78 protein-coding genes, 1 tRNA gene and 2 rRNA genes (1 of these 81 cut by a window edge) are annotated in these 105369 nt (G+C 40.7%); 43 read left to right on the top strand and 38 right to left on the bottom strand.

Going from position 1 to position 105369, the window contains the following annotated elements; genetic code table 11:
- The 16 genes from OCV82_RS07935 to OCV82_RS08010 form a co-directional block, all read left to right on the top strand.
- Positions 1–353: the 3' portion of a DUF6452 family protein gene (locus tag OCV82_RS07935; RefSeq protein WP_154043911.1), read on the top strand. It extends 196 nt beyond the left edge of the window; 353 of the gene's 549 nt are visible here — the last part of the coding sequence; its start codon lies beyond the left edge, outside the window; it ends in the stop codon at positions 351–353.
- Positions 304–1005, top strand: coding sequence for a DUF6048 family protein (locus OCV82_RS07940; RefSeq protein ID WP_204392091.1), 702 nt, complete (start codon positions 304–306; stop codon positions 1003–1005). Before OCV82_RS07935 ends, OCV82_RS07940 begins: the two co-directional genes overlap by 50 nt.
- A gap of 57 nt (positions 1006–1062) precedes the next feature.
- Complete coding sequence (locus tag OCV82_RS07945; protein WP_154043912.1) at positions 1063–1629, top strand: manganese efflux pump MntP; 567 nt, start codon at positions 1063–1065, stop codon at positions 1627–1629.
- 16 nt (positions 1630–1645) lie between these two features.
- Positions 1646–2659 carry an FAD:protein FMN transferase gene (locus OCV82_RS07950; RefSeq protein ID WP_154043913.1) on the top strand — a complete coding sequence of 338 codons (1014 nt, stop codon included), beginning with the start codon at positions 1646–1648 and terminating at the stop codon, positions 2657–2659.
- A gap of 309 nt (positions 2660–2968) precedes the next feature.
- Complete coding sequence (gene gdhA / locus OCV82_RS07955) at positions 2969–4306, top strand: NADP-specific glutamate dehydrogenase (protein ID WP_154043914.1); 1338 nt, start codon at positions 2969–2971, stop codon at positions 4304–4306.
- Between the two features lie 161 nt (positions 4307–4467).
- Entirely contained in the window at positions 4468–6168 is a 1701-nt protein-coding gene (locus OCV82_RS07960) for a fimbrillin family protein (RefSeq protein ID WP_154043915.1), read from the top strand.
- 89 nt (positions 6169–6257) lie between these two features.
- Positions 6258–7127: a hypothetical protein gene (locus OCV82_RS07965; protein ID WP_154043916.1), complete on the top strand. Its 870-nt coding sequence runs from the start codon at positions 6258–6260 to the stop codon at positions 7125–7127.
- Positions 7128–7146: 19 nt separating this feature from the next.
- Positions 7147–8499: a S41 family peptidase gene (locus OCV82_RS07970; RefSeq protein ID WP_262543269.1), complete on the top strand. Its 1353-nt coding sequence runs from the start codon at positions 7147–7149 to the stop codon at positions 8497–8499.
- A gap of 102 nt (positions 8500–8601) precedes the next feature.
- A complete protein-coding gene (locus OCV82_RS07975) occupies positions 8602–10065 on the top strand; it encodes a TolC family protein (protein WP_154043918.1) in 1464 nt (487 codons plus the stop codon).
- A 9-nt stretch (positions 10066–10074) separates the two neighbouring features.
- Complete coding sequence (locus tag OCV82_RS07980) at positions 10075–11061, top strand: HlyD family secretion protein (RefSeq protein WP_154043919.1); 987 nt, start codon at positions 10075–10077, stop codon at positions 11059–11061.
- A 9-nt stretch (positions 11062–11070) separates the two neighbouring features.
- A complete protein-coding gene (locus OCV82_RS07985; protein ID WP_154043920.1) occupies positions 11071–12243 on the top strand; it encodes an ABC transporter permease in 1173 nt (390 codons plus the stop codon).
- A gap of 14 nt (positions 12244–12257) precedes the next feature.
- The gene (locus tag OCV82_RS07990) at positions 12258–13523 is read left to right on the top strand and encodes an ABC transporter permease (protein WP_154043921.1); all 1266 of its coding nucleotides are present in this window, start codon (positions 12258–12260) and stop codon (positions 13521–13523) included.
- A gap of 116 nt (positions 13524–13639) precedes the next feature.
- Positions 13640–15010, top strand: coding sequence for a TonB family protein (locus OCV82_RS07995; protein ID WP_262543271.1), 1371 nt, complete (start codon positions 13640–13642; stop codon positions 15008–15010).
- Between the two features lie 45 nt (positions 15011–15055).
- Complete coding sequence (locus OCV82_RS08000; protein WP_394802654.1) at positions 15056–17230, top strand: S9 family peptidase; 2175 nt, start codon at positions 15056–15058, stop codon at positions 17228–17230.
- An 81-nt stretch (positions 17231–17311) separates the two neighbouring features.
- Entirely contained in the window at positions 17312–18163 is an 852-nt protein-coding gene (gene lipA, locus OCV82_RS08005; protein ID WP_154043924.1) for a lipoyl synthase, read from the top strand.
- A 39-nt stretch (positions 18164–18202) separates the two neighbouring features.
- Positions 18203–19186, top strand: coding sequence for a hypothetical protein (locus tag OCV82_RS08010; RefSeq protein ID WP_154043925.1), 984 nt, complete (start codon positions 18203–18205; stop codon positions 19184–19186).
- Here OCV82_RS08010 and OCV82_RS08015 read toward each other — a convergent pair.
- From OCV82_RS08015 to OCV82_RS08040, 6 genes are all read right to left on the bottom strand, one after another.
- Entirely contained in the window at positions 19177–19881 is a 705-nt protein-coding gene (locus tag OCV82_RS08015) for an SAM-dependent methyltransferase (RefSeq protein WP_154043926.1), read from the bottom strand. The genes OCV82_RS08010 and OCV82_RS08015 overlap by 10 nt on opposite strands.
- Before the next feature lie 16 nt (positions 19882–19897).
- Positions 19898–20893, bottom strand: coding sequence for a gliding motility protein GldB-related protein (locus tag OCV82_RS08020; RefSeq protein ID WP_154043927.1), 996 nt, complete (start codon positions 20891–20893; stop codon positions 19898–19900).
- 10 nt (positions 20894–20903) lie between these two features.
- Positions 20904–21761 carry an enoyl-ACP reductase FabI gene (locus OCV82_RS08025; protein ID WP_154043928.1) on the bottom strand — a complete coding sequence of 286 codons (858 nt, stop codon included), beginning with the start codon at positions 21759–21761 and terminating at the stop codon, positions 20904–20906.
- A gap of 130 nt (positions 21762–21891) precedes the next feature.
- A complete protein-coding gene (locus OCV82_RS08030) occupies positions 21892–23127 on the bottom strand; it encodes a sodium ion-translocating decarboxylase subunit beta (RefSeq protein ID WP_154043929.1) in 1236 nt (411 codons plus the stop codon).
- Between the two features lie 7 nt (positions 23128–23134).
- On the bottom strand, positions 23135–24979 hold the full coding sequence (locus OCV82_RS08035; protein ID WP_154043930.1) for a biotin/lipoyl-containing protein: 1845 nt from the start codon (positions 24977–24979) through the stop codon (positions 23135–23137).
- Positions 24980–25006: 27 nt separating this feature from the next.
- Positions 25007–25267, bottom strand: a complete 261-nt coding sequence (locus OCV82_RS08040; RefSeq protein ID WP_154043931.1) for an OadG family protein — start codon at positions 25265–25267, stop codon at positions 25007–25009.
- Between the two features lie 336 nt (positions 25268–25603).
- Here OCV82_RS08040 and OCV82_RS08045 point away from each other — a divergent pair, with 336 nt between their 5' ends.
- The 9 genes from OCV82_RS08045 to OCV82_RS08085 all read left to right on the top strand — a co-directional run bounded on the left by OCV82_RS08045 (position 25604) and on the right by OCV82_RS08085 (position 41534).
- The gene (locus OCV82_RS08045; RefSeq protein WP_154043932.1) at positions 25604–26980 is read left to right on the top strand and encodes a TolC family protein; all 1377 of its coding nucleotides are present in this window, start codon (positions 25604–25606) and stop codon (positions 26978–26980) included.
- 16 nt (positions 26981–26996) lie between these two features.
- Positions 26997–28256 carry an efflux RND transporter periplasmic adaptor subunit gene (locus OCV82_RS08050; protein ID WP_154043933.1) on the top strand — a complete coding sequence of 420 codons (1260 nt, stop codon included), beginning with the start codon at positions 26997–26999 and terminating at the stop codon, positions 28254–28256.
- A gap of 38 nt (positions 28257–28294) precedes the next feature.
- On the top strand, positions 28295–28975 hold the full coding sequence (locus OCV82_RS08055; RefSeq protein WP_154043934.1) for an ABC transporter ATP-binding protein: 681 nt from the start codon (positions 28295–28297) through the stop codon (positions 28973–28975).
- 80 nt (positions 28976–29055) lie between these two features.
- The gene (locus tag OCV82_RS08060) at positions 29056–31407 is read left to right on the top strand and encodes an ABC transporter permease (protein ID WP_154043935.1); all 2352 of its coding nucleotides are present in this window, start codon (positions 29056–29058) and stop codon (positions 31405–31407) included.
- A gap of 49 nt (positions 31408–31456) precedes the next feature.
- The gene (locus tag OCV82_RS08065) at positions 31457–33847 is read left to right on the top strand and encodes an ABC transporter permease (RefSeq protein ID WP_154043936.1); all 2391 of its coding nucleotides are present in this window, start codon (positions 31457–31459) and stop codon (positions 33845–33847) included.
- A 123-nt stretch (positions 33848–33970) separates the two neighbouring features.
- Positions 33971–36307, top strand: coding sequence for an ABC transporter permease (locus tag OCV82_RS08070; RefSeq protein WP_154043937.1), 2337 nt, complete (start codon positions 33971–33973; stop codon positions 36305–36307).
- 141 nt (positions 36308–36448) lie between these two features.
- Positions 36449–38788 carry an ABC transporter permease gene (locus tag OCV82_RS08075; RefSeq protein ID WP_154043938.1) on the top strand — a complete coding sequence of 780 codons (2340 nt, stop codon included), beginning with the start codon at positions 36449–36451 and terminating at the stop codon, positions 38786–38788.
- Positions 38789–38928: 140 nt separating this feature from the next.
- Complete coding sequence (locus tag OCV82_RS08080; protein WP_154043939.1) at positions 38929–40290, top strand: sigma-54-dependent transcriptional regulator; 1362 nt, start codon at positions 38929–38931, stop codon at positions 40288–40290.
- Positions 40287–41534, top strand: coding sequence for a sensor histidine kinase (locus OCV82_RS08085; protein ID WP_154043940.1), 1248 nt, complete (start codon positions 40287–40289; stop codon positions 41532–41534). Before OCV82_RS08080 ends, OCV82_RS08085 begins: the two co-directional genes overlap by 4 nt.
- Positions 41535–41570: 36 nt before the next feature.
- Here the strand turns inward: OCV82_RS08085 and OCV82_RS08090 are convergent, their stop codons facing one another.
- The 3 genes from OCV82_RS08090 to OCV82_RS08100 all read right to left on the bottom strand — a co-directional run bounded on the left by OCV82_RS08090 (position 41571) and on the right by OCV82_RS08100 (position 44229).
- On the bottom strand, positions 41571–42380 hold the full coding sequence (locus OCV82_RS08090; protein ID WP_154043941.1) for a glycoside hydrolase family 16 protein: 810 nt from the start codon (positions 42378–42380) through the stop codon (positions 41571–41573).
- Between the two features lie 80 nt (positions 42381–42460).
- Positions 42461–44077: a RagB/SusD family nutrient uptake outer membrane protein gene (locus OCV82_RS08095; RefSeq protein ID WP_239469126.1), complete on the bottom strand. Its 1617-nt coding sequence runs from the start codon at positions 44075–44077 to the stop codon at positions 42461–42463.
- The gene (locus tag OCV82_RS08100) at positions 44074–44229 is read right to left on the bottom strand and encodes a hypothetical protein (protein WP_262543281.1); all 156 of its coding nucleotides are present in this window, start codon (positions 44227–44229) and stop codon (positions 44074–44076) included. Before OCV82_RS08100 ends, OCV82_RS08095 begins: the two co-directional genes overlap by 4 nt.
- A gap of 308 nt (positions 44230–44537) precedes the next feature.
- Between OCV82_RS08100 and OCV82_RS08105 the strand changes: the two genes are divergently transcribed.
- A complete protein-coding gene (locus tag OCV82_RS08105) occupies positions 44538–48476 on the top strand; it encodes a hybrid sensor histidine kinase/response regulator transcription factor (protein ID WP_154043943.1) in 3939 nt (1312 codons plus the stop codon).
- A gap of 73 nt (positions 48477–48549) precedes the next feature.
- On the opposite strand, the gene OCV82_RS08110 is transcribed toward OCV82_RS08105, so the two are convergent.
- The 6 genes from OCV82_RS08110 to OCV82_RS08135 are packed head-to-tail and all read right to left on the bottom strand — an operon-like array spanning position 48550 to position 54659.
- Positions 48550–48966, bottom strand: a complete 417-nt coding sequence (locus OCV82_RS08110; protein WP_154043944.1) for an ACT domain-containing protein — start codon at positions 48964–48966, stop codon at positions 48550–48552.
- Between the two features lie 42 nt (positions 48967–49008).
- Positions 49009–50310 carry a phenylacetate--CoA ligase family protein gene (locus OCV82_RS08115; protein WP_154043945.1) on the bottom strand — a complete coding sequence of 434 codons (1302 nt, stop codon included), beginning with the start codon at positions 50308–50310 and terminating at the stop codon, positions 49009–49011.
- A 42-nt stretch (positions 50311–50352) separates the two neighbouring features.
- Positions 50353–51666: a pyridoxal phosphate-dependent aminotransferase gene (locus tag OCV82_RS08120; protein WP_262543286.1), complete on the bottom strand. Its 1314-nt coding sequence runs from the start codon at positions 51664–51666 to the stop codon at positions 50353–50355.
- 22 nt (positions 51667–51688) lie between these two features.
- The gene (locus OCV82_RS08125) at positions 51689–52270 is read right to left on the bottom strand and encodes an indolepyruvate oxidoreductase subunit beta (protein ID WP_154043947.1); all 582 of its coding nucleotides are present in this window, start codon (positions 52268–52270) and stop codon (positions 51689–51691) included.
- Positions 52267–53889, bottom strand: a complete 1623-nt coding sequence (locus tag OCV82_RS08130) for a thiamine pyrophosphate-dependent enzyme (RefSeq protein ID WP_154043948.1) — start codon at positions 53887–53889, stop codon at positions 52267–52269. The genes OCV82_RS08125 and OCV82_RS08130 overlap by 4 nt, the downstream gene beginning before the upstream one ends.
- An 8-nt stretch (positions 53890–53897) precedes the next feature.
- Positions 53898–54659: an amidohydrolase gene (locus OCV82_RS08135; protein WP_154043949.1), complete on the bottom strand. Its 762-nt coding sequence runs from the start codon at positions 54657–54659 to the stop codon at positions 53898–53900.
- A 245-nt stretch (positions 54660–54904) separates the two neighbouring features.
- On the opposite strand from OCV82_RS08135, the gene lysS reads away from it, so the two are divergent.
- The 4 genes from lysS (at position 54905) to OCV82_RS08155 (ending at position 59904) form a co-directional block, all read left to right on the top strand.
- Positions 54905–56635 (top strand): lysine--tRNA ligase, encoded by a 1731-nt coding sequence (lysS, locus tag OCV82_RS08140; RefSeq protein ID WP_154043950.1) that lies wholly within the window; start codon positions 54905–54907, stop codon positions 56633–56635.
- Positions 56636–56732: 97 nt separating this feature from the next.
- The gene (locus OCV82_RS08145; RefSeq protein WP_154043951.1) at positions 56733–57728 is read left to right on the top strand and encodes an NAD(P)H-dependent glycerol-3-phosphate dehydrogenase; all 996 of its coding nucleotides are present in this window, start codon (positions 56733–56735) and stop codon (positions 57726–57728) included.
- 10 nt (positions 57729–57738) lie between these two features.
- Positions 57739–59088: a glucose-6-phosphate isomerase gene (locus tag OCV82_RS08150; protein WP_154043952.1), complete on the top strand. Its 1350-nt coding sequence runs from the start codon at positions 57739–57741 to the stop codon at positions 59086–59088.
- 84 nt (positions 59089–59172) lie between these two features.
- Positions 59173–59904: an HAD-IA family hydrolase gene (locus tag OCV82_RS08155; RefSeq protein ID WP_154043953.1), complete on the top strand. Its 732-nt coding sequence runs from the start codon at positions 59173–59175 to the stop codon at positions 59902–59904.
- 70 nt (positions 59905–59974) lie between these two features.
- Here the strand turns inward: OCV82_RS08155 and OCV82_RS08160 are convergent, their stop codons facing one another.
- The gene (locus tag OCV82_RS08160) at positions 59975–61177 is read right to left on the bottom strand and encodes an ROK family transcriptional regulator (protein ID WP_154043954.1); all 1203 of its coding nucleotides are present in this window, start codon (positions 61175–61177) and stop codon (positions 59975–59977) included.
- Positions 61178–61360: 183 nt separating this feature from the next.
- Here OCV82_RS08160 and nagB point away from each other — a divergent pair, with 183 nt between their 5' ends.
- The 3 genes from nagB (at position 61361) to OCV82_RS08175 (ending at position 67066) form a co-directional block, all read left to right on the top strand.
- Positions 61361–62152, top strand: a complete 792-nt coding sequence (gene nagB, locus OCV82_RS08165; protein ID WP_154043955.1) for a glucosamine-6-phosphate deaminase — start codon at positions 61361–61363, stop codon at positions 62150–62152.
- 172 nt (positions 62153–62324) lie between these two features.
- Entirely contained in the window at positions 62325–64310 is a 1986-nt protein-coding gene (locus tag OCV82_RS08170) for a glucosamine-6-phosphate deaminase (protein WP_154043956.1), read from the top strand.
- Between the two features lie 125 nt (positions 64311–64435).
- Complete coding sequence (locus OCV82_RS08175) at positions 64436–67066, top strand: transglutaminase-like domain-containing protein (RefSeq protein WP_154043957.1); 2631 nt, start codon at positions 64436–64438, stop codon at positions 67064–67066.
- Here the strand turns inward: OCV82_RS08175 and OCV82_RS08180 are convergent.
- Together OCV82_RS08180 and OCV82_RS08185 are read right to left on the bottom strand one after the other, a co-directional pair.
- Entirely contained in the window at positions 67053–67799 is a 747-nt protein-coding gene (locus tag OCV82_RS08180; protein WP_154043958.1) for a copper homeostasis protein CutC, read from the bottom strand. The two genes, OCV82_RS08175 and OCV82_RS08180, sit on opposite strands and share 14 nt — an antisense overlap.
- A gap of 89 nt (positions 67800–67888) precedes the next feature.
- Positions 67889–67960: transfer RNA gene (locus OCV82_RS08185), tRNA-Arg, on the bottom strand.
- Positions 67961–68190: 230 nt separating this feature from the next.
- Between OCV82_RS08185 and asnA the strand changes: the two genes are divergently transcribed.
- Both asnA and ung read left to right on the top strand, forming a co-directional pair.
- Complete coding sequence (gene asnA / locus OCV82_RS08190; RefSeq protein WP_154043959.1) at positions 68191–69231, top strand: aspartate--ammonia ligase; 1041 nt, start codon at positions 68191–68193, stop codon at positions 69229–69231.
- 138 nt (positions 69232–69369) lie between these two features.
- The gene (gene ung / locus OCV82_RS08195; RefSeq protein ID WP_154043960.1) at positions 69370–70032 is read left to right on the top strand and encodes a uracil-DNA glycosylase; all 663 of its coding nucleotides are present in this window, start codon (positions 69370–69372) and stop codon (positions 70030–70032) included.
- 7 nt (positions 70033–70039) lie between these two features.
- Here ung and OCV82_RS08200 read toward each other — a convergent pair whose 3' ends face one another.
- Positions 70040–72796, bottom strand: coding sequence for a putative LPS assembly protein LptD (locus OCV82_RS08200; protein ID WP_154043961.1), 2757 nt, complete (start codon positions 72794–72796; stop codon positions 70040–70042).
- A 101-nt stretch (positions 72797–72897) separates the two neighbouring features.
- A complete protein-coding gene (locus tag OCV82_RS08205) occupies positions 72898–73434 on the bottom strand; it encodes an HD domain-containing protein (protein WP_154043962.1) in 537 nt (178 codons plus the stop codon).
- A gap of 70 nt (positions 73435–73504) precedes the next feature.
- On the opposite strand from OCV82_RS08205, the gene OCV82_RS08210 reads away from it, so the two are divergent.
- Positions 73505–74668 carry an exo-beta-N-acetylmuramidase NamZ family protein gene (locus OCV82_RS08210; RefSeq protein WP_154043963.1) on the top strand — a complete coding sequence of 388 codons (1164 nt, stop codon included), beginning with the start codon at positions 73505–73507 and terminating at the stop codon, positions 74666–74668.
- Positions 74669–74878: 210 nt separating this feature from the next.
- Here OCV82_RS08210 and ffh read toward each other — a convergent pair whose 3' ends face one another.
- Positions 74879–76204, bottom strand: coding sequence for a signal recognition particle protein (ffh, locus tag OCV82_RS08215; RefSeq protein ID WP_154043964.1), 1326 nt, complete (start codon positions 76202–76204; stop codon positions 74879–74881).
- 256 nt (positions 76205–76460) lie between these two features.
- Positions 76461–77783, bottom strand: coding sequence for an MATE family efflux transporter (locus tag OCV82_RS08220; RefSeq protein ID WP_154043986.1), 1323 nt, complete (start codon positions 77781–77783; stop codon positions 76461–76463).
- 235 nt (positions 77784–78018) lie between these two features.
- Here OCV82_RS08220 and OCV82_RS08225 point away from each other — a divergent pair, with 235 nt between their 5' ends.
- Positions 78019–79368 (top strand): OmpP1/FadL family transporter, encoded by a 1350-nt coding sequence (locus OCV82_RS08225; protein WP_154043965.1) that lies wholly within the window; start codon positions 78019–78021, stop codon positions 79366–79368.
- Positions 79369–79456: 88 nt separating this feature from the next.
- Here OCV82_RS08225 and OCV82_RS08230 read toward each other — a convergent pair whose 3' ends face one another.
- The 7 genes from OCV82_RS08230 to OCV82_RS08260 form a co-directional block, all read right to left on the bottom strand.
- On the bottom strand, positions 79457–81493 hold the full coding sequence (locus OCV82_RS08230; RefSeq protein ID WP_154043966.1) for a M13 family metallopeptidase: 2037 nt from the start codon (positions 81491–81493) through the stop codon (positions 79457–79459).
- A 14-nt stretch (positions 81494–81507) separates the two neighbouring features.
- Positions 81508–83457, bottom strand: coding sequence for an ABC-F family ATP-binding cassette domain-containing protein (locus OCV82_RS08235; protein WP_154043967.1), 1950 nt, complete (start codon positions 83455–83457; stop codon positions 81508–81510).
- 368 nt (positions 83458–83825) lie between these two features.
- Positions 83826–85097, bottom strand: coding sequence for an adenylosuccinate synthase (locus OCV82_RS08240; RefSeq protein WP_154043968.1), 1272 nt, complete (start codon positions 85095–85097; stop codon positions 83826–83828).
- Between the two features lie 26 nt (positions 85098–85123).
- Positions 85124–85582 carry a Fur family transcriptional regulator gene (locus OCV82_RS08245; RefSeq protein WP_154043969.1) on the bottom strand — a complete coding sequence of 153 codons (459 nt, stop codon included), beginning with the start codon at positions 85580–85582 and terminating at the stop codon, positions 85124–85126.
- 52 nt (positions 85583–85634) lie between these two features.
- Positions 85635–86306 (bottom strand): DNA alkylation repair protein, encoded by a 672-nt coding sequence (locus OCV82_RS08250; protein ID WP_154043970.1) that lies wholly within the window; start codon positions 86304–86306, stop codon positions 85635–85637.
- A gap of 9 nt (positions 86307–86315) precedes the next feature.
- Positions 86316–88280, bottom strand: coding sequence for a dipeptidyl-peptidase 3 family protein (locus tag OCV82_RS08255; protein ID WP_154043971.1), 1965 nt, complete (start codon positions 88278–88280; stop codon positions 86316–86318).
- On the bottom strand, positions 88267–88731 hold the full coding sequence (locus tag OCV82_RS08260) for a helix-turn-helix domain-containing protein (RefSeq protein WP_235340630.1): 465 nt from the start codon (positions 88729–88731) through the stop codon (positions 88267–88269). The genes OCV82_RS08255 and OCV82_RS08260 overlap by 14 nt, the downstream gene beginning before the upstream one ends.
- A gap of 146 nt (positions 88732–88877) precedes the next feature.
- Here OCV82_RS08260 and recQ point away from each other — a divergent pair, with 146 nt between their 5' ends.
- On the top strand, positions 88878–90698 hold the full coding sequence (recQ, locus tag OCV82_RS08265; protein ID WP_154043972.1) for a DNA helicase RecQ: 1821 nt from the start codon (positions 88878–88880) through the stop codon (positions 90696–90698).
- Positions 90699–90731: 33 nt separating this feature from the next.
- On the opposite strand, the gene OCV82_RS08270 is transcribed toward recQ, so the two are convergent.
- Entirely contained in the window at positions 90732–91556 is an 825-nt protein-coding gene (locus tag OCV82_RS08270; protein WP_154043973.1) for a tetratricopeptide repeat protein, read from the bottom strand.
- Between the two features lie 115 nt (positions 91557–91671).
- Here OCV82_RS08270 and msrA point away from each other — a divergent pair, with 115 nt between their 5' ends.
- From msrA to OCV82_RS08295, 5 genes are all read left to right on the top strand, one after another.
- Complete coding sequence (gene msrA, locus OCV82_RS08275) at positions 91672–92157, top strand: peptide-methionine (S)-S-oxide reductase MsrA (RefSeq protein WP_154043974.1); 486 nt, start codon at positions 91672–91674, stop codon at positions 92155–92157.
- A gap of 226 nt (positions 92158–92383) precedes the next feature.
- Positions 92384–92749: a BlaI/MecI/CopY family transcriptional regulator gene (locus OCV82_RS08280; protein ID WP_154043975.1), complete on the top strand. Its 366-nt coding sequence runs from the start codon at positions 92384–92386 to the stop codon at positions 92747–92749.
- Between the two features lie 50 nt (positions 92750–92799).
- The gene (locus OCV82_RS08285) at positions 92800–94077 is read left to right on the top strand and encodes a M56 family metallopeptidase (protein ID WP_154043976.1); all 1278 of its coding nucleotides are present in this window, start codon (positions 92800–92802) and stop codon (positions 94075–94077) included.
- Between the two features lie 82 nt (positions 94078–94159).
- A complete protein-coding gene (locus OCV82_RS08290) occupies positions 94160–95374 on the top strand; it encodes a TlpA family protein disulfide reductase (protein ID WP_154043977.1) in 1215 nt (404 codons plus the stop codon).
- 15 nt (positions 95375–95389) lie between these two features.
- Positions 95390–96694 (top strand): tetratricopeptide repeat protein, encoded by a 1305-nt coding sequence (locus OCV82_RS08295; protein WP_154043978.1) that lies wholly within the window; start codon positions 95390–95392, stop codon positions 96692–96694.
- 93 nt (positions 96695–96787) lie between these two features.
- Here the strand turns inward: OCV82_RS08295 and leuB are convergent, their stop codons facing one another.
- From leuB to OCV82_RS08335, 8 genes are all read right to left on the bottom strand, one after another.
- Positions 96788–97849, bottom strand: a complete 1062-nt coding sequence (leuB, locus tag OCV82_RS08300) for a 3-isopropylmalate dehydrogenase (RefSeq protein ID WP_154043979.1) — start codon at positions 97847–97849, stop codon at positions 96788–96790.
- A gap of 204 nt (positions 97850–98053) precedes the next feature.
- Positions 98054–99577: an alpha-isopropylmalate synthase regulatory domain-containing protein gene (locus OCV82_RS08305; RefSeq protein WP_154043980.1), complete on the bottom strand. Its 1524-nt coding sequence runs from the start codon at positions 99575–99577 to the stop codon at positions 98054–98056.
- Positions 99578–99594: 17 nt separating this feature from the next.
- Positions 99595–100197 carry a 3-isopropylmalate dehydratase small subunit gene (leuD, locus tag OCV82_RS08310; protein WP_154043981.1) on the bottom strand — a complete coding sequence of 201 codons (603 nt, stop codon included), beginning with the start codon at positions 100195–100197 and terminating at the stop codon, positions 99595–99597.
- A 21-nt stretch (positions 100198–100218) separates the two neighbouring features.
- Complete coding sequence (leuC, locus tag OCV82_RS08315) at positions 100219–101613, bottom strand: 3-isopropylmalate dehydratase large subunit (RefSeq protein WP_154043982.1); 1395 nt, start codon at positions 101611–101613, stop codon at positions 100219–100221.
- 78 nt (positions 101614–101691) lie between these two features.
- Positions 101692–103188 carry a 2-isopropylmalate synthase gene (locus OCV82_RS08320; RefSeq protein ID WP_154043983.1) on the bottom strand — a complete coding sequence of 499 codons (1497 nt, stop codon included), beginning with the start codon at positions 103186–103188 and terminating at the stop codon, positions 101692–101694.
- Between the two features lie 312 nt (positions 103189–103500).
- Complete coding sequence (gene pncB, locus OCV82_RS08325; protein ID WP_154043984.1) at positions 103501–104667, bottom strand: nicotinate phosphoribosyltransferase; 1167 nt, start codon at positions 104665–104667, stop codon at positions 103501–103503.
- 175 nt (positions 104668–104842) lie between these two features.
- A 5S ribosomal RNA gene (rrf, locus tag OCV82_RS08330) occupies positions 104843–104952 on the bottom strand.
- 110 nt (positions 104953–105062) lie between these two features.
- Positions 105063–105369: ribosomal RNA gene (locus OCV82_RS08335) — 23S ribosomal RNA — on the bottom strand; the annotation flags it as partial.

The following is a 105369-nucleotide window of genomic DNA, read 5'->3' on the forward strand; positions in this document are numbered from 1 at the left end:
ATGACACTCTTGAAAATGGTGAAATCATAGAAAGAATAGTGAAAGACTCCGTAATAAACGATACACTGATAAACAAAGAAAGCAACCTCAGCACATTCAAAGTGCCTTTGAGCTATGATGACCAAACCACTTTCATTATAAATTACAACGGTGAACAGCAGGACTATATCACAATAAAACATCGCAATATACCATATTTTATGAGTGTCGATTGCGGTACAATGATGTTTCACGAAGCAACAGAAGTGACACACAGCAACGGGATAGACTCCATAGTAACAATAAATGCAAACATTGACAATTATGAGAAAGAAAACTTCAGGATATATTTTACAGTTTCTGATACTCAGTAGTCTGCTGATATGTCCGATGTATGCTTTCGCACAAAATAAAAAGGACAAGGAAAAGACAGAAAACGTAAAACTGTATCAGGGAACCACCATAGGTGTAGAAGTAGCCGGTCTGGGCAACTATGTATTGGGCAGCGACATCCTTAGCAGCGAAGTAATGCTTCAAGCTAATCTCCTGAACCGTTTTCTGCCTGTTTTAGAGGTGGGATACGGTAAAGTGAACACAATAAGCGATGCCACCGACATACGATACAAGACGGCTGCTCCATTTTTCAAGATAGGAGCCGACTATAACTTCTTTTACAACAAGCCTCATCTGCCCGGATTTCTATACGGTGGAATCAGATACGGATTTTCATCATTCGTTTACGATGTGGACGGACCGACAATGACCGACCCTAATTATGGCGGACAAATACAAGTGCCGTTCTCATATCATGGTGTAAACACCACAGCCCACTGGCTGGAACTGGTAGGCGGAATGAAAGTCAGAATTTACAAAGGTTTCTGTATGGGGTGGAGCGTCAGATACAAAAAACGCCTCAGCTACACCAAATACCCTAACACGGAACCCTGGTACATACCTGGATACGGTGAAAATGCAGGAACAGGATTTACACTATCCTATCATCTGATGTATAATCTTCCGTTTTAATATAAGGACATAACAAAACCTTTATGTCCTTTTGTTATTTTGTCAAATATAAAATATATGAGCGTAATTGAAATATGGCTTCTGGCGATAAGCCTCGCCATCGACTGTTTCACCGTTTCAGTGGCAAGCGGTATAATACTACATAAGGTTGAGTGGAAAACATTTCTCAAAATGGGCTTCTTCTTCGGCTTCTTTCAGGCTATGATGCCATTCTTTGGATGGTTGGGAGCAAAAGGCTTTCATCACTACATAGAGGCATACGACCATTGGATAGCATTCGGACTCCTGACATTTCTTGGCGTAAGAATGATAAAGGAATACTTCAGTGATGAAGAATCCGAAAGTTTCAACCCAAGCAAACTAAAAGTTATCCTCACATTGGCTGTTGCCACAAGTATAGACGCACTGGCAGTAGGCATATCATTCGCCTTTACCGGATTCAGCACACTAAGCTCATTGGCATATCCGCTAGCAGCCATAGGCGTAGCATCTTTCGTGATATCAGTAATAGGCAGCCTCATCGGTGTGTTCTTCGGCAAAAGATTCAATCTCAGAATGGAGATATTCGGAGGACTGGTACTGATATGCATAGGAGTAAAAATACTTATCGAACATTTATCATAAAAAACAAATAAAAGACATGAACAATAAATCATTGAAATGGCAGATACCATTCCTCGTTCTGCTAATAGTGGGAACAGTACTCATATTGAAGAAACAGCCACCGTTCCACACCGACCAGGGACTAGTGTTCGGCACAGTATATAAGATAACATACCAGCATGCCGACAACCTGAAACCGGAGATTGAAGCTGCATTGAAAGAAGTTGACAACTCACTATCACCATTCAACAAGTCTTCTGTCATAACAAAAATAAACAATAATACTGATATGACTGCCGACAGTCTTCTGACAGACGTCTATACGCTGGCAAAAAGAATATCAGAAGAAACAGACGGAGCTTTTGACATAACTGTAGCTCCTCTGGTCAACGCATGGGGATTTGGGTTCGACAGTTCAACGAACGTAAGCCGCGAGACGATAGACTCACTGCGCCAGTTTGTCGGTTTCGAAAAGATTTCACTGAAAGACGGAAAGATAATAAAGCAGGACAGCAGGACTATGCTTGACTGCAGCGCCATAGCAAAAGGCTATGGAGTGGATCATGTGGCACGCCTGCTCGACAGCAAAGGAGTGGAAAACTACATGATAGACATAGGCGGCGAACTTGTCCTGAAAGGCAAGAATCCGAAAATGAATCCGTGGAGAATAGGAATAAACAAACCGATAGACGATTCTCTGTCAGTAAACCAGGAACTTCAGACAGTGATTGAAATCACAAATGCCGGACTTGCCACATCTGGAAACTATCGCAACTTCTACTATAAGGACGGAAAGAAATATGCCCACACCATCAACCCTCGTACGGGATACCCAGTACAGCACAATATTCTGTCATCGACTGTAGTAGCAAAGAACTGTGCTACAGCAGACGCCTATGCTACAGCATTCATGGTTCTTGGTTTGGACTCCGCTGTTGCCATCTGCAACGCACACCCGGAAATTGACGCATATTTCATATACTCGGATGATAAGGACTCTACACGTGTGTTCTACACTGAGGGAATGAAGAGATTTATCAGAAAAAAATAATATTTCAATAAAAAAAGTTTAGTTTCAATTAGCGTTACACGTACGTGTAACGAGCGGAACACGAACGTGTAACGCGTGTAACACCTACGTGTCGCGGGCGTAACACGAACGTGTTCCGCTTTCTGCGTGCTTAAATTTTTCCTAACACTCTCTAAAATCAATTCATCACTAGACCGACTTTTTAAAGCATACTTACTTTTTATCATTATTTCACACAAAAACACGCCGGAAGATTTTGCCAATACATATAATTTCATAACTTTGCATATACAAAACATTTCATTTTGTCAGACCTTAATATTTTGAATTATGAATATCAACCAAATCATGGCTTCACTGGAAGCTAAGCATCCCGGTGAATTGGAGTATTTGCAAGCAGTAAAAGAAGTATTACTCTCTATCGAAGATGTTTATAACCAACATCCTGAATTCGAAAAAGTATCATTGATAGAACGTTTGGTTGAACCGGACAGAATAATAACTTTCCGTGTACCTTGGGTTGACGACAAAGGCAAGGTACAGGTTAACATCGGTTATAGAGTACAGTTCAACAACGCCATAGGCCCTTATAAAGGCGGTATCCGTTTCCACGCATCAGTAAATCTTTCAATCCTTAAATTCCTTGGATTCGAACAAACTTTCAAGAATGCCCTCACAACATTGCCAATGGGTGGCGGCAAAGGCGGTTCCGACTTCTCACCTCGCGGAAAGAGTGATGCGGAAATAATGCGTTTCTGTCAGGCGTTCATGCTTGAATTATGGCGTCATGTAGGTCCTGATATGGATGTGCCTGCAGGTGATATAGGTGTAGGAGGCAGAGAGGTTGGCTATATGTTTGGTATGTACAAGAAACTGACCCACGAATTCACAGGTACTTTCACAGGCAAGGGACTCGAATTCGGAGGTTCACTAATCCGCCCGGAAGCAACAGGTTTCGGTGGTCTGTACTTCGTAAAACATATGCTTGACAAGAAAGGTATAGACATTAAAGGCAAGACTGTAGCCATCTCAGGTTTTGGAAACGTGGCATGGGGAGCAGCGACCAAAGCCACACAGTTGGGAGCAAAGGTTGTGACTATTTCAGGACCTGACGGTTATATATACGATCCAGACGGAATAAGTGGCGAAAAGATTGACTATATGCTTGAACTTCGTGCTTCGGGCAACGATATAGTTGAACCTTATGCTGAAAAATTCCCTGGTTCAAAATTCGTTCCGGGACGTCGTCCATGGGAAGTTAAGGTAGATATTGCACTTCCTTGCGCAACTCAGAACGAATTAAATGGCGAAGATGCTGGAAATTTGATAAAAAATTCCGTACTTTGCGTCGGAGAAATTTCAAACATGGGTTGTACGCCTGAAGCAATAGATGCATTCATCGAAAATAAGATAATGTATGCACCTGGTAAAGCAGTAAATGCAGGTGGTGTTGCAACATCAGGTCTTGAAATGAGCCAGAACGCAATGCATCTGAGCTGGAGCGCACAAGAAGTTGACGAAAAGCTTCATCATATAATGCATAATATCCACGAACAGTGCGTCAAGTACGGAACTGAACCTGATGGATATATAAATTATGTGAAGGGTGCTAACATTGCAGGCTTCATGAAAGTAGCTCATGCAATGATGGCTCAAGGAATAGTTTAGAATTAAATCTTTATGATTTAAGATATCTCGTTTAGTTGTATTTGTATTTTGTATTGTAGCTTGCGCTGCCCGCCTGAGAAGGTATGGCAGCGTTTTTTTTATTCCATATAATGGACCATTGTTATAACCTGACTGTTATATATACATCTAATTTTATAACAATGAAAACAAGCACTTTACTATCGGCCATTACAATATTAATATTGGCAGCATGTACAAAAGAAAACTTCACAGAGAACAATCTTAAAGGAACTCAACTAGTTACAATTACCGGAAATTCCATGTCCGGTTTCAAAGACATTAATTCCAGAGCATCAACTGTCAGCTATATACCCGAAGACGGTTCCATACTATTCTTCAGTGAAGGAGGGGTTAAAGCCAACGGAGACACACTATATTATACTGATGGAAAATGGAGCGGCTTAAAAGACGACAATTGGTATATTGATGACGGAGACGCCAACATTACAGCATATTATCCGATAATTCACAGCAGCGAAGATCTTTATTACGAGAATGGTGAGCTGAAAGATGTAGTATGCTACAGAAACAGTGTTAAAGCCGGAGAACAAATAAGTTTAAGTTTCAATCATATTTTTGCAAAATTCATTATAAACATTGAGAAGGGACTAAACGATACGATTAAAAAAGTTCACGTAAACATACCTCAAAGAGTAAACAGTATCAATCTTAAGACATGTGAATACACAACGACAGAGAATAACAGCGGAAGTTTTACTTTCGATAAAAACGATAATTGTAAATATGAATTCTTCATACCTGCTATGAATGGAATGAGCCTGTCGTTTAAGATAGAGAGTAACAACATAATGTCCAAAGAAGTGATTATAAATGAGGACATTTTCGAAAGAGGGTATGAATACATATGTAATGTAAGCAAAAACAAAGGAAACGGCATTTATACTACAAAAGACTTCATAGCGTTCACTCATCTTATAAATGGTGAAACAGAATATGAAGGGAAAAAACTTGAAGATTTCTATACAGAGATAAACGGCAAAAAAATATTCAATTTATACAATGACTTGAGTTTCACGGATGAGGAGGCGGGAAAAATTTCCATTATAAAAGAATTCAATTATACATTCAACGGGAACAATCACACATTATCAAATCTGAAAATAAATCAAGAAGACATTGTAAACCTTGGTCTATTTGGAGAAAATAAAAAAAACGGATACATAAAAGATTTAACCATAAACAACTGTAAATTTAGTTTACCTGAATATAATTCTTACAGTACAGGATGCTTGTTCGTGGGAATGAATGCCGGAACTATAGACAACTGCCACGTTACTAATGGAATCATAAATATGTATCAGGAAAAACAAAAAAGCTATGCAGGCTTCTCAGTTATCAATACAGGTTCGATTATAAACAGTAGCATATCAAATTTGCAATTAGAATACAACAATGGCTTACTAGGTATTTTTGTATATCAAAACAATGGGAATATCTTAAACTGCAAAATAAACAATAACATAAACAAAAATGCAATAACAAGTAATGCCTCTACGATTTGTGTTAACAATGAAATGAGATTATATAACATATTTGTGTCTAAATATAAAAAAGGATATTATGGCATTTGCTACAAAAACAATCCAGGACATTATTATAACTGTATTCTACCTATTGACTACATAGAAAAAACAATACATGAAGATTTCAAAAGTGAAACAGCATTAAAAAAAGCCGTATTTTATTCAGACACTCAAGAAGAATATAATAATATTGTAGATAGTTTAAACCTATGGATTGAAGATAACAAATCAAAATATTCGCAATTCACCTTCCGCAAATGGAAAACAGACCCTTCAGAGAAGGTAATATTCGAATAGAGACTATATTATGTTTTTTTTGGAGACCAAAACCATACATCTTGACATAATTATTGTATTTTTGCGGCATATTACCAATAAATAAAATTATGAATAAGAATAAGTCTCTAATAATCATAGTAATTCTAGCTATTATTGTAGCTGGTGTATCATTCTTTGCAATCCATCAGATGCAGCAAAACAAAGAAATGTCCGAACTGTTTGCCATAGAAAAAATGGAAATGGAAAACGAGTACAGCACTTTTGCCACACAGTATGACGAATTGCAAATACAGATAAACAATGACTCACTCAGAGAAAAGCTGGAAAGCGAAAAGCTAAAGACACAAAGGTTACTTGAAGAACTTCGCCAGGTAAAAACAAGCAATGCTGCTGAAATAATGAGGCTGAAAAAGGAACTTAAAACCGTAAGAGCCGTATTGAGAAGCTATGTTATGCAAATAGACTCTCTAAACAAAATCAATGCAGCCCTACAGGAAGAAAATAAAGAAGTAAAAAGTAAATATAGCGCAGCGACAAGACAGATTTCAAACCTGTCTAAAGAAAAAGAATCTCTGAACGAAAAAGTTACATTGGCATCACAGCTTGACGCCACAAACATAGTGACAGAGCCGCTTAACAAACGTAACCGTGAAGCAAGAAAAGCCAAGGACGTAAAAAAACTTGCAGTATCATTCACTATTGTAAAGAACATTACAGCTAAAACCGGAAATAAAACTGTATATGTAAGAATAGCCAAACCTGATAATGAAGTTCTGACTAAAAGCGATTCGAACACTTTTCCATACGAAGACAGAAACATTTCATATTCTATGAAGAAAATGATAGAATATACAGGTGAGGAACAGACTGTTACATTATATTGGGATGTAGAGGAATTCATGCCGTCGGGTACATATAAAGTATATGTCTTTGCAGATGGCAACATGATTGGACAAGGTTCGTTTACTCTTAAATAATCACGACAGAATGTATAAGATGAAAAATATTATATCTGGAATAATGGGCGGACTTGCTATATCCGCCCTTGTTTCTTCATGCGGTGAAGATCGTTCGGGAGAATATTACGCGCTTATTACAACTCAGACATGGATGTACGAAACCATGCAGCAGGAATACCTCTACTATCAGGACATACCAGACAAGAATTCACTCAATTTCTTTAAAAAGCCGAGTGAGTTCCTCAGTTCAATGGTTTCTTCAAAAGACAAAAAATCAGGAGCCACATTCTCACACATAGATTCTGTTTTCGTTACCACAAGAAGCACATCCACAACCCCTACTTTCGGTTTCGAAGGTACAATGGTAAGAGCCGAGAACGGTTCGTACGGTATAAGAGTGCTTTACACCCAAGAAAATTCACCTGCAGAGGAAGCCGGATTAAAAAGAGGAGACCTCATTATAGCTGCCAATAATAAGAAGATAAACAGTTCGGACCTTTTTTATATCACTTCGCCACAAGAAGCGTATCTGTTCACCATGGGAAAGCTGAACGAAAGAGGATTTGATACACTGCAGACAGTACAAATGCCGTCACCCAGAATTGTAGAATGCAATAATCTCTACAAGTCTGACATAATAGAAATTGCCGGCAAAAGAGTTGCATATATAATGTATAACGAATTCGGAAACAATGATGCCGAAAATCTGAAGCAACTGTTCAAAGATATAGCCGGCCAATCAGTAGATGATATTATCCTCGATTTGAGATACAATCCGGGAGGATATGTAAATATTGCACAATTGGTTTCCACCAATCTTGCACCTCAGGAAGCTATGGGAAATGTCTTCCTTAAAATGACACATAACGATAAGATTAACCAGACCGATATCTTGAACTTCGAACAGTCATTATTGGCTAACGGTTCACCAGTAAATTACAAAAACTTATATGTAATAACATCAAGCAACACTGCTTCAGCTTCGGAAATAGTGATTAACTGTCTAAGACCATATATGGCAGGAAGACTCATACAGGTTGGCACTGCAACTTTTGGAAAAAACGTAGCACAACAACTCTATACAGACGAAGCAAAAGCTCCTATGCTAGAATTCTGGATGACAAACAGCCTGCTGAGCAATGCAGAAGATTTCAGCGATTATTATACCAATGGACTGAATCCTGATTATGAAATAGCAGAAAATTTCAAGGGTGAATTAGGAGAGTTGGGAACAGCTCAGGACTCACTTATGATACCTATAATAAAACATATAGAAACCGGAAGCTTCCCAACAACAGAGACTCCGGATGCTGCATCAAGAAGTATTGATGAGAAACTTCGTTTTAATAATTCAATCGACCTGAAACCTAAATCGGCAATCATAAAATAAAAAATAGAAATCTTTTCAACAATATCCTTTGTTTATTTGTTATTAAGGCATATATTTGCAATGTTGCATAGACAACCAAACAATAAAAACATTTCATTTGGTATGAAAAGATTTCTTAGCATTATCCTATTGGCCGGAATTACTATAAACGGTTTCAGCCAACGCATCCTGTCACTGGACAGTTGCAGAAACCTTGCTATCCAGAATAACAAGGAACTGCGTATAGCACAGGAGAAAATAAATGCCGCCCACTATAACAAAAAGGCTGCATTTACGAACTATCTGCCCAAGTTCGACATCATGGCGACCTACATGCGTACGCAAAAAGAGATTTCATTGCTCAGCGACGAGCAGAAAAATTCAATCAGTAACATCGGTACTGCAACCGGAGCACAACTGCAACAACAATTCCAGCAGATTGCCGCATCAAATCCTATATTGGCTTCGCTATTGGAACCGCTTCAAGGCATGATACCAGGACTTACAGCCGGACTTAACGGAGTAGGTCAAGGACTTGTTGACGCTTTCCGCACAGATACACGAAACATGTTTGCAGGTGCTGCTACCCTAACCCAACCATTGTTCATGGGCGGAAAAATCATCGCTTATAACAAGATTACAAAATATGCAGAACAGCTTGCACAGATGCAACATGCTACCGGTATTGAAGACCTTATCCTGAATACAGACAAGGCTTATTGGCAGGTTGTATCTCTGGTCAACAAAAAGAAACTGGCCGAAAGCTATCTCAAACTGCTTGAAACTCTTGATTCGGATATAGACAAGATGATAGCCGAAGGTGTTGCAACAAAAGCAGACGGCCTTAGCGTTAAGGTTAAGAAGAACGAAGCTGAAGTGACTCTATTGAAAGTGGAAAACGGATTGAGCCTTTCGAAGATGGTTTTATGCCAGATATGCGGTTTGCCTCTTGATACAGATATTTCTCTGGAAGATGAAAATATGGACAACCTTACACTTCCTAATTTATATACTGAAAGCAATGTAAACACTGCTTTAGCCAACAGACATGAGCTTAAAAGCCTTGAACTGGCATCGCAGATATACAGACAGAAAGTTAACGTGGTACGTTCGGAATTCCTTCCTTCGCTTGCCCTTACAGCAAACTATGCAGTAACAAATCCTTCACTTGTTAACGGTTTCGAAAACAAATTCAGAGGTTTCTGGGCTGCAGGAGTAGTATTGAAAGTTCCTGTGTTCCACTGGGGAGAAGGTATCTATAAAGTCAGAGCTGCAAAAGCTGAAGCGAACATTGCAAGATACCAGCTTGAAGATGTGAAGGAAAAAGTGGAACTTCAGGTGACACAAAGCTCATATAAGGTGAACGAAGCTACAAAACAGCTTCACATGGCAGAACAGAACATGGACAAGGCTGAAGAAAACCTTCGTTTCGCGACTCTCGGCTTCAAGGAAGGCGTGATACCTACAAGCAATGTACTTGAGGCACAAACAGCATGGCTTTCTGCACAATCGGGCAAAATAGACGCTCAGATAGACATGAAAATGAGCGAACTGTATTTACTAAAATCAATGGGAACATTAAAATAATAAAAAGATATGGCTGATAAATCACAACACAGCAACGTTTTGCTGGCATTTTTCACATTGGTGGCTGCTATAGTCATCGTTAGCGTTATTGGATTCTTCACTCTTGGTAAAGGTCCTGAAATCATACAGGGACAGGCTGAAGCTACTGAATACAGGGTTTCAAGCAAGGTACCGGGACGTATTTTGAAATACTTCGTAACAGAAGGCGATCAGGTAAAAGCCGGCGACACACTTGCCATACTTGAAGCACCGGATGTGATGGCCAAACTGATGCAGGCTCAGGCTGCAGAACAGGCTGCACTGGCAATGAACCAGAAAGCAAACAGAGGTACTCGTGCCGAACAGCTTCAGGCTGCCTTCGAGATGTGGCAAAAAGCTAAAGCAGGTCTGGAAATAGCCGAGAAATCATATAAAAGAGTTAACAATCTGTATGAGCAGGGAGTTATCTCAGAACAGAAAAGAGACGAAGCTAAAGCTCAGTACGAAGCAATGAAAGCCACAGAAAAGGCTGCAAACGCACAATATACAATGGCAAAGAACGGAGCTCAGGCTGAAGATAAGGCGATGGCTGCCGCTCAGGTGGAACGTGCAAAAGGTGCCGTAGCAGAAGTATCTTCTTATATAAACGAGACTTATCTTGTAGCATCGGCAGACGGTGAAGTGACAGAAATTTTCCCTAAAGTGGGCGAACTGGTAGGTACTGGCGCTCCTATTATGAATGTGGCACAGCTTGACGATATGTGGCTTACATTCAACGTAAGAGAGGATTTGCTTAAAGACTTCACAGTAGGTGGAGAAATAAAGGCTTACATTCCTGCTCTTGAAAAAGATGCCGTACTAAAGGTTTACTATATGAAAGACCTGGGAAGCTACGCAGCATGGAAAGCTACAAAAACTACAGGACAGTTCGACCTCAAGACTTTTGAAGTTAGAGCAAAAGCTGTAGATACTGTAGAGAACTTGCGTCCCGGAATGTCTGCCATAATTGAAAAATAATAAAGGAATATGTCGAATACCGCCTATAAACTTATAAAAATAATGAGGCGCGAGGTGCTTCGTATCGCTACAAAACCGATGTATCTGTTTTGTATGATTATTGCACCTCTGCTCTGTTATGTGTTTTTCGCTACTCTGATGAGTAACGGACTGCCGACAGACTTGCCTGCCGGGGTGGTGGACCTCGACAACACATCTACCACAAGAAACATAATCAGAAATCTGGATGCATTCCAGCAGACAAAAATAGTGGCGCATTACACCAGTGTGGCTGAAGCTCGCAGAGCCGTACAAAAAGGCGATATATATGCTTTCTACTACATTCCTGAAGGAACAACAGAGGAAACACTAGCCAGCAGACAGCCTAAGGTTTCGTTCTATGCAAACTATTCATATCTCATTGCAGGATCACTGATTTACAGGGATATGAGGACAATGTCCGAGCTTGCAGGTGGAGCTGTAGGAAGAGCCACTCTCTATGCCAAAGGAGCAACAGAAGATCAGGCAATGGCATTTCTGCAACCCATTGTCATAGACACACATGCCATAAACAATCCGTGGCTGAATTATTCCATCTATCTGTGTAACACTCTTTTCCCGGGTGTGCTTATGCTGCTGATATTCATGACAACAGCATATACTTTAGGAACGGAGATAAAGGAAAATACAGGAAAAGAACTTATGGCACTGGCAGACAATTCCATAGTTATGGCGCTAATAGGAAAGATTCTTCCTCAGACACTGATATTCTTTATTATGGCAACATTCCATAATATTTATCTGTACGGATTTCTGCATTTCCCATGTCACGGAGGAATCTTCTCTATGATAATGGCAGGACTGCTGCTTGTATTGGCGTCGCAGTCTGTAGGCATTTTCTTCTACGGTTTGTTCGGTTCGATGCGTCTTGCCCTCAGTGCGGCATCACTGTGGGGAGTACTGTCATTCTCCATTTCAGGATTTACATTCCCTGTGATGGCAATGCACCCTACCCTCCAGGCTCTGAGCAACCTGTTCCCGTTGAGGCACTACTTTCTGCTATACGTTAACCAGGCACTGAACGGTTACCCTATAATCTATGCCTGGCATTCGGTAGTTGCACTAATGCTGTTCCTGCTATTGCCTTTCTTTGTACTGAAGAAACTAAGGCAGATTATGGAAACATACGTATATCTCCCTTAACACCCTATTGAATTATGAAACATCAACCGTTTAGAAATATTGTCCGTCAGGGTATTTCAAGTCTGTTCCATATTTGTGCCCGAGAGCTGAAGAATGTATTCAAGGATCAGGGGGTACTTATATTCTTCATTCTTGTCCCTCTGGCATACCCTCTGGTCTATGCATTTATATATACACAAGAAGTGGTAAGGGATGTTCCTGCTGCCGTGGTCGACAACAGCCGTTCGTCGCTGAGCAGGGAATTCATACGAATGGTAGATGCCACTCCTGACATCAAAGTGCAATCCTATTGTGCCGACATGGAGGAAGCACAGAATCTTATCGAAGAAGGAAGGGTATATGGAATAATATACATTCCCGAAGAATTTGCCCGCAATATCTCACAGGGAAAACAGGCTTCGGTAAGCATTTTCAGCGATATGAGTGGTTTGCTCTATTACAAATCTCTGCTGATGGCTACAACAAACGTATCGCTTGACATGAACAAGGATATAAAAATCGAACGAATGGGAAATACAACCGCACGCCAGGACGAAATAGGCACAGCTCCCATTGAATACGAAGATATATCACTGTTCAATCCACAGGACGGCTTTGCCAGTTTCCTTATTCCTGCCGTACTTATACTGGTTATACAGCAAACTTTATTGCTTGGTATAGGCCTGTCTGCGGGAACGGCAAGAGAAACGAACAAATTTCAGGATCTCGTACCTTTAAGCAGAAAGTACAACGGTACATTGCGAATTGTGCTTGGTAAATCTTTGGCTTACTTCCTTATTTATGCCATAGTATCGGCATACGTGCTGTGTGTAGTCCCCAGGATGTTCAGCCTTGTACAGATTCCGAATCCGACGACATTGCTTCTGTTCATCCTCCCGTATCTGTCGGCATGTATTTTCTTTGCAATGACATGCTCCATATTCATCCATCACAGAGAATCGTGTATGATGATATATGTATTTACGTCAGTACCTCTGTTGTTCATCTCCGGTATTTCATGGCCGGGAGCTGCAATACCTGATTTCTGGAAAGTAGTATCCTGGATATTCCCTTCTACATTCGGTATAAACGGATTCGTAAGAATCAACAGTATGGGAGCTACACTGCCCGACGTACTTACTGAATTCAGAGCATTGTGGCTACAAACAGGTATATATTTCATAACGACCTGTATCGTTTATCGCCGACAAATACAGATAAGCCACAGGCACGTGGAAGAGAAACTCAGAAAAGTGAGAAAATATTTCCGTCTGAAGAAAAAGACTGTTATTACACAATAACAGACAATAAGTTCATCATTATTAACAATTCATCTTATACTTATAAGAGAGAATACTATTAGCTTTGCAAATGGTTTTAAAAACGTTTGCAAAGCTTTTTTATTTAAATGAAATCAATGAGAAGAATTAACCTTTATATAACAAGCATAATATTATTGACAGTTATCAGGACAAATGCAAATCCTATTATAAGCAGTATCAATGATAACGGAAAAACTAAATTCAAGGTGGAGGTTAAGAACTCCATAGGTGAACCTCAGACAAAAATTTTTCTAAAAATAACAGGAAGAAGCGAAGTTTATAAAGTTGATTCATGCGGAATTATCAATTTCGAATATGAAATTCCAAAGAACTATAAACGAACAGCAAACATCTATCTGAACGAAGATACCAAGAACCCAGAGAAAACATTTACCCTGGATGAAGAAAATACAGTACTGAATTTCTGTATAGACACAAAGGAAGATATATTAAGATTCAAACAGGAAAACAGCACCTTCAATATTGAAGGAATAGTAACAACCGAGGACGGCGAACCTATTACGGGAGCAACTGTAAGCATACAGGGAACAGGAAGATATGCCACAACCGACGAGATAGGTCTGTTCTCCATTGATGCCGACTTCAATCATTACATAATAATCAGAGCCGACGGAATGGAAAACATTTCTATGACCGTAAGTCCGTTCCTCATGAATCAGAAAGATGCATATCCTATTGTGATGCGAAAGAAAAGCGGTGAAAAGATTTATTCCAGCGTAGAAACAATGCCTGAATATCCCGGAGGAATGAAATACTTCAAGAGATACATAGACCGTAATCTGAAATATCCTGAAGAAGCAAAAAGAAACAAGATTGAAGGTGTGGTAGTAATGCAGTTTGTCGTAGAGAAAAACGGTGATATTACAAGCCCCAAAGTAGTCAGAAGACTGGAAGCATCGCTTGACTCAGTTGCCATGAACCTGATTAAAGGCATGCCAAGATGGACACCTGCTTCTGACCATGGTGTAAAGGTAAGATGCAAATATTCAGTACCTATTGCATTCAAGATACCTGTACCTAAACCGGTAGTAATAGAGAATAATCCGATAAAGGAAATTTCCGGTGACAGTCTCATCACATTAAATGACAGTACAATATTGAGACCTGACACTTTGATTCAGGACAGTATTATAAACGACAGTATCATAAAAAACAAACTTTTAAGCGACAGTACTATCATTGCAAACGATTCTATAGGCAGTGATTCAATTATTTCTACGAAACTTCCGGATAAAGAGGAAACTACAATAGGAAATACTACAAAAGTTAAGAAAAGGAATGCCTTCGTCAGATTCTTCAGATGGCTGTTCGGCATAAAGGATAAGGAAGAAAAAAAGGATGAAGAGATAAAGGAAAACAAAGAAATAAAAAAATTACCGCAACAGAACTCTACGGAAATAGAGAATAAAGACAAAATAGGAATAGAACAAAAAGAAGAACTATAACATTAAATTTATTTACGCATGAAAAGATTATTCGCACTATTGCTAATGATTGTCGGATTGACATTCGGCATTCATGCAGAAAAGGTAACTCTAAAAGATGTTGCTAACGGAACATACCGTGCAAAGAATATTTACGGTCTCAGACCAATGCTTGACGGCGAACATTACACTCAGATCAGTGCCGACAAGAAAAGAATAGTAAAGTACTCATTCAAGACAGGAGAAGAAGTCGGAACAATTTTCGACATAACAACAGCCCGCGACTGTAGTCTTAAATCGTTCGACGACTATATTATGTCGCCCGATGAAAAGCTAATCCTGATACAGACAGAAACGAAGCCTATATACAGACGTTCGTTTACAGCCGAATATTATATCTACAACGTAAAGAACAACAAGATGGAACCTCTGTCAAAGAACGGTCCGCAACAGGTTCCTCTTTTCTCACCGGACGGTTTCCAGATAGCATTCGTAAGAAACAATAACATATATCTTGTGAAGCTTCTTTTCGGAAACAGTGAATCGCAGGTGACAAAGGACGGAGAGTACAACAAAGTTCTTAACGGTATCCCAGACTGGGTTTATGAAGAAGAATTCGGCTTCAACAGAGCATTCGAGTTCAGTGCCGACAGCAAAATGATTGCATACATCAGATTTGATGAGAGTCAGGTAAAACAGTTCTCTTTCCCTTGGTATAAAGGAATGGCACCTGAAAAAAGCGAATACGAATACTATCCGGGAGCTTACGAATACAAATACCCTAAAGCCGGAGAAGTAAACTCTAAAGTCACAGTACATACTTTTGACATCAAGAGCAAGGTTACAAGAAAAATGGACTTGCCGCTTGATGAAGACGGATATATTCCTCGCATCAAGTTTACATCCGATCCGGAAAAACTGGCTATAATGACTCTTAACCGCCATCAGAACAGATTCGACATGTATATGGCAAATCCTAGAAGCGGAATCTGCAAACTGACTATTCGTGACGAGGCAGAGCAATACATCAAGGAGCCTGCATATGCAAATATGGAGTTCTTTACAGACAATATAGTGATGATGAGCGAAAGAGACGGATTCAATCATCTGTATCTTTACACCATAGGCGGTAACCTTGTAAGACAGATTACAAAAGGAAAGTACGAAGTGACAGACTTCTTAGGATGGAATCAGAATACAAATGAATTCTACTATAGAGGATACGACAACAGCCCTCTTAGAACTGCCATATTCAAGGTCAACAAAAAAGGAGAAGTTACAAAGCTTTCGAAGAGAGAAGGTACAAACAATGCCATCTTCAGCAGCAATATGGAATATTTCATAAATACTTTCTCAAACATGACTACTCCTACCCTTATCACCATCAACAACAATAAGGGAAAAGAAATTGTAACTCTGCTCGATAATAAGGAGCTTAAAGAACAGACCAAATCGCTGAACTTGCCACAGAAAGAATTCTTTACTTTCAAGACAAGCAACGGAACTGAACTGAACGGCTGGATAATGAAACCTGTAAACTTCAACCCAAGCAAGAAATATCCGGTAATCATGCACCAGTACAGCGGTCCGGGTTCACAACAGGTACTAGACAAATGGGGCATCGGAAGTTTCAGCGACGGAGGTATGTTCGAAGCATATATGTGCGACAAAGGCTACATCATGGTATGTGTTGACGGACGCGGAACAGGCGGACGCGGAGCTGAATTCGAAAAATGTACATATATGTATCTCGGTGTAAAAGAGTCGGAAGACCAGGTTGAAACAGCCAAATATCTTAGTTCACTGCCATACGTTGACGGAAAGAGAATCGGTATCTGGGGATGGAGCTTCGGCGGCTATAACACACTTATGTCAATGAGCGACGGAAGCGGAGCTTTCAAAGCCGGAGTTGCTATAGCAGCACCTTCATGCTGGAAATACTACGACACTGTATATACGGAAAGATTCATGCGTACTCCTAAAGAAAACGGTGAAGGATACGAAGCAGGTTCGGCTATCAGCAGAGCCAAAAACCTGAAAGGTAACCTGTTGCTTATCCATGGCACCGCCGATGACAATGTCCACTATCAGAACTGTGCAGAATATGCGGAAGCACTTGTACAGGCCGGCAAACAGTTTGATATGCAGGTTTACACAAACCGTAATCACAGCATATTCGGTGGTAATACCAGACATCACCTTATGACCAGAGTAAGTGAATTCTTTATCAGAAATCTATAATATACTTGACGAGTTGGCACGAGCATAAACACGTTCTGTCAACTCGTCAACTTATTTACTTGTCACCTAAAAACATAATCTATGACACACATCAGAAAACCGGAATGGCTGAAGATAAGTATCGGAGCCAACGCCAGATATGCAGAAACAAAAAAAATTGTAGATACACATAAACTTCACACTATATGCAGCAGCGGCCGCTGTCCCAATATGGGCGAATGCTGGGGCAAAGGTACGGCTACATTCATGATTTGCGGAGCCATATGTACGCGTTCATGCAAATTCTGCAATACATGCACAGGAAAGCCTCTCCCACTCGATGAAAACGAACCGGCAAACGTGGCAGAATCAATAAAATTAATGAAACTCAACCACGCAGTTATCACATCAGTTGACAGAGACGACCTTGAAGACCTTGGAGCATCACACTGGGCAAAGACACTGCAGAAGATAAAAGAAGTCAATCCAGAAACTACTATCGAAGCTCTGATACCGGACTTCCAGGGTAAACCGGAACTGGTAAGTCAGGTAATAGAGGCAAGACCTGATATCCTGTCACACAACATGGAGACCGTAAGGAGAATCAGTCCGCTGGTAAGAAGCGTAGCAAAATATGACACAAGTCTCAACGTAATAAAACAAATTTCGGAAAGCGGAATTACAGCAAAATCAGGAATAATGGTAGGACTTGGAGAGACTAAGGAAGAAGTTCTGGAAACTATGGACGACTTGCTTGAAGCAGGATGCAAGATACTGACAATAGGCCAATACCTTCAGCCTTCGCATAAGCACTATCCTGTAGCGGAATATGTCACACCGGAACAGTTCGAAGAGTATAGAATAATAGGAGAAAACAAGGGATTCAAGACTGTAGAAAGCGGTCCACTGGTACGTTCATCATATCATGCGGAAAAACATATCATCCACAAGTGAACAATCACGGTATTTTGTTTGTTGAAACTTTGATATATAATGAAAGAGAACAAACAGAATATGGGCATGAATCTAAGAAACAAAATCGTATCAATAGGACTTTTACCAATCATAATCACATTAATAGGTCTGCATTTCTTTCCCAACACTGAAATGCTAGGTGTGGGACTGCTGTTAAGCCTGATAATGCTTACATACAACATTATCAGGATGAAAGACCTGAATTTCTTTCTCCTGCTTGGTACATTAGGTATAGGTACATGTTTTGTTCTCAGATTGTTTTGGGGATATAAATATGTACCTCTCAATACCATCACTCCTACTGTAGAGTTCTCGCTGATGGCATTTGCTTTCATTTATCACACTGCCCCCGAATTATATAAGGACATTGTCAGCAAACTAGGCATAAGGATATGCTTTTCATATAAGTTCGAGACAAAAATAATCATTGTTCTTTCATCGGTTCACCTCATAATTCTGTATATAATAAAGACACTGAATCACGACTGGAGTCCGGAAGGACGCTTTTTCATGATAAATGTCGTTCCTGTGTCGATATACATTATTTGCCTTATTATAAATACGTTAGGAATACATTTTGTGGCAAAAATCGATCTGTCAAAACAAAACATAATACGCATAGCACCAGTCTGTAACGGAAAGCTCCTGCTCTCGAACAAAAACATGCCATCACAAGTGTGGGACCTTCCTATTGAAAGAAACCTTGAAGGTACAGTAGAAGACTGCATAAAGTATGCCACCAAAACAGCCAAGAGATTTACTGGAAAAAACATTCAGCCACGACTTATATTACAATATAGCGAAGAATGCTCATGCGGAATATGCAATAACATTCTTTTATTCATACTGCCCTTAAAAGCTGAAAGCGACATAAGACTTGAAGGAAAGTTCTTCAAGTTCGAAGATATGGAAAACGGTCAGCACCAACTGAACAAATCCATAAAAAAAGAGCTGGAACATCTTAAAGACGCTGCCAGCTTATGGAAAGAATTTTATTTGTAAATAAGGAATATACACGGAATCTTTGACAAGTCAGGCAGTTTCCCGTGCCATTCCTTCAAAGTACGAGTCTTGATATATTCCCCTTCGCATGTAATATTAGCTGCTATACACAACTTTGTCTGCGGACGACAAGCTTTCATTATATCCTCCATCATCTTATTGTTTCTGTATGGAGTTTCTATAAACAATTGTGTCTGATTTTCCGAATATACTCTGTTTTCAAGTTCTTTAAGCCTTTTAATCCTCTCATTGGCATCAATAGGCAAATATCCATGAAACGCAAAACTCTGACCGTTAAATCCTGATGCCATAACCGAAAGTATTATGGAAGAAGGACCGACTAGCGGAACAACCTTATAGTTCTTGCGCTGTGCTATTGCCACCACATCAGCTCCCGGATCGGCAACTGCAGGGCAACCCGCCTCAGATATTACTCCCATGGAATTCCCTTCAGCCAAAGGTTTCAGAAAGCCTGAAATATCTTCGGGAGAAGTATGTTTGTTCAGTGTAAAGAATGTCAAATCATCAATAACGATAGAATGATCCACTTTCTTCAGAAATCTTCGTGCCGAACGAACGTCTTCGACTATAAAGTATTTTATTTCACTGATAATTTCCTTGTTATATACCGGCAGAACCTTCTCTACAGATGTATCTCCCAACGTTACCGGCAATAAATATAATGCTGTCTCCATATTTTCTATTTGAATACTAAATATCAATGTCCATCAACATTCCTTCATAATCAGTATCTTCCAGAAGCTTCTCTATCGTTACATCCGGATTTTTCTTCATATATGCATTTATATACTGCATTCCCATCCAGACACCTATCATCGGCGGTACTTCATCTTTAAGGATTTTATTTGGAGTTGGCTGTATATAGGCACGAATAATCATTGGGTCTGTACTTTCGAGGTGTCTTGATTTCTCCACCCACTCAATAAACGATTTTTTATTCTTCTCACACCATGCCAATTGTTCCTTATCATATCCCAATATACGGGCTCCGTAATCGCTCTCACCAAGCACTTTCTCAGTAATCCACGCAATCTTCCCCCTGTACATCATAATATCGAACAGCGAGCGGTGGTCTTTCTCCCATGGGAAAGGATATAGCCCCAACAGATAAAATGAAATACAGTCAGGCACTATTCTGTCGGGAGACATTGATTTACGCTGATAATTATAATAATACTTCTTATACATAGGATAATCCTCACCCATATACTTGTCAAGGCTTATTCCTATAAGACTGTCAGATACTACTATAGACTGGTTCAATGCCGATATTTGTGAATATACTGCCGGCACTGTCATAGACGGAAGTTCCTTCTTCAGATTAACAAAAGCTTTTGTCAGTTCTTTTTCAAAACTACCGAGGTCCTTATACTTATCTTCCACATCAAGCATCAGATTTACAAGAGAAGTATCGGAATAATATGCACATAACCGGTCGTTTATTTTCTCATCATTCACCGATCCCAGTGCCAGAACATCCTCGATAAGAATTTTTGTCGCATGAGGGAAATCCATATTCATTTTTTGCAGCGAAGTGAAGCTGTTCAGCGCAGAAGCTTCAAACTGCAATCTGTCGTATCTGTGGATTTTTATCTTTCCTTCAGATAAAAAAAAGTCTTCCTGCCTGTCATCGCGACAGGCAGAAAGCACTAATAAACTTAATATTATGATTAAAATGTTTCGCATTAAAAATCAATTATCCGTAGATAATGTTACCATTTTCATCTTTATATTCGTCAAGTCCCTTTTCGTATGTAGCCATTGCACGAAGACTCATACCTACACTTGAGAAACCACCATCGTGGTAAAGGTTCTGCATAGTAACCTTCTTAGTCAAGTCAGAGAACATCACGATACAGTAGTCTGCACATTCATCTGCAGAAGCATTACCAAGAGGAGACATACGGTTAGCAAAGTCGAACAATTTGTCCATTCCCTTAACACCCGATCCCGCAGTAGTCATAGTAGGCGACTGTGAAATAGTGTTGATACGAACATGATGTTCACGACCGTAAATATATCCGAAGCTACGTGCTATTGATTCAAGCAGAGCCTTAGCATCAGCCATATCGTTATATCCGTAGAATGTACGCTGAGCAGCAACATAACTCAATGCAAGGATTGAACCATATTCATTTATGGCATCAAGTTTTTTTGCACACTGAATCATTTTGTGGAATGAAACAGCTGAGATATCAAGAGTCTTGCTCAACATATCGTAATCCAAGTCATCGTATGTACGTTTTTTACGAACATTTGGAGACATACCGATAGAGTGCAATACAAAATCTATCTTTCCTCCTAATACTTCCATAGAACGCTTGAAGACATTTTCAAGATCTTCAACGCTTGTTGCGTCGGCAGGTATAACCTCACAGTTCAATTTTTCTGCCAAAGCAGAAACTTCACCCATACGTACTGCTACAGGAGTATTTGACAATGTGATTATTGCACCTTCTTCTACAGCTTTCTCTGCAACTTTCCATGCTATAGACTGTTCGTTAAGGGCACCGAAAATAATACCCCTTTTTCCTTTAAGCAAATTATAACTCATATATTTAAATTTGTTATTACGCCTGCAAATATACTGCTTTATTTACAATATATGCCACTTTTGCTCACTTTTCTTTAATATTGTGCAGTTTTGCTATAAAAAACTTTAACAATATATTAATCTCAAAGTTCTATCCAAGGAAAGAAATAAGCACTCCGGCAGCTACCGCAGAACCTATCACTCCGGAGATATTACTTGCCATACAATACTGTAATACGTGATTCTTCGGATCATATTTCAATGCAATTTCGTTTGCCACACGGCTCGCCATAGGCACGGCACTCAATCCAGTAGCACCGATAAGCGGATTGATTTTCTTCTTTGTAAACAGATTATAGATCTTGACAAAGAAAATACCGCCTGATATTGAAAGACCGAAAGCAAGGAAACCTCCAATCACGATACCTATTGTTGTCCAGTTCAGGAAAGCGTCAGTAGTCATTGTTGCACCAACCGAGATACCGAGGAAAATGGTTGCGGCATTCATTATGCTGTTTGATGCGGCATCGAACAGACGTGATGTGTTCGAACCAATCTCTTTCACCAAGTTACCGAACATTAGCATACCTACCAATGGAACAGCACTTGGCACGAACAATGCCACTATAGTAGTAACCGCAATCGGAAATACTATCTTCAATACACGCATGTTCTTTATTTCAATAGTAGGAGGATATTTCTTCTCCTGTTCTTTCATATTTATACTAAGTTCCTTCTTGGTACACCATAATTTTACTACTAATGGTATGATTACAGGAACAAGAGCCATATATGAATAAGCCGCAATAGCTATAGGGCCAAGCAAATGCGGAGCTAATTTAATAGTAGTAAATATAGCCGTCGGACCGTCAGCTCCACCTATTATACCCAATGAAGCGGCTTCCTGAGGAGTAAAGCCCACCATTATTGCTACTATAAGCACTGCAAAAATACCAAGTTGCGCTGCAGCTCCGAAAATAGACAGACGCAGATTACGCAGCATAGGGCCGAAGTCGGTCAGTGCACCCACACCCATAAATATTACCGGAGGAAGGAAACCTGTCTTGATGAGCATATAATAAATGAAGTTCATCAGTCCCAGTTCGTGAGCTATCTCATGCAGAGGCATTTCCCATATATTCTTCATCACGCCATTCACCATCACCATACCGTTCTCATCGGCCTGTATCACTCCCATCTCCCCTCCAGGGAAGTTGGCGAGCAACACACCGAAAGCTATCGGTACAAGCAACAGCGGTTCGTACTGTTTCTTTATACCCAGATAAAGCAGTACGAAAGCTATGGCATACATTATCAAGAACCGCGGATCGGCAATGATATTGCTGAACGCAGTCATATCGTATAATCGTTCAAAAATCTCTTCCATACATCTATCACTTTATCTTCATTAATACATCATCTTCAGAAACAGAGTCGCCTGAGTTCATGCAGATGGCAGTTACAGTACCGCCAAACTCGGCATTGACTGCTATATAAGTCTTCATTGCTTCAATATAGCAGAGAGTGTCGCCCGGATTAACCTTATCGCCAACCTTCAAAGGTGTTTCCTGAGCCGATTTAGTGAGATAGAATTTTCCTTCAAGCGGAGAAAGCACATCCTTGCCCTCGCCAGATGCAGCAGCCTGCTGAGCGCCATCAGCAGATGCAGACTGTGCTGGCAATGCAGTGTCACTGAAAGCTACAGTCACACGATAAGGCTTTCCATTCACATCTACAGTGAGCACCTGAGTACCTTCCTTAGGCATTGAACCGCTTTCAGCCTCAGCACGGCGTTTCTCCACGTCTGCCAGGAAGTCTGCCTTAGCCTTTCCGCTCTTGTATGCCTCATACTGAGCAGGATGCATAGCATATTCGAACAGTTCTTCATCATCCTGACCTGTCTCCCATCCTTTTTCAGCCATCATCTGACGGTATTTGTCAAGCTGATCCGGATAATTGTCCTGAGGATTGCCTGTAAAGAATGTTCTGCCTTCGCTCTTTGCCTTTTCAACAATCTCATCTGCCAACGGACCTGCCAGTGCTCCAGCCTTGCCGAGTATCATATCCCATACATCGTCTGCTATCATAGCCCAGCGTTCCTTGCCTTTTTCCATCTGAATGACATTCATCATTGCCAGATTCTTGACATACTGGCTGAAAGGAGTTACCAAACAAGGATATCCTACACGCGGCCATACATATGACACCTCATCGAACAACTTGATAAGCAATTCATCCTGAGTCATAAGCGGCAGATTATTCTTTGCCTTATATTTATTTATAGATTCAAGGTTTGTTTCAAGGTCAGCCATCAAGCTACCCATCATACCTCCCGGAAGTCCCGGACCTACGAGCAATGAGTTCATCATACGATTCTTAGGACTGATATACAATCCAAGGAAGTCGTCCATGAATTCTTGAATCATGGTTCTTGCCTTCATATAGGCATTAATATTGATTTCCTTAACCTTGAAACCTGCATCCTTCAACATTGCCTGCACACTGATAATGTCGGCATGACCTGTTCCCCATGACAAAGGATCCATACCACAGTCCACATAGTCGCATCCGGCCTTGCAAACCTCAAGAATTGAAGCCATATTGAAACCCGGACCTGCATGAGAGTGATACTGTATGGTTATATCCTTTATCTTCTTTATTCCGGCAACAAGTTTACCTAGGAATACAGGACGTCCGATACCGGCCATATCCTTGATGCAAATTTCATCGCATCCGGCATCGATAAGCTTCTTAGCCATATCGAGATAGTATTCCACTGTATGTATAGGAGAATAAGTGATACACAGACAGCACTGTGAAATCATTCCAGCATCGTGTGCATATCCTATTGACGGGATTATATTATGAACATCATTCAGTCCGCAGAAAGTACGTGTAATGTCAGTTCCCTGAGCCTTCTTTACCTTGTAGAACAGTTTTCTTACGTCTGCCGGAACAGGACTCATTCTCAGTCCGTTCAATGCGCGGTCAAGCATATGTGTCTGGATGCCAGCTTCGTGAAAAGGCTTTGTCCATTCTCTCACAGCCTTATTAGGATTTTCACCAAACAGCAGATTTACCTGTTCAAAACCGCCTCCGTTAGTCTCAACTCTGTCAAAGCATCCCATTTCCACTATCACAGGAGCTATCTTTACCAATTGGTCAACACGTGGTACATATTTTCCGGCACTCTGCCACATATCGCGGAAGACCAGACTGAATTTCACTTCTTTTTCCATTTTCTTAATGTGTTTTCATTTCTTTAATCAATTCAACTTCTCAATTTTCATTACCTTGCCCTTACCACCTGTAAGTTTTTCCACCGCAATGTTAATAGCCTTCACGGAATCCTCTTCCAATGAAACGGTTGCTACTGCAGGCTTACGTTTGACTTCCTCTTCGGGTGGAGCAAATTTGTTCACCGCCTTAATCAGAAGAGTACTAAGCCAGATAATAATTAGAAGGATTACGAATACCGTGCACATACCTACGAGCATCAGCATCAGACCTGTTCCAATATTTTCCATATATATCTAATTTTAATGTATTACCGACACCATTTAAAGCCATGCCGCTTAAAAGGCGCCCCAATATACCAATTAAATATATTGCATTGATACAAAAAACTTTAAAATTATCAACATTCATAACTTTGAAATACATTTTACATATTTAATCAGAATAAAATCCAAATATTGTCATTCATACATTATATTTTACACCTCAGTGTAATCCATCTTTACACTACTGTAAAGAAACCTTACAGTTGCCACAACAGACATTTTTATCAACTATCACAATATCAACGAATTACATTTTTGGCACGGTTATGGCATTATAGTTAGTGTAAAAACAACCGTAAAATGAAAAAAATATTTATACCCATAATTCTAATTTTGGCAGGAACGCAATGCATGGCTTACGGAAGCGACACAACATCCGCTGCCGATTCCTTACGTACAATGACACTGCGCGACTGTATGGAATATGCAATAGAATATTCCACCAAAAATGAAATACAAAAACTTGACAATGCCGACGCACGTACTGAGAGACGCGACGCGATACTCAAGACATTCACCCCGTCTGTTTCGGCAGGAACATACGCCTACAGTAATTTCGGACGTGCCGTGGACCCTGAAACAAACACCTATACCAATACCACATCTTTCAATAACGGTTACTCACTGAGCGCAAGCATCACACTGTTCAACGGATTTTCCGCCATCAACAATATCAGAATTTCGCAGACAGCCGTAAAGATGGGAATCTCGCAGGAAGACAAGCTGCGCGACGAACTGTGTCTGGCAGTTATGGAAGCCTACTTCAATGTACTGTACCACACTGAAATGACTGAAGTTCTCCGTAAACAAGTGGAAAACTCGAAAGCCAGCTTGCTGCTGATGCAGAAACAATATGAAACGGGACAGAAAAGCCGACCTGATGTGGCACAGATGGAGGCCGACCTTGCCGACAGGGAATATCAGCTGGAGACATCGTACAACAACAGCCAGGATGCACTGCTCACACTGAAATCCGTAATGATGTGGCCCGTTGAAGAAGAACTTGAAATAGACCGCACAATGATAGACGAAAAATATTCGGCACTGGTGGAAGAAGAGGACAAGGCAAACGAAATAATGGATTACGCGGTCAGTTCACAGCCATCAGCACTCATAGCAAAAGGCACAATAGACAAAGCCAAATTCGCTCTGAACACGGCTAAATGGCAGTTTCTTCCGAGCCTGTCGCTAAGTGGAGGATGGTCAACCAGCTACTACAGCTATCCAGGAAACAACTCTTACACTGTACCGTCATTCAATTCGCAATGGAAAAACAACTCCGGCGAGTACATACAGCTGAGTCTTTCAATTCCTATTTATGACAGACTTTCCAGATTTTCGAACCTTTCGAAAAAGAAAAACGAATACCGACGCGCCGAGGCACAATACCGACAGACAGTACACGACATAAAATCCGAAGTACAGCGTGCAATACAGGACAAGACTGGTGCCCGCAAGTCGCTTGTACTTGCCATGAAACGTTCAAAAGCACAGGAAGCCACCTATCTGCTGCACGAAAAGAAGATGCGTCAGGGCATGGTATCCCCTATCGACTATCAGACTATTACAAATTCTTTCCTGAACTCACAGGCTGAAGAGTTGAACGCATTGCTGCAATATTATCTGAAACGCAGCGTAGTGAAATATTATAAAGGAATAAGTTACATAGAACAATAAAAAAGTATAACATATCATGGACAGAGCAATAGAAAAGAAAAAAGGAATGGCACTGGTGTTCAGCAAAAAAGCCTTGCCTTACTGGGGTGGCGGACTGCTGTTGTGCCTTATAGGATACATCCTGATAAGAGACAATGTAAGCACACTGAGAGTGAATGCGGAAACCCTATCAATAAACAAAGTTATGAAAGGCGAATTCAATGACTACATCCGTATCTCAGGTCAGGTACAGCCGATGACAACCATACAGCTTAGTCCCCTTGAAACAGGAGTGGTGAAAGAGATATTCATGGAAGAAGGTTCGCACGTAAAAGCCGGCGACAAAATCCTGCGTCTTACAAACGAAAACCTTGATATGCAGATATTGAACTCGGAAGCCGACCTTGCCGAAAAGGAAAATATCCTCCGCAATACAATGATTTCGATGGAACAGCAACGTCTGAGCGTAAATCAGGAAATGCTGCAACTGGAAATGGAAGTAAGACGCTATCGCAGAACATACGAATCGCAAAAATCTCTTTACGCCGAAGACCTGATAGCCAAAGAGGACTATCTGAAAGCCGAAGAAGACTATCAGTTGGCAAAGGACAAACTGGAACTCGTAAAGGAACGTTCCATACAGGACAGCCTTTACCGCAGCGTACAGGTGGAACAGATGCAGGAAAGTCTGAGCAATATGCGAATCAATATGCAGATGATACGCAAGAGAAAAGACAACCTTGTGATTACTGCCCCTATAGATGGCGAACTGGGGTTGCTTGATGTTGTTCTCGGTCAGTCTGTACCGTCGGGCAGCAAAGTTGGACAGATAAATACCCTTGACAGCTACAAGATTGAAGCACAGATAGACGAACACTACATCGACCGTGTTACTTCCGGTCTGGAAGCCGATTTCGAAAGACAGGACGAATCGTTCCATGCCGTCATACGCAAGGTCTATCCTGAAGTACGCGACGGAAAGTTCAAGGCCGACTTCAAGTTCAGCGGAGCACAGCCTGAGAATATCCGTACAGGTCAGACATACTATCTGAACCTGCAATTGGGACAACCTGAAGAAGCCATTATGATTCCTCGCGGCACATTCTATCAGAAGACAGGCGGACGATGGATTTACGTAATTACCGAGGACGGTTCGAAAGCTTATAAAAGAGAAATACGTATAGGTCGTCAGAATCCTCAGTATTACGAAGTGCTTGAAGGTCTGCAACCGGGAGAAAAGGTCATCACATCTGGATATGACAATTTCGGTGACAATGACTGTCTGGTGTTGAATTAACAAACTTAAAAACTCACAAACTTAAAAACTCAAACAATATGATTAAAGTAACTAACCTCAGCAAAGTTTTCCGTACAGAAGAAATTGAAACTACAGCATTGAACGAAGTGTCTTTCGAAATAAACGAAGGTGAATTTGTAGCTATCATGGGGCCGTCAGGATGCGGCAAGTCAACATTGTTGAACATCCTCGGTCTGCTGGACAATCCCACAGGAGGCAGCTACGAACTGTTGGGACAAGAAGTGGCAAACCTGAAAGAACGCGAACGTACCAAATTCCGCAAGGGTAACCTTGGTTTTGTGTTCCAGAGCTTCAACCTTATAGACGAGCTGAATGTGTTTGAAAATGTGGAACTGCCTCTGAAATATCTCAACATCGGTGCGGCAGAACGCAAACAGCGCGTTACGGAAATTCTGAAAAGAATGAACATCAGCCACCGTTCACACCACTTCCCGCAGCAGTTGTCCGGCGGTCAGCAGCAGCGTGTGGCAATAGCCCGTGCCGTAGTGTCAAACCCTAAGCTGGTACTTGCCGATGAGCCTACCGGTAACCTCGACTCAAAGAACGGTAAGGAGGTAATGGATCTGCTTACAGAACTGAACTCGGAAGGCACAACTATAGTAATGGTGACTCACTCACAGAAAGACGCTTCAGTAGCACAAAGAATCATCAACCTCTTCGACGGACGTATTGTGGGTGATGTAAGAAATGAATTGTAAATGCAAGTCTGATAGTTTCAAGTTTTAGAGTTTGTTGAGAACAAACTCTAAAACTTGAAAACTCAAAAACTCAAGATGATATGAATGAATATAAGACATACTTTAAGTTCCTGAGCCGAAACAAGGTTTTCACGTTGGTAAATCTTGCAGGACTGAGCATCTCGCTCATGTTCATACTGCTGATATCGAACATGGTATTCAGGCAACTTACTGTAGATAAAGATATGAAGGATGCCGACAGGACGTATATAATGGCAAGCGAAGAAGATGCATCTGGACATTACAATTTAGGAGACAAACTGAAAAGCCGCTATCCCGAAATTGAGGAATGGTGTGCCATTTCCGGATGTGTTGAATATCCGGTAATGTCTGAAGATAAACAGATGACTTTGTATGTAGGTATGGCAAAGAAAAACTTCTTCAGCTTCTTCGGTTTTCCTCTTCTGTATGGAAATCCTGATGATGTATTGATTTCGAATGACAATGCAGTCATAAGCCAGTCGGCAGCTATTAAGATGTTCGGAACCACAGATTGTATAGGCAAGACTTTCAAGACTATACAGCCAATGGCAACAAACGAATACAAAGTTGCAGGTATTATGAAGGATATAGACAACTCTGTCATTCCTCATGAATGGGAAATAATTTTACCATTCGAAAATATAAAATACTATAATTATGGTTCTGCAATAGAGAATACACACATGAGTAATTCAGGTGGGGCAAATCTATTCTTCCGTCTATTACCGAACACAGATCTTAACACCAAGGCTGACGATATAGTTTCATATCTCAAGACATTTTACTGGATATACGAAGGCGGAACATACAAAACTGTAAAATTCATTCCTGTCCGTGAGTTTTATTTTTCAGACATACAGTCTTCAGTAGGCTTGAAACAGTACAATTATAAGGTTGTTGTGACCTTTATAATAATAGGAGTACTCGTCCTGCTGATGGCTATATTCAATTACGTGAGCATGAGTGTGGCACAGACCAGCTACAGGGCAAAGGAAATGGCGACAAGACGTATCTTAGGCTCTTCACGGAAAGATATTTTCTGGCGAATGATACTTGAATCGTTTATACTTACAGCAGCATCTTTCATTATATCCTTCATACTTGCATTGGCAGTGGAACCATACGCCATGGATTTGCTTAAAGTTAAACTTGATATACTGGGCGACGTATCATATATTACGGTCATATCATACATACTGCTTGTTGCTGTTCTAGCATTCGCGTCAGGCATTGTGCCGGCATCAATATTGTCAGGATATAATCCTATGGATGTGGTAAAGGGAACGTTCCGACGCAAGACCAAACTGGTGTATTTCCGCGGACTGAATATATTCCAAAGCTGTCTTACTATAGCATTGCTGACTTGTTCTTTCTATTTCAGCATGCAGATATACAGAGTTCTCAATGCTCCGCTTGGCTATGAATATGGCAGTATAATAAACTATCCGGTCATGGCAGGCAAAGAACAGATGAGACAGTTCCGCAGCGAGGCCCTGAAACTGCCTTTCGTAAAAAGAGTTTCTTTCGCTTGCGGAACACCAAACGATGGAGGAAACAACTATACAAACTATTTAAACAGTGCCGACACACTGAAATGTATGAGTTTTCAGACATTCATTGCTGATTCATCATTCTTGCAGATGTTTGACATCAAGATTACAGAAGACCGTAGAGTCGGGAACACCGACAATGGCTATTTCGTAAGCGAAAATGCCATGAAAGAATTAAGTTCAATAGGTCAGGGCCCTGATTATTACGTCAATAATTATGGAGATAAATTCAACATTATAGGTCAGTTCAAGGACTTCAAGATACGCTCATTGATGGATGAAGTTCATCCTCTTCAGATGAGAATTCTTCCGGTAGAAAAGGTTTCACCATGGAATGTGCTGGTAGAAACCACATCAGCGAATGAGGAGTACAAACGACAGCTTGATGACTTGTTTTACGAAATAATAGGCGGAATACCTTTCGACTCAAAATGGTATCATGACGAAGTGCTCAATACATACGACAATATAACACGTCTGAACAAGACTATCGTCATTTTCACATTTGCGGCACTCATCATATCATTATTGGGACTTACAGCCATGAGCCTCTACTTCGTATCACAACGCAAACGCGACATATCCATACGCAAGGTTTTCGGTTCAAATTCATGGATGGAACAATGCAACCTGATGAAGTTCTCAATGAAATCACTGCTCATAAGTTTGGTTATAGCTGTTCCGCTCATCTATTTTGGCATACGTCAGATAGACAAGTTTGTGGAATATGATCCTTACTTCCAGTGGTGGATACCGGTAACAGCTTTTGCCCTGGTGGTTGTCTTTTCGTTAGGTTCCGTCTGGCTTATCAGCCTGAAAACCACATCGGACAATCCGGTGAATAATCTTAAAAGTGAATAATAAAGAACTTGACTATAGTATCTATAATAACTTTTAAAAAATCAAAGTGATGAGAAACATTATCAGACTATTCAAAGGTGCAGGAATACTTAATCTGTTAGGTATGACAGTTGCCTTTGCTGCAATATACATTATAATGGTTCAGGTGAATTACGACTGGAACTATAACAGCAAAATCAAGGACCTGGACCGTATATTCGTTGTGACACATAAGGACTGGTTCGACGAAGGGAAATACAGTGTAAACATGAGCCGCCCTGTTATGGAATCATTGATAGAGCAATCGTCGATGGTTGAATCGTATGCTGTTCTACAAGGAAATATTCAGACAGAAGTTAAAATAGCAGACGGTAATGACAACAGGGCATTCGAACTCAACACCATGCAGGTGACAAGCGGCACATATGACGTATTCGGAATAGAAGCCGTTGCAGGTACTTTCCAGGGTATAGGTGAAGAAAATGTAGTGGCACTCAGCGAAAGAGCGTCACGCAGACTGAACCTGAAACTTGGAGATGCAATCCAGCTGGAAGGCGAAAAGGACAAGAGAACCGTTTCTGCCATCTTCAAGGATATGGCTATGAATTCCATATTCGGAGAAACAGATCTTCTGTACAGTAATATTTATGAGAAAGAGTCATTGGACAATTTCGGCGAATGGTCTTACAGATACTTTGTAAAACTTAATGACAAAAACAACGTAAATGCTTTCAGCGAAAATGCTACCAACTTTGCTAAAAATCTGGTCAACGAAATGATAAGTTCCAATCCGGATATGGAACTTCCTACTCAGGAAGAGATAGACGAATACGTAGGCAGAAACACTGTAAAAATATTCCCGCTGGAAGGATTTCAGTTCGAGTTAAAAATTACAGACAATACCATAGTTTACCAATGTAACATTATCACTACAATAACATTGTTCATAGTATCAGTGCTTATACTTGTCATCACACTGATAAACTATCTGAACTTCTTCATGGCACAGATTCCGGCAAAACTGCGTTCTGTAAATACAAGGAAAATTCTTGGCAGTTCCAGACTGTCGCTCGTAATGGGCTTTATGGCTGAATCGGCTATATTGGTGGTGGTTTCGCTTTTCTTTTCATATATTGTGATAAAGATTATAGGCAGTTCCACATACGCTGAACTTATAAGCTGTCCGCTGGATCTTGGATATAATGCCGCAGTGGCGATACTGACAGTTTTTGTCGCACTGATAATGACTGTAGCGTCAAGCATATATCCTGCAATGCACGTCACTTCATTCTCTCCTGCCCTTGCCATTAAGGGAACAATGGGCACAGTAAGCAGAGGCAAGTCATTCAGATATATACTTGTAGGATTCCAGTTCTTTATATCTATCCTGTTCGTGCTGTGTGCATTCTTCATCAAGATGCAATACGACTATATGATGAACTACGACATGGGATTCAACAAGGAATCGCTGTTCACGGCATACGTTCCGGTAAACTCAAATAACCGAGATTTATACACTACCGAACTTCAGAAGAAGACTGCCATCAAGGAAGTGGCATGGGGAGCATCATCTCTGGTCAGCGTATATAGAATGGGTTGGGGAAGAGAATTCAACGGTAAGAATATAAGCTTCATCAGCTATCCGGTCTCATACAACTTCCTGAAGTTTATGGGTATAGACATTGTTGAGGGACGCGACTTCACACAGGCAGACGAGAAATGCGAGAAAGGAATTTTCATATTCAACGAAATCGCCAAAGAAAAATTCGGATTCAGCCTTGAAAGTAAGGTACACGAACATATTAGTGAAACTGATATTGCCGGTTTCTGCGAGAACTTCAAGTTCAAGCCACTGCATTACAAGGAAGAACCATTCGCGTTCTACGTTTTCGGGAAAAAGCCATGGTGGCCTGTAAGTCATCTGTATATCCGAAGTAATCCTGGAGCTACTTACAGCGAAGTGCTTCAGGCTGTGAAAGAAGTGGTAGCCGATATTTCACCTAACTTCAATACCGAAGAAATAAACCTGAAGTTCTTCGACGAGGAACTTGGAACACAGTACCGTAAAGAACAGAAACTAATCAGCCTTATAACGCTGTTCACCATACTTGCAGTAATCATATCACTGATGGGAATAATAGGTCTGCTTATGTTCGAAACCAAGTTCCGCAGAAAGGAAATAGGTCTGCGAAGAGTTCACGGGGCAAGCATACGCGAGATACTGGAGATGTTCAACCGCAAATTCTTCTACATACTGCTTATAAGCTTCCTGATAGCTGCGCCTGTGGGATATATTGTAATGGACTATTACTATAGCACATTCGCATATCGTACTCCGTTGCACTGGTGGGTATTCCTGCTGGCGTTCGTCATGGTAGCAATAATTACTGTAGGAGTTGTCACACTGTGCAGTTATAAGGCAGCTTCGGAAAATCCGGCTGAAACGCTGAAAAATGAATAAAAGAGATGACGAGGCTTCAGTTACAAGTTGACAAGGTTTGGCCTCGCCGACCATTGGTTCCGTCCGGATGGCAACCTTGTCAACTCGTCAACTTGTCAACTCGTAACTTAAAAACGAAAAAATATGCTCAAGTTCAACAACATATTGAAAATATTGTCTCTAGGAATAGGTCTTGCCATAGGATGTATTCTTATAGCCAAGGTATGCTTTGAGTCGTCATACGACAATTTCTACAAAGGCCTTGACCGAATATATCTCATCAAGGCAGTGTATTCACTGAGAGGCGAAACAGACGAAAACAGTCAGGTAAGTGGTGGAGTAGCTCCCGGATTCAAGAAATATGTACCGGGAGTGGAAAGCGCCACACGTACAACCTTCCTTTTCGAAAGCGACAAATTCTATACGGAAGAAAAGGCTCTTGTAACCGGTACGCTGGTTTTGGCGGATACCGCATTCTTCGATGTCTTCGACCGTAAGATTCTGGCAGGAAACCCGAAGGAAGTATTGGCTCAGAGATTCAACATTATGGTAAGCCGTTCGTTTGCCGAAAAGATGGGAGGCATTGACAAGGCTGTAGGAAAAATTATTTACAACGAAGAGGCACCCAAACTAAAGTTTACCGTAGGAGGAGTGTATGAAGATTTCCCGGAAAACGGAAGTATGTATTACGACATCCTGCTTTCAATGGAAACTTATCCAAAGGTAAGTACAGAAAACTGGCTCGGGAATGACCGATACAAAGGATATGTAAAACTTGAAGAAGGTGTTACACCTGAATCCCTCGATCCTGCCATACGCAAGATGATGGACAAGAACCTGCCTATGGAAGAGCTTGAGAAAAGCGGATACGAAATTTGGTGTGTACTCAGTCCGTTTCATAAGCTTCATACATCCGAACCATACGTAAGGAATCTTATAATCATCCTTTCAGTAGTTTCGTTTGTACTGGTTCTGATATCACTGATGAACTATATGCTTATATCCATATCGGAAATGGTGAAACGCTCGAAGGAGATAGGTATCCACAAATGCTATGGCGCAGAAGGAACAAACATATACGGTATGCTGATTAAAGAGACATCAGTATATCTGTTCTTCTCACTGCTTCTGGCATTCCTGATGATATTGGCATTCAGACAGACAATAGAATATCTGCTTGGAGTCAGTCTGGAGGCTCTTTTCATAAAGGAGACTATGATTGTACTATGCGGAGTGATACTGGTATTGTTCCTGGTTTCGGCTTTGCTTCCGGGATATCTTTACAACAAAATTCCGGTAAGCGTGGCGTTCATGAACTACAAGGAGAACAAAAGGAAATGGAAACTATGTCTGCTGTTCATCCAGTTTATCATAAACGTGTTTCTTCTGAGTTTCGTTTTCATCATTGCCGCTCAATACGACAAGGCTCTGAACGATGATCCCGGATATAATTACGACAACGTGTTATACTATAATGTCAGAGGAGTAGATAAAGTACAGGCATCGAGAAGCGTGGAAGTAATATCATCCCTACCCGAAGTAATTGACGTGGAGAGGGCATACACTCTTCCATTCGATTATTGCTCAGGCAATGATGTCTATCTGCCAGGACATGACGCAGAACTTTTCAACATAGCCGACCAGTATGCCGGTACAGAAGGTTTCTTCGAGTTCTTTGACATTCCAATAATCGAAGGACGTGTGCCTGCCGCAGAAAACGAGATTGCAGTCAGTCGCAGTTTCGTGGAAAAGATGAAAGAGTTTACAGACTGGAATGACGGCCCGATAGGAAAAGGTATTTATCTGACCGAACATTCAGACTCTTCGGCTATGAATCTTGGAATTCTGACAATCTCGGGAGTTTACGAGGACTACCGTATCGGACTGCTGAACAGAATGGACGAACGTCCGAGCGTACGCTTTACAGGCAAAGTAGAGAAGGAATATATGCCGTTCATTCTTGTAAAGGTAAAAAACATCAATCCTGAAACAATAAACAAGATTCAGAAGAAGCTGGGTGAAGTGATTACCGAAAAGGATATGGAAGTTTTCTCATACGAACAGGTAATGAACAGTATGTATGACGACAACAAGAAGATGAAGAATACCATCCTTGCCGGAAGTATATTCTCCATAGCGATAGCCTTCCTAGGACTCGTGGGATACGTCCGCGATGAAGCACAACGAAGAAGCAAGGAGATTGCCATACGCAAGATAAACGGAGCCACCACGGCAGAAATCCTTTCGCTTTTCGTGGCCGGCATAATGAAATGGCTCGTTGTTGCCTTTATCATAGGCGATGCACTGGCATATTATGTGGCAGGACTCTGGCTGGAACAGTTTGCCGAGAAAGTCAGTCTGTCATTGCTATATTTCCTTGCAGCAGACCTGATAGTGGCTATAATAGTAGTAGCTACTGTGGTAATCTGCAGCCTGAAAATATCGAATGCCAATCCGGTATTGTCACTTAAAAACGAATAAAAGAGACGAGCCTCTTTTTAAAGTTGACAAGGCTCCAGTTACAAGTGAACAAGGTTCTCCATCCGGACGGCAACCTTGTCAACTCGTCAACTTGTCAACTCGTAACTTAAAAACTTAAAAACTCAAGAACTCAAATTTAATATGCAAGCACTGAGAAACATAAAATATACGTTGAGGAAATACTTCGTTCCAATGCTTATGAGCCTTGTCGGTCTGATTCTGGCATTCAGCGCCTTTATGCTCATATCCGTGCAGCTGGACTTCGAAAAGGGATTCGACAGATTCCATCCTGATGCCGGAAACATCTACAGGGTGGATCTCTCGGACAACAATACCATTTTCCGCTCGATTCTTCCTCCGGGATTTTCGGACGAAGTGATACGTTCGTCAAGCCATATCGTGGCTGGGACTGTGGTATGTCCGTTTCTGGGAGAGGTATATATCACCACTATGAAAGACGGAGTATCCGGCGGATTCATAGAAACCGCCAATGTGGTGAGTGAAGACTTTTTCAAGGTATTCGGAATAAAGATTGTAGAAGGCGATCCCGCCACTCTGTCGAAGAACGAGCAGCTTGCCATTCCGCAAAGTACGGCACGCAAAATTTTCGGCAACGAATCTCCTATAGGTAAACAGGTGAAGATTAAGTCCGGTACCGGATTTCTGCGTTCCGACAAATGGACTGTAGGTGCCGTTTACGAGGACTTGCCAGCAAACTCGCAGATACGGAACGAGATATACATGAAGATTCCGGATTTCTTCCTTCAGAACTTCGGGGCAAGCAACTTCGTATGCTATCTCCGTCTTGATGACAGCGGGAATGTTTCTCTGGTTGAGGATGAATTCAACAGCAAGTTCGAGTTTGATAAATACCGTGGTCTCACCCCTATTTATCTCACACCGCTGGTTGACGTATATTTTCAGGAAGAGAAGTCGGACGGACGTGTGTTCCGGAGCGGAAGCATCACACAATACAATGTACTGACCATTATCTCATTCCTCATAATCATTGTAGGTCTGCTGAACTTTACAAATTTCTACACCTCACTCATTCCGTCAAGGCTGAAAACCATCAACACCAGGATTATACTTGGTGAGGACACCCGCACGATACGTATGGAGATAATTCAGGAAACTGTCCTGCTGTCGCTCATAGCATTTGCCGGAGCGGTGATTGCAGTTGTTTTCCTCTCTCCTGCCGTCACGGAAATGGGAATCGTAAACACAGTGTTCAGCTTTGAGAAGAATTCTTCCATCGTAATCATAACACTGCTTCTGGCTCTGTCCGGCGGAATACTTTCAGGAATATATCCTGCATTCTTCGCCACATCATATACCGGAGAACTTGCTATGAGAGGCAACTTCAACCTCAGTTCTTCGGGAATGAAAATCAAGAAAACCCTTCTGTGCGTGCAGTATGCCATTTCGTGCTCATTGATTCTGTTCATAGCGGCAATCTATTTGCAGAACAGGATGATGCTTCAGTTCGACCCGAAGTTTGACAAGGACCGCATCGCCATTGTAGGGTTGACAAGCGATATAGTAAAGAACAAAGGCGCATGGATAAAGGAAGAACTTCAGAAATATCCTGAAATAGAGAATGTGGCATTCACGTCCGAAAGATTCGGGGCACAGGACACTTACTGCACTGAGGGAATAGAATATAACGGAACTGACATTCCAAGCTTCCTGATATATGTCACTCCTGATTTTCCTGACGTGATGGGAATAAAGATGACAGAAGGGAAAACATTCCCGAAAACGAGCCAAGGAGACATTATAGTAAACCGGTATATGAATGACAATTACGGTGTGGAACTTGGAAATATACCTTCCATGGAAGCGGAGGCAATAGGTATATGCGACAATGTAAACTTCACGTCCATGCGCAAAAGCCAGAGCGCTGTATGCTTCATTTCCCTACCGGCTGAAAGCGGATATCTGTCGGATATGTTTGTGAGACTTTCTTCCGGATACGACAGAACTGAGGTGGTATCCCACATAAAGGAGATAATCAGCAAAGTGGAACCCGAATATCCTACCGAAGTATTGTTCTACGACAATGTGGCTGCCGCACAATATCAGCGTGAGAATTCTTTCGCCAACACGATGCTGTGTTTTTCAATAATAGCCGTAGTATTGTCACTGGTCGGCGTCTTCTCTATGGTGATATTCGACATTCAGCATAAGAGAAAGGAAATAGCACTGCGCAAAGTGTTCGGAGCAGACTACACCGATGTACTCTGGCTGGGAAACAAGCCGTATTTCTTTATTGTTCTGGCTGGTTTCATCATATCTATACCCGTAGCGGTGATAGCAATAAACGAATATCTCCAGGGATTTGCAATGAAAGTAAATGTGTCATGGTGGATATTCCTGCTGGTGTTCCTGTTCATACAGGTGCTTACGGCAATACTTGTAGTTATGAGATATAATTCGCTGGCACTTGAATCTCCAAACATATCATTGGAGACCGAATAAATAAAAAAATCTCTCTCTAATTAAGCCGCAGGCTACAACTGTTCGTGACGAATGGATGTGTCTGCGGATAATTTTTCAATTAACTGGACAAAATAAACTCCAAAACTTATATTTTTGCACAACAAAGTATAAAAGTGAACATGAACAAAGCCAAAATATTAGTAGTAGATGATAATAGCGGAATAAGGGCAGCACTCCAACTGCTACTGCCTAAATACTTCAAGGAAGTAAAGGCTGTGGCATCACCAAACGTCATAAATTCACAGTTAAGAGAATTTATGCCTGACGTGATTTTGCTGGATATGAACTTCCAGTCGTCTGCCAATACCGGAAATGAGGGATTGTACTGGCTTTCGGAAATCAAAAAGACAAGCCCTACTACCGAAGTTGTACTCTTCACCGCTTATGCCGACATATCACTGGCTGTAGAGGGAATGAAACGCGGAGCATTCGACTTCATTGTAAAGCCTTGGGAAAACGAGAAACTGATTTCTGTGCTTGATGCCGCCTACAAGCACAGGGATGCAGGAACAAAAAAGAAAAGCATAAAACCTGCGGTAAGCCAGACTGCAACAATGCACTGGGGCAGCAGTCCTGCAATGAAAAATATATTCCGCACCGTAAACAAAATAGCCTCGACAGACGCAAGCATTCTCATTACGGGAGAAAACGGTACGGGAAAAGATGTGCTTGCGGCAGAAATCCATCGTCTGTCGGACAGAGGTATGAAGCCGATGGTTTGTGTGGATGCTGGAGCGATAACGGAAACATTGTTCGAAAGCGAACTGTTCGGACATGTAAAAGGAGCCTTTACGGACGCTCATACAGACCGTGTGGGAAAAATAGAACAGGCAAACGGCAGCACACTGTTTCTTGACGAAATAGGAAATATTCCTCTTAATCTGCAGGCCAAATTGCTCAGAGTTCTTCAGAACAGAACGGTAAGTAAGGTAGGAAGTTCGCAATCAACTCCTGTAGATATCCGCCTCATCTGTGCCACCAACCGCAATCTTGAGGAAATGATACGAAACGGCGAGTTCCGCGAGGACCTCTACTATCGTATCAACACCATGCATCTGCAACTTCCTCCCCTTAGAGAAAGGACTGATGAGATCATCCCTCTGGCAGAAATATTCATAAAGAGATATGCCGAGAAATATCATCGTGAGGTATCGGGAATCTCAAGTGAAGCGGAAAAGGCATTGGTTTCATGCAGATGGAACGGAAATATCCGCGAACTGCAAAACACGATAGAAAAGGCAGTAATCCTGACCGACGGTACGGAGCTTCAGCTTTCAGATTTCTGTCTGCCCGACAGGCAAAACACATATGAACTACAGCCGCAAGCATCAGCTTCAGGAGAAGAGACACTGGAAGAAGTGGAAGAAAGAACCATACGCGCCGCAATGGAAAGATATAACGGTAATCTTACTCATGTGGCAAAATCGCTTAACATAAGCCGCCCTACCCTATATACGAAACTGAAAAAATATAATATATGATTTCGTATGAAAATGTCATATTAATCATTATTGCTACTGCATTAATATCTGCAATAATTTCCGGTATGTACTATGCACGAAGGACACACCGCAAGGTTTCGTACATCCTTGACGCGCTGGAAGACAAGGAGACCAACTTCCGTTTTGACGAAAAGAAAGTACTGTACCGCAGATTAAACAAGACTCTGAACAGAATACGTCTGATATTCGAAAAGGAAAAACAGGAAATAAACGAACAGGAACGTTACTACGGTCAGATGCTGGACAGGGTAAAGACAGGTATAGTGGTAGTGGAACTGAACGAGAAATTCAGCGGAAAAGTTTCATACTGCAATGCGGCTGCACTGAATATACTTGGAGTGGCAACACTGAGCAATATACGCCAACTGGCAAATGTCAGCCATGAGATACAGGAATGCTTTGAAAACATTTCCGAAGCAAACAACGAGATGCGCGTTTCTTTCTACAACGAAAAGGGACAGACCACACTTGCAGTATCATCTTCCGAAACATCATTGCAGGGAAAGAATGTAAAGATTATCGTTATAAATGACATAAGCAACGAAATGTCGCGCAACGAAGAGATGTCGTGGAACAAACTTATACGTGTGCTTACGCATGAAATAATGAACACCGTAACTCCAATTGCTTCGCTGAGTCATACACTGTCGACGGACATAACTTCATCAGAAAACAAGTCTGTCAACAGAGAAGAACTCAAATTGGGCCTTGACACAATATCAGAATCAGCTCGCGGACTGATAAAATTTGTTGACACCTACCGTTCGCTGACACGTATATCAGTACCTGTAAAAAAGGCGTTCTATCTAAAAGAACTTATTGACAGGGTTACACAACTGACACGCGAACAGATCAGCGCATCAGGAGCGAAACTAAGCTACATAGAGAAATCGGACGACATTCTTCTTTATGCAGACGAAGACCAGATTTCGCAAGTACTGGTAAACCTTATTAAGAATGCTCTTCAAGCCAAAGCCACAAACATAGATATAACTGCCGAAATAGACTTTTCAGAAGCCGTTGTAGTGAATATTTCGAACAACGGAACTCCTATCAGCAAAGAGAATTATGAGGATATTTTCGTTCCGTTCTATACTACAAAACAGGAAGGAACAGGAGTAGGATTAAGTCTATCCCGGCAGATTATGCGTCTCCATAACGGAAGTATATCACTGGTGTGTAGCAATGAGAAAAATACGGTTTTCAAGTTGCAGTTCAAATAACAAATATCAGAATAAATATTGTAAATCACACGACGGTTAAATCTTTGTCACTTTAACCCAATCAATCCATAACTCACCTGGCAAATCATTATCATCAATTTCTCCCGGCCATGTAGGATTACCATTCAATTCTCCACCAAGAGAAAAATTCAATATTATGTCATAAAGATACTCACAAAACGGGAACTGCATTTCTTCGGAAGGCAGATTTTGATTTTCATATCTCCATGTTTCTACACCATCAATATAGAATATTACAGCCTCTTCTGTTCTGTCGGCAGCATATACATGATATTGTGTAACATCAAAATTTGTAGGACGATTAGGATTGGTTACACCGGACGAACCATAATCACCGTTTATATAATATGTATGTACTGTCTGATATATATCGTAAGGAGTCCCTTGTACCCATTCCATTAGGTCAACTTCTCCACCTCTAGGCCATACAGGTGCATTAATAGGCATCTGCCATATTGCAGGAAAACCACCTTTTACCAGTTTTGTCAATCTTGCACGTACTTCAAGACGCGTATTGCAAGGGAAACCTGTTTTTGTTCTGATACCACCATTTTTATATACTCCGTCTTCTTTTGAAGCTTTAAGTTTGAGCACACCGTCTTCTACCTTAACATTCTCATACCCTTTGACATATTTGAAATGTTGCCCCCAGGCATTATTCCCATATTTACACAGTTCCCATACGGAAGTATCTGGAATTGATGAATCACCTAAAAAATCATCAACAAATAATATATTGTCATCATTATGGCCGTCGCATGATGAAACAGACATACCAAGCAATATAAAGAAAGATGATATAAGAGTGTAAACTTTTTTATACATAATTCTAATATTAAAATCAAGAAGGTTAATAAAAATAGGGTTGCCTTTTGAGCAACCCTATTATTCAAACTCTTATTATATTATTTCCATTCATCATGTTGTACGAGTTGCTTATTGGTATCAATTTCACCCTGTGGTATTGGCCAAACTTCATCTTGCGGGCCTCTATAGCTGAAATCATAAACAGCAAAATCATCACCATAGAACTCTTTGTCATGTTTCATTCTTTCGACAGCATTTTTCCATTCACCCCATCTGTACAAATCGGCAAGCCTTAAATCCTCGAAAGCAAGTTCCACTCGTCTTTCGTGTCTGACTATATCTCTCAACTGATCTTGTGACAAATTTTTGCCTTCGACTTCTTCTACAGCAGGCATACCAACTCGTGCTCTGACTTCATTGACATACTGGGTTATTTCCGCTTGAGGCAAGCCTTTTTCCACTTTAGCCTCAGCCATGGAAAGCAATACTTCAGCGTATCTTATGATGTAATAATCCAAGCTTCCATCGTATTCATTTGCTGTATTTTCAGGAGTAAACCATTTTAGAATGCAAGCTGTTGATTTTGCCGGAAGATTATTGGTATATTCTTTTCCATTCCATGTCATTCCAGGCAACATTAATGTTGCTTTAAGTCGTGGATCACGGTTTTCGTATCTTGCATAGTCAGGATTCTCTCTGGTATGACCTCCCTTTTCCTTACTACCTTTAAATAATTGAGACTTCTCAATAGGCAATCCGTCAATACAATAAAAATCATCACTCAGGTTCATAGATGCTTCAATAGCATTAAGCGGGGCACTCCAACATACACCAAATGTACTACCTTCCTTTAATCCCGGACCAGTGAAATGAACACTCAAGAGGACTTCATCACAGCCTTCATTTTCTTCTTTAAACAGATTTCTAAAGTTTGCTTCGAAATCCGAGCCATCACCTGATTTAAATAAAGAAACTTTACCGATAACATTATTATAAGCTTCAATAGCATCATCCCATCTTGCATCAAATAAAGCAATACGTCCCATTATAGCATAAGCAGCTTCTTTTGACATTCTTCCTTTCTGTTCTGTACCTTTATCAGGAAGGCTAGGATTGTTTGTCTTCAAATCAGCCAAAATATTATCAACTATATTCTTTTTCAGTTCCTTTGGAGCTTCCGGATTTTCCAATGTCAAAGGTTCTGTAATATAAGGAACATCCCTGTATAGAGAAATTAGGTTGCAATATCCTAATGCTCTCAAAGCAATAGCTTCAGCCTTAATTGCATTTTTTGATGTATCTTCCATAGGAATGCCCTCCACTTTAGAAAGAAGGAGATTACAGCGCTTAATCAACTCATAGTTTGCATTCCAGTAGTTAGAGAAACATCCGTCTGTCGTAGCAGAAGTACCTTTAGACACTGTACTGCCCTGCATCCAGTCTCCCCATGTATGTTGTCCGTTATCAGTACTGGTTTCACGCATAAGGAATCCGAATCCTCCACCGTCAACATTATCATCATACAAATGATCAGACTGTAAAGCGTCATAACAAGCCGCTAGCCCCATTAAAGCATCACTTTCAGACTGCCAGAAAGTATTATCCGAAACCTGGTTTGGATTATTCAAATCCAGAAAACTGTCAGAACAAGAAGTTGCTGTAATAAGCAATCCAGACAACAACAATCCTCTGTATATATTTAATCTAAATTTCATAATAGTAAGTTTTTATAGTTTAAAAGGTTCTGGTTTGGACTTGTCTCTGCATAAACATTAGCAGCTACAAGCAAACCTACGGTTACCGGAATTGACTGTAATAAACATCTCCTCCATGGAGAATTCAGTCTGAAAAAAATGTCTTTTTTCATAGGTTTTTGTTTTAAGTTAACTATTCAATAAAATTGAGTTTTTAAAAATAAAATACTGTATTAATTAAGTTAGTCTTTGTATTTTTCATGCCGCAAAATTATATAATAGACAGTTTCATTACTTAAAAAAAATGACTTTAGATTTTTAAAAATCGACATAAATATATGATTTTCAATATTGTTATAGTATTTCTTGCATTTTTTGAAAATAAAGAATTGAAAAGTATATTTTAAGATTAAACATTAAAAGACATTATATATTGAAGTATTATTATTACATTTGTAAAAGTAAACCTCAAAAATCCAATATGAAAGTCTCACAGATTATATTATTTGTAATAATCATTTTAAGTTCATTACTCCATACCAACAAATTATATGCTGACTATTCATATAGCCAGATATATTTACCGTCTGATGTTCCTTCGGTAGTTCATTGCATTTTTAAAGACAAATATGGGTTTATATGGATGGGCACAAGAGCAGGTCTGTTCAGATATGACGGCCAGAATATCAAAGATTACAATAAGGATAAAAACTCACCGTTAGGAAGCTATATCTATAAAATATTCCAAGACAATAACGGACATTTATGGGTACTTACCAATAAAGGTATTTGTATATACGATTACTCAATAAATGGATTCAGCATAATAGAAAACGATGATAAATCTCCACTGATAGCTTCAAGTGCCATCGTCAATAAAGGAGAAATCATATTGGGAGGAAAAAATTTCATTTATACCTACGACATATATAAAAAGAAAATAAAAGATCTTATATCATTCAACCTGCCCAATGATTATAATGTATCAAATATGATTCTTTCCGGCACTGATACACTAATATGTAGCGACAGATGGTACGGAATGAGAATAGTTGACTTGAAATCAAAAAAATCATACGCTGCTTTTCCTGAATGTGGAAATGATATAATATGCACATATCAGGACAATGAAGGGAAAATCTGGATTTCTTCGTATAATAAAGGGGTACACTGCTATGATAAAAAACTCAGATTTCTTAATTACTATTCAAAAAAGAATTCAGGAATAAGCAGTGATATTGTCCTGAGTATTATTGAACACAAGGGCGAAATATGGTTTGGTTCTGATGGAGACGGAATTTCCGTGCTAAACCAAGAAAGTGGAATTTTTAAAGTTCTAAAACATATACCAAGCGAAAACAACTATTCTTTACCTTCAAATTCTATAATATGTCTGTATGAAGATTATTATGGAAATGTATGGATAGGCAGTATTTACTATGGAGCCATATGTATGCATGAAGTTTCGATGAGGACATATAAAGATGTCCTTCTTGGTGACAATAGCGGACTGACAAACTGTACCGCACTGTATTTATTTAAGGAAGGAAACGACAGGCTGTGGATTGGTACAAATGGCGGAGGATTAAATATGTACAATCTTAGTAATGGAAAATTTTCTCATTTCCCATCTACCATAGGTGATAAAGTAACTTCTATCTGCGATTTTGGAAAGAATAAGCTCCTTATATTTAATTTTGCCGAGGGAATTTTTGTTTTTGATACAGTCACAGGAACAAAAAAACCTTTTATACTTATAGATAAAAAAACTAACGAAGAACTTTGTAACCACGGTAATTCCGTTTTCATATACAGAAATACTCCTAAATCTATATTGTTCCTTGCGAATTTTGTATATTGGTATGACGAAGAGACCGGAAAATTTGATACTATTAAAGAAAAAAATAATGTTGACCTTGGTATCGGTTCTCTGGTTGCCATAGGAAATGACTCCATCTATACATACATTAACGATATAAATAATGTTTACAGACTGGATAACAGGACCAAAACATTGGAAATGATTTTCAAAGTTTCAAACGATGTTTCAATTACATCAGTAAGCATGGACAATTCAGGGATAATTTGGGTTGGAACAGATAAAGGATTAATCAGATACGACAACAAGAATCACACACACGAGTGGGTAAAAACAGAACTGTTCAATCGTGTATCTTCTGTAGTATGTGTAAACAATAAAGTATTGGTAGGAGCCGAATCCATGCTTTTCTGTTGGGATATAGATAAACAGAAGTTTTTGTTTTACGGAGAATCGGACGGCGTGATGCCTAATGAATATATGCCTAGCTCGAAATTCGTAAATTCTGACGGACGGATTTTTATGGGCGGAGTAAGAGGATTATTAAAAATAGACAAACTGCAGGATTATGAGAGTACGTCTGCACTTTCTCTGAATCTTTCTGAAATAGAGCTTAACGGCATGAAAACTTTTTTTTCTACCGATGGCCAAATACCGGAACTGAAGATGTCTGAATCAGGTAGCTTGATTATAAGGGTATTTGCTAACGGTGAAGATATTTTCAGAAAGAAAATGTATAAATTTCAAATATATGGACCTGATATAAAAAAGAATATCGAGACATACAGATCAGAGCTTGCTTTGCATTCATTATCGGCAGGTAAATACCGGATATTGGTATCATGCAATACAAAAGATGGTAATCAGACAAACGAAAAATGTATTCTGACACTTAAGGTCATTCCACCATGGTATAAGACCAAATGGTTTTTCCTGTCATGCATTCTGCTTTTGGTATTAGTATTCATTTACATAAACATTTTGATAGTCAGAAAAAAGACAGAAAAACACAATCTTATAATCAAAGAACGTGAAAAGCAAATGTATGAGGATAAAATTCGTTTCCTTATAAATATAAGCCATGAATTAAGAACCCCTCTTACGCTAATACATGCACCATTACAGAGAATATTGAAAACTCTGGATATGGAAAATCCATTATTGCTTCCTCTGAAGGGTATCTACAGGCAGACTCAACGCATGAAGAATCTTATAAATATGGTACTTGACGTGAGGAAAATGGAAGTTGGCAGCGGAAAACTCAATTTAAGTATAACTGATGTGAACGAATATGTAAAATACATAGGTCAGGATTTCATAGAGGAAGCAAAAGCCATTGGAGCCAATGTTGTGTTCAAGCTAGATAATTCTGCAGGTGAAATAGAAGTGGACAAACAGAAATTTGACAGCATACTTACAAATCTACTAATCAATGCTCTGAAACATTCTTTCAGTGGTGGGATTATAACTATATCTACAGAAAACATTGTTGAAAGTGATTCCGTAAAAATATCAGTATCCGATCAGGGACATGGACTTAAAGGAACAGATCCATCAATGCTCTTCAGACGGTTTTATCAAGGAGCCGGCGAAGAGACCGGAACAGGAATAGGATTGTCATACTCAAAAATCCTGGTTGAAATGCATGGAGGAAAGATTGGGGCATACAACAATGAGGATAAAGGTGCAACATTCTTTTTCGAGCTTCCAAGAAGACAGGATGACACTAAGGCTTACGAGCCTAAACAGTATATGAATGAACTGATATTCGACTTTAACGGAGATGATAAATCAGAAGGGACGAAACTTACTGACATGGATACATTGTCTTATACTGTTATGATAGTAGATGATAATGCCGACTTGAGAAGTTTCCTAAAATCGGTACTGAAAGAGTATTTCAAAAAAGTCATTACTGCTTCCGAAGGTGAAGAAGCCCTGTTACTTATAAAAAGCCATTTACCGGATATTGTAATAAGTGACGTTATGATGCCAGGCATGAACGGATATCAGTTATGCAAATCAATTAAACAGGACTTTTCAATAAGCCATTTGCCTGTAATTCTGTTGACTGCAAAGGACGATAACGAAAGCAGAATAAACGGTTATAAAAATGGAGCTGACGACTATATCCTGAAACCGTTTGATATTGATATGCTTCTGGAGGTCATTAAAAACAGGCTCAGAAACAGAGACATAGCACGTAAAGCATATTCAGATACAGGGAAACTGCCTACAGCAGAATCTACAACATTCAGCCAGGTAGATGAATCGTTTATCCTTAAAATGAATTCAGTTATCAATAATCATATGAGTGATCCGGAATTGGGAGTACACACCATTTGCAAAGAACTTGGAATGAGCCGCACTTCGGTATATAGCAAATTGAAAAATCTTACCAATATGGGAATAAACGATTATATTAGTAAGGTCAGGATGGAGAAAGCCATTGAACTACTTCTGGAAACCGACATGTCGTTTGTGGAAATCGCTGTAAGTGTAGGATTTACTTCGCAAAGCTATTTCAGCACAGCATTTAAGCAATATACAGGAAAAACGCCTACGGCATATAAAAAAGAGATGAAAAAACAATACCGATAATTCTTAAAAAAATAACTGGTCAGGTGAGTTTGATATTTTCACCTGACCAGTTGTCTTATTTAAATAAATTCTATTATAAATCCCCTTTCTTCAATACTGTGCAGCCTTTTGCTTCAAGCACTGCCAGGCATGCCTTGAGGTCGTTAGGCTTTATCACCACGTGTGCCTTGTCATTTTGGGCAAAAGCATACATATATTCTATAAAGATTTTCTCTTCTGCCAGATACTCCAGAATCACAGCTAGGGAACCGGGAGTATTGTCGCAACTGAGGCAGATAACTTCGGTTGACATAACGGCAAAGTTCTGTGCACGCAATACCTCAACAGCCTTATCTACATCAGATACTATAAGGCGTAGAATTCCGAAATCTGTTGTCTCTGCCATACTGAAGGCATGCATGTTTATGCCGTTCTGTCCCAATGTGCGGACTACATCGTTTATTCTTCCTGTCTTGTTTTCCAGGAATACAGATAATTGCTTTATAGTCATGTTACTTTAATTAAAAATGAAAAATTAAAAATTAAGAGCGTCTCACACCAACTTACGGTTATCTATCACCCTCTTCGATTTTCCCTGACTGCGGGCTATGCTGTTAGGTTCAACCAACTTGACATCGGCACTGATAGAAAGTACACTCTTCAGTTTGTCGGCAAGTGATTTCTTCAAGGCAAGCATTGCTCCTATATCATCGCTGAAGAAATCGCGACGCACTTCAACCTGTATTTCCAGAGTATCAAGATTGCCTTTGCGGTCAACTATCAACATATACTGAGGTTCGAATTCCTTCATCTCGAGGATGACACTTTCCACCTGTGAAGGGAACACATTGATACCGCGGATAATGAGCATATCATCACTTCGTCCCATGATAGGAGTCATACGCACTGATGTACGTCCGCACGGACACGGAGTGTCAATAAGAGATGTCAGGTCTTTAGTGCGGTAACGGAGCAATGGCATTCCTTCTTTGGTAAGTGTAGTAAAGACGAGTTCACCCTGCTGTCCGTAAGGCAATGGCTGAAGTGTGTTAGGGTCGATTATCTCCGGGAAGAAATGGTCTTCGTTGATATGCGATCCGTTCTGCTCCTGACACTCGTATGATACACCAGGTCCCATTATTTCGCTCAGACCATAGATATTGTAACCTTTCAGTCCGAGACGTTCTTCTATTTCCTTACGCATATTTTCTGTCCACGGTTCTGCACCGAAAGCACCGATACGAAGACCAAGATCATTCTTGGTAAGCCCCATCTTCTCCATCACTTCTGACAGATACATGGCATACGATGGTGTACATGCTATACCGGTAATCTTCAGATCGCGGATAAGACGGATGTGTTTTTCTGTGTTACCTGTAGATGCAGGTATAACCGTTGCTCCAAGATTTTCCACCCCGTAGTGTGCTCCCAAACCACCGGTGAAGAGTCCGTAACCGTAACTAACCGAGAATGTATCATCACGAGTAACTCCGTATGCCGTGAGACAGCGTGACATCACTTCCGACCAAATAGCAAGGTCTTTACGCGTATATCCCACAATAGTAGGATTACCTGTTGTACCTGAAGACGCGTGTACACGTACTATCTCCGATGCGGGTGCAGCCTGCAATCCATACGGATAGTTATCACGCAAGTCCTGTTTGGTAGTGAAAGGAAGTTTCACTATATCGTCAATACTACGGATATCATCGGGAGACAAGTCCATCTCCTGCATTTTCTTTCTGTAGAACGGGACATTATGATAAACATATGTCACCAGTTTCTGAAGTCTTTTCCCCTGCAGCTCGCGCATCTGTTCGCGAGGCATACATTCCTTATTCTCATTCCAAAACATGGGTATTATCTTTAATCGTTAATGTTATATTTGCAAATGTAATTATATAGGATGGTCTGCCTTAAAGGCTTTCATTCGTTCTTCAAGAACAGGATAAAGTTCTTCCCTCATGCGAGATGTGCATGCACGTACTCCCTGCTGATCGCTTCCTGTTGTGGAAAGTGAAATACTGCTGACTCCATAATACATAAGTTCCTCGAGCAACTCTCCTCCTGTCATGCCTGGATACCCCAAAGTGAAGAAGAAACCGTCACCAACCTTTTGGTGTACATCATAATCGTAAACAATACTGAATCCGTTGTCGGTAAATATCTGTTTCATTCTGCGTGCGCGACGTTCATACTCACGTGTATCCTCTACGAAGTCTATCACTCCTTCAACGGATTTATTCAGCATTTCCGCCATGGCATACTGTGTTGTGGCAGTACATCCGGAAGTTATCATATACATGATGGATGCAATGAATGTAGGCCCGAATATTCCAGAGTCCTCATATCTCTCTGCAAGTGCAGGATACTGTTTGTCGAAAAGCTTGTCAGAAATACATGCCAATGCAATACGCTGACCGGCATAACTGAAGATTTTCGAAGCAGAAAGCATAAGGATATAATTGTCGGTATATCTTGCTACTGTAGGCACGTACGGCTCCTGATACGGACGACCGAACGGACTGCGGAAGTCCATACAGAAATATGCCTGGTCTTCCATCACTATTGTATCATACTTAGTGGCAAGTTCGCCTATTATCTTCAGTTCATCCTCATCCAGACAGAACCATGCAGGATTATTCGGATTGGAATATACTATCGCGGCTATATCTCCGTCAACCATCATGCTTTCCAGTTTAGCACGAAGAGCCTCACCACGGTAATTATATATATCAAAAAGTTTCCATTTGATACCGAGAATACGCAACTGCGATTTCTGGATAGGAAAACCTGGATCTATGAACAGAACCTTGTCCTTTCCAGGAATGCGCTGTGTACATGCTATGAATGCTCCGAACGATGCAGCCACAGAACCTGTAGTTGGCAGACATGCATGCGGGGAAATGTCAATATTTATGAATGCCCTTACGAAACGAGATGCCGCATCCTTGAGTTCCTGAACTCCGGCTGCAGCGGGATACTGTGCCCCCAATCCTTTGTCGAGGGCAGCCTTTTCGGCTTCAATTCCTATTTTGTTGGCAGGCAGCCCCGGAGAACCCTGGTCCATACGGATGAAAGGTATGCCTGTAAGCTGCTCCAAACGTGATGCCACAAGCAGAACATCGCCTATAGTAGCATTGCGTAGGTCGGCAACCTTCATCTCTTTTACCACCTGCTCTACTAATTCTTTACTGAAGACTTTACTCATAATAGTTTTTGTCTTAAATTATTCATTTGGAAGCTGCAGCCTCATAACCTATATTAAAAGCACGATGGTTCATTTCTACTACAGCCTCACCCTTGGATCCGAAAATTCGTTCTATACTGTCATAAAGAGTTTTCTTGTCCAAAATCTTAAAACAGGCAGCTGCCGCACCTAAGAGAATCACGTTTCCGCATTTAGGCATATTGTTTTCCTTGGCTATAGCATCAATATCAAGCGAAACCACATTTGGAAGAGAATTAAGCTCTGCCATTACAGCATCAACATCCGGATAATTCGGAATATTCTTGAACGGAGTGGAAGATGTTATAATCCATCCGTCCTTGGCAAGATATGGCAGATAACGCAAAGCTTCCATCGGTTCAAGAGAAATAATCATATCTGCTCCTCCAAGAGGAATAAGGTCGGAAGCTATAGGTTTGTCCGACAGACGGAGGTTTGACTGAACATCACCGCCGCGCTGGCTCATACCGTGAACCTCAGCCTGTTTCAGATTAAGTCCGCTGCGTGTGGCAGCCTCGCCTATTATGGTTGCGATGGAGAGGATACCTTGTCCTCCCACACCGGAAAGAATTATATCTGTTTTCATTGTTTTTCGGCTCTTTTCTGTTTCAACTTACGGTTCAGTGTCTGCATACATTCTCTACGTGGGATAATCACTGATACACCGTTATACTCAATCTCTTCACGTATAATACGTGTAATTTCGTCCATGTTCTTAGGCAGCGGCACTACTACACGCACATGTTCCGGCTCAACCCCAAGACCAAGGCAGATAGCCTCGAACTTGTTTGTTCCTGCTGAATCCTGACCGCCTGTCATGGCAGTGGTTAGATTGTCAGAAATTACTACAACGATATTAGACTTATCATTCACAGCATCAAGAAGTCCTGTCATACCGGAATGAGTGAAAGTAGAATCGCCGATAATGGCTATTGAAGGGAACTGACCTGCATCGGCTGCACCTTTAGCCATGGTGATAGAAGCACCCATATCTACACAGCTGTGCAAAGCACGGAAAGGAGGAAGTGCTCCTAAAGTGTAACAACCTATATCACCGAAAATTTTTGTATCGGCATACTCGGCAGCCACTTTATTCAGAGCGTCATACACATCACGATGTCCGCATCCGTTACAAAGTGCAGGCGGACGTGGAACTACATTCTGAGCCGAAGGATATACTTCTGTGTCATCCATACCTAATCCGGATTTTACATAATCAGGATTGAGTTCACCTGTGCGAGGCAATGCTCCGCTCAATCGTCCTTTAACCACATACTGCGAAGGCAATACACCTCGAAGCTGTTCTTCCACGAAAGGCTGTCCGTCTTCAACCACCAATATTTCCTTACATGAATTTGCCAAAGCTATTATCTTATCTGTAGGAAGAGGATATTGTGATACCTTGACAACCGGATAAGGACATCCGTCAGGGTAATTTTCCATTACATAATTATATCCAATACCGCAAGCCACAATTCCCAAATCAGCCTTTTCGGAAGATATGTTCTCCGCTTTATTGAAAGGTGACTCTTCAGAAAGTTGGCGCAACACTGGCTGAAGTCCAATTACTTCCTTATTGCGACGACGTGCATTAGCCGGCAAAAGGACCCAATTGGCAGGAGAAGAAGCTCTACCTGTAGAAGTTACCTCGGAAGCCTCATCTTTAACAGCTACATTGGCACGCGAATGTGCCATGCGTGTGGTAATTCTCATAAGTACAGGAGTTCCCTCACGCTCTGACATTTCAAAAGCATACTGCATCATATCGTATGCCTCCTGCTGTGACGAAGGTTCAAGGATAGGAATCATGGCAAACTTGCCGTAGAATCTTGAATCCTGCTCATTCTGCGACGAATGCATTGAAGGATCATCAGCAGCTACTACCACTACTCCCCCATTTGTCCCTGTCATACCGGAATTGACAAAAGCATCGGCACATACATTCATACCTACGTGCTTCATACACACCAAAGCACGCTTGCCGACATAACTTACTCCAAGAGCTGCTTCCATAGCGGTCTTTTCGTTAGTACACCAGCTGCTGTGTAATTTCCGTTCTTTTGCCAAAGGATGTTCCTGTATATATTCTGTTATTTCTGTAGAAGGCGTACCCGGATAAGCATATACTCCGGAGATACCTGCATGAATGGCTCCCAAAGCTATAGCCTGGTCGCCCAAGAGTAATAATTTCTTATTGTTTTCCATATTTCGAGTTATACTATTTCAAAAGGATCGGCATCGTTCAATACCGGGAATTTCTTGCGGAATGCTTCCAATTCCGACATATCTATTTCTACAACAGCCTCGCAAGCCTTGCCGTCTTCACAAGCTTCGATTATTTTTCCGTATGGATCAATTACGGCACTTCCTCCTATGTAATCGCAGTTCGGATCTTTACCTACTCTATTAACCCCCACTACATAACACTGGTTTTCTATGGCTCTCGCCTTGAGAAGCATCTTCCAGGCTTCTACACGTGGAGTAGGCCAACTTGCAACATAGAAAGCAATATCATAATCATTCCTATTACGACTCCATACAGGGAAACGCAGGTCATAACAAATTTGCAGCAAGATCCTTACATCCTTATAATTGACTATAACACGTCGTGTTCCGGCTGTAAAGTGCTTGTGTTCTCCACCGTAAGTAAACAAATGTTTCTTGTCATACCATTCCACTGTTCCTCCTGGATGTACAAAATAGAATCTGTTATAATACTGACCTTTTTCCTCCAACGCTATACTGCCGGCAATAGCACATTTCTTGCGCTGCGCCGTATGTTTCATCCACTCTAAGGTTTTGGAATCGGATTTTTCCGCAATACCTTCCGGATTAGTACAAAAACCGGTAGAAAACATTTCAGGCAATACGAAAATATCAACACCTTCATATCTGTTTATAATTTCGTCTGCTTTTTCGATGTTGGCCGAAGGATTGGCCCAAACAATATCCGTTTGTAAAATAACTATTTTCATGCTTTTCACATTTAGAAGAGCCCAAAGGTAACAATTTAATGATAACTCACAAAAAATTACGACATTTTATTTGACATTTGCAAACATTTGAATACTTTTGATAGCAGAAGAGGACATTTGGCACAATAAAAAAGATTTCAAAAGAGACACACATAGGGTTATTTAAGCAAAAAGTATCATACATATATTAATATATTCCGAAATGTTTCTTATTTTTGTACCAAAATATAGTTAATATATAAGAAATGAACGTATTAGAACTAAGTGAACAGGAAATTATCAGACGCAACAGTCTGAATGAGATGAGAGCTATGGGCATAGACCCGTATCCTGCAGCAGAGTATGTAACAAACGCATTTTCTACTGATATAAAAGATGAATTCAAAGACGATGAGGCAGAACCTCGCATGGTTTCTGTAGCCGGACGTATTATGTCACGCCGTGTAATGGGTAAAGCTTCTTTCATTGAATTACAAGATTCCAAAGGCCGTATTCAGGTTTATATCACTCGCGATGACATCTGTCCTGATGAAAATAAGGATTTATACAATGTAGTTTTCAAACGTTTACTTGATTTGGGCGACTTTGTCGGTATCGAAGGTTTCGTATTCCGCACTCAGATGGGTGAAATCTCAATCCACGCAAAGAAACTTACAGTTCTATCTAAATCAATCAAACCGCTTCCTATCGTAAAATATAAAGATGGAGTGGCTTACGACAAGTTCGAAGATCCTGAACTCCGTTACCGCCAGCGTTATGTTGACCTCGTGGTAAACGACGGAGTGAAAGACATATTCCTCAAGCGCAACAAAGTATATAATTCAATGCGCGAATACTTCAACTCTAAAGGCTATATCGAAGTTGAAACTCCTATTCTTCAAGCTATCGCAGGTGGTGCGGCTGCACGTCCGTTCATCACTCACCACAATGCGCTTGACATTCCTTTGTACATGCGTATCGCCAGCGAGCTATACCTGAAACGTCTTATCGTGGGTGGTTTCGAAGGTGTATATGAAATCGGTAAGAACTTCCGTAACGAAGGTATGGACCGCACACACAATCCGGAATTCACTTGTATGGAAATATATGTAGCATACAAGGACTACAACTGGATGATGAAATTTACTGAAAACATGATTGAAAAGATCTGTCTTGACGTAAACGGTACTACAGAAGTGAAGGTGGGCGACAATATCATCAACTTCAAGGCTCCATTCAAGCGTGTGACTATGCTTGATTCTATCAAGGAATTCACAGGCTATGACCTTACAGGTATGAACGAAGACCAGATTCGTGAAGTTTGCAAGAAGCTCAATATGGAAATTGACGATACTATGGGTAAAGGCAAGCTTATCGACGAAATCTTCGGCGAATTCTGCGAAGGCAACTACATACAGCCTACATTCATCACTGACTACCCTATCGAAATGTCTCCGCTTACTAAGCGTCACCGCAGCAATCCTGACTTGACAGAACGTTTCGAACTTATGGTTAACGGTAAGGAATTGTGTAACGCTTACTCAGAGCTTAACGACCCTATCGACCAGCTTGAACGTTTCGAAGAGCAGATGAGACTTAGCGAAAAGGGAGACGACGAAGCTATGATTATCGACAAAGACTTCGTTCGCGCACTTGAATACGGTATGCCTCCTACATCAGGTATGGGTATCGGTATGGACCGTCTTGTAATGCTTATGACAGGTCAGAGTACAATTCAGGAAGTATTGTTCTTCCCTCAGATGAGACCTGAAAAGGTGATACCAAAGGATGCTCCTGCTAAATTCATGGAAATAGGTGTTCCGGAAGAATGGGTAGCACTGATCCAGAAAGCCGGATACAACATGGTAGCCGACATGAAGGACGTAAATCCTCAGAAACTTCACATGGACATCTGCGGAGTAAACAAGAAGTATAAACTTGAGCTTAAGAATCCTACAGTTGACGAAGTCAGCAATTGGATACAGAATATAAAATAAGTATTTAGGTTTTTAAGTTTGTAAGTATCTGATTTGGTTCAGGACTTACAAACTTAAAGACTTTATGACTTAAAAAACCAATAAAACAATTACCAAAGTGAAATTCCCTGGTAAAATAGCTATTATGGGAGGAGGTAGCTGGGCCACAGCTATCGCAAAGATTATTCTTACCCAAGCCGAATCAATAAACTGGTATATGCGTAGGGACGACAGAATAGAAGATTTCAAACGTCTCGGGCATAATCCGGCTTATCTGACCAGTGTACGCTTCAACGTAAAGAATATCAACTTTTCATCAGATATAAATAAGGTAGTAAGAGAATCAGACACACTGATTTTCGTTACTCCATCACCTTACCTTAAAAGTCATCTAAAGAAACTGAAAACAAAAATCAAGGACAAATTCATAGTAACAGCCATAAAAGGTATCGTTCCTGACGAGAATCTTATTGTTTCTGACTATTTTAATAAGGTATATGATGTTCCTGAAGAAAACATTGCCGTATTGGCAGGTCCGTGCCATGCAGAGGAAGTGGCACTTGAACGCCTTTCTTACCTTACCGTTGGCTGTAAGGACATTGAAAAGGCAAAAATCTTTGCACAACAACTGGCAGGTCATTACATTAAAACTTCAGTAAATACCGATGTGGCTGGTATTGAATATGCTTCAGTATTGAAAAACGTTTATGCTATTGCAGCAGGTATATGCAGCGGTCTGAAATACGGAGACAATTTCCAGGCGGTACTAATTTCCAACGCTATTCAAGAAATGAACCGTTTCCTGAATACAGTACATCCAGTGGACAGATGCACCAACGATTCTGCCTATCTTGGCGACTTGCTGGTGACAAGCTATTCCAATTTCAGCCGCAACCGTGTTTTCGGTACGATGATAGGAAAAGGATACTCTGTGAAAAGTGCACAGATAGAAATGGAAATGATTGCCGAAGGTTATTACGGAACAAAATGTATCAAGGAACTGAACAAACATTTACACGTTAATATGCCTATAGTTGATGCTGTCTATAACATATTGTACGAACGCATAAATCCTATGATAGAAATAAAGCTTTTAACAGACTCATTCAGATAAACTTTTGAATATGGAAAATATTAAATTAAACATCGAAAATTCTGCCAGCTTCATGGCAGAAGGCAAATTGGCTTCTTACGAGCCATTGGTTAAGACTTATATGGAAACTCTTGAAAAAGGTACAGGACTTGGAAACGACTTCCTGGGCTGGCTTCACCTTCCATCTTCTATAACAAAAGAACATATCGAAGACATCAAAGCTACAGCAGCTGTTCTTCGTGAAAACTGCGAAGTAGTGGTTGTTGCAGGTATCGGTGGTAGCTATCTTGGTGCACGTGCCGTTATCGAAGCTATGTCTGACAGCTTCCAGTGGTTGAAAGAAAAGAAAGCGGGCGAACCTACTATCGTTTTCGCAGGACACAACATCGGCGAAGACTATCTTTATGAACTGACAAGCTTCTTGAAAGACAAGAAATTCGGTGTAATCAACATATCAAAATCAGGTACTACAACAGAAACTGCTCTTGCTTTCCGTCTTCTTAAAAAGCAATGCGAAGACCAGCGCGGCAAGGAAATGGCACGCAAGGTTATCGTAGCCGTTACAGACGCAAAGAAAGGTGCTGCACGTGTAACAGCCGACAACGAAGGCTACAAATCATTCATCATCCCTGACAACGTAGGCGGACGTTTCTCTGTTCTTACTCCGGTAGGTTTGCTTCCTATCGCAGTAGCAGGCATCGACATCGAAAAGCTAGTTGAAGGTGCACGCAAAATGGAAGAAGTTTGTGCTAACGAAAATATGTACGAAAACCCTGCTGCCCTTTATGCTGCAACTCGTAACGAGCTCTACCGCAACGGCAAGAAGATTGAAATTTTGGTTAACTTCCAGCCAAAACTACATTACTTCAACGAATGGTGGAAACAGCTTTACGGCGAATCTGAAGGTAAGGACGGTAAAGGTATCTACCCAAGTTCAGTTGACTTCTCTACAGACCTTCACTCAATGGGTCAGTGGATTCAGGAAGGCGAACGTACTATCTTCGAAACAGTAGTATCTATAGAAACTCCTAACCACGAATTGCGTGTTCCTACAGACGAACAGAACCTTGACGGACTTAACTTCCTTGCAGGCAAGAGAGTTGACGAAGTAAACAAGATGGCTGAACTTGGTACTCAGTTGGCACACGTTGACGGTGGTGTTCCAAACATGAGAGTATCTGTTCCTGCATTGAACGAATACTACATCGGACAGTTGATTTACTTCTTCGAAAAAGCTTGTGGTATCAGCGGATATATCCTCGAAGTAAACCCATTCAACCAGCCTGGAGTTGAAGCATACAAGAAAAACATGTTTGCTCTGCTCAACAAACCTGGTTACGAAAAAGAATCAGAAGCTATTCAGGCTCGTCTGAAAAAATAAAGATTCATAAACTTACAGAAATAACAAGGCACGTACTACGGCATCGCTGTAATACGTGCCTTTAAATGATATAAAGCACAGGTAATGTTTGAACAAGCAATACAAAACTATTTGAAGGAAAAAGGACATAGCAAGATAAATCTAAAAGCCGTCCTGTTTGATATGGACGGTGTTTTGTTCGATTCAATGAAGAATCATGCAAAAGCATGGAACAAAGCCATGTCTATGTATGGTATGAATCTTAGCGAAGAAGAAGCATACATGCACGAGGGACGCACCGGAGCAAGTACTATTAATATAGTCTGCATGCGCGAAAGAGGCTGCAACGCAGATGAAGAAGAAATAAAGAAAATATACCAAACCAAAAGTGATATTTTCAACACTCTCCCAAAGGCTGAACCTATGCCGGGAGCCTATACTTTACTCCGTAATATCAAAGAATCCGGACTTCAGCCCGTGTTGGTCACAGGATCAGGACAACTGTCACTGATAGACAATCTGAACCATCATTTCCCCGGAATATTCCAAAAAGAATTCATGGTTACTGCATTCGACGTTAAATACGGCAAACCAAATCCTGAGCCATATCTTATGGGATTGAAAAAAGCAGGAATTGCACCAAACGAAGCTGTTGTAGTAGAAAATGCACCACTAGGGGTAAAAGCAGGAGTTGCAGCAGGTATATTTACAATAGCTGTAAATACAGGACCGTTACCAGACTCAGCACTGCTAGATGAAGGCGCAAACCTTCTGTTCGGTTCCATGCAGGAACTTTCTGAAAAATGGGATAATCTTAGAAAAGAAATAAACCTATAAAAGAAAAGCTGTCAAGTAGTCATATATACCTGACAGCTTTCACCTTAAATATCAAAGATAACAATATTAATTATATTACAAAAAGATTACTTCTTGACAATAAAGCGGCTCCAACAGCATTTGCCTTTTCTTTCAATTCGGACAATACGATATCCGAATCACGATACATCATATTCAAAGTATGTTTTCTGATTGCAGAAATAACCGGATGAAGAAGATAATCTCCTACCCTTGACAAATCACCGCCGATAATAACCTGTTCGGGATTGAATATATTAATCAATCCACCTATATGACGACCAAGCTTTTGTCCTATCTCTTCTACGAGTTCAATAGCAAGAACATCCTCTCTGTCAACAGCATTGAAAATATCGTCAAGCTCAATTTCTTCTATAGACTTTTCCTTCAATATTACGGAGCTTTCTCCATTTTTAAGTCTTTCGATAAATTTTCTATATAAAGCAGAGCAGGAAACTTCCGTTTCTATACATCCCTTCTTTCCACAATGACATATCTGCTGATTGTCATATCCGAAGTTATGTCCAAACTCTCCGGCAAATCCTGACATTCCATTGTATAATTTTCCGTCGATTATTATACCCATTCCCAATCCCCAACTTATATTAATGAAAATAAGGTTCTTCGGGCATTTTACAGAATGTAACATATACTCACCATAAGCAGTAGTCCTACTGTCATTATCAACACAGGCATTGATTCCAATCCTGTCGGTAATCATTTCGCTGATTGGTGTCTGTGCAAAATTGAATGTTCCATAGCTACATCCTGTCACAGGATTTACTCGTCCGTGCAATCCCAAACAAACATTGAGATATTTTTCTTTCTTGTAAGGTAACGAATCTATGTACAACAAAATTTCGTCACACATTTTATCCAGACATTCAACAGTATTTTCGCGTTTGAAAGGTATTTTGGTCTTAAAATCAACGATTTCACCTCTAAAATTAACCACGCAGAAGCTCAAATAAGTCTGTGCTGCTTCTACCCCCAGGAAATAGCCTGCATCGGGATTCAGACCATATAAATTAGGATGTCGCCCACCATTTGTTTCCAACTTACCATTATCATCTACATACCCGTCCTCGCACATTTCATCTATCAGTTTTGTAATAGTAGGAATACTTAAATCCATATCTTTAGAAAGGTCGGTTATTGTAGCATCACCATTGTATATAAAGTGAGTGATAATACGACGTTTCATCGTAGCACTCTTAGTTCCTTTCTTAATTTCATCCAATAGCCTCTGTCCCATATTTATAGTTTTTATAGTATATGCTACAAAAATAATAGTTTTTTTTAATATCACACCAATAAAAAATCTTTTTTTTTATTTGCCTTTCTAATTTATGATAGGTATCTTTGCATAGTTATCAAAATATTTTCATTACAAGAATATAGTTAACTAAATTTATAAACTAATAAAACCAAAAAAATCATGAGAGTAATTATCGAACCAGATTATCAGTCAATCTCTAATTGGGCTGCAAACTATGTTGCAAAAAAAATCAATGCAGCTAATCCTACAAAAGAAAAACCTTTCGTTTTGGGTCTTCCTACAGGTTCATCTCCACTTGGAATGTACAAAGCCCTGATTGAACTGAACAAACAGGGTAAGGTATCATTCAAGAACGTCGTTACATTCAACATGGACGAATACGTAGGCCTTCCTGAATCACACCCTGAAAGCTATCACTCTTTCATGTTCAATAACTTCTTCAATCATATAGACATCTGTAAAGAGAATATACATATACTGAACGGTAACGCAGCTGACCTTGAAGCTGAATGTGCCAACTACGAAAAGGAAATCGAAAAATTCGGTGGTATAGATTTGTTCCTTGGCGGTATCGGTCCTGACGGACACATTGCATTCAACGAACCGGGTTCATCACTTACATCACGTACACGCGTAAAGACTCTTACTACAGATACTATCATCGCAAACTCACGTTTCTTCGACAATGATGTAAACAAAGTTCCTAAGACAGCTCTTACTGTAGGTGTAGGAACAGTTCTTTCAGCAAAAGAAGTATTGATTATCTGTAACGGCCACAACAAGGCACGCGCATTGCAGCATGCAGTAGAAGGCGGTATCACACAGATGTGGACTATCAGTGCTTTGCAGATGCACCAGCACGGTATCATCGTATGCGACGAAGCTGCTACAGACGAACTTAAAGTAGGTACTTACAAATACTTCAAAGATATTGAAAAAGACAATCTTTAATTGATTTGGATAAACTTCGAAAGAGCAACTGAAAAATATAAAGCTGACAAGGCCTCTGTTACAATGTTTCTTATCCTGATGACAAACCTTGTCAACTTTTTTGGGTTTATCTTTGTTATATTAACAGAGTGACCTAAAAAAAATTCATTAACCTAACAAAAAAGGAGAAACTATGCGAACTAATCTTACATCGCAAATCTCGCTGAATAACGTATCAACACGTTATTATAAGCCTGAAAATGCTGTTGAACGTTCGGTAATCACAAGATTCGAAAAGATTACAACCAACATTTTCGAATCAATGGACGAAGGAACACAGCATATTGCAGATGAAATAATAGCAAAGATACAGGACAGACAGCGTGAAGGAAAGTTCTGTACAATAGCATTAGGTACAGGATCATCACTACGCCCATTGTTCACAGAGCTGATTCGCCGTCATAAAGACGAAGGCGTAAGCTTCAGAAATGTCATCTTGTTCAATCTGTATGAATTCTATCCTATAAACGAAGGTGCCGGAAGTACTTTCAGCCATCTGATGAAGCAGTTCATCTCGCAGGTTGACATCGACAGACAGAACATCTTCACAATGGAAGGCAGCATTCCTCAGGATGCAATCATCGACCATTGCAGACTATACGAACAAAGAATACAGACATTCGGAGGTATAGATATTGCTATTCTAGGAATAGGAAGAAAAGGAATCATAGGTATGAACGAACCTGGCTCGCAGGCCAGCTCATCTACACGCCTGATATTGCTTGACAGTACTTCACGTTCGGAAGCAGCTCACAACCTTGGTGTTGACAATCTTCCTCCTTGTTCCATTACAATGGGTATCAAAACCATTCTTGGTGCAAGAAAAGTATTCCTGCTAGCATGGGGTGAAGACAAAGCAGAAATCATACGCAAGACTGTAGAAGAAAAGATTACAGACACACTGCCGGCATCATACCTTCAGATGCACACTAACGCAGTGGTATGCACAGACCTTGCTGCCGCAGCTTATCTGACAAGAATACAACGCCCTTGGCTGGTTACAAACTGCGAATGGAATAACAAGCTTATCAGAAGCGCTATTGTTTGGTTGTGCCAGACATTAGGCAAACCTATCCTGAAACTGACCAACAAGGATTACAATGACAATGGTCTGAGTGAACTTCTTGCTCTTTACGGTTCTGCATACAATGTAAACATCAAGGTATTCAACGACCTTCAGCACACTATCACAGGATGGCCGGGCGGAAAGCCTAACGCTGACGACACTTACCGTCCTGAAAGAGCAAAACCATTCCCTAAAAGAGTTATCGTATTCTCTCCACACCCTGACGACGATGTCATTTCAATGGGTGGAACACTGAGACGACTTGTTCAGCAGGGACATGAAGTACACGTAGCATACCAGACTTCAGGAAATATTGCCGTAGGCGATGAAGAAGTTGTAAGATTCATGCACTTCATCAATGGTTTCAATCAGTTGTTCGACGACAACCAGAACCAGACTATCAGCGACAAGTACGCCGAAATAAAGAAGTTCTTTGCCGAAAAGAAAGAAGGCGACATGGACTCAAGAGACATTCTTACCATCAAGGGACTCATTCGTAGAGGTGAAGCACGTACAGCATGTACATACAACAATATTCCTTTGTCAAGATGTCACTTCCTCGACCTTCCATTCTACGAAACCGGTAAGATTGAAAAGAACCCTATCAGCCTTCCTGACATTGAAATAGTACTTAACCTTCTTAGAGAAGTAAAACCTCATCAGATTTATGTGGCAGGCGATTTGGCCGACCCTCATGGAACTCACAGGGTATGTACTGATGCCGTATTTGCAGCTATCGACGAAGAAAAGAATGCCGGAGCCGAATGGCTTAAAGACTGCAGAATATGGATGTATCGTGGAGCATGGGCAGAATGGGAAATAGAGAACATCGAAATGGCTGTTCCTCTGAGTCCTGAAGAATTGCGTGCAAAACGTAACTCAATCCTAAAACACCAGTCACAGATGGAAAGTGCTCCATTCCTTGGCAACGACGAACGTCTGTTCTGGCAAAGAAGTGAAGACCGTAACCGCGGAACTGCATCTCTTTACGACGGATTGGGACTGGCATGTTACGAAGCAATGGAAGCATTCGTTGAGTACAAGCCTCTATAAAAACAATATTAATTCCAATATAAAATCCTGCAAAGCTTTCTCTTTGCAGGATTTTTTGTTTTTATGAAATAAATTACTGTAAATGTTATATCTTTACCAAGAAATCAACTAACAAAAACACAATTATGTTAAGACATCTATTCTTTTCGCTAAGCCTTGCTTCAGCATGTCTGCTGACAGGTTGCCACAATGAAAAACATTTCATAAACGATTCGGACTACAGATTAAAGGTAGAAAACGACTTTGCAGAAAAAAAGACAATACTGAAAAACGGAAATCTGTTCGAAATATTCAATACAGAAATGACTGCCCAAGAAAAAGAAGCATTACAGTTTCTTTATGCCTATATGCCACTAAGCGACATAGCAGACAATTCCGGTGATTTCTTCCTTGAAAATATCCGTCTTTCATTCAAGACAAGAGAAGCCTCATCATGGGGAAAGAGTATCCCCGAAGATATCTTCAGACATTTTGTACTACCCATAAGAGTAAACAACGAAAATCTTGACAATTCGAGAGCATATTTTCAGAACGAATTATGGCCAAGAGTAAAAAATCTGTCAATGCATGACGCCGTACTCGAAACCAACCACTGGTGTCATGAAAAAGCCACTTATACTCCATCCGACAGCCGTACAAGTTCTCCACTGGCTACAATAAAGACAGCCTACGGAAGATGCGGTGAAGAATCTACACTACTTGTCGCAGCACTCCGTGCCATAGGCATCCCGGCACGCCAGGTATATACACCCCGTTGGGCACACACAGACGACAACCATGCATGGGTAGAAGCATGGGTGGACGGCAAATGGTGTTTTCTCGGAGCATGCGAACCGGAACCTGTACTTAACCTGGGATGGTTCAACTCGCCCGCAAGCAGAGGAATGCTTATGCACACAAAAGTATTCGGATCGTACAGCGGAAAAGAAGAAAAGATGATTCAGACTGCCAACTATACAGAAATAAACATCATAGAAAATTATGCATACAAATCGTCTGTCACCGTTACAGTAAAAGACGAGAAAGGAAATGCTGTAGAAGGAGCGAACGTAGAGTTCAAACTATACAACTATGCAGAATTCTTCACTGTATATAAGCAGAAAAGCAATGCACAGGGACAGGTTTCACTATCAGCCGGTCTTGGCGACATGATGGTATATGTTTCTAATGGTGATAAGTTCGGTTTTAGAAAAGTATCATTCGGAAAAGAAAAGACAGTAGAAATCATTCTGGGACACAATGTAAATGATGCCTATTGTGAAAATATGGATATAGTGCCTCCTGCAGAGAATACCAAACTACCGTCCGTAACAGAAGAACAACGCAACGAGAATGATATAAGACTACATCATGAAGATTCCATCAGAAATGCCTATATAGCTACATTCCCAAATAGGGAGAGCATTGATAAGTTCGCCAAAGAAAACAGTCTGAAAAACGAAGATATAGAAGGATTTATCATAAAGTCAAGAGGTAATTATGCTGAAATCATGGAATTCCTGAGTAATTCTTCAAAAAACGAAATGTACAAAAAAGGGATAGAGTTATTAAAGAACATCACCGACAAAGACTTGAGAGATACACCATGCAGCGTTCTTGAAGACCACCTCTACAATACTCCGAACGACGCCAGTGCGGAATATGTGCTTTGTCCGCGTGTAGATAATGAACTTCTCACCCCCTACCGTTCATTCCTGCAGAAAGAAATTCCGGAAAGTCTGAAATCTGAATTCACATCAAATCCTCAAACTCTTGTAAAATGGTGCTCGGACAGCATTACCGTAAGAAATGACCTGAACAAAGGCGGTGCTCCTACATCACCTATAGGAACATGGAGATGCAGGATTGTAGATTCCCAATCACGCGAAATATTCTTTGTGGCAGCTGCCAGAAGCCTCAGCATACCGGCATGGAAAGACGCCGTAACAGGAAATATCTATTATACCGACAATGACAAAACTCATCAGGTTGATTTCGAAATATCAGAAACTTCAAAAACTCCAGAAGGAACACTGATAGCTACATATAAGCCTATCCCGAGACTGAACGATCCAAAATATTATACCCACTTCACAATATCAAAATATGAGGAAGGCAGTTTCAAACTGCTGAACTATCCTGAAAATGCAACATGGAGTTCATTGCTGAAAAACGGTCTTAAAATTGAAGAAGGATACTATATGCTCACTACCGGCAGCCGTCTGGCAAACGGAAGTGTCATGAGTAATGTTTCATTCTTCACTGTAGAAAAAGATAAAGAAACAAAAATAGAACTGACCATGCGCGACAATGCTGAAGAAATAAGAGTTATCGGCAATTTCAACTCCGAACTGAAATACACCGATATCACCACAAAAACAGAAACATCCATACTCTCTACCACAGGAAGAGGATATTTCGTTGTCGGCATATTGGGTACTGGTCAGGAACCTACAAACCACGCGCTGAAAGATATAGAAATCAAAAAGGAAGAATTTGAAAAATGGGGACGCAAAATGATACTGTTATTCCCTGACGAAAAGTCTTACAGAAAATTCTCTCCAACCGATTTTCCAAATCTTCCTTCAAATATTGTTTACGGTATAGACACCAACAATGCTATAAGAAACGAGATTTCACAGAACATGAAACTCTCAAACGGAGGCAATCTGCCAATATTCATTATCGGCGATACATTCAACCGCGTTGTCTTCCAGATTGACGGTTACACAATAGGAACAGGCGAACAGCTTATCAGAACAATCAACGGTCTGTAAGCGCATCAATTGTGTTTCTTACACGGGCAGCGGTAGTCACCGGAGTGAGATACTCATCTACCGTCACCGTTCCACCCATAGACAGAGCCGGATTGCGATACAGCATCCGGCTTTCCTTATTCTCACGTGCGGAGAAATGGAATTCCGAAGCCCCAGTTTTAGCTGCCAGTTCGCGAATATTTCCTTCATTAACTCCGCAGCCAGGCATTATAATAATCCTGCCGGCAGACTGTTTCACAAGCGACGCAAGCAACTCTGCTCCCTCGGCGGCTGTAGGTTGCTGACCGGAAGTAAGTATTCTTGACACTCCCATCCCGATAAGGCTTTCCATAACTTCAGCCGGATGGCGAACATAATCGAATGCCCGATGGAATGTAATATTCATTCCTTCAGACGCCTTAACCAAACGTGTCATTGCAGGCATGTCAAGTTCAGCTTCAGGAGTCAGACAGCCGAACACCACTCCATCAGCACCCGCCGCTTTCACAGCACGTATATCCTCTTCCATTATATCCAACTCCAATGGAGAATAGACAAAGTCTCCCCCGCGCGGACGTATTATGACGTGCAGTTTTATATCCAGCAACCGTCTGGCAAGTCTGACCTCCCCTATTGAAGGAGTTGTTCCTCCTTCAGGCATTGAGGCACAGAGTTCAACACGATGCGCTCCACCTTCCTGGGCCGCAAGACAACTTTCCACCGAATTGGCACAAATTTCAAAAGTATATTCCATAGCTACATTTATAAAAAAAGTGCGGATTACACTCATCATACTTGACAAACATCCAGTATAATCAACGTAATACGCACTCGAAAAGTTTGTACGCCCATGGGGAGTCGAACCCCAATCGATGGAACCGGAATCCATTATTCTATCCATTGAACTATGGGCGCATTCTATTTTAATATTATGAAATCGGGTACAAAAATAATAAGTTTATCGGAATTAGGAAACAAAGTTCCATGTAAAATACTATCAATAAGAAGTAAAACCTACGCTTACGAATGACAATTATTCAATAATCTTACTCAATATATAAACTTTTTGATAACTTTTTCGTTATAATAATTGCATATTTACAAAATATACCTATCTTTGCCAACAAAACTAATAACACTAAATCATGAGTTACTTAATAAAACCTGCCAACTATAAGGCTCTGCTTGACATGAAACAGACAGAGCTTGGCATCAAACAAATAAAAGAATTTTTCCAACAGAACCTTTCGTCCGAGCTCAGACTACGCCGTGTCACCGCACCATTATTCGTACTGAAAGGAATGGGTATAAACGATGACCTTAACGGAGTGGAACGCGCTGTTTCTTTCCCTATCAAGGACTTGGGCGACCAACAGGCAGAAGTTGTACATTCACTTGCAAAATGGAAAAGAATGACACTGGCCGATTATAACATCGGTCCCGGATATGGTATCTATACCGACATGAATGCAATACGTGCAGATGAAGAATTGGGCAACCTCCATTCATTATATGTCGATCAGTGGGACTGGGAAAGGACTATCACACCGGAACAAAGGAATATAGATTTCCTGAAAAGCATAGTAACCAGAATATACTCTGCCATGCGACGCACCGAATATATGATATGCGAAATGTATCCGCAGATAAAATCTTTCCTTGCACACGACATACAGTTCATACATTCAGAAGAACTTTTACAAATGTATCCAGACAAGACTCCTAAAGAAAGGGAAAATCTGATTACGAAAAAATATGGTGCCGTATTCATTATAGGTATAGGATGCAAGCTTAGCAATGGCGAGCCTCATGACCTTCGTGCCCCTGACTATGACGATTATTCCACTATAGATCCGGCAACCGGACTGCCGGGACTCAACGGTGACCTTCTGGTATGGAACGAAGTGCTGGGACGTGCCATAGAGCTTTCGTCAATGGGTATCCGCGTTGACAAGGAAGCACTGTTACGCCAATTGGAACTTTCAGGAAAAGAGGACCGAAAGGAATTATATTTCCACAAAAGACTTCTGAACGGCTCACTGCCACTGAGCATCGGCGGTGGTATAGGACAGTCACGTCTGTGTATGCTATATCTGAAAAAGGCACATATAGGCGAAATACAAGCCAGCATATGGCCTGAAAGCATGAGAAAAGAATGTGAAGAACACGGCATGACACTTATTTAGGCAAACAGGTAAAAATAAATATATTTATCCAACGGAGTTCAGTGACCACGTTAAGTGGCAAACAGAACTCCGTTGTTTTTTTATTTATAAAATATTACCTTTGCGAATACAATAAAACAACTGAATATAAAAACAACAATGAACGTACAGATAGAAGAATCATGGAAGGAAGCATTAATGCCGGAATTCTCGAAAGACTATTTTATACGGCTGACAGATTTCGTGAGAAAAGAATATCACGAAACTACCGTCTATCCGCCAGGAAAACTCATATTCAATGCTTTCAACCTGTGTCCTTTTGACAAGGTAAAGGTAGTAATTATCGGACAGGATCCTTATCATGGTCCCGGTCAGGCACATGGATTATGTTTCTCGGTAAATGACGGGATCCAACCTCCGCCTTCACTAGTGAATATATTCAAGGAAATAAACAATGACCTTGGCAAACCAATCCCACAAAGTGGCAATCTTACCAGATGGGCAGAACAGGGCGTACTATTGCTCAATGCTACACTGACAGTACGTGCGCATCAGGCCGGCTCACACCAGAGAAGAGGATGGGAAGAGTTTACAGACGCAGTCATCAGAAAACTGGCAGAAGAAAAAAGCAATCTTGTGTTCATCCTGTGGGGTGCTTATGCTCAGAAGAAAGGAGCATTCATTGACAGAAGCAAACATCTTGTCCTGACATCCGTTCACCCTTCGCCATTGTCGGCACACAGCGGTTTCTTCGGAAACCACCATTTCAGCCTTGCCAATGACTATCTTGTAAAAAACGGCAAGACAGCCATCGACTGGTGACAATGTATTAATACCAAGTAACCGCACTACCGGTATTGCTTCGCTGATCCCATTTAAGGGCATCAGTAAGCATGCTGGAGTTGGCGCGGATAGTAAAGTTATACGAAGTATAAGGTCCGAACACCAATCCGCAACTCATATTGAAACAGTGAAGGTCACGGGTTATATTAAGCGTAGTCATTGACAATTCTTTTGTAGTAAAGTCATATCCGGTAGAATAATTCATATTCCAGCGGCTACCAATCTTAAAGTTACCTGAGATATTAAGCGAATGTGTCAGTTTATACGGATATCTCATGGTTTTGATATTTATCTTCTTTTTGTCCGAATTATCTTCACGAATGCTATAGCTATAGCTTAAACTTACACTCCAAGGAAGCTTAAATGCCATATATCCGTCAGGACTGATAGAAGCAGCCTCAGTCTTTCTCATATTCGAATTATTCTGTTCCTGTTCTTCCGTCTTTTCTTCGTCATTCTCATCTTCACTGTCATTCTCGCCATCCTTCTTTCCGTCTTTTTCATCTTTCTTTCCGAACAGCTTCTTGAATGTGTCATTATTCAGAGTATAAGAGAACGAACCGCTATATCCCTGGAATCGTCCGAAACGTCCGTACGACCATTCTGTGCGGTCACCCACAACGACATTACCATTCTTATCGAACTCATAAGCATATGTAGCGAACGAAGCATTCATATTGAAAGTATAGTTCTTGGTAAGTTTCAAGCGTACGTTCATGCTCAAATCGCTCCATCTCTTGTTTGCCACATCATAAGACATTGACGCTCCCAACTGGTCAACAAGACTTATCTTCCTGTATCCGGTAGTATCACGATCCGATTTCATCTTCATTTCGATGTTATTGTCAACAGAGAATGAGATGTTCTGCGACATAGTCTTTCCCGGAGTACCGTATGTCATACCGTCATAGAGTGAATATTCCACTGTACGTACCTCTCCGTTTTCGTCGGTATAGGTATATGTGTCATAATATCCGAATCTCTTCGTTCCGAAGTTCGGCGTATAAGTATAGCTTACCGTAGGAGTAAACACATGACGTACCTGTATTTCCTTGCTCTTCATGAAAAGAGGCTTGTACATACCGTAAAGTTTGGTATTCATCTGTACGGACATGTTATAGTCATACACACGGTTAAATCCGTTTATTGTATCCTTACGTATATGGTCCGAAGTATTCAGAGTCGGGTCATAACTCCTCTTTATCTTGTTAAGATACCATCTTTCAGTATAGTTGAACGACGGAACAATGTTTATGTACTTGAACAAATTGAAAGTAGCAGAGATTGGTATCTTGTGCTGAAATCCGTTTTTCCATTGTGTAAGAGGAGTCTTGAACAGAAGGTTGTCCTTTGTGTTTACACTGTTTGTCATGGCTCCTGTATATTGGAATGAAATCTTTTCATACCAACGCTCGTCACCTGCAGATTTCTTGCGCTTGAACGGATATATACGGTTCAATGAGATGTTCACGTCAGGCAACGTCATGTTAATAGACGAATCTCGTGTATTCTGAGTGATATTGAACGATCCGGAGATATTAAGACCTATTTCCGGAAAACTGCGTGAGTAACTGATACTTGAAGCCTTGGTATTCTGGGCATACTGCTGAGGATTATACAAACTGTTCAAGCTGGAACGGTCGTAACTACTTGTAGCAAAGTTCACACTTGCCGAGAACGAGCTGTTAGGGCTTGCCTTGGCATCCTGACGATGGCTCCACTGGATACGGAAGTCTTTCGATACGGAATAGTCCGGCATTCCCTTGTCACCTGTCTTGGTAACAATATAGCTTGCATTGAACGAACCGCTGAACTTATATCTCTTGTTATAGTTGGATGCAGCAGAAAGTCCCCACGAACCTTTTGTAAAGATTTCACCCAGAACCTTCAAGTCCATCTTGTCACTTATGGCAAAGTAGTAACCGCCATCACGAAGATAGAATCCACGGTTAAGCTCATCACCATAGCTAGGCATGATGAAACCTGATGAATAACTGCTGTTAAACGGGAAAAAACCAAAAGGAACAGCTATAGGCAAAGGAACATCTTCCACCACAAGATGGGCAGGTCCGAAAACCACATTTTTCTTCGGGCGTACTTTTGCCATAGACAATTGCAGATAGAAGTGAGGATGTTCGTGATTGTCACAGGTAGTATATCGGCCATGCTGCATATAGATTTCGTCTTCAGCACCTTTCTTTGCGTCACGGCTTGTCACGTATCCCTCTCCCTGCTGTGTCACGATACTGTTTATAAAACCTTTCTTGGTCTTGAAGTTATATCGCATTATCTTTGATTCGTATGGAGTCTCACCATCCTTGAATACTGGCAGACCGGACTCAACCCCAGCCGTATCCTTCACACCTCTGGCATATACAGTATTACTGTCCATGTTCATTGTGATAACAGCGGAAGTAAGTTCTATCTTCTGATAATTAACCTTTCCTGAACCGTAAAGATGAGCAAAACCTCCCTTTGTAAATACAATAGAATCGCTTGCTTCATATACCACAGGAGCGTCCAGGGCATCCTTATTTTTTGCCGTATCAGAAGCCAAAGAGTCCGATGATAGAGAATCAACAGAAAGGGAATCAATATTTAACGAATCGGTTTTTATTTCGGACGATACATTCCTACCCGAACGCCTTCCCCTAACCCTCTGCGCCTCAGCGTAGAAAGTGGAAACAAGACCGAGCAGAAACAATATTATAAATATGTATGTAGTTCTTTTAAACGATGTCATTATATATCTTTTTCGCGATAAGCGATACAAAAGTAAGCATTATCACTTAAATAACACTATAAGCAATTGGTTTTTAAAGTATTTTTACGACAAAATAAATATTACAAGAACATCTCGCACCACTTGTCAAACCTTACAAGTCCTTCTTCGCCATGCTTTTCTATACTCTTGCGGGCTTTTTCCAACGACTTTTCATTATCAAGTTTTGTCTTTGAGAAAAACTTGTCGGCAAAACATATAATCTGCTCTTCCAGGCTTACAGGAAGCATATCCCTATGCGGAACAGGAAGGTCACGCTCAACGATAGCTTTCAACGACAGACCGGCACCGGTATGACGCTCGCACACCAATGCATGACGTGGATATCCTTCCTTTCGTACAAGATCGGCACCCAGATAACCATGACATATATACGGATAAGTGCCGTAACAATATATACTGTCGGCATCTGTAAGGAATATACCTATATCATGAAGCATTGCAGCCTCTTCTATAAACTGCATGTCCAGATTCAGCTCCGGATGCTTACGTGCCATCTCCAGAGCCTTGTCTGCCACCGAACGGCTGTGTTTCAAAAGAATCTTTTTAAGTTCGTTATCTTCGGGATAATATTTATCAATCAGTGCTATTGGGTTCATAACTGGAAACTTATTATATTTGCATTATTATAATTCGATTTACAAAACTAATAAATAATATCGTCCAATCATGAAATATCTCGTTATTTTACTATTAATTTCTTTCTCCGGCATATGTGGAGCTGCAAACATACAGAACGGAGCCGACCAAATAGAGACACTGATATCTTTAATCAATAATAAAAGAATTGCCCTTGTGGCAAACCAGACTTCGCTTGTCGGCAGTACTCACCTGCTTGACACATTATGCTCCTTAGGTCAAAGACCTGTGGCTCTGTTTGCGCCTGAACACGGCTTCAGAGGTAAGGCCGATGCCGGAGAGACAGTGAAGGACGGCAAGGACGTAAAAACCGGAACTCCCATTATTTCTCTGTATGGAAAAAACAAGAAACCATCTGCCACAGCGCTGGCTGACATTGATATGATAGTGTTCGACATTCAGGATGTAGGAGCAAGATTCTACACATACATAAGTACTTTATATTATGTGATGCAGGCTTGTGCCGAAAACGGTAAGGAACTTGTAGTGCTCGACCGCCCTAATCCTTGCGACTATGTTGACGGACCTATCCTGAAAAAGGAATACAAAAGTTTTGTAGGAATGTTGCCTATCCCTGTGCTGCACGGATGTACAATGGGAGAACTGGCGGGAATGATTAACGGCGAAGGATGGCTTGGTAACAATATGAAGTGTAATTACTCAGTAATAAAGATAAAAGGATGGAAACATGGTGACCCATATTCACTTCCGGTGAAACCCTCCCCTAACCTGCCAAACGACCAGTCCATTGCCCTTTATGCATCACTGTGTCTGTTCGAGGCTACATCAGTAAGTGTAGGACGCGGAACGTATTTCCCTTTCCAGATGATAGGTTCGCCATTATTGCCAAAAGACAAGTATCCCTTTTCATTCACACCGAAAGCTTTGGAAGGTTTCGACAAAAATCCTTTGCACAAGAACACTGAATGTCATGGCATCGACCTGAGAAATACTGACGCAAAACAACTGAACGGATTTTCATTGAAATATGTCATCGAAATGTACAATGAATTCAAGAAAATGAACAAATCCGAATCATTCCTTACACGCCCCAAATGGTTCGATCTGCTGATGGGAACCAATCAGGTAAGACTGGATATGCTAAATGGTAAATCGGAAAAAGAGATACGTTCTGCATGGCTTGAAGACATGAACAAGTACAAGGAAATGCGTAAAAAATATATGCTATATTAAGCGTGCGCACGTTCGACCTAAAACGGGCGTCCATTTTAATCAAAACGGGCGTCCATTTTACCTTAAACGTGCGCACGTTTTTTCCGGGTATAAAATATGCCGTATAATCATTAAAAGCAACACATAAAAAATCGGGCTAAATACCGTTTAAACAGTATTCAAACACTATTTAAACGGTATTTAGCCCGATTTATATTCTAAAACGAAGTATTATTTCTTCTTCAGCTTCTGCATCATACCTGCCATCTTGCTGCCAGTAACCATCTTCATCATCTTACGAGTCTGGTCGAACTGCTTGAGAAGGCGGTTAACTTCCTGAATGTTTGTACCACTACCTTTTGCGATACGCATACGGCGCGAACCGTTCAGGATTTCAGGATGAGTACGTTCTTCAGGAGTCATAGAATAGATGATTGCCTCAATGCTCTTGAAGGCATTGTCGTCAATATCAATATCCTTGATAGCCTTACCCACACCAGGAATCATGGAAGCAAGTTCCTTGATGTTACCCATCTTCTTGATCTGGTTTATCTGTGTAAGGAAGTCATTGAAGTCGAACTGGTTCTTCTGGATTTTCTTCTGAAGACGTTTAGCTTCTTCTTCGTCGTACTGTTCCTGCGCACGTTCAACGAGTGATACGATATCACCCATACCGAGGATACGGTCTGCCATACGTGCAGGGTGGAACAAATCTATTGCATCAAGCTTTTCGCCTGTACCTACAAACTTGATAGGCTTGTTAACTACAGTACGGATAGAAAGTGCGGCACCACCACGGGTATCACCATCCAGCTTAGTAAGAACTACACCATTGAAGTCAAGGCGTTCATTGAACTCGCGTGCTGTGTTTACAGCATCCTGACCTGTCATTGAATCGACTACAAACAGTGTTTCATCAGGATTGATCGCTTTCTTGATAGCCTCAATCTCATTCATCATCTGTTCGTCGATAGCAAGACGACCGGCTGTATCGACAATCACCAGGTCATAACCTTTAGCTTTTGCTTCATGGATAGCATTCAATGCAATCTGTACAGGATCTTTGCTGTCCGGTTCAGAATAAACAGGAACTTCAATCTGCTGTCCAAGCACCTTCAGCTGTTCGATGGCTGCAGGACGGTAAACGTCGCAGGCTACCAACAGAGGCTTACGGTTTTTCTTGGTTTTCAGCATACGTGCCAACTTTCCTGAGAAAGTAGTCTTACCTGAACCCTGGAGACCTGACATAAGTATCACTGCAGGGTGTCCTTTAAGTTCAAGCTCAGCTGTTTCACCACCCATCAGTTTGGTAAGTTCGTCATGAACAATCTTAACCATCAACTGACTTGGCTTAACTGCAGTAAGCACGTTCTGTCCCAAGGCTTTCTCCTTTACTGTATCTGTAAAGTTTTTCGCAACCTTATAGTTCACGTCGGCATCAAGCAAAGCACGACGTACATCTTTCAGAGTCTCGGCAACATTGATTTCGGTGATTTTACCTTCACCTTTCAATATCTTAAACGACCTCTCAAGTCTTTCACTTAAATTATCGAACATATATTATTTTGATTTTTCTTAATTTCTTCTATTTCAACGGGGTGCAAAAATACATAAAAAAACTTAGAGCCCGTTTTAATTTTCCATAAAAAAGAGTTTATAACCCATTTTTCGCTTTGTTTTGAGTTTCTTTTTGGTCTATTTCCCAGCTTTCAATCGGCGCATAGCCCGCTATGCTTCTCACTAAAGCCGAAAAATATCCTCAAAAATAAATATCAAAACAACAGCGTACAAAATTAAAACAGGCTCTTTAACCTCAAATCTTTTTATTCTGCCATTTTGCTTTTTTCAAATATATAAGACTAAAAGTCAGCATCAACACATAATATATTATCTCTGTGGTAAAACATATCTCGACAGGCTGACGGAGAAGCATACCAACCACAACTACATAAAGAGCATAGAATATTTGGACACCGACTTCTACTCCTAGAGCAGCCTGAGTATTGCCCGTACCAGATATTCCGTTGAAATAAATATTTGCCAATGCAGCTATAAGCATTGATGCACAGACAACATAAAGTGCCGGTATAGACTCGGCTACAAGACCGGAATCACTCGTATAGATAGAGAGAATCGGATCAGGGAATATTACTGTAAGCGCAACACATACCACCATTATGAGAAATGAAATGCCTGCAATGCGGTGAAGCAGAGCTATAACCTTGTCAGTTCCTCCCGCACCTATCAGATTACTAACCAACGTATTGGCGGTAGTGGCCAATGCCTGAACCGGAATGAGCAACACTATATACACACTTCTTACGATATTGGCTATAGCCAGTTCTCTTTGTCCCAAACGCTCAAGGGCCATAAAAAACACAAACCATATTGCCATAGCAAGGAAATATTGCACCATGGTGAATGACGATATTTGCAATATCCTGCCTACCATACCGAAATCCATTCCTAAAGAACGTCTGAAACCGTATTTTCTAAGATCAATCCTGCAATATGTATATATCAGGAAGAATACCAGTGATGACGCTTCTGCTATAACGGAAGCCAAAGCTGCACCTCTGACACCCATCTCAGGCAATCCCAATTCACCGAACACCAGACCATAGTCGAGTACTACATTGACGAGTGCCATCACAACGGAACTGAGAGTCAAGACTTTCGTATTGGTGATTCCTATATAAAAAGCCCTGAACATTACATTGAGAAAAGCAAAAAGAAATCCCCATATACGCCATGTAAAAAACTGATATGTAGCTTCGTATATAGTATCGGAAGTTATAAGCATACGTATCAGCGGACCGGCAAAAATATACATAACCACAGCAAGTACTACAGCCATAAGGAAGCTGAACATACTGCCCTGCATCATGACGGGACCGACATCACGGTAGTTTCCTTCACCGTTGCGGCGCGCTATCAATATCTGCGAACCTATACTGAAACCGAATGCCACTGTATAGACACAGATATATAGGAGGCCTCCCATTGCGGCAGCTCCCAAAGCCACTTCACCTACATGTCCGAGGAAAGCAGTATCTGTAACATTGATAATATTTTGGGCAAGCAGCCCGAGAAGTATAGGATAAGTAACGCGCCAGATTTCTTTATTGGAATACATAGTCATACACGATGTTTATTCTATATTATAAATATGCAGCAAAGATACGAAAAGAACTCTTCAATACATAATTTCATATAATATTATATATGTATTCCCGATAGATGGGAAATAATTTTGTTTCACTTAAAACTATTTCATTCACACCAATATTATTGCATTACAATCAAAAATACTTGTACATACCAAACAAAAGCGCTACCTTTGCGGCTTCATAACCAATTTTTAAAGCTAAATGAATAAATTTTTATTATTAGGCGCAACGGCGCTTATCGTTTCAAACACAACTTTCGCAGGAGATTATCTGACTAACACAAACCAACATGCGGCATTTTTGAGAATGGCAGCACGTGGAGCGTCAATAGATGTTGACGGAGTTTACAGTAACCCTGCAGGTCTTTCTTTCCTGAAAGAAGATGGCTTCCATCTTTCTCTGACAGGACAGAGTGCATATCAGACTAGGGAAATAAGCGCTACATCAGGATTGTGGACACTCGACGGACAAAGTACAACACAAAATTATAAGGGAACCGCATCGGCACCTATAATTCCTTCGTTTCATGGTCTATACAAAAAAGGTGACTGGACTGTTTCTGCAGCATTTGCAATAACAGGAGGTGGAGGTAAGGCATCGTTCAGCAACGGACTTCCTATGTTCAACGCACTTGCCACCGGATTGATACAGCAAAAGACTCAGGGCTTGGTTAAACCTTCAATGTATGACATAAACTCTGCCATGGACGGAAAACAATACATCTATGGTGTACAGCTTGGTTTCAGCTATAAGATAAACGACTGGCTGTCTGTATATGCAGGTGGCAGAATGAACTATATGACCGGAGGATATGAAGGTTATCTCAACGCATCACTCACAGAACAATATGCAGCCATGGCTCCTGCTTTGGGACTTCAGGACGCAACCATAGCGGATATCAATCTGAAATGTGACCAAAAGGGATGGGGAATAACTCCTATTCTAGGTGCTGACTTCAAGCTCAACAAACTTAACATCGGCTTGAAATATGAATTTAAGGCAAACCTAAACATTGAAAATGTTTCAAGCAAGATGGAACTGATTAATGTAGATGAAGCATACCTGGCAGACTACAAAGAAGGAGTAAATACGCCAAGCGACATTCCTTCAATGCTTTCAGTTGCAGCCGGATATGAGTTCTTACCTAATCTGCGTGCTTCGGTAGAATACCATTTCTTTGATGACAAGCATGCAGGAATGGCTTCGGACAGACAGAAAACACTTAATCATGGTACACACGAATATTTGGCCGGTATAGAATGGGATGTAATGAAATATATTACTGTCAGCGGTGGCTTCCAGAAAACCAACTACGGACTCAGTGATGATTTCCAGACAGACACAAGCTTCTACTGCGATTCATATTCATTAGGTTTCGGAGCCAGAATCTATCTGAGCAAGTCACTGAATATGGATATCGCCTACTTCTGGACAAACTATAGTGACTATACAAAAGAGTCTGACAATTATTACAATACAGGCACTAAAGGAACAAATATCTATAGCCGTACCAACAAGGTGTTTGGACTCAGCTTGAACTATAATTTCTGATAACTTTTTACTTAAAAACCAAAAGCCGTTTGTAGATGCAAATCCAACTACAAACGGCTTATTTTTTATCTTAATTCTTCAATAAGAATTACCAAACTCTACAACGGTTTTCAGGTGCAAGATACATTGAATCTTTTTCAGTGATACCGAATGCTTCGTACCATGCATCAACATGTGGAAGAGCACCGTTCACACGCCATTCGCCAAGTGAGTGAGGATCTGACTTAGTACGTGAGCGGATTTCCTCTTCGCGGATATTACCGGCCCAAAGTGTAGCGTATGCGATGAAGAAACGCTGGTCAGCAGTAAATCCGTCTTCTTCAGGAAGAGGGTTGTTCTTTGTTGCATTCTTATAAGCAAGATAAGAAACATTCAAACCTCCGTGGTCTGCTATGTTTTCACCCAAAGTCAACTGTCCGTTGGCCTTCAATCCCGGGAGAACTTCAATGTTGTTGAAGAAGTCAACCATTACTTTTGTACGTTCATTGAAACGGTCACCGTCACCTTCAGCCCACCAGTCTTTCAAGTTACCGTCCTTGTCATACTGACGTCCCTGATCATCGAATCCGTGTGTCATTTCATGACCGATTACAACACCGATAGCACCATAATTAAAAGCATCGTCAGCATTCATGTCAAAGAACGGATACTGAAGAATTGCGGCAGGGAAACAGATTTCGTTAGTCTGAGGATTGTAATATGCATTTACAGTCTGAGGACTCATCAACCATTCATCCTTGTCAACAGGTTTTCCGATACGGCTGAACATATCTTTTGTGCCCCACTGTGCAGCACGGCATACATTTGCCCAGTATGAATCTTTCTCGATGTTAAGATCTGAATAGTCTTTCCATTTGTCAGGATAACCTACTTTTACGTGGAATGTAGAAAGTTTCTCCATAGCTCTTACCTTAGTGTTGTCGCTCATCCATTCCTGTGCCTGGATACGTTCGCCAAGAGCAGACTGAAGATTCTTAACCAATGCCACCATACGTTCTTTGGCAGCTGCCGGGAAATATTTCTCTACATACATCTGACCTACGATCTCGCCCAACATGCCGTTAACGGCATTAACGGCACGTTTCCAACGTGGCTGGTTTGCCTGACGGCCAGACAATACCTTACCGTAGAAATCAAATCTTGCAGCTACGAAATCATCGCTCAGATAATTTGCTGCAGCATCAAGAAGATTGTACTGCAGATAAGAGATATGACGTGAAAGAGGCAAAGTATTGATAAGATTTTCCACTTCCTTGATAGGCTCAATCTGCTCTACGTTGAGTTCTGTCACACCTTCTACTCCCAAAGCCTTGAGATAAGCATCCCAATCTATTCCAGGGAAAGTCTTCTTCAAGTCATCGTACGACATTTTATGATAGTTGGCTTCAGGATTACGACGTTCTACTGCGCTGTAAGAAGCCTTTGCAATAGCTGTTTCAACTTCCATCACATCAGCCATTTTCTGTTTAGCCTCATCTTCTGAGAAACCAGCCAATGTGAAAAGCTTAGTGATATACAGTTTGTACTGTTCACGGATAGCGGTTGTACTTTCGTCTGTATCAAGATAGTATTCCTTTTCTCCAAGGTTAATACCTCCCTGGGCAATCTGGAAGATATTCAAAGTACTGTTCTTTGGATCACCATATACATAGTTGCTGAAATATGTACCAATACCGTTGTTGAACATTTCAGCCTTAACCTGCATAATCTGGTTCTTATCAGATATTGCAGCTATTCTGTCAAGCATAGGTTTGATTGGAGCTATACCATCAGCATTAAGCTTTATGCTGTCCATTGCCAGATTATACAAGTCTCCGATTTTCTGTCCCTGGCTTCCAGCCTGATTTTCCTTTGAAGCAAATCCTTCGATCATTTCTTTCAACTGCTTCTGGTTGTCTTCCATAAGCATTTCGAATGCTCCATAGCGTGAGTATTCAGCTGTAAGAGGATGCGAATCATTAAAACCTCCACAAGCGAAACGGAAGAAATCATTTCCCGGAACTGCTGTTGTGTCAAGGTTGGCAAGGTTTATTCCTGTGCTCACCTTTGCTTCCTTCTGGCCTGCACATCCGGACAGTGCGGCTACAGCCAATGCTGCAAAAGCAATACAATGTTTAGTTTTCATAAATTAATATTTAGTTATAGTTCTGTTTTAAGTTCATCAATTTCCATCAGTGCCGTCTCCCACTCTTCCTCAATCTGGGAAATCTGGTTTTTCAAATCCTGATGCTGTTCATAGAGTTTCATGTCGGATGCTCCCTCAGGAGTAGCCATCTTTTCTTCCAGTTGCGATATTTGAGTTTCTATTTTGGAAATTCTGTCTTCACAGTCGGCAGCCTGTTTTTCCAGTTTTCTGATTTTCTTGTTCAGTTCCTTCTGTGCTTCGTAAGAAAGCTTGCTTTCCGACTGTGTCGGCTGTTGCACTTCTTTTTTCTGCGAAGAAGCTGTAGGCGACTGCGACAGATGAAGTTCATTCAGACTTTCCATTTTCTTTTTCTGAAGGAAATCGTATATACCTCCGATATGCTCTTTCACTACTCCACCACCAAACTCATATACCTTTGTTACAAGTCCATCAAGGAACTCACGGTCGTGGGATACAACAATCACCGTTCCGTCAAACTCTTTGATAGCCTCTTTCAATACATCTTTGGAACGCATATCCAAATGGTTGGTAGGCTCGTCCAGAATAAGGAAGTTCACAGGTTCAAGCAGAAGCTTTATCATTGCCAGACGGCTGCGTTCTCCTCCTGAAAGGACTTTTACCTTCTTTTCTGAAGCCTCACCTCCGAACATGAAAGCCCCAAGGATATCACGTATCTTCAGACGGATATCACCTTTTGCCACACGGTCTATTGTGTCGAATACTGTTACATTCTCATCGAGGAGTTGTGCCTGATTCTGTGCAAAATATCCTATCTGTACGTTATGTCCTATCACAAGTTTTCCCTCGTACGGAATCTGATCCATGATACACTTGACTAGTGTAGATTTACCTTCACCGTTCTTTCCTACGAAAGCAACCTTCTCACCTCTGTTTATTGTAAGTGTGACATCATGGAACACAACGTGCTCACCGTATGCCTTCTTTACATTCTCGCATATCACAGGATAGTTTCCCGAACGGATAGCAGGCGGGAATTTCAGTCGCAAAGAAGAGGTATCCTCATCGTCTATCTCAATAGGAACAATCTTTTCAAGCTGCTTTATACGGCTCTGCACCTGAACAGCCTTTGTAGCCTTATATCTGAAACGTTCGATAAACTCTTCAGTATCCTTTATTTCCTTCTGCTGGTTTTCGTATGCACGAAGCTGCTGCTCGCGGCGTTCCTTACGCAACACCACAAACTCGTCGTACGGAACCTTATAATCGTATATATGTCCGCATGATATTTCTATAGTTCTGTTCGTAACATTATTGATGAAAGCACGGTCGTGGCTGACAAGTACCACAGCTCCGGGACTCATCTTCAGGAAGTTTTCAAGCCACTGGATACTCTCTATGTCAAGATGGTTGGTAGGCTCGTCGAGCAAAAGAACGTCAGGACGACGCAACAAGAGTTTTGCAAGTTCTATACGCATTCTCCAGCCACCGCTGAATTCGGATGTAGGTCTGTCAAAATCACTCCTTGAAAATCCCAATCCCGTAAGCGTACGTTCTATCTCTGCCTTATAGTTTGTTCCTCCCATCATCATGAACCTCTCATTCTCGTGAGTGAAACGGTCTATCAGTTCGTGATAACTTTCAGAATCATAGTCTGTTCTGTCCGCCAGTTCCTGATTCATTCTGGAGATACTGTCCTGCAATTCAAAAATATGCTCGAAGGCCATTTCAGCCTCAGCCATAACAGTTCTGGTATCACTCAGTATCATTACCTGAGGCAGATACCCTATAGTAACTCCACGCTGAACCGCCACTACTCCATCAGTAGGTGATTGCAGGCCTGCAAGAATCTTTAGCATGGTAGATTTACCGGCTCCATTCTTACCGACAAGTGCTATACGGTCCTTCTTATTTATCACGTATGATACATCCTCAAACAGAGGAGTAACTCCAAACTCAACTTTTAATCCTTCTACTGAAATCATTCTCTACATATTGATTTACAAAGTGTCGGCAAAGTTAGTATTTTTACATTAAATAGGAATTATCGGTTAACAAGATTTTGTAATGAAAGCCAAAAATAAGAGACGTCCTCAATCACAGAGAACGCCTCCCAACTGAAGGATTAAATTTAAGAGAGAGATAGTAATTAATAATTTGTTTCCACAAATATATATTAAAATAAACAATTGCAAAAATTTAAAGCTTAATTCTTTCAAAATAAAAGTAAATAGATTTTATTCACAAATATTTATTCAGTAAATAAACACTTTTGCTTACGGAAAAACAAAAGCTGCTGATTTTCATTCAAACTATGAAAACCAGCAGCCAAATGTATTATAATCTTGAAAGATTATTCTTCAGTATATCTTTCAATTGTTTGTGCACGGTCAGGACCTACAGAAACAATCTTGATTGGAGTACCAAGTTGTTCTTCAAGGAATGAGATGTAAGCATTGAATTCTTCAGGGAATTCATCTTCGCTAGTCATCTTAGTCATATCAGTCTTCCATCCCGGCATTTCTACGTAAACAGGTTCTACACCTTCGTTGATATCAAATGGGAAGTAATCTATTTCCTCGCCGTTTACCTTATATGCAACACAAGCCTTGATTGTTTCGAAACCGTCAAGAACGTCGCTCTTCATAAGAATAAGCTTAGTAACACCGTTAATCATGATAGAGTAACGCAAAGCTACAAGGTCAACCCATCCGCAACGGCGTTCACGACCTGTAACAGCTCCGTATTCATGACCAAGGTCACGGATTTTCTTTCCTGTTTCATCGAACAACTCAGTTGGGAAAGGACCTGAACCAACACGTGTACAGTAAGCTTTCATGATACCGTAAACCTCGCCTATTTTGTTAGGGCCAAGACCAAGACCTGTACAAGCACCCGCACAAATAGTATTTGAAGAAGTTACGAAAGGATAAGAACCGAAGTCAACGTCAAGCATTGTTCCCTGAGCACCTTCGCAAAGAACGCTCTTACCTTCTTTAAGAAGATTGTTTATTTCGTGTTCGCTATCTACAAGATTGAACTGACGGAGATATTCGATACCTTCCATCCACTGTTTTTCAAGTTCAGTGATATCATATTCATAGTTCAGACTTTTCAAGATCTGTTCGTGACGAGCTTTTGCAGCGGCGTATTTAGCTTCGAAGTTATTCAATATGTCACCTACACGCAAACCGTTACGGCTGACTTTATCTGTATATGTAGGACCGATACCCTTACCGGTAGTACCAACTTTTGAAGCTCCCTTTGCTGCTTCGTATGCTGCATCCAGAATACGGTGTGTAGGCAATATAAGATGTGCTTTCTTAGAAATGTGCAAACGTTCCTTCAAAGGATGTCCGCTTGCCTCAAGAGCCTCTGCCTCTGCCTTGAACAATGCCGGGTCAAGCACTACACCATTACCGATAATATTTACTTTGTCACCCTGGAAAATTCCTGACGGAATAGAACGGAGAACATATTTCTGTCCTTCGAATTCCAAAGTATGACCTGCGTTAGGACCACCCTGAAAACGCGCAACTACATCATAACGTGGAGTCAAAACATCGACAACTTTACCTTTACCTTCGTCGCCCCACTGTAAACCTAACAAGACATCTACTTTCATGATTGTTATATTTATTAAAATAGTTTTTATTTATTCTTTTTTCGTTTGGAAACACATTTACTGCACAGTCCGTATATATACAACGAATAATGCGTAGGTTGGAAACCTTTCAATTTACTCTGAACTACAGCCTGCTTCAAATTTTCGTCTTCAAATTCCGAAACCTTTCCGCAAGAAGTACAAATCATATGATGATGGGTTTCATTATTATACGAACGTTCATATTGCGAAGTATTACCGAATTGGTGTTTTATAACCAGACCGGCATCTATCAGAAGAATAATAGTATTATAAAGAGTGGCACGGCTGACACGGAACTTTTCTTTCTCTTCCATATACTGAAGCAAGGTTTCTATATTGAAATGTCCCTTTATGGAATATATAGAATCAAGTATAGCATAACGCTCGGGCGTCTTACGATGTCCGTTCTTCTGTAGGTACTCTGTAAGCACCTGTTTTACCGTATCTTTTATCTTGTCTGCCATTAAAAAATATCTTCAGCCGTCAAAGTTAATATAATTTACTCAATCCAAGAAACTATTGACAATATTCTATATCATATTTTATTTCATCGATATAAAGTTTCAGTTCCGGATTGGCTGTTTTGCTTAAAAGGCCCAACTGTCTGCCCACCATTTTGGCATTCTCTTTTGACTGTGTGGCAAACTTTTTCAGAGCTGTGGCAGCAGCCTTTTTCACCATAGGTTCTCCACCTTCGATTTCAGTGAATGCCTGATCCAAAAACTCTGCCTCGGCACGTTCGTTCAACTTCATGCCCTTCATAAGAAGGCGAGTCATCAGCATATATCCGCAGAACTGGAAATAAATACGTTCGTCGGCAATCCATTTGAACACTACATCCGAAGCATAATCCACATGCTGCAATATATTCATAACGGTATATTCTGCCAATTCAGGATATTTCATGTCCTCAATCCATATTTCAGCTATATCCTTATAAAAAGAATCAACCGGCTGCAGAAGTGTAGCCATTATTTTGCACTCACGGATATTCTCTTTCCACAAAGCCTGAGCCAGTTCGTGATTTTTTTCATATCCTGCAGCAATTTCCTTGATACGGGAATATTCGATACCGAAATTCAGTTTGTAGTCCATACCCTTTTCGCGCATACTTTGCGAAATTACGCCATTCATATACAAACGGAACTTCGATTTTATATCTTTTATAATTTCTTGTACGTCGTTCATGATATTAATTCAAAGATTAGAATAATCTCGGCTATAACGAAGCATCTGTTCGGCATAACCTTCGCTATAGTCTGTTTTTACGTCTATTATATTATTGTCATCGTCTGTCACAACACTATAAACAGGATTTATAAATCCTTTATATGGAGCAAGATTAAGAGACTTGTATCTTTCAAGAACTTCAGAATGCAATTTCTGATTAACTTTTACGGCATATTTCTCTACCAGTTCACGTGCCGCCTCATAATCACCTTCGCTCTTTATTCTTTGGATTTCGGCAAGCAATTCGCAAAACAGTGAGCGCAACTTTTCGTAGTCATTTATGACAACAAATGTTTTTCCTTCTTTTACAACCATCTGCACAACACCATCTCCTGCCCCATGCTCCAAAGCCCATGCAGCAATAAGCTGACGGTTACGCATGTGCGATTCTTCAATACAGCATCCCGGCTCTATCCTGACAAGCTGAGTCATCAATCCGTTCATCATATACGAATAATATTCAGCCTTGTAAGCTTCACTGTCCGGAGTAAGGCCGAGCTCGACCATTTTTGCATCAGGTATGTAATAAAGTCCGAACAAATCAGCACGTGCCTCTTCTATTGTAGCGCCATATGCCTTCAAAGCGTCAGGATCAACGCCAGGAAGGAGTTTGCCGGAACCGTGACCGAGACATTCATGCAAGTCTGTATGAAGGTCACCTGTTATATCCGCATATTTGTCGAGCAGCTGCTTTTCATATTCACTATACACAAACTCATCTCTGAAACCGTTACCTCTGGCAGCCTTGTTATATGCATCAGTAAGATTGCCGATTGTCACTGACTTGGAACCGTGAACACTGCGAATCCAGTTTGAATTAGGAAGATTGATACCTATAGCACTGGCAGGATAAAGATCGCCCGCAAGTATGGCAGCCGTAATGACTTTTGCTGATACACCCTTAACTTCAGACTTCTTGAATTGTGAAGATACCGGCGAATGGTCTTCAAACCACTGAGCATTACTACTCAACACCTCAGTGCGGTGAGTAGCCTCCAGATCTTTAAAGTTTACTATTGACTCCCAGCTGGCTTTCATTCCGAGCGGATCGCCATAGCTTTCTATAAATCCATTTACAAAATCGATACGAGATTCTGTATCCTTTAGCCAACAAATGGAATAATCGTCAAATATTTTCAAATCTCCTGTACGGTAAAATTCTATGAGCAGACGTATAACCTCTTTCTGATGTTCATTTTCTGCTACATCCATAGCCTTCTCAAGCCAATAGACAATTTTACGGATGGCATTACCATATTCACCGTCAAGTTTCCAGACCACTTCGGTTATCTCTCCGTTTTTCTTTTCCAAACGACTGTTCATTCCGTACATGACAGGAGTCTCGTCATCCGGCGATTTCATGGCAGCATAAAAATCCTCTGCCTCCTGCTGTGTGACACCTACATAATAATTCGAAGCCGATGTCAGCAACAAGTCTTCACCATCTGCTTGATTAACACGTTTAGGCATTATGGCAGGGTCGAAAATTACAGGAAACAATTTATTACATAATCCCACCACTGTCTCTCCTTCGGACAATGGCAATTGAGATTTATCCAATGACATAACAGCATCACGAAGAAAATCCACAGAAAATCCCGGAATGAATTTGTCTGTGGAATAATGATGATGAATTCCGCTTGAGAACCAAACTCTCTTCAGATACACTTCGAACGCCAGAAATTCCGAATCTGAACGGTCGCCGTCATAATGTAAATACACAGCTTCAAGAAGACGGCGTATCTTCATGTTATACTTACCGTTCTGGTCGAACAAAATATCACGCCCGTTCAAAGCTGCTTCAGAGAGATAATAAATAAGTTTCTTCTGATTTAATGTCAAAGTTTCAAAACCATGTACTCTATATCGTAAAATCTGCAGATCGGCAAACTGCTCTACAGAATAATTAAAATTATCTTCAGGCGTTTTCATGATTTTTTCTGTATTCATTAGGAGTAATACCTACAATTCTGTAGAAAGCTGCATAAAAAGACTGACGGTTTGCAAACCCTGACATCGCACTTATTTCCTCGATGTTCTTTCCTGCATATCTTTTGTCTGAAAGCATACGTTTTGCATCCCTAATTCTATATTCATTAAGCAAGCACGAAAAATTCATTTTGAACTTGGAATTAACCACAGCTGAAAGATATCTGGTATTAGTCTTCAGTATCTTGGCCAGATCGCTGGCTGAGAAGTTAGGCTGTTTGTACTTTTTTTGCGTTACTACCAGCTCATATATCCTGTCGTAAAGTTCGTCTGCCAGTTCCGTCCTTATAAGATCTCTATAAGGTGCAGACTTTATTTTCTTTTCTCTAAGATTATATGGCATCTTCACCTGTACGTCATTTTCATTATTCATTACTTCATGATTATTTTCCATTTGTGCTGATTTATTTTAGTCCTAGTTCACATTTTTTCAATACAAATTTGTAAGATTTTTTTCAGACTACAAAATATTTGTCAACATTTTTTCGTATGTATCGACGCTGAATATTATCTTTGCACAAACAAAAACAGACTTATCAAATGCTCGATATTCTCAAAAAATATTTCGGATATACAGAGTTCCGTCCTCAACAGAAAGAAATAATCACAAATATACTAAACAAAAAAGACACCCTGGTTCTTATGCCTACAGGTGGGGGCAAATCCTTATGCTACCAGATTCCGGCACTTATGATGGAAGGTACAGCCATAGTGGTTTCACCACTGATTTCGCTGATGAAAGACCAGGTGGAAGCATTACAGGCCAACGGTATAGCCGCACGCGCATTGAACAGCATGAACAGTGATACTGACAACACGAATGTACGTATGGAATGCCTGCAGGGAAAAGTAAAACTGCTATATATATCTCCAGAAAGACTTATATCTGAAACAAGCTATCTGCTCAGAGACATTAAGATATCTCTTTTTGCCATAGACGAAGCTCACTGCATTTCGCAATGGGGACATGATTTCCGCCATGAATACACACAGCTGGACATACTTAGAAAACAGTTCCCCAGGATTCCGATAGTGGCACTTACTGCCACAGCAGACAAAATTACACGTCAGGACATAGTAAAACAGCTGAAAATGAATGAACCGGAAGTGTTCATTTCCTCGTTCGACCGTCCTAACCTGAGTCTTGACGTAAAGAAAGGATATCAGCAGAAAGAAAAAATCAGAATAATAAAAAGATTCATAGAAAAACATGGCAACGAAAGCGGAATCATATACTGCATGAGCAGAAAGACTACCGAGAAAGTTGCCGAACTTCTTTACGACGAAGGTTTCGACACTGCAGTATATCATGCAGGACTGTCGAATTTCGAACGCGAACAGACACAGGATGATTTCATCAACGACCGTGTACAGATAGTGTGCGCCACCGTTGCTTTCGGAATGGGAATAGACAAGTCGAACGTAAGATGGGTGATACACTACAACCTGCCTAAAAGCATAGAAAGTTTCTATCAGGAAATAGGACGTGCTGGTAGAGATGGCATGAAGAGCGACACTATGTTGTTCTATTCACTTGGCGACATGATCCAACTTACCAAATTTGCCGAAGAAAGCAACCAGAAGGAAATAAACATAGAGAAACTTAACCGTATGCAGCAGTATGCCGAATCCGACATCTGCCGAAGAAGAATCCTGTTGAGTTACTTCGGAGAGACAATGGAACATGACTGCGGCAATTGCGACGTATGCCGTAATCCTCCTGAAAGATTTGACGGAACTATTATTATACAGAAAGCTCTGAGCGCAATAGCAAGAACCAACCAACAGATAGCCACAGGGACTCTTATAGAAATACTACGAGGCAACTTTACACAAGAAATTTCGGAAAAGGGATACGACAAAATAAAGACTTTCGGAGCCGGAAGGGACATTCCTTCACGCCACTGGCAGAACTATCTGCTACAAATGCTGAACATGGGATACATAGAAATAGCATACAACGAAAACAACCATCTGAAAATAACCGAACTGGGAGCCAAGGTTCTATACGGAAAACAGAATGCGGAACTGGTTGTCATTAAAGAAGATGAATTCTCCAATAAGCAATATAAAAAGAATACTATCGGTACATCGCCTGTACAGATTAAGAAAAATGCTTACGGGAATATGGAAAATGAAGACTCACTGTTCGAGACTCTGCGTCTGTTAAGACTAAAGCTGGCAGAACAGGAAGCCATTCCTCCATATATTGTAATGTCCGACAGTACGCTGCAATCGCTCTGCGACAAGAAACCCAAAACCCTGGAAGACCTTGACGACATTTCAGGATTCAGCGAATATAAAAAGAAGAAATACGGACGTGATTTTGTAAATGCGATAAAGAAATATTACAACTCATAAAGATAAAATATAGGATAAAACACCAAGTATTACCTATTTGCATTTCTTAATCTGCTCCAAGAGTGCCGAACGAGGTATCCCCAAAGAGATAGCTTTTTCGTATGCCTTAAGGGCCTTGTCCTTATCTTTCAATGACAGATAAACATCACCCAACTGCACTGTGGTTTCCGCATCATTAGGATTAAGACACAACGCTTCTTCCAGGTCAAGAACAGCAGCCTCGGGATATCCTCTTTCCAAATCAAGATTTGCTCTCATTATCAAGAGTGATGCATCACCAGTGAACTCACCGATGAGCAGATTCAATTTGTCACGTGCCCCAGTAAGGTTTCCCTCAAGTTGATCAAGCATTGCCAGACCTATTCTGGCAGCCTTGTGCGACGGTTCCTTGCCTACTATTACATTATAGTCTATGCGTGCCTCCTTATATTCACGCCTCTGCATATAAATGTATGCACGATAAAGACGTGCTTCTATATTCTCAGGTATAAGGTCTATAACGTTACAGAAATCTACATACGCTTTTGAATCCAATCCTTTGTCAAGATACAGAGTTCCACGGTTTAGAAGCATGGCTGTGGAATACGGAGTGATATTAAGAGCCATGGTATATGCTTCTATAGCCTCATCCGTACGTCCCATACGCTTAAGCACCGTACCAAGATTGGAAAAAAGAAGGGCATTACGCGCATTGTTAGGATCTATCTTCAACGCTTCACGGAAAAGCTGTTCTGCCTGTACAAGACTATCAGTCAAGGCATATTTCATCGCACGATCTACAATCTCATTGTACGATTGCGAATAAGATTGGAATAAAGTACAAAACGATATAAAAATGAGTATCAATATTTTCTTCATAATCACGAATATTCAGTAGTTTATGACGCAAAGGTAACAGATAAACAGATATATAGTGCAGCAGTTAAAATCTTTTTGTATGTTTGCACATTCATTTATAAAACTGACTGAAATCATGAAAACAGAAAAAGCTATTTTTGCCTGCGGATGTTTCTGGGGAGTACAACACCAGATGGAAAGGGCAAACGGTGTGATAAGCACCACTGTGGGATACATAGGCGGGCACAAAGAAAACCCTACATATCAGGAAGTAAAGGCTCACACTACAGGACATGCCGAAGCTGTACTTGTAGAATATGACGCCGAAAAGATTTCATACACAGACCTGTGCAAATTGTTTTTTGAAATACACGACCCCGCACAGACCGACGGGCAGGGTCCTGACATAGGTCCTCAATACAGAAGCGAGATTTTCTATCTTGACAATTCACAGTTGGAGCAGGCGCAGAATGTTATCGCTATATTACGCGACAAAGGATATGAAGTAAACACAGCTCTTACTCCGGCATCACATTTTTGGGAGGCTGAGGACTATCACCAACATTACTATGACAAAACAGGCGGCGAGCCTTATTGCCATATCAGAGTTAAAAAATTCTGACATAATTTCAACCACAAAACACCCGTCTTAAAACGAGCGTTCATTTTCATCATAACGACAGTTCATTTCACTTCGAATGAACTGTCGTTTTATTATTGATACCGGCACTACAAACCACCAATATGAATTATTTCCGTCATTAACCATGTTTAACCTTCTAATATTTGCATAATTACGATTATTTCGTAGATTTGCGAAAAGTTAGTAATTAAAATATTGATACGATATGGAAAAACTTACATTTCAGGAAGAAGAAGCTATGCGCTTTATATGGAAACTGGGTTCTTGCTATGTGAAAGACGTAGTGGGATGTTATGACGAACCGCTCCCACCCTATACCACGGTTGCATCAATAATAAACAATCTTAAAAGAAAAGGTTATCTGAAAGCCGAAAAGTTCGGAAACACCTACAGATATACTCCACTGGTGAAACAGGAAGACTACACAAAAAGTTCGGTAAGCAGTCTGGTGAAAAACTACTTTGCCAACTCATATAAGGAAATGGTTTCTTTCTTCGCCAAGGAACAGAAAATTTCGAAAGACGAACTTAACGAAATCATAAATCTGATAGAGAAAGAAGATGACAAATAAATCTCCGTCAGAAAACTGTAAAATCTTCAATACTTTAAAATACATTATTTATGATATACCTACTTCAAGTCAATTTGGGCATAATCCTGTTTTACGCACTGTACAAACTGATATGCACACGTGATACCCTCTTCACCTCAAGACGGTTGATACTGATGCTGTCACTTATTCTTCCGTTCATCATACCGCTGATTGATATACGTGAATGGATGGAGACACGTGACAGTCTGGTAATGCTGACAAATTTTGATTATTCCACCACTATTCCTGAAATAGTAGTCGGAACAGCTGGAACAGAACCGGGAAATCAGGTATTCGTAATTTCCGAATGGATAAAAAATATATACATCGCAGGTATATTGGCATTATCCGTAAGACTGATTGTTCAGGCCATTAGCCTATATATGATTATACTCCGTACACCGGAAAAAACAGTGAACGGAATACGTATAAAATGCATGAAAGACAAGTCCGGACCATTTTCATTCTTCAATTGGATTTTCCTGAATCCTGACAATGTAAAAGAAGAGGAAATAAGCGAAATTCTCACTCACGAAATGGCTCATGTACGCCAGAGACATTCCATAGATGTAATTATCTCCGAAATGGTAAATATATGTTGCTGGATAAATCCATTCGCATGGCTTATGAAACGCGAAGTGAGACTGAATCTTGAATTCCTGGCAGACAGAAAGGTTATGGATGCGGGATTCGCCACAAAAAGCTATCAATATCACCTGCTTGGACTGACATACAGTCACAAGTACGGTTTATCTAATAATTTTAATTTTTCTCACCTTAAACAACGTATCATTATGATGAACAAGAAAAAGACAAACGGTGCGGGACATATCAAATATGCCCTGTTCGCCATTCCGGCCTTTGCTCTACTCCTTGCCGGAAACATTTCATGCTCTTCGGAAGCAACAAAAACTGATGATGTAAAAGAAAATGCCGCTACAGTAAAACCAGATGTAGAGGAAGTCCCTATTGACAAACCTGTCACAAAAGGCGAAGCATTTGCCGTAGTGGAACAGATGCCTGAATTCCCGGGAGGTATGAAGGAACTTATGACATACCTTAAGGATAATATAAAATATCCTAAGGCTGCCCAGGACAAAAAAGTGCAAGGAAGAGTAATCGTTCAGTTCGTAGTTGAAAAAGACGGAACTCCTACTGAATTTAACGTTTTACGTTCTGTAGATCCGGACCTTGATGCAGAAGCGTTGAGAGTATTGGGCGAAATGCCTAAATGGAAACCTGGAATGCAGAAAGGTCAGGTTGTAAGAGTTAAATACACCGTCCCTGTAACATTCAGACTACAGTAAATCAATTTTCTGAATCCACTTTAAGATGTGATTAACGGCAGGAATCTTAAAGTGGATTCTTAATATAAGACTATCACTATTTATGAAAACACATATCTACATTTATATTTCCATATTATTCATGTTAATGTTTTCCGCCTGCGGAAAGAAAACTGACAGAGAATATCTTTCTGAAGTGCTTGAGAATATGAACAAGGTAAATTCCGTAAAATACCATTGTGTACTTAAATCTTGGGAGCCGGGAGACAATGAACCTGTTTACGATGAACAGAGGGAAATATACGAGCATGTAAATCCTGAAGATAGCGCCATAGGTTATTCATATATCATTGCATCAGACAAGGAATTCAAGCATATTCTATCTGTATATGATGGAACTGTTCAATCATATATTGAAGAAAAAGAGAAAGAAATAGTGATAGATGACTTCACACGAAAAATGCCTGTACCGTTCAGATTAATCAAACAAGAAGCTTTTTATCACATGAAAGCAATAATAGATTATGCGCTGAACACAAACGACAGCATTGTCCTCACACTGAAGGAAGAGGGAAAGGATTTTCTTATGGAACTGACGATAAATATGCCCAATCAGGTAGAATTTTTCGGTAAGGCACAATATATGCCGGAAAACCCTTACACATACGACCCTACGTCTATTTACAAAGTATGGATCTCTAAAGATAATGATATGCCATACCGCTATCGCAGGGAAATGCAACATAATATAAATGAAGAAATCTGTTCCGGTTTTGTATTCAACCCCTTGGGAATGGGAAAAATAATAGCAGAAAATTGCTATCCGGAAGGCTATGAACGGTACATAAGAGGGCAGAAAAAAGAGAAGCCCGCCATTGACATGACAGGCAAGACTGCTCCGGAATGGACTCTGACTGATATTAACGACCGGAAAATCTCGCTTAGCGACATTAAATCTAAGATTGTCCTTATACAACTCACAGGAATAGGATGCGGTCCGTGTAAAGTTTCTATCCCTTTCCTGAACAGTCTTAGGGAGAAATACGGCAATAATGAGCTTGAAATCATAGCTGTTGAGACATGGATAAAGAGAAAATCATCGAGCGAGAACTATATCAGGAAGAATGATATAAAATACAAATTCCTCACTGCCGACAAGGAAAGTATAGAAAAACTTATTTATGACTATCAGGCCGGAAGCAGTGTTCCCCAATTTTATCTGATAGGTAAAGACAAAAAGATATTGAAGAAATTCCAAGGATACGCCGAAAAGATAAGTGACAAAGAGATAGAGGACGAGATTAAGAAAAATCTATAAACCACATACATAAATATGAAATCAGGAAGACTTCTTTTTTGTTTGTCATGCACCTTTACGCTTGGAGTGCTGGCTCAAAACAAGGACAGCATAAGAATTGCCATTGATAATTACGAATACGAAAAGGTTCTTGAGCTTACTTCGTGTACCGACTCGCTTGACGAGGAATGTACGGAACTCAGACTACAGGCCTGCAAGGAACTCAACAAATGGCAAACCGCACTTCCGCTACTCCAGAAGAGGCTTGAACAAGATAGTACCTCACTAAAATCATGGGCAAAAATAGCGGAGTGCTACAGAAGGATTGGAGATGTGAGGAAAAGCTCTGAAGCATACGCTCATGCCGTTAGACTCAGCCCCGACAAATCTTTCTTCAGACAGAAACACATCAACGCCCTGATTGCTCTTGACGATCTGGAAAATGCGAGGAAAGCATGTCACGACTGGATAGACCGCGATTCCACTTCTGCCACGGCTTACCGCCTGCTGGGAGAAACATACGAAAACGAAGATCCTCTATCTGCCTTTGCCGGATATAATGCTGCATTTCGCCGTGATTCTCTTGATCCTCAGATTATATCCAGAATAGCCAATATGGTAAATAACAATGGGCAGTATTCATACGCGATGCTCATTACAGAGGAATACCGACGACATGACTCACTCAACATAGACGTGAACCGTCAAAATGCAAAAGCTTTCTGCATGATGAAAATGTACCCCAAAGCGATAGAAAGATATGAAAGTCTGAAAAGAATGGGCGACAATTCTTATCTGACACTGTTCTATCTCGGTATGTCGTACTACGGCAACTATGACTTTTATTCCGCTTACGACAATCTGAAAAAGGCTATAAGCATAATGCAACCGTCAGGACCAAACACAGGTGCCTTATATTATTTCGCCAAATCTGCTGCCCGTACTTCATGGAAAGGAGAAGGCGTAGAAGCCATGAATACAGCCATATCGCTGACCATGCCAACAGACAGTGTTATGATCCGACTCTACAAAGGTCTGGCAGAATGCTGTGAACTGAACCTTGACACCCAAGGTGAAATAGCCGCTTTATTAAAGCAATACGAATACTCCAAGGAAAATGTGTTGTTCTATACCATCGGATGCAGATATTATTACAGAAATGACTACGAGAATGCTTTAAAATATTTCAACAAATATATGGAAAATGTTCCTGAAGACAAGCGTTATAAGTATGATGAAAACGGAGAAATAGACAACGACAGAAAAACTTACTATCAAGACGCTGAAATAAAAATCAAGAATATCAAGGAACATAAATTCTTTAAAGGAAAACCACAGTAAAATTATTATATTCGACCACCGAAAATATAAAAAAAGTCCGGACAGAAAATAAAAAACACTGTCTGGACTTTTTATATTGTATATGAGTAAAGATTATGCTTTCTTGATATAATCTACAATCCACTGACCAACTTCCTTAGTACCATACTTGGCACCACCTTCTACCTGAATTTCAGGAGTACGGACATTTGCATCGAGTGAAGCATCAACGGCACGACGGATCAACGCACCTTCTTCCTTGCAGTCGAAATATTCGAACAGCATTGCCACAGACAATATCTGTGCCAACGGATTGGCGATGTTCAGCCCCTTAGCCTGTGGCCATGAACCATGAATAGGCTCGAATACCGGTGTGCTTTCGCCTGTAGAAGCAGATGGAAGAAGTCCCATAGAACCGCTGATAACAGAACCTTCGTCTGTAAGGATGTCGCCGAATGTATTTTCTGTAACCATTACATCGAAGAACTTAGGTTCCTGAATCATCTTCATTGCTGCATTGTCAACAAACATATAGTCTGTAGTAACTTCAGGATACTGCGGAGCCATTTCCTGAGCAATCTGTCTCCACAAACGTGAAGAAGCAAGAACATTCGCCTTATCAACTACAGTAAGATGTTTACGACGCTTCATAGCATATTCGAAACCTACTTTCAGGATTCTTTCGATTTCAGGACGTGTGTACATATTTGTATCGTACGCCTTGTCGTTGTCCTGATATTTTTCGCCGAAATACATACCACCTGTCAGCTCGCGTATGCAAAGGAAGTCTGCGCCGTCAACAAGTTCTGCCTTAAGAGGTGATTTATGTACCAGGCATTTGAAAGTCTGTACAGGACGGATGTTTGCAAATAATCCGAGTTTTTTGCGCATAGCCAGAAGTCCCTGTTCCGGACGTACTTTTGCAGTTGGGTCATTATCAAATTTAGGATCGCCTACTGCAGAGAATAATACTGCATCGGCATTTTTACAAACCTCGTAAGTTGCTTCCGGGAATGGGTCGCCCACTTTATCTATTGCATCTGCACCACAGATGGCATATTCGTATGAAACTTTATGGCCGAATTTTTCACAAACGGCTGTCATTACATCTACTCCCTGTACGGAGATTTCCGGTCCTATTCCGTCACCGGCTAATACTGCTATTTTAAAATCCATATCACTTTTTATTTTTTCTATTCTTGTTTATTATAAAAAATATAAACTTTTCAATGACTATATATATAGAAGTCAATATCAAAGCTATAAATACATTTACCAACAAATTACTATCCTGCCATTCAGGGCCGAGGACAAACCTTCGCAGCAATACATTTACAACCAGTATCAATACAAAGATTATAAAATAATGTTTTCTCATAATCACTGTTCTATAAGATTCAGCATCTTAATCGTTGCTTTGATTGCTGCTTCCGTCTGGTCGGCATCCAAACCGCGAGTACGGAATTCCTTATCTTCGTAATTCCAAGTTATCACAGTCTGTACAAACGCATCTGTACGTCCGCCAGGCGGAATTGTTACCGCATAATTCACGAGCATAGGGAACTTACGGTTCAGTGTTCCTTTATATATCTTGCGCAATGCACGCACAAAGGCATCGTACTGACCGTCACCGCTTGAGCTTTCCTGATATACCTTACCGTCTATCTCAATACTCAACGTAGCCATCGGTTTCAATCCCTGGGCAAGAGTGACAAAATAACTCAAAAGCTTAACCTTCTTATCCACCGTATCATGTTTAAGCACATCACTTATGATATATGGCAAATCATCCTGGGTAACGATTTCCTTGCGGTCACCAAGTTCAATGATACGGTCTGTAACCTTACGCATTGATTCTTCATCCAGTTCAAGTCCCAGACTTTCAAGATTTTTCCGGATATTTGCCTTACCTGAGTTCTTACCCAAAGCATATTCCCTCACACGACCGAAACGCTCAGGCTGAAGGTCATTGAAGTAAAGATTATTCTTGCTGTCACCGTCGGCATGAACACCTGCCACCTGAGTAAACACATTCTGACCTACTATAGGCTTGTTGGCTGGGATACTTATACCAGAATATGATTCAACGGTACGGCTTATCTCGTTCAAGCGGCTCTCGTCAATATGTGTGATAGCCTGAAAATGATCTTTCAATATCGCCTGCACACTGGCAAGAGGAGCGTTCCCTGCACGCTCGCCTAGACCATTAATTGTAGTATGAAGACCTTTCACACCGCTCAAAACTGCAGCCAATACATTGCTGACAGCCAGGTCATAGTCATTATGCGCATGAAAATCGAAATGCAAATCAGGATAACGTTTTTTCATTTTGCGCATATACTCTATCACCTGAAGAGGATTGAGTATTCCAAGTGTATCAGGCAACATAAAACGTTTGATTCCTGCATCAAGCAGTCCGTCAACAAGTCCGAAAACATATTCCGGAGAATCTTTCATACCGTTACTCCAGTCTTCCAGATAAAGATTTACCTCCATATCGCGGTCCAAAGCGTATGCCACTGTACGACGAATATCTTCAAGATGTTCTTCCAGTGTTTTCTTCAGCTGATAGCGACAGTGTTTCTCCGAGCCCTTCGAAAGAAGGTTTATCACCCTTCCGCCAGCATCATGTATCCAATCGACAGAGACAGTTCCATCCACAAAGCCAAGTACCTCTACCTTATATAGCATATTGTGGCGTGCTGCCCAATCGCATATCATCCTGACAGCATTCAGTTCTCCGTCGGACACACGTGCCGATGCCACTTCTATCCTGTCAACCTTCAGGTCTTCGAGCAGCATGCGGGCTATCATCAGTTTTTCGTGTGGAACAAACGATACTCCGCTGGTCTGTTCACCATCGCGGAGTGTTGTATCCATTATTTCTATTACAGGATGATCCATATTTATCAGTTCAATTATTATCTGTTACTTACAGCTTCTTCGTATGCTGCTATCTTGTCCCTGTTTTCTACAAGGAAGTCTATATCGTCCAAACCGTTCATCAGACAATGCTTTTTATAAGCATTTATCTCGAATTTCTCAGACTTGCCTGTAGCCTTGTTGGTGATGGTCTGTTCCGGAAGGTTTACTTCTACCTCAGTTTTAGGGTCGGCATATATAGAATCGAAAAGTTCTTTCAGGAATTCTTCGCTTACCACTACCGGAAGAACGAAATTGTTCAGTTCGTTATTCTTGTGGATATCGGCAAAGAAGCTTGACACTACCACTCTGAATCCATATCCAGCTATAGCCCATGCCGCATGCTCACGGCTTGAACCGCTTCCGAAGTTCTTTCCTGCCACCAGTACCTGTCCGCTATATTTAGGATCATTAAGAACAAAATCTTTATTCAACGATCCGTCCGGATTATATCTCCAATCGCGGAAAAGATTGTCACCGAAAAACTTTTCATCGCGTGTAGTGGCCTTGAGGAAACGTGCCGGGATTATCTGGTCTGTATCCACATTTTCCAAAGGCAAAGGGATACAAGTGCTTGTTATTATATTGAATTTCTGTTTCATTGTTATACTCAATTTTACTGATTACATAAGTGTTCTTGGATCTGTTATCACTCCTGTTACTGCTGCAGCTGCGGCTGTAAGCGGACTTGCAAGCAATGTTCTTGAGCCAGGTCCCTGACGTCCCTCAAAGTTTCTGTTGCTTGTAGAAACAGAGTATTTACCTGCAGGAATCTTGTCGTCGTTCATGGCAAGACATGCAGAGCATCCCGGCTGACGTATTTCAAATCCGGCTTCTTCAAGAACTTTGTCCAAGCCTTCTTCACGAATCTGTTCGTCCACCATCCATGAGCCCGGAACGAGCCATGCAGTAATATTATCAGCTTTCTTACGTCCTTTAACGATTGAAGCAAAGGCGCGGAAATCTTCTATACGTCCGTTTGTACATGCACCCAAGAAAACATAATCCACTTTCTTTCCTATAAGACTTTCACCCGGAGTAAATCCCATGTACTGCATAGATTTCTCGAAAGAACCTTTCTCCACTTCACTCATACCATCTGTAGTTGGAATATTCGAAGTAATTGCCATACCCATACCAGGATTAGTTCCGTATGTAATCATCGGCTGAATATCAGCTGCATCATAACGGACTTCTTTATCAAATACAGCGTCATCATCGCTTTTCAAGGTCTTCCAATAATCAAGAGCTTTATCCCACTCTTCTCCCTTAGGTGCATATTCGCGTCCTTTGATGTATTCGAAAGTCACTTCGTCCGGAGCTATCATACCGCCACGTGCTCCCATCTCGATAGACAAGTTACACAGCGTAAGACGTCCTTCCATAGTTAGGCTGCGGATAGCCTCTCCGGCATATTCTACGAAATATCCTGTTGCACCACTTGTAGTCATCTTCGACATCATATAAAGGGCAACGTCTTTTGCAGTCACTCCTTTACCAAGTTTTCCGTCGATAGTAATACGCATTGTCTTTGGGCGTGACTGAAGGATACACTGCGATGCCATAACCATTTCTACTTCGCTTGTTCCTATACCGAAAGCTACGGCTCCCATGGCACCGTGAGTAGAAGTATGCGAGTCGCCACATACTATAGTCATACCCGGAAGTGTCAATCCTCTCTCAGGACCAACCACATGAATGATACCGTTCTTCTTGTTCATCATTCCGAAATGTGTCAGACCGAAATCGGCAGCATTCTGTGCCAAGGCATCCACCTGTGCTTTTGATACCGGATCTTCTATCGGTTTGTCCTGATCGTGAGTCGGAGTGTTATGATCCGGCATACAATATATTTTCTCAGGACGGAAACACTTCAAACCGCGTGCACGCATACCGGCGAAAGCCTGCGGACTTGTCACTTCGTGGCAATAAAGACGGTCTATATATAATTGGGTAGGTCCTTCCTCAACCTTCTGCACTACGTGTGCATCCCATATTTTATCAAATAAAGTATTCATGTAAGTTTAATATTGTGAGTTTATTGTTTTTATATAAACAAAACCAATCACTATTAATTTTTAATTGTTAATTAAGTTTCATTTTCTGAACTTGTTGATACAGTCGATATAAGCCTCCACAGATGCGGCAATGATGTCTGTATTGGCTCCGAAGCCATAATACATCTGACCGTCATATTCCACCTGCATGTGTACTTTACCAACATCATCACTACCCTTGCTGATAGCCTGAATAGTAAATTCTTTCAGGGTCATCTGGCGCTTGATAATCTGCTTAACTGCTTTAATAGCAGCATCCACAGGACCATTACCGGTAGCAGCTGCCTCGAAATGCTCACCTGATATGTTAAGTCCGAGACTTGCAACAGAACGAACTCCTACACCACTTGTAACCTGCAGATATTCCAATTTGATATGATGGTTCACATTTCTATCAGCACCGGCCAATACCATTATATCATCGTCAGAGATATCTTTCTTCTTGTCGGCAAGTTTCAGGAAATCCTCATAAACCTTGTCAAGTTTCTCCTGAGTCATATCCAAGCCAAGAATATGAAGTCTGTGTTTCAATGCTGCTCGTCCGCTGCGGGCTGTCAATACAATAGCATTATCATCAATACCCACATCCTTAGGATCGATAATCTCGTAAGTCTGAACATTCTTCAATACTCCATCCTGATGTATTCCCGACGAATGTGCAAAGGCATTACGTCCTACAATGGCCTTATTAGGCTGGACAGGCATATTCATCAGGCTTGAAACCATTCGGCTTGTAGGATAGATTTTCTGTGTATTTATATTTGTATCAATATCAATGTCATTGTGGCAACGAAGAATCATGGCTACCTCTTCAAGAGATGTGTTTCCGGCTCTCTCACCTATACCATTGATAGTCACTTCAACTTGTCTGGCTCCGTTCAAAACACCGGAAATAGTATTTGCTGTAGCCATACCCAAATCATTATGACAGTGAGTTGAAATTATGGCCTTGTCTATACCATTGACATGTTCCATCAAATATTTGATTTTTGCACCATATTCTTCAGGAAGGCAGTATCCGGTAGTATCAGGAATGTTCACAACTGTAGCTCCGGCTTTGATTACAGCTTCTACCACTCTGGCCAAATACTCATTTTCAGTACGTCCGGCATCTTCGGCATAGAACTCTACATCCTCAACATATCGTTTTGCATATTTCACCGCTGCAACAGCACGTTCTATAATTTCTTCTCTTGTTGAATTGAACTTATACTTGATATGTGAATCTGATGTACCGATTCCTGTATGAATTCTTTTATGCTTTGCATATTTCAAAGCCTCTGCAGCTACATCAATATCTTTCTGAACCGCACGCGTAAGGGCACAGATAGTAGGCCATGTAACAGCCTTTGAAATCTCAATGACAGAATTGAAATCGCCCGGACTTGATACCGGAAAACCTGCTTCAATAATGTCCACTCCAAGTGCTTCCAACTGGCGGGCAACCTGAATTTTCTCTACAGTATTAAGCTGACAACCAGGAACCTGCTCACCATCTCGAAGAGTTGTGTCAAAAATAAATAATCTCTCACTCATATTCTTTGCATTTTATATAGTTATCAAAAAAAAGCCTTTCGCACAGGGAAGTGAGAAAGGCTTGATATATCTTAATATTTTTACATCAGTATGCACGCGACTCACTTCCCACCGGTGTTCCCAGTAGAATAATAATACCGCATAGCAAAATATGTAAAAACATTGTATTCATATAATATTCTTTTTTTGTTCGATGCAAAGGTATATATATTTTTGGAATAATAAAATAAAATGAAAGTTTTTCTCTACATTTAACAACAATTTAATAGTTCTACTATATTATTACTATTATTATATCAATTCTGTTAATGGTCATTCTATTCTGAGTTCATGCATGCATGCCTGAACTTCTGTTATGCTTCCCATGTGTTTTCCCATGTCATCCGACAATTTTATACATTCTCGCCAGCCTTGGTTGGCATTCATCTTACATTTTGACAATTTCATTACAATATTCGACGGCTGGTAGCCTGTGTCATTGGTAAGGTTCGTACCTATTCCGAACGAACATCTTATTTTACCCTGACAATACTTATATAATGACAAAGCTTTCTCAAAATCCAGGGCATTACTGAAAATTATTGTTTTGGTTACAGGATCTATGCCCAACTCCTTATATCTGTCAATAAGTTTATCTACAAACTCAAGTTCATCCCCGGAATCACATCTTACGCCATCAAACAGTTTTGCCTGCTTACGACTGAAGTTTGTCAGAAACGATTCGGAAGTATATGTATCAGACAATGCTGTGCCTAAATCACCATCATACACATTTACCCAATTCTCCAATGCCATATAATTGGCATGCTTGTATCCAAACTGGGCTCCGTGAAACATGAACCATTCATGTGGATGCGTTCCCATAGGACGCATATTATATTTCATGGCAAGATAACAGTTTGATGTACCGGTACAGTATTTAGAATGTTTCTTCAGATAATCTACCACCCAATCATGTACTTCGAAAGAAAATCTTCTTCGTGTTCCGAATTCAGAAAATGGCATGGAATTCGAGTTGGACAACTCCACTTTAGTGGCTAATTTTGCAAGAACCTCTTCTTTCAAAGGTTTCTGATTGAAAAACATATTCTTTATTTCAGAAACTATTGCAAGAATAGGAACTTCATAAAGAGTAACCTTATATAAATAGTCGGTAACTTCGATATGCAGATGACGTTCCTCATCAAGATAAACCTCTATTATCTCAGGATTAAAGCGGAAAGAAGACAACCACTCCCAATATACTCTTGGCATAAATCTGCAATTGACAGACATATATTCAAGTTCATCAGATGTCAGCCCTACTCTTTTCAATCTGTTGAATTCTTCTTTAAGTGCATTCAGGAATTCATCCGAATACACCGTTTCGTCACGATCCTTAAAACTGAATGTTCCTATTGCGTAAGGAAACAACTTTATATAAGCGTATGATGTAGTGAACTTATATAAGTCTGTATCTAAAATTGATTTTATTATCATAGATATAATTTTTTTGTCAATGTGGTAAATTTACAATAAATTAATCGTAATGTAAAATTTATGTGCGTTTTACTTTCACATCTTTAAAAAAATGATTTTACAGGTAAACAAAGTCTAAATTGTATAAACGCAAAAAATCCCCGAAGTATCTCTACCTCGAGGATTTCTCTTTCTAAGACGGCGACTACCTACTCTCCCACAATATGCAGTACCATCGGCGTGACGAAGCTTAACTTCTCTGTTCGGAATGGGAAGAGGTGGAACCTTCGTGCTATAGTCACCTGAATTTCTTTTTATATCAGGTCTTGCATGAAGCACAAACTGAAAAAACAATCTGTATCAAAACTAATTCTGTTTAAGGCTAAACGTATATAACATCCTTAACGTGTCACGTGACAATGAAAGTTCACGGGCAATTAGTAATGCTCGGCTTTGCTGTCTCCAGCTTTACACCTGCATCCTATCAACGTCATCGTCTATGACGACCCTCAAGAAATCTAATCTTGTGGCCGGCTTCGTACTTAGATGCTTTCAGCACTTATCCGATCCAGACTTAGATACCCGGCGATGCACCTGGCGGCACAACCGGTAAACCAGAGGTCTGTCCAACACGGTCCTCTCGTACTAGTGTCAGAGCCACGCAAATTTCATACGCCCACGATAGATAGAGACCGAACTGTCTCACGACGTTCTGAACCCAGC

It is taken from the genome of Bacteroides cellulolyticus (assembly GCF_025567135.1).
Lineage (GTDB): Bacteria > Bacteroidota > Bacteroidia > Bacteroidales > Bacteroidaceae > Phocaeicola > Phocaeicola cellulolyticus.

Excerpts from the sequence above, each read along its gene's own strand:
- OCV82_RS07940 (WP_204392091.1), top strand. The coding sequence starts at position 304 with ATGAGAAAGAAAACTTCAGGATATATTTTACAGTTTCTGATACTCAGT.
- OCV82_RS07945 (WP_154043912.1), top strand. The coding sequence starts at position 1,063 with ATGAGCGTAATTGAAATATGGCTTCTGGCGATAAGCCTCGCCATCGAC.
- OCV82_RS07950 (WP_154043913.1), top strand. The coding sequence starts at position 1,646 with ATGAACAATAAATCATTGAAATGGCAGATACCATTCCTCGTTCTGCTA.
- gdhA (WP_154043914.1), top strand. The coding sequence starts at position 2,969 with ATGAATATCAACCAAATCATGGCTTCACTGGAAGCTAAGCATCCCGGT.
- OCV82_RS07960 (WP_154043915.1), top strand. The coding sequence starts at position 4,468 with ATGAAAACAAGCACTTTACTATCGGCCATTACAATATTAATATTGGCA.
- OCV82_RS07965 (WP_154043916.1), top strand. The coding sequence starts at position 6,258 with ATGAATAAGAATAAGTCTCTAATAATCATAGTAATTCTAGCTATTATT.
- OCV82_RS07970 (WP_262543269.1), top strand. The coding sequence starts at position 7,147 with ATGAAAAATATTATATCTGGAATAATGGGCGGACTTGCTATATCCGCC.
- OCV82_RS07975 (WP_154043918.1), top strand. The coding sequence starts at position 8,602 with ATGAAAAGATTTCTTAGCATTATCCTATTGGCCGGAATTACTATAAAC.
- OCV82_RS07980 (WP_154043919.1), top strand. The coding sequence starts at position 10,075 with ATGGCTGATAAATCACAACACAGCAACGTTTTGCTGGCATTTTTCACA.
- OCV82_RS07985 (WP_154043920.1), top strand. The coding sequence starts at position 11,071 with ATGTCGAATACCGCCTATAAACTTATAAAAATAATGAGGCGCGAGGTG.
- OCV82_RS07990 (WP_154043921.1), top strand. The coding sequence starts at position 12,258 with ATGAAACATCAACCGTTTAGAAATATTGTCCGTCAGGGTATTTCAAGT.
- OCV82_RS07995 (WP_262543271.1), top strand. The coding sequence starts at position 13,640 with ATGAGAAGAATTAACCTTTATATAACAAGCATAATATTATTGACAGTT.
- OCV82_RS08000 (WP_394802654.1), top strand. The coding sequence starts at position 15,056 with ATGATTGTCGGATTGACATTCGGCATTCATGCAGAAAAGGTAACTCTA.
- lipA (WP_154043924.1), top strand. The coding sequence starts at position 17,312 with ATGACACACATCAGAAAACCGGAATGGCTGAAGATAAGTATCGGAGCC.
- OCV82_RS08010 (WP_154043925.1), top strand. The coding sequence starts at position 18,203 with ATGAAAGAGAACAAACAGAATATGGGCATGAATCTAAGAAACAAAATC.
- OCV82_RS08015 (WP_154043926.1), bottom strand. The coding sequence starts at position 19,881 with ATGGAGACAGCATTATATTTATTGCCGGTAACGTTGGGAGATACATCT.
- OCV82_RS08020 (WP_154043927.1), bottom strand. The coding sequence starts at position 20,893 with ATGCGAAACATTTTAATCATAATATTAAGTTTATTAGTGCTTTCTGCC.
- OCV82_RS08025 (WP_154043928.1), bottom strand. The coding sequence starts at position 21,761 with ATGAGTTATAATTTGCTTAAAGGAAAAAGGGGTATTATTTTCGGTGCC.
- OCV82_RS08030 (WP_154043929.1), bottom strand. The coding sequence starts at position 23,127 with ATGGAAGAGATTTTTGAACGATTATACGATATGACTGCGTTCAGCAAT.
- OCV82_RS08035 (WP_154043930.1), bottom strand. The coding sequence starts at position 24,979 with ATGGAAAAAGAAGTGAAATTCAGTCTGGTCTTCCGCGATATGTGGCAG.
- OCV82_RS08040 (WP_154043931.1), bottom strand. The coding sequence starts at position 25,267 with ATGGAAAATATTGGAACAGGTCTGATGCTGATGCTCGTAGGTATGTGC.
- OCV82_RS08045 (WP_154043932.1), top strand. The coding sequence starts at position 25,604 with ATGAAAAAAATATTTATACCCATAATTCTAATTTTGGCAGGAACGCAA.
- OCV82_RS08050 (WP_154043933.1), top strand. The coding sequence starts at position 26,997 with ATGGACAGAGCAATAGAAAAGAAAAAAGGAATGGCACTGGTGTTCAGC.
- OCV82_RS08055 (WP_154043934.1), top strand. The coding sequence starts at position 28,295 with ATGATTAAAGTAACTAACCTCAGCAAAGTTTTCCGTACAGAAGAAATT.
- OCV82_RS08060 (WP_154043935.1), top strand. The coding sequence starts at position 29,056 with ATGAATGAATATAAGACATACTTTAAGTTCCTGAGCCGAAACAAGGTT.
- OCV82_RS08065 (WP_154043936.1), top strand. The coding sequence starts at position 31,457 with ATGAGAAACATTATCAGACTATTCAAAGGTGCAGGAATACTTAATCTG.
- OCV82_RS08070 (WP_154043937.1), top strand. The coding sequence starts at position 33,971 with ATGCTCAAGTTCAACAACATATTGAAAATATTGTCTCTAGGAATAGGT.
- OCV82_RS08075 (WP_154043938.1), top strand. The coding sequence starts at position 36,449 with ATGCAAGCACTGAGAAACATAAAATATACGTTGAGGAAATACTTCGTT.
- OCV82_RS08080 (WP_154043939.1), top strand. The coding sequence starts at position 38,929 with ATGAACAAAGCCAAAATATTAGTAGTAGATGATAATAGCGGAATAAGG.
- OCV82_RS08085 (WP_154043940.1), top strand. The coding sequence starts at position 40,287 with ATGATTTCGTATGAAAATGTCATATTAATCATTATTGCTACTGCATTA.
- OCV82_RS08090 (WP_154043941.1), bottom strand. The coding sequence starts at position 42,380 with ATGTATAAAAAAGTTTACACTCTTATATCATCTTTCTTTATATTGCTT.
- OCV82_RS08095 (WP_239469126.1), bottom strand. The coding sequence starts at position 44,077 with ATGAAATTTAGATTAAATATATACAGAGGATTGTTGTTGTCTGGATTG.
- OCV82_RS08100 (WP_262543281.1), bottom strand. The coding sequence starts at position 44,229 with ATGAAAAAAGACATTTTTTTCAGACTGAATTCTCCATGGAGGAGATGT.
- OCV82_RS08105 (WP_154043943.1), top strand. The coding sequence starts at position 44,538 with ATGAAAGTCTCACAGATTATATTATTTGTAATAATCATTTTAAGTTCA.
- OCV82_RS08110 (WP_154043944.1), bottom strand. The coding sequence starts at position 48,966 with ATGACTATAAAGCAATTATCTGTATTCCTGGAAAACAAGACAGGAAGA.
- OCV82_RS08115 (WP_154043945.1), bottom strand. The coding sequence starts at position 50,310 with ATGTTTTGGAATGAGAATAAGGAATGTATGCCTCGCGAACAGATGCGC.
- OCV82_RS08120 (WP_262543286.1), bottom strand. The coding sequence starts at position 51,666 with ATGAGTAAAGTCTTCAGTAAAGAATTAGTAGAGCAGGTGGTAAAAGAG.
- OCV82_RS08125 (WP_154043947.1), bottom strand. The coding sequence starts at position 52,270 with ATGAAAACAGATATAATTCTTTCCGGTGTGGGAGGACAAGGTATCCTC.
- OCV82_RS08130 (WP_154043948.1), bottom strand. The coding sequence starts at position 53,889 with ATGGAAAACAATAAGAAATTATTACTCTTGGGCGACCAGGCTATAGCT.
- OCV82_RS08135 (WP_154043949.1), bottom strand. The coding sequence starts at position 54,659 with ATGAAAATAGTTATTTTACAAACGGATATTGTTTGGGCCAATCCTTCG.
- lysS (WP_154043950.1), top strand. The coding sequence starts at position 54,905 with ATGAACGTATTAGAACTAAGTGAACAGGAAATTATCAGACGCAACAGT.
- OCV82_RS08150 (WP_154043952.1), top strand. The coding sequence starts at position 57,739 with ATGGAAAATATTAAATTAAACATCGAAAATTCTGCCAGCTTCATGGCA.
- OCV82_RS08155 (WP_154043953.1), top strand. The coding sequence starts at position 59,173 with ATGTTTGAACAAGCAATACAAAACTATTTGAAGGAAAAAGGACATAGC.
- OCV82_RS08160 (WP_154043954.1), bottom strand. The coding sequence starts at position 61,177 with ATGGGACAGAGGCTATTGGATGAAATTAAGAAAGGAACTAAGAGTGCT.
- nagB (WP_154043955.1), top strand. The coding sequence starts at position 61,361 with ATGAGAGTAATTATCGAACCAGATTATCAGTCAATCTCTAATTGGGCT.
- OCV82_RS08170 (WP_154043956.1), top strand. The coding sequence starts at position 62,325 with ATGCGAACTAATCTTACATCGCAAATCTCGCTGAATAACGTATCAACA.
- OCV82_RS08175 (WP_154043957.1), top strand. The coding sequence starts at position 64,436 with ATGTTAAGACATCTATTCTTTTCGCTAAGCCTTGCTTCAGCATGTCTG.
- OCV82_RS08180 (WP_154043958.1), bottom strand. The coding sequence starts at position 67,799 with ATGGAATATACTTTTGAAATTTGTGCCAATTCGGTGGAAAGTTGTCTT.
- asnA (WP_154043959.1), top strand. The coding sequence starts at position 68,191 with ATGAGTTACTTAATAAAACCTGCCAACTATAAGGCTCTGCTTGACATG.
- ung (WP_154043960.1), top strand. The coding sequence starts at position 69,370 with ATGAACGTACAGATAGAAGAATCATGGAAGGAAGCATTAATGCCGGAA.
- OCV82_RS08200 (WP_154043961.1), bottom strand. The coding sequence starts at position 72,796 with ATGACATCGTTTAAAAGAACTACATACATATTTATAATATTGTTTCTG.
- OCV82_RS08205 (WP_154043962.1), bottom strand. The coding sequence starts at position 73,434 with ATGAACCCAATAGCACTGATTGATAAATATTATCCCGAAGATAACGAA.
- OCV82_RS08210 (WP_154043963.1), top strand. The coding sequence starts at position 73,505 with ATGAAATATCTCGTTATTTTACTATTAATTTCTTTCTCCGGCATATGT.
- ffh (WP_154043964.1), bottom strand. The coding sequence starts at position 76,204 with ATGTTCGATAATTTAAGTGAAAGACTTGAGAGGTCGTTTAAGATATTG.
- OCV82_RS08220 (WP_154043986.1), bottom strand. The coding sequence starts at position 77,783 with ATGTATTCCAATAAAGAAATCTGGCGCGTTACTTATCCTATACTTCTC.
- OCV82_RS08225 (WP_154043965.1), top strand. The coding sequence starts at position 78,019 with ATGAATAAATTTTTATTATTAGGCGCAACGGCGCTTATCGTTTCAAAC.
- OCV82_RS08230 (WP_154043966.1), bottom strand. The coding sequence starts at position 81,493 with ATGAAAACTAAACATTGTATTGCTTTTGCAGCATTGGCTGTAGCCGCA.
- OCV82_RS08235 (WP_154043967.1), bottom strand. The coding sequence starts at position 83,457 with ATGATTTCAGTAGAAGGATTAAAAGTTGAGTTTGGAGTTACTCCTCTG.
- OCV82_RS08240 (WP_154043968.1), bottom strand. The coding sequence starts at position 85,097 with ATGAAAGTAGATGTCTTGTTAGGTTTACAGTGGGGCGACGAAGGTAAA.
- OCV82_RS08245 (WP_154043969.1), bottom strand. The coding sequence starts at position 85,582 with ATGGCAGACAAGATAAAAGATACGGTAAAACAGGTGCTTACAGAGTAC.
- OCV82_RS08250 (WP_154043970.1), bottom strand. The coding sequence starts at position 86,306 with ATGAACGACGTACAAGAAATTATAAAAGATATAAAATCGAAGTTCCGT.
- OCV82_RS08255 (WP_154043971.1), bottom strand. The coding sequence starts at position 88,280 with ATGAAAACGCCTGAAGATAATTTTAATTATTCTGTAGAGCAGTTTGCC.
- OCV82_RS08260 (WP_235340630.1), bottom strand. The coding sequence starts at position 88,731 with ATGGAAAATAATCATGAAGTAATGAATAATGAAAATGACGTACAGGTG.
- recQ (WP_154043972.1), top strand. The coding sequence starts at position 88,878 with ATGCTCGATATTCTCAAAAAATATTTCGGATATACAGAGTTCCGTCCT.
- OCV82_RS08270 (WP_154043973.1), bottom strand. The coding sequence starts at position 91,556 with ATGAAGAAAATATTGATACTCATTTTTATATCGTTTTGTACTTTATTC.
- msrA (WP_154043974.1), top strand. The coding sequence starts at position 91,672 with ATGAAAACAGAAAAAGCTATTTTTGCCTGCGGATGTTTCTGGGGAGTA.
- OCV82_RS08280 (WP_154043975.1), top strand. The coding sequence starts at position 92,384 with ATGGAAAAACTTACATTTCAGGAAGAAGAAGCTATGCGCTTTATATGG.
- OCV82_RS08285 (WP_154043976.1), top strand. The coding sequence starts at position 92,800 with ATGATATACCTACTTCAAGTCAATTTGGGCATAATCCTGTTTTACGCA.
- OCV82_RS08290 (WP_154043977.1), top strand. The coding sequence starts at position 94,160 with ATGAAAACACATATCTACATTTATATTTCCATATTATTCATGTTAATG.
- OCV82_RS08295 (WP_154043978.1), top strand. The coding sequence starts at position 95,390 with ATGAAATCAGGAAGACTTCTTTTTTGTTTGTCATGCACCTTTACGCTT.
- leuB (WP_154043979.1), bottom strand. The coding sequence starts at position 97,849 with ATGGATTTTAAAATAGCAGTATTAGCCGGTGACGGAATAGGACCGGAA.
- OCV82_RS08305 (WP_154043980.1), bottom strand. The coding sequence starts at position 99,577 with ATGGATCATCCTGTAATAGAAATAATGGATACAACACTCCGCGATGGT.
- leuD (WP_154043981.1), bottom strand. The coding sequence starts at position 100,197 with ATGAAACAGAAATTCAATATAATAACAAGCACTTGTATCCCTTTGCCT.
- leuC (WP_154043982.1), bottom strand. The coding sequence starts at position 101,613 with ATGAATACTTTATTTGATAAAATATGGGATGCACACGTAGTGCAGAAG.
- OCV82_RS08320 (WP_154043983.1), bottom strand. The coding sequence starts at position 103,188 with ATGAGTGAGAGATTATTTATTTTTGACACAACTCTTCGAGATGGTGAG.
- pncB (WP_154043984.1), bottom strand. The coding sequence starts at position 104,667 with ATGATAATAAAATCAATTTTAGATACAGACTTATATAAGTTCACTACA.